Source organism: Streptomyces sp. NPDC111520 (assembly GCF_055635295.1).
This window is the reverse complement of record NZ_JBVKBW010000009.1, coordinates 220581-331717: the sequence shown is the minus strand read 5'-3', so window position 1 is coordinate 331717 and position 111137 is coordinate 220581. Positions and strand designations below refer to the sequence as shown.

Here is a 111137-nt window from a genome sequence, read left to right as displayed (position 1 = left end):
CAACGCCTATGCGCTGACGGTCGATTCGGTGCTCCGCGTCGTGACCCGCCTGCCCCGCCTGCCGCACGGCACCCAGACCCCGTCCTCGGCCCTGGGCGCGGACTTCGTCCTCGAACTGGACGGGGTTCGCCGCAACGGACCGCACGTCGGCTGATCCCTCGCTACGACGGGCGTACCGCCGGGGCGCGTTCGGCGGCGGTCGCGGCCGCCGCCGCCCAGCCCTCCAGGCTCGTGACGAAGTGCGCCGCGCAGTCGGGCCAGTGCAGCGCGCCGCGGGCGGCGGCGTGGCCGCGGGCGCCCATCGCGCGGCGCAGTGCGGGGTCGTCGCGCAGGCGGCGGACGGCGTCCGCGGCCGCCGCGGGGTCCCCGAACGGGACGAGGAGGCCGCAGTCGTGCCCCCGGACGAGTTCTGCGGCGAGGGGGTTGGGGGTGCTCACGACCGGGATGCCGTAGGCCATGTACTCGACGACCTTGGTGGGCCGCGAGTGGCGGTAGTTCGCCTCGTCGCGCAGCAGCGACACCCCGGCGAGCGCCCCGCACAGCCGCCCCAGGGCCGCGTCGTTGGGCAGGAAGCCGTGCCAGCGCAGCACGCCGTCGCGGTCGGCCGCCGCCAGCAGTGCGCGGACGTCGCCGTCGGCGGCGCCGATGAGCTCCACCCGGACGTCCGGGGCCAGCAGCCGTGCCATGGCGACCAGTTCCTCGGCGCCGCGGGCCCGGGACAGCTGCCCGAGGTAGACCACGCGGTCGTCGCCCGGTGCCGGCGGGGCCTTCGCGGGGACGGTGACCAGGTTCGGCACCACGGGGTGCGTACGGCGGAAACGGCGCTGGTAGGCGTCCTCGGCGAGCAGCAGGTGCAGATGCCGCTCGGCGGCGAGTTCGGCCGCGCGTACGACGAGGCGCAGCGGCGGGCGCAGCGGGCGCGGCACCCAGGCCTTCATGGCGAGGGCGGCGGCGGTGTCCTCGTGGACGTCCCACACCACCGCGGGCCGCCGGGCGCCGGTGCGGTGCCAGTGCCGCAGGGTGCGCGGCAGGGCGAGCAGGAGTTCGGGGTCGTGGAGCAGCACGGCGTCGACGGTGGGCCCGCGCCGCGCCAGCAGCCGGCGGGCCTCGCGGACGGCCGCGCGCCGGTCGCGGCCGGTGGCCCGCGGCAGGTCGACACCCTCGACCCCGAGGCGGGGCGGGGTCGCCCGGGCGGTGAAGGGCGCGGCATAGGTGACGGTGTGGCCGTGGGCGAGGAGGGCGGCTATCTGCCGGTGCAGGATGCGCGCGTCCTCGGGGTGGTGCACGACGGTGACGACCAGCACGTGCATCACAGCACCTCGACGTCCGGCCGGAAGATCCGTCCGCGCGTGTCGAACAGCAGGCGGGCCCGGTCCGCCACCACCTGGAGGTCGTACGCGCTGTGGTCCTGCAGCAGGACCGTCAGGTCGTGCTCGCGCAGGGCGGCGGGCAGGTCGCCGGCCCTGGGGACGGCTTCGCCGTCGACCTCCCAGACGTCCACGAAGGGGTCGTGGAAGGAGATCGCGGTGCCGAGCCTGCGCAGCAGCCGTGCCACGGGGACGGCGGGGCTCTCGCGGCGGTCGGCGACGTCGGGCTTGTAGGTGACGCCGAGCAGCAGCACCCGCGATCCCTGCAGCGCCTTCCCCGCCGTGTTCAGCAGGTCCTGCGCCCGGCGCACCACGTACTCCGGCATCCGGTGGTTGATCTCCCGGGCGAGTTCGACGAAGCGGAACTCGTAGCCGAGGGTGCGCACCTTGTACGACAGGTAGTTGGGGTCGATCGGGATGCAGTGGCCGCCCACGCCGGCGCCGGGGCGGAAGGCCTGGAAGCCGAAGGGTTTGGTGGCGGCGCACTCGATCGCGTTCCAGATGTCCACGCCCAGTTCGCGGCAGAGGACGGCCAGCTCGTTGACGAGGGCGATGTTGACGTGGCGGTAGGTGTTCTCGATCAGCTTGGCCATCTCGGCCTCGCGGGTGCCCTTGGCCCGGACGACGGTGTCGACCAGCTTCCCGTAGAACGCGACGGCGCGTGCCGCGCAGCCGGGCGTGTGCCCGCCGACGATCTTCGGGGTGTCGCGGAGGCCGTGGGTGTGGTTGCCCGGGTCGATCCGCTCGGGCGAGAAGGCGAGGGCGAAGTCCGGCCCCGCGCGCAGTCCTGAACCCTCCTCGAGGATGGGCCGGACGACCTCGTCGGTGGTGCCGGGGTAGGTCGTCGACTCCAGGACGACCAGGACGCCGGGGCGCAGCCGGGCGGCGACCGCCTCGGCGGCCCCGGTGACCGCGGTGAGGTCGGGTCCGCCGTCCCCGGACAGCGGGGTGGGGACGCAGATGACGACGGTCTGCGCCTCCGCCAGGCACTCCGGGCGGGTGGTGGCGGTGAACCCGGCGGCCAGCATGCGCCGCAGGTCCTCGTCGCGGACGTCGTCCACGTGCGAGCGGCCGGAGTTGAGGGCGTCCACCACCGCGGGGTCCAGGTCGTGCCCGACGACGCTCAGGCCCACTGCCGCGGCCTCCCTGGCGAGGGGCAGACCGACGTATCCGAGTCCTACGACTGCGAGCTCCACCGTCATGTCGCACCATCCAGTGCTATACGGCCCCGAGAACGCGGTAGGCGTCGCGCGTCCGCCCCGCGATGTGCGCCCACGTGCGGTCGTGGGCCACTCGTGCGCGGGCGGCGGCGCCCATCATCTGCCGGTGATTCGGACTATAGAGCAATATTTCGAGCGCATCTGCCCAGGCTTGTACGTCTCCTGGCGGAATCAACCTTCCGTTCACCTGGTCTTCGACCAGCTCGCCCATCGCCTTGACATCACTCGCCGCGACGGGAAGACCGCTCGCCATCGCCTCCACCGGCTTGAGAGGGGTCACGAGATGGCACACCCGCTCCCCGGTCCTGGGCACCGCGAAGACGTCCAGAACGGCGTGGTGCGCCCGCACCTCGGCGTAGGGCACACGGCCCGTGAACAGGGCGTACTCCCCCAGGCCGAGCCCGGCCGCCTGCCGCTCCAGCGCGGGCCGCAGCGGGCCGTCCCCCACGATCAGCAGCCGCAGCGGCACCCCGCGGCGGCGCAGTTCGGCCCCCGCGCGCAGCAGGGTGCCCACTCCCTCGTGGGGCGTGAGCGTGGAGACGGTGCCCACGACCAGCTCGCCGGGGCCGATTCCGAGGCGATCGCGCAGGTCACCGGGGTCGGGCAGGGGCTGGAGGAAGACGTCGTCCACGGCGTTGGGCACGATCCGCACCCGGTCCTCGGGGACCCCCCGGGAGACGATCTCGTCCCGCATGGCCTCACCGAGGGTGAGCACCAGGTCGGCGGCCTTCATGCAGTGCGTCTCCAGGGCCCGCCGCTCCCGGTAGGAGGCGCTGTCGCGGTCGCGGCCGGGCCCCTGGGTCAGCCAGGTCTCCTCCAGGAAGCCGCGCACCTCGTAGACGACCGGGAGGCCGAACGATTCGCGCAGGGCGAGTGCCACTCGGCCGTTCGGGTGATCGGTGGCCGCGTGCAGGACCGCGGGGCGCAGCCGTTCGACGAGCCGGGCGGCGAGCTCGGCGTTGCGGGCGAGGGCGGCCGCCGGAGTCCCCGGCATCCGCACCGGCAGCAGGCGGTGGTAGGGCACCCCGTCCACGACCTGGGCCGGGCGCCCGTCCCAGACCCCCTGGGCGACGGGGAAGCCCAGCCGGGTCACGACCTGCGGGTCCAGGCCCGCCTGCCGCTGGGCGCGCGCGATGGCGTGCGTCCTGACGGTGTAACCGGCGTTCCGGTACGGCAGGGAGTTGGTGACCAGGTGCAGGACCCGTCCCGGCACCGCCGTCCCCGGCACACCGGCCGGGGCCGGCACGCCGCGCGGCCCGTAGGGCGGGGCGCCGCCGCGCCCGCGGTGCGGATCGCGTCCGGGCAGCCGGGCCAGCGCCCACCGGGCGGGCCGCCGCGCCGGCCCCGGGGCGACCCGCAGAGCCAGGGACGCCGCGCGCACCGGGTCGTCCCGCAGATGACGTACCGCCACGGAGGCGGCGAGAATCAAGGCACGAAGAGTACGACGACGCACATTCCCACCCTAAGCACCCGCAGTGAACGGGAGGCATCGTGCTCGGCTCGGTAGTCCACGTGGTCGGTGCCCGGCCCAACTTCGTCAAGGCCGCCCCGGTCGTCGCCGCCCTGCGCGGCGCCGGGCAGCCGCAGTCGGTGGTGCACACCGGACAGCACTACGACGAGCGCATGTCGCACGTCTTCTTCCGGGAGCTCGGCCTGCCCGAGCCGGACGTGGACCTCGGCGTCGGCTCCGGCAGCCACGCCCGGCAGACCGCCGCCCTGCTGACCGCGCTGGAGGACGAGCTGTCGGCCCGCGCCCCGGCCCTGGTCACGGTCTACGGGGACGTGAACTCCACGCTCGCCGCCGCGCTGGTCGCCGCCAAGCTGGGGCTGCCCGTGGCGCACGTCGAGGCGGGCCTGCGCAGCTTCGACATGACGATGCCGGAGGAGGTCAACCGGCGGCTGACCGACCAGCTCGCCGACCTGCTGTTCGTCACCAGCCCGGAGGCGGTGGGCCATCTGGCGGACGAGGGCGTGGACACCGCGCGGGTGCACTTCGTCGGCAACCCGATGATCGACACCCTCCTGGCCCACCTGCCGCGGTTCGACCCGCGGGCCGCCCGCGCCGCCCACGGGCTCCCCGCCCGCTATGGCGTCGTGACGCTGCACCGCCCCGCCAACGTCGACGACCCGGCCGCCGCGGCCGCCGCCGTGGCGGCGCTGCGCGAGGCGGCACGGCACCTGGAGCTAGCCGTACCGCTGCACCCGCGCGGACGGGCCGCGCTGGAGGCGGCGGGGCTCGGCGACACGCCCGGCATCCGGATCCTGGAGCCGCTCGGCTACCTGGAGTTCATGGGGCTCCTGCGGGGCGCCGCCGCGGTGGTCACCGACTCGGGCGGGGTCCAGGAGGAGACCACCGTCCTGGGCGTGCCCTGCCTGACGCTGCGCCCGAACACCGAACGGCCGGTGACGGTCACCCACGGCACCAACCGCCTCGTGACCCCCGACGGCCTGGCCCCGGCCCTGCTCAAGGCGCTGGACGGCGAGGCGCCCGCCCCCGAGGGCCCCCCGCTGTGGGACGGCCGCTCGGGGCCCCGCATCGCCCGCGTCATCACCGAATGGCTGGACCACCATGTCTGAGCCGCACCCGCACGACCAGCTCGCCTACTGGGACGCCCGCCACCGCGAGCACGACGACCTCGCGTCCGGCGGCCACATCGGCCTCGACCGGCCGGGCAACGAGGTCTTCTACGCGCTGCGGGTCGCCGAGGTGCTGCGCATCACCGGCGACTCCGAACGCGCGAGCGACCGGCTGCTCGTGCTGGACGCGGGCTGCGGCAAGGGCCACTTCGCGCGGGCGCTGGCCGGCTGCGGCCACCTCGTCGACGCCTTCGACGCCAGCCCCTCGGCGGTGGACCACTGCCGCGTGCTCGGCGGCGGCCCCCGCTATCGGGTGGCGGAGCTGTCGGCGTGGCGCAGCCCCTGGCCGTACGACGTCGTGCTCGCCGTGGACGTGCTCTTCCACGTGCTGGACGACGCCGCCTGGCGGGCCGCCCTGGTCAACCTCGCCTCCCTCGTCCGGCTGACCGGACGGCTGGTCGTCACCGACGAGGACGCGCCCGGGCGCGTGGCCCGCGGCGACCACGTCCTGCACCGTCCGGCGGCCGAGTACCGCGCCGTCGTAGAACCGCTCGGCCTGCGCCACGGCGGCTTCACGCCGTACGGTTTCCGGGAGAGCAGGGTCGGTTTCCACGTCTTCACGAGGACCTCCTGATGCGCCTTCTCGATCTGCTCCACCCGCACCTTGACGGGGTGACCGAGGTCGTCGACGCGACCGGCGGCGGCATCCCGCTCGGCCCCTACCTGCACCTGCCCGACGGCGTCCGGCTGCGTGCCCACGCGCCCGGCGACGGGGAACCGGTCGGCGAGGGGCGGCTGGCCCTGCTGTCGTACGGCCCCGACCCCGCCCTGCACGGTGACGAGGAGGCATGCCTCGCGGGGTTGCGGCGCATGCGGCCCGGCGGCAGGGGCCTGATCGTGTTCGGCCACCCCGGCGCCGAACTTCCCTACCACCGGCTGCTCGACGCCCTGGTGGCGCAGCACTGCCAGGTGCTGCGGGCGGCCGGCCTGGACTACCTGCACCTGCACGGCGGCGCGGTCTTCACCTGCACCGACGCGCTGCTGCCGCTCCTCGACCCGTCGGGGCGGCCCGTACCGGGCGAGGACGGCACCGCGCTGCGGCTGGCCGGCGAGTACGTGCTGGCGGAGTTCGTCACGCGGGCCGAGCGGGCGCGGCTGCTGGACCTGGAGCGCCGGCACGAGGAGGACCGCCGCGCCCTGGAGGCGCTCCAGGACGGCACGGACGGGGAGCGGACGGCGGCCCTGACCCGTGAGCGCGACCGGATCGCCGCCGAGCTGCGGCGCGCCCGGGAGCGGATCGAGGTGCTGGAGACCCGGGTCGGCATGCTGCAGGGCTCGACCTCGCTGCGGGTGGGCCAGGCGCTGGTCTCGGCCGCCCGGTCCCCGTTGCGCGGTTCGACGCGGCTGCCGCGCGAGCTGTACGGGATGTGGCGCGGCCGCGACAGGGGCGGACGCCCGTCGGCGGCCCGGCCGGGCGGGCCCGTCGCCTCCGCGGCGCCGGATGCGGCCGGGGCCGCGGCCGACGGCCACCTGCACCTGGCCCACCGGGCGTTCACGGCGGGCCCCCGCGACCGGCTGGTCGTCGCCGGCGTCCTGGACCCCGGCACCGCCGCGGACTTCTCCCACGACGCCGTCGTCAACCGTGTGCTGCCGCACGACGCCCGGCAGGTCACCGAACGCACCGACCCGGACGTGCTCGTCGTGCAGCTCAGCGCCTGCCTCCGCGGCGCGTGGGCGCACACCGGCACCGGCGACGCCCCCGACCTGGACCGGCGGCTGGCCGAACTCCTCGCCGCCGCCCACGCGCTCGGCCGCACCGCCGTGCTGTGGCGGGACGCCCCCGCCGCGGCCGCCCCGGGCCTGGCCCCGTTCCCCTGGGACGCCGTGCTCGACGGGGACACCGGGGTGCAGCCGGCCCGGCTGGACCCGGCGGCGGTGGACCGGGCCGGCCTCCGGGAGATCTTCACCACCCGGGCCACCCGGGTGCGGTTGTCGGAACTCGCCAGGATCGCCGGGGCGGCGGACCCGCTGGACGCCCGGCGGGTGTCCGTACTGGCCGACCCGCGTGACGACGCCGAGGTCTCGCGCCTGGTCGCGCAGGTCATGGCGCAGCGGCACCGCCCCGCCGAGGTGCTGGTGCCCGTGCCAGGGACGGCCTACGCGGAACTCACCGCGGGCGGGGTCGCCGTACGGGCCGCGGCGGACGGACCGGGCGCGCCCTGGGTCGCGGACTGGTCGGACCTCGCGGAGGAACGCTCGGCGGTCCACCTGCTGGACCTGATGTGCGCCCAGGAGTGCTCCGGGGCCGACGTGGTGGCCTTCAGCGCCGACACGGCGGGCTTCGTGCCGCACGTCAACGGCTTCCGCCCGGCGCTGGTGCGCAGGGCTCTGTGGCCGTCCCCGGGGGCGGGGCGGCTGTTCACGATCCGCCCGGAGGAGGTCCGATGACGGGCACGCGCACGGTCAGGGCAATGGTCTACGGGGACGTGGACCTCAACCTCATCGACGGTTCCGCGGTCTGGGCCCAGTCGACGGTGCAGGCACTGGCCCGCGCCGGCTGCGCGACCCGGCTGGTGCTGAAGGCGCCGGTGCGCACCGGGCGGCTGGTCGACCCCCTGGCGGAGCTGCCGGGGGTGTCCGTCGTACCGACCGGCCACGTCCTCTCCGCCGTCCAGGCCTCGCGGGTGCTGCGCGATCAGGACGAGCGGGAGCCGTGCGACCTGCTCGTGCTGCGCGGACGCCGGCTGGTGGCGCAGGTCGTCGCCGACGGCGCCTTCGACGGACGGATCTGGGCGTACCTCACGGACATCCCGCAGTCGGCGGCGCACATGACGGAGGAGGCCGTCGAGGAGCTGACCGGGATCGCGGAGGCGTCCCGGCATCTGCTCTGCCAGACCGAGGAGTTGCGCTGCTTCATCGAGGCCTGGGTGCCGGCCGCGTGCGGCAAGTGCGTGCTGTACCCGCCCAGCGTGCCCGTGCCGGAATTCGCGGTGCCGGAGCACGAGGCGGCGGGCGACCCCCTGCGCATGGTGTACACGGGGAAGTTCGCGCCGCGCTGGAACACCCTGGAGATGACGGAACTGCCCGACGCGCTGGCGGCCCGGGGGATCAGGGCCGAACTCCACACCGTCGGCGACAAGATCCACGACGACCCGCGGCACCCCGGCTTCCACGCGGACATGGAGCACGCGCTGCGCACCGCGACCGGCGTGGTGCACCACGGGGGCACCTCACGCCAGGACGCCATGCGCATCGCCGCGGGCTGCGACCTGGGGCTGGGCTGGCGCCACCCGGAACTGGACGCGAGCCTGGAACTGTCCACCAAGGTCCTGGAGTTCGGGACGCTGGGGCTGCCCGTCGTGCTCAACCGCACCCCAGCGCACGAGGCGCTGCTCGGCGCCGACTACCCGCTGTTCGTCCCCGGCCGGGGCACCCTCGACGACGCGGCCGAGGCGGTCGCCGCCGCCCGCTCCCCCGAGGCCTACCGGACGGCCGCCCGGCGCTGCCGCGAGGCCGCCGCGCACTTCTCGCTGGACCGGGCCGCCGAGCGGCTGCGCGGCCTGGTCGAGCGGGCGCTGCCCGCCGCACCGGCCGGTCTCGCCGGACGCGGCCGGCCGCTGCGGGTCGTCGTCGCCGGGCACGACCTGAAGTTCTTCACCCGGCTGCTGGACCACCTCCAGGCGCTGCCCGGGGTGGAGGTGCGGGTCGACGCCTGGGAGGCGCTGGCCCGGCACGACGCGGCGGCCGGCCGCGAACTCGCCGCCTGGGCCGATGTCGTGGTCGTGGAGTGGTGCGGGCCCGCGGCCGTCTGGTACAGCCGACACAAGCGGCGCGGTTCCCGCCTGGTGGTGCGGCTGCACCGCTTCGAGCTGTACGCCGGCTACCCCGCGCAGGTCGACATCGACGCCGTCGACCGCGTCGTGTGCGTCAGCCCGCACTACAACCGGCTGACGCGGGAACGCACCGGCTGGCCGCAGGAGAAGCTCGTCACCGTCCCCAACTGGGTCGACGACCGGCAGCTGGACCGTCCCAAGGTCCCCGACGCCCGCTACCGCCTCGGCATGATCGGCGTCGCGCCCTCGCGCAAGCGGCTCGACCTGGGGCTGGACGTGCTCGAGGCCCTGCGGGCCCGGGACCCGCGGTGGCGGCTGTCGGTGAAGTCCAAGATGCCGTGGGACTACTGGTGGATCTGGAACAAGCCCGAGGAGCGGGCCCACTACGACGCCGTGCTGCGGCGGGTGCAGTCCGGCCCGCTGGAGGACGCCGTGGTCTTCGACGACTTCGGGCCCGACGTGGCGAGCTGGCTGCGGCGCATCGGCTTCGTCCTGTCCACCAGCGACGACGAGAGCTTCCACCTCGCCCCCGCCGAGGGCATGGCCTCCGGGGCGGTGCCCGCCCTGCTGCCCTGGCCGGGCGCGGACGCGATCTACGAACGCCGCTGGATCCACGACTCCCCCTCGGCCATGGCGGACGCGATCTCCGCGCTCGCGGCCGACGGCTGGGAGGAGGCGGGCGGGCAGGCCCGGGACTGGCTGCGCCGCAGCTTCGGGCTGGACACGGTCCGCGAGGCGTGGACGGAGCTGGTCACCGCTCCGGCGCCGTGACACCCCCGGGCAGCCGGGCGGCCGGGCAGATCCGTGATCGCCCGACGGGGGTCACCCCCCGGCCGTAGCATGACGGCGGGGTGGTGACTGGAGGTGCGCATGACCACGCAAGAGTCGTCGTACGACGTGCTCGTCGTCGGGGGTTCCGGGGTGGACACCGTGGTGCGGGTGGACAGCCTGCCCGTGCCGTACGTGGACTCCCTGGGGGTGGGACCGGTCCGGGAGTGGCCCGGCCAGACCGGCGGCAACGTGGCGCTGGGCTGCCGCGCGCTCGGCATGACCGTGAAGTTCCTCGACTTCGTCGGCGAGGACTGGGTCGGCACCCTGCTCCGGGAGCGCCTGGCCAAGGGCGACGTCGACTTCGAGCCGCTGATCTCCCCCGCCGGGACCCGGCGGGCGGTCAACCTGGTGGACGCCACGGGCCGGCGGATGTCCTTCTACGACGGACGCGACCCGGCGGACCTGCGGATGCCGCGCGAGTTCTACCTCCCGCACCTGCGCCGGGCCCGGCACGTGCACCTGTCGATCTCGCACTTCACCCGCTTCCTCTACGACGACATCGAGGAACTCGGCCTGCCCGTCTCGACGGACCTGCACGACTGGGACGGACTGGCGGAGCACCAGCGGGAGTTCGCCCGCCGCTCGGACCTGGTCTTCCTCAGCGCGGCGGGAGCGGGCGAGCGCATCGCGGACGTCATGCGCGGCATCCTGCGTGACGGCCGCGCGCAGGCCGTGATCGCCACCGCCGGGGCGGGCGGCGCCTACCTGCTGGCGCGCGACGGGAGCAGCACGCCCCGGCACGTGCCGGCCGTCGTCCCGCCCGGCCCGGTGGTGGACTCCAACGGCGCGGGCGACGCCTTCCTGTGCGGCTTCCTCCACGGGCGCACGCGCGGACTGGACCTCGAGTCCTGCGCCCGTCTCGGTGCGACGGCGGGTGCGTACACCTGCACGGCGGGCGGCAACCTGGCCCTCGTCGACGCCGCGACGCTGGACTCCGTTCAGGTCTCCCGCGCCGGCTCGTAGTCGGCCTCCTCCAGTCCGAAGGTCCAGGCGACGCCCTCGCGGGCGGTCCGGGTCCGCGGCGGCACCCGCAGCCAGTAGGTGCGGTGGGTGCCGTCCGGCTCCGGCGTGGAGTTGACGACCTCGACCATGACCAGCGGCTCGTCCCCCTCCAGTTCGATCCGCCAGAGCACCCCGGCCGCGTCCCGCTGGACGGGCTCCGCCCCGGACTCCTCCAGGTAGCGCTCGTAGCCGTAGTGCTCCAGCATCACCCGGCGCAGTTCGGCGTTCTCCTCCTCGCGTATGCGGCGCGGGGTCAGCCCGGCAAGCCCGTCGAGGAACTCGGCGGGGACCGGCATGCCGCGCCAGGCGTGCAGCGCGAAACCGTCCGCGAAGGCCAGCGCGGGCCGTCGCCGCGGTCCAGCCGGTCGGCCTCGTCCCGGTGCAGTTCCAGGGGGCGTTCGGCGACGACCGCCGTCCGCTCGTACGGCCACCACCAGCCGGCGTTCCTGGCGACCGCGGCGATCCCGGCCAGCTCGCCCGCGCCCTCCTGGCCGTCGAAGGCGGCCAGCCACGGCGCGTCGTGCTGCCCGAGCACGGCGTCGAGCAGCGCCAGCCGCACGGCCTGCCCGCCCCCGGACACCGCCGGTGCCGCGTCGGCCACGGCGGTCCGTATCCGCTCGGTCAGCAGCACCGTCGTGTCCCACAACTGCGCGCCGGTGACGGCCCAGTGGTCCGCCCAGCCGGCCGGCCCGAGCCGGCCCGCGACCCGCTCCCGCGCGGCCGCCCACGGCCGGGTGCGCACCGCGTCGCGGACGCTGCCGCCCGCCGTGCCGTCCGCCGTCAGACGCACGGCCAGGGCCACCGCCTCCAGCGGCGAGGCCGCCCACACGATCCGTTCCGGCTCCGGCAGGCCGGCCAGCCGGTAGGCCCGGCGCACCCCCTCCTCCGCCGCGGCCCGGTCCGCCGGGCCCGTCGCCGCCACGACCTCGCGCCACAGCGCCGTCGTGTCGGCCTCCTCACCCGTGCCCGCAGCCGCACCCGTGTTCGCAGCCGCACCCGTGCCCGTGCTCGCCACCGTCGTCATCGCTCCGCTCCCCCGTCCCCGTCAGTCCGCCACGACGCGCACCGCGCCGGGCACGTACTCGCGCTGCCGCACGACCCGGTACCAGCCCTTGGGCAGCGGTATCGCGGCGTGCTCCTCGTGCACCACCCGCCCGCCGTCCGGGAGGTGGAGGTACGCCGCCCCGAACGGCCCCGCCTCCCGCACCAGCGTCCCCGGGCCGACCACCGCGTGGGCGTGCCCGGTCACCTCACCGAGGGCCAGCACGAGCCTGCCCCGCGGGTCCCTCGGCTGCCGCGGCAGCCGCTCCGTGCCCGGCGGCACGGCCGCCTCCGCGACGGGCACGATCAGGACGTCCCCCTGCCGGTACATGCGTGTCTCCCTTCGCCGTCGGCGCCCGCCGACCCGATGTCCACGACGCTACGCGGGGGGTGTGACAACGCCCCCCGGCCGACTGTGCACAGCCCGCGGCGAGCGCTGTCGGAGGGACTTGGTAGAACTCTTCGCGAGCGGGGCACACCGCCCCGCGGCAGTGGCCGCACCGAAGCGGCAGCACCGCCGAGGCACCGCGTCCGTCCATCCCGGGGAGACCAACGATGTCCTACGTCGAACATCTGCAGGAACTGAACGGCCTGCCGGCCTTCGACTTCCCCGCGCCGGGCGCGCGGCAGGAACTCCCGGCGGCCGGAGCGGTGGCCTGGCGGCTGGCCGTCAACCCGTACGACGACGACGCGAAGGAGAACTTCGCGCAGCTGTGGGACCGCTTCCTGGAGACCGTGGAGCCCGCCGGCGTGCGGGCCCTGGTCCTGGGGCAGTGGGGGGAGCCGTACGACAACGACTCCGGTGCCGTCGTGCGGCCGCTCGTGGAGGCACGGGAGCGACTGACCGGACTGGAGGCCGTGTTCATCGGCGACCTGGAGATGGAGGAGGCCGAGATCTCCTGGATCGAGCAGTCCGACGTGACGCCGGTGCTCGACGCCTACCCCCGGCTGGAGGTGCTGGGCGTCCGCGGCGGGTCGGGGCTGCGCTTCCCGGCGACGGGCCACCAGCGGCTGCGCACGTTGCGCTTCGAGGCGGGCGGCCTGCCCGGCGAGGTAGTCCGCGGCGTCGGCGCGAGCGAACTCCCCGCGCTGGAGCACCTGGAGCTGTGGCTCGGCGTGTCGGAGTACGGGGGCGACGCCACGGTCGCCGACCTGGCGCCGATCCTCGCCGGCGGCCGCTTCCCGGCCCTGCGCCACCTCGGCCTGCGCAACAGCGAGATACAGGACGAGATCGCCGGCGCCGTCGCCGCGGCCCCCGTCGTGGCCCAGCTCTCCTCGCTCGACCTGTCCCTGGGCGTGCTCACCGACGACGGTGTGAGCGCCCTGCTCGCCGGCCAGCCGCTCACCCACCTGAACTGGCTCGACCTCCACCACAACTTCGTCACCGAGCCGGTCGCCGAGCGCGTACGGGCCGCCCTCGAGCCCTCGGGCGTCGAGGTCGACCTCTCCGAACCCGGCGACGAGGACGAGTGGGACGGCGAGATCCACCGCTACACCGCCGTCGCGGAGTGAGGCCGTCATGACAGTGACACACCACCTGGAGACCTTCCACGGGCTCCGCGTGCACACGCTGCCCGAGGCCGGCACCGCCGAGCTGCCCGCGCCCGACGCCGTGGCCTGGCGGCTGGACTGCTTCGAGGCCGGCGGGATCCCCTTCCCCGAGGTGTGGGGCCACTTCACCTCGGCGGTCGACACCACGCGGGTGCGCGCCCTCGTCCTCGGGCCCTGGTGGGACGACGAGTACGCGGAACTGCGTCCCGCGCTGGATCTGGTGCTGGCGGACGCGGAGCGCTTCCCCGCGCTGCGCGCCCTCTTCCTCGCCGACGTGACGTACGAGGAGTGCGAGGTCTCCTGGCTGCAGCTGACCGACGTCACGCCCGTCCTCGAACGCTTCCCGCTGCTGGAGGAGTTCGGTGTCCGCGGCGGCGACTCGCAGGGCCTGGGCCAGGAGCCGCTGTCCCTGCGGCCGGTCCGCCACGAGGCGCTGCGCGTGCTGCGCTTCGAGTCCGGCGGACTGCCCGGCGCGGTGGTGCGGGCGGTCGCCGCCTGTGAACTGCCCGCACTGGAGCGGCTGGAGCTGTGGCTCGGCGTGTCGGAGTACGGGGGCGACGCCACGGTCGCCGATCTGGCGCCGGTCCTCGCCGGCGGCCGCTTCCCCGCACTGCGCCACCTCGGCCTCCAGGACAGCGAACTGCAGGACGAGATCGCGGCGGCCGTGGCCTCGGCGCCCGTCGTCGCCCAGTTGGAGACGCTGAACCTGTCCATGGGCACGCTCGGCGACACCGGCGCCGAGGCGCTGCTGGGCGGCCAGCCGCTCACCCACCTCAAGCGGCTCGACCTGCACCACCACTTCCTGAGCGAGGCCGTGGCCGAGCGGTTGCGCACGACGGTGGGCTCCGCGGGCACCGAGGTCGACCTGTCGGAGCAGCTCGCGTCGCGCCGCCGTCGGGGCGAGGAGTGGCGCTATGTCGCCGTCTCCGAATAGCCGCACCGGCGGTGCGCCGCGGATCGCCGTGGTCGGCAACCCCGGCAACCGCAGGACGACGCTGTTCGCCGACGCGGTACGCGCCGCCGGGCACCGAGCACCGCGCGTGGTGGCGTGGCGCGACGTGCTGCGCGGCCGGTACGCCTTCGCGCCCGGCGAGTTCGTGCGCGTCGACTCCCCCGGTGAGGACGCCGAGGTCGACCGGCTGCTGCGGGGCGCCGACGACCCGGCCCGGGTCGAGGGCACCGCGCTGTGGTACCGCCGTTTCACCGCCAAGGTGCACGAGGTCACGGATGCGGTCCGGCGGGCCGGCGCGGTGCCGTCGGCGGACGCGGGCGAGGTCGCCGTCCTGTTCGACAAGCGCCGCTGCCACGCCCGGCTCGCCGCGGCGGGCGTCGCGGTGCCGCCCGCGCCCGGCGGGCCACCGGTGCGCGGCTGGGACGAGCTCAGGGAGCGGCTGCGGGCCGCCCGGATCTCCCGGGCGTTCCTCAAGCCCGCGCACGGCTCCTCCGCCTCCGGTGTGGTGGCGCTGGCGATGGCGGGGCCCGGCCGGATCAAGGCGACGACCTCGGTGGAGACCACGGCCGACGGACGCCTGTTCAACTCGCTGCGGGTGCGGGAGTACCGCACGGAACCGGAGGTGGCCGCCCTCGTCGACGCGCTGGCCCCGGATGGGCTGCACGTGGAGCGCTGGCTGCCCAAGGCGTCCCAGCACGGGCGCGCGGCCGACCTGCGGGTGGTGGTGGTCGCCGGCCGCGCCACGCACGCCGTCGTCCGCACCAGCCCGCACCCGATGACGAACCTGCACCTCGGCGGCGCCCGCGGCGACCTGGACACGGCCCGCGCGGCGATCAGCGCCGCGGGCGGCGACTTCCGGGACGTGCTGACGACCGCCGAGCAGGCGGCGGCGTGCTTCCCCGGCACCCTCTGCGTCGGCGTGGACGTGCTGGCCACGACGGGCTGGCGCCGCTTCGCCGTCGGCGAGGTCAACGCCTTCGGGGATCTGCTGCCCCGGCTCACCGGTCTCCCGGGCAGCGGGGCCGAGGGACTGGGCACCTACGCCGCCCAGGTCGCCGCCGTACCGGCCGCGATGGAACGCGCGCGACGCGAGGAGCACCACCATGACGCCACCGCTTGACATGAACCAGATCGTGGGCAGCCACGACATCCTGCTGGTCACGCTGGACACCCTCCGCCACGACGTGGCCGAGGAACTGGCCGCGGCGGGCCGCATCCCCCACCTGGCCCGCCATCTGCCCGGTGGCCGCTGGGAACGCCGGCACGCGCCCGGCAGCTTCACGTACGCCTCCCACCAGGCGATCTTCGCGGGCTTCCTGCCCACGCCCACTGAGCCCGGCCCCCACCCGCGGCTGTTCGCGGCGCGCTTCGCCGGCAGTGAGAGCACCGCGGACGGCACCTTCGTCTACGACACCCCCGACCTGGTGTCGGGGCTCGCCGCGGCCGGCTACCGCACGGTGTGCATCGGCGGCGTCGGCTTCTTCAACAAGCAGGCCCCGCTGGGGTCGGTGCTGCCCGGGCTCTTCCAGGAGAGCCATTGGGAGCCGGAGTTCGGCGTGCCCTCACCCACCTCCTTCGAGGCGCAGGTGGCCCGCGCCGAGGAGGTCGTCGCCGCCCTGCCGCCGCAGCGGCCGCTGTTCCTCTTCGTGAACGTCTCGGCGCTGCACCAGCCCAACTGGTTCCACCTGCCCGGCGCCACCCGGGAGGCCGGCGACTCGCGCGCCACCCACGCCGCCGCCCTGGAGTACGTCGACCGCAACATCGGCAGGCTCTTCGCCGCCGCCTCCAGCCGCCGTCCGTGCCTGGCCGTCGTCTGCTCCGACCACGGCACGGCGTACGGAGAGGACGGCCACACCGGCCACCGCATCGGCCACGAGGTCGTGTGGACGGTGCCCTACGCCCACTTCATCCTCGACGGGGCCGCCCGATGACCCGCACCGACGTCACGCTCTCCCCGACGCCCCCGGCCACGGCCGCCGTGCGCCCGTACCGGCACTACGTGTACGCGTACCCGCACAAGACGGCCTACCGCGCGCTGCCCCGCGAGCAGGCCGGGCTGCGCGACCTGTGGGTGGACGAGCCGAAGGACGCGCTGTCCCTCTACTTCCACATCCCGTTCTGCGAGGTCCGCTGCGGCTTCTGCAACCTCTTCACCAGGATCGGGGCGCCGGACGGCCTTGCCACCGCCTACCTGGACGCCCTGGAGCGCCAGGCCGCCGCGGTGCGGGAGGCGCTGGGCGAGGGGGCGCGGTTCGCCAACGCCGCCTTCGGAGGCGGGACTCCCACGTACCTGGAGGCCGGCGAGCTGGAACGGCTCTGCGACCTGGCGGAACAGGGCCTGGGCGCCGACCTGCGGGCGATACCGCTCTCCGTGGAGGCCTCGCCGGCCACCGCGACCGCCGACCGGCTGTCGGTGCTGGCGGAGCGTGGCACGACCCGCCTGAGCCTGGGGGTGCAGAGCTTCGTCGAGGCGGAGGCCCGTGCCGCCGTCCGCCCGCAGCGCCGGGCCGACGTCGAGGCGGCGCTGGGCAGGGTCCGGGAGGCGGGCATCCCCGTGCTCAACGTCGACCTGATCTACGGCATCGACGGTCAGACCGAGCGGTCCTGGACGACGTCCCTGGACGCCGCGCTCGCCTGGGGCCCTGAGGAGCTGTACCTGTACCCGCTCTACGTCCGCCCGCTCACCGGCCTCGGCCGGCACACCGCCGGCGCCGCGCCGGACGAGGCGGCGTGGGACGAGCAGCGACTGCGGCTGTACCGCCACGGCCGCGACCATCTGCTGGCGCACGGCTACGAGCAGGTGTCGATGCGCATGTTCCGCCGTGCGGACGCCCCCACCACCGGCGGCGGGGACTACGCCTGCCAGACCGACGGCATGGTCGGCCTCGGCTGCGGGGCCCGTTCGTACACCTCCACGCTGCACTACTCCTTCGACTACGCCGTCGACATGCACCGCATCCGCGGCATCATCGACGCCTACACGGCGCGCACCACGCGGGAGTTCGGTCACGCCGACTTCGGGTGGGCGATGGACTCCGAGGAGGCGCGCCGCCGTCATCTGCTGCAGTCCCTGCTGCAGGCCGACGGCCTGCCCGTCGCCGAGTACCGGGCCCGCTTCGGCACCGCTCCGGAGGAGGACTTCGCCGAGGAGCTGGGCCGCTTCGCGGAGCGGGGCTGGCTGGACACCGCCGCCGGTCCGGACGTGCTGCGGCTGTCGCCCGAGGGCCTGGCCCATTCCGACGCGGTCGGTCCCGAGCTGTTCTCGGCCGCCGTGCGGCGGCGCATGGCCGCCTACGAGCCCAGGTGAGCGCCCCCGCAATGGACCTGACGATCCTCTACCGCGGCCCGCTGGCCTCCTGCGACTACGACTGCCCCTACTGCCCGTTCGCCAAGCGCAGGGACAGCAGGGCCCAGCTGACCGCCGACCGCGCCGCGCTCGAGCGCTTCACCGGCTGGGCGGCCGAACGGACGGACGACCGGCTTTCGCTGCTGTTCACCCCGTGGGGCGAGGGCCTGGTGCGTTCCTGGTACCGGCGCTCCCTGGTCGAGCTGAGCCGGCTGCCGCACGTGAGCCGGGTGGCGATCCAGACCAATCTGAGCTGCCGCACGCAGTGGCTGGACGAGGCCGACCTCGGCACGCTCGCGCTGTGGTGCACCTTCCACCCCGGTCAGACCCCCTACGACCGGTTCCTGGCCAAGTGCCGCGACCTGGCGGACCGCGGGGTCCGGCACAGCGTGGGCGTCGTCGGCCTGCCGGAGCACCTGGAGCAGGCCCGCAGGCTGCGGGCCGACCTCCCGGACCACGTCTACCTGTGGGTCAACGCCGCCGAGGGCCGCACGTACACCGACGCCGAGGCGGCCCGGTGGACGGACCTCGACCCGCTCTTCCCCTACAGCCGGCATCCGCACCGCAGCGCGGGCCTGCCGTGCCGAACGGGCGAGTCGGTCGTCTCGGTGGACGGCGAGGGCACCGTCCGGCGCTGCCACTTCGTCCCCGAGGAGCTGGGCAACCTCTACGACGGCTCCTACCGCGCGGCGCTGCGCCCGCGGGCCTGCCCGCTGGCGGTCTGCGACTGCCACATCGGCTACGTCCACCTGGAGACGCTGCCGTTGTACGACGTGTTCGCCGGCGGGGTCCTGGAGCGGATCCCCGCCGCGCCGCCGCCCGGGCGGACACCGCTGCGGCTGCTGACGCCGGCGTCCCCCTGAGCAGGCCCGTGGGGCGGCGTCAGCCCTTGCGGCCGACGCCTCCCCAGAAGGCGATGCGGACGTGCTCGCCCTCCTGCCGGGGCGGGCCGTCCGGGCGCCACCGCGGCACCTGCACCAGGCCCGGCTCGACCAGGGAGAACCCTTCGAAGAAGGGCTCGATCTCCGCCTTGCCGCGCAGGGTGAGCGTGGAGGTCGCGTTCTTGTAGGCCTCCCCCGCGTCGGCGTCGACGTCCCGGTGGAAGTCGGTCGTGCCGTGGCTGAGGATCAGCAGGCTGCCGGGCGCGAGGTTCTTGGTGAGGGTGCGCACGATCCCGGCCGGGTCCTCGTCGTCGCGGACGAAGTGCAGCAGCGCGACGAGCATCAGGGCGACGGGCTCGTCGAAGTCGATCAGCTCCCGGATGGTGGCGTGCTCCAGGACGGTCTCGGGCTCGCGGACGTCACCGAGGAAGAAACCGGCGTTCCCGGTGTTGGTGAGCCGCGCACCGGCGTGGGCGGCCACGATGGGGTCGTTGTCGACGTAGGCGACCCGAGCGTCGGGCGCGACGGAGCGGGCGACCTCGTGGGTGTTGGGCGAGGTGGGGATGCCGGTGCCGACGTCGACGAACTGCCGGATGCCCTGCCCCGCCGCGTAGCGCACCGCGCGCTGCATGAAGTCCCGGTTGGCGCGTGCGCTGGGGCGCGCGTCGGGGGTCATGCGGATCACCATCTCGGCCGCCTCGCGGTCGGCCTCGTAGTTGTCCTTGCCGCCGAGGTAGTAGTCGTACATCCGGGCCGGGTGCGGCCGGCTGGTGTCGATCTCCTCCGCTGGGAAGCCCTTGTCGGTCAACGCCCTGCTCCGTTCGGATTCCGGTGGCCCTTGCGGGGCCGGGTCGGTGCGGTCGGTGGTCTCCCGGTCCGTCCCGCCGCTCACGGCAGCAGGAAGTCGGCCTGGCCGGCCTTGGCGCCCTCGATGAAGGACGTCATCTCGTTGCCGGTGTAGATCAGGCAGGGCCCGTCGGGGTCGGCGGACTGCCGTAACGCCACCCGGCCGTCGTCCATCTTGAGGGCTTCGACGCACGAGCCGCCGTTGCCCCCGCTCCACGGCCTGCGCCAGCCCTCGCGGGCGAGTTCCGCTGCGGGCATGCCGTTGTAGATCCGCTCCATGGTCATGTCTCCTTGTGGATGCCACCGAGGATCCGCTCGGTGCTCTGGGTCGGCGCGGCTTGTGCGCACATCCGGTCCAGGGCCTCCAGGAAGGTCGACACGTCGTCGCGGTCGTCGAAGTAGACGGCCCCGACCAGGCTTTCGGAGTAGACGACGTCCGGGAGTTCGTGCGTCTGGAACCGGAAGATGTGGAACGGGCCGTACATGGCGGGGTGCGGTCCGGCCGTGAACGGCATGATCTGCAGTCGTACGTTGGGCAGGGCGCAGGATTCCATCAGCCTGGCGATCTGGGCGCGCATGACCGCCGGGCGGCCGATGGGTCTTCGCAGGACCGTCTCGTCGATGACGATCCAGACCAGTGGCGCGTCCTCCCGGGTGAGCAGCGCCTGGCGCTCCATGCGCAGCGCGACGCCGCGCTCGACCTCGGAGTCGGCCGCCCCCGGGTTCCCCGCCCGCAGCACCTCGCGCGCGTAGTCCTCGGTCTGCAGCAGTCCGGGGACGTAGTGGGGTTCGTAGGCGCGGATGACGCCGGCCTCGCCCTCCAGGCTCACGAAGGCGCTGAACCAGTCGGGCAGGACGTCGCGGTAACGGTGCCACCAGCCGGGCTGGTTGGCCTCCCGGGCCAGTGCGAGGAACTCCTCGAGCTCCGCCGGGTCCAGGACGCCGTAGGTGCGCAGCAGCTTCTCGACGTAGGGAATCTTCAGGCCGACCTCGGCCTTCTCCATGCGGCGGATCGTGGCGTGGGTGACGTCGAGGGCCCGTCCGGCGTCCTCGAAGGAGAACCCGGCCTTCTCGCGCAGGTCCTGGAGCCGTTTGCCGAGCACCACGCGGAGGACGGTGGGAGCACCGCCCGACCGTGCGTCAGTCAGGACCACTTCCCCCAACTCCCCTCTGCTGCAGGCAGTGTGTCATGCCGTCATCGAAAACCGACAGTGCGCACCGGCCGTTCTGTAAATTACAGATCGCACCTTGCCAACAGTTCGAACGGGACCGCATAGTTGTCGACGTGGCCTCCTCACCAGACGCTCTGCGGTTAGAGCGCCGTGGCACCCTCGACGCCCGTCGCTGCCAGGACCTGTTCCGTTTGCCCGCCCACGGGTCCTCCGTCGCCGACGCACGCCATCGCGTGCTGGCACGGCTGCGGGAGTGGGAGGCGGACGAGGGACTGCGCGACGACGCCGAGATGATCGTTTCCGAGCTCTTCACCAACGCCGTCATGCACACCGGCAGTGAGTTCATCACCTGCGGGTTGCGCTACGACGGCGCCCGGCTGCGGCTCGAGGTCAGCGACCAGGGGCGCGCGCCGACTGCGCCCCGGCCGCGGGCGGCGGGCGTGGACGAGGAGGGCGGGCGCGGCCTGCTGCTGGTGGGCGCGCTCTCGCAGGCATGGGGCGTCCGGCCCACCGACGACGGCGGCGGCCGTGTCGTGTGGGCCGAACTCGCCCCCGGGGCGCAGCCCTTCTGAGGCCGCCCCGCAGGCCGACGCGCCGGGACCGCCGGCGGCCGGCTAGAGCGGCAGCAGGTCCGGGCGCTTGGGCACCACGTTGTCGCCGGAGGACTCCCCGCGCAGCCGCCGGCCGATCCAGGGCACCAGGTACTCGCGGGCCCACTGGATGTTGTCGCGGCGGATGTCGGCGGGCGCGCGGAACGGCTCCGGCGGCCACGCCTGGTCGGGGTCGGCCGGCACCTCGAGCCCCAGCACCTGCGCGGCGCGCAGGGCGACCCTGGTGTGCCCCTCGGGCGACAGGTGGAGGCGGTCGGCGTCCCAGGCCCTGCGGTCCTGGACCGAACGGAGCGACCACAGGTCCAGCACCGGGGAGTCGTACCGGTCGGCGATGGCACGCACATGGGCCGTGTAGGTGGCGATCTTGCCACGCAGGTGCCGCAGCACGGGGATGCCGCGGGTGTCGAAGCCCGTGCACAGCACGACCGTGCCGACGGCGGAGGTGAGGCGGGCGACCGCCGCCTCGTAGCGCTCCGCGACGTCGTCGGGATCGCTGCCGGGACGCAGGATGTCGTTGCCGCCCGCGCAGAAGGTCACGAGGTCGGGCGCGAGCTCCACGGCCCGCGGCACCTGCTCCTCGACGATCTGGTCGAGGAGGCGGCCGCGCACGGCGAGGTTGGCGTAGCGGAAGTCGTGCTCGGGGCGGCGGTCGGAGAGGAGGACCGCCAGCCGGTCGGCCCAGCCGATGAACGTCCCGTCGGGAGCCGGATCGCCTACACCTTCCGTGAAGCTGTCCCCCACGGCTGTGTACGACCCGATGGCCTCACTGTTGTTTCTCTTCGAATCGTCTGGCACGTCAGCACATACTTCACCTCCTCAAGTGACCTACGCCACCGTAACCAGGGGTTGACGGGGGGTGATCTATCCCACCCGCCCGGATCCGCCGGAAACGGAATAAGACGGCCTCCCTCCCGCGCCGCGGCGGCCCCCGTCCCCGATCACATACCGGCCGGTACGGCGCCGCCCGGGGTGCCGTAAGGTCGGGAGTGGTCCGGCCGCCGGTGACCCGCACCGCCCGGCCGCTGAGCGAAGGAGCGCCGGTGACCGAGCAGACGCCGCAGCCCGTCCCGTCGGAACCCGAACTGACCGGGGTGCGCAACTTCCGTGACGTCGGCGGCCTCCCGACGACCGACGGCCGCCGGGTGCGGTACGGGCGGCTCTTCCGCAGCGGCCACCTGGCCCACGCCACGGCCGAGGACGCCGGCTTCCTGTCCTCCCTCGGACTGCACACCGTCTTCGACTTCCGCAACGCCTCCGACATCAGGCTGGAGGGCCCGGACGTCGACCTGCCCGGCGTCCGCAACGTGAACATGCCGCTGAGCGACCCCGCCCAGGGCGCCGAGTTCTGGACCACCGTCCGCGACGGCGACGTCGCGGCGCTGCGCGAGATCCTCGGCGAGGGACGCGCCGCCGCGCGCATGGTGGGGGCGTACCGCCGCATCGTGCTGGACCGCACCGCCGAGCACACCCGCATGCTCGAACTGCTCACCGAGGACGAGTCGGTACCGGCGCTGCTGCACTGCGCCGCGGGCAAGGACCGGGCGGGCACCTCTATCGCCGTCATCCTGCTCGCCCTCGGGGTCGAGCGCGACGCGATCGTGGAGGACTACCTCAAGAGCAACGAGGCGCACCGCCGTTACCACATCCGGCGCGGCGAGGACGCGGAGCCGGCGAACACGCCCGAGGTCATGGAGCTGCTCGGCCCGCTCTTCGACGCGCGCAAGGAGTACCTGGAGACCGCCTTCGACACCATCGACGAGCACTGGGGCTCGGCGGACCGCTACCTGGAGGAAGGGCTCGGCCTCACGCCGGCGCGGCGCGAGCGGCTGCGCGCGCTCTTCCTGGACGGCGCGCGGCCGGCCTGACCGACGGGGGCCGGGCCGGCGGAACGAAGCCGGACCCGCCCTACTTGGCCCCGGCCAGGTGGAAGATCAGGAAGAAGAACGCGGCGATGACGTGGACCCCCACCAGGTAGATGAAGGCGCGCACCTTGAAGCCCATGGGGGCCTTGTCGCGGGATTCGCCGGACACGGTCAGTCCTCTCGTCATGCGCCGTGCGGGCGCGGGGAACGGCCGTCGCCCAGGCACAGCTCCGCGACGGAACTCCGCAGCAGCGTGTGGACGAACAGCAGGTCGACACCGTCCGGCGAGGCCGCGGCGATACGGTGCGGGGTGAGCGAGTCGAAGTGGGAGCTGTCGCCGGGCACCAGGCGGTGCACGGCCTCCCCGAGGGTGAGCCGCAGCTCCCCCTTGAGGACGTACAGCCACTCCTCCCCGGCGTGGACGCGCACCAGCCCCTCCTGGGGGCCGGGGGGAACGTGCAGCCGCAGCGCCTGCATGGCCCGCCCGGGGTTCCCGGCCGGCCAGTACGTCCAGCCGCCGGCCTCCGCGGGCGGTACGGAACCGCCGCGGACGACGGGGTCGCGCTCCGCGGAGGTCTCGCCGAGCAGGTCGGACACCGTGGTGCCGTAGGTGCGGGCGAGGGACAGCAGCATGGGGAGCGAGGGCTGCCGCCGGCCGGTCTCCAGCCGGGACAGGTGCGCGGGCGAGAGCCCGGCGCGGGCGGCGGCCGCCTCCAGCGTCAGCCCGCCCCGGCGGCGCAGCGCGCGCAGCTGGGGGGCGACGTCCGGCAGGGGCGCCTCGTCCGCGGATGGTGAGGTCATGCACTCAGGTATAGCCGCGGTTCGCCCCTGAGGCAAAAAGCTTGCCTCAGGGGCAAAGAACCCAGGGGCCCTCGGCGGGCCCGGTCAGCGGTGGGCGACCGCCTGCTTCACCAGTGTCCTGCCGAACTCCCACATCAGGCCACCGCCGCCGTGTGCGTCGTCCATCACGGCGGTGAAGGCGTCCACGAAGCGGTCCACCTCGCGCTCCCCGATGACCAGCGGAGGGATCAGTTTGATCACCTCCAGGTGGTCCCCGGAGACCTGGGTGAGGATGCGGTGCCGCTGCAGCAGCGGCACGACCACCATCTGCGCGAACAGGCCCTTGCGGGCCGCCTGCAGCATCGTCCAGCGGCCGCGCAGCCCCAGTGACTTCGGACGGCCGAACTCGATGCCGATCATCAGTCCCCGGCCGCGGACCTCGTGCAGCAGCTCGTAGCGGTCCACGAGGGCGGCGAGCCGGTCACGGAGCAGGTCCCCGGTGACCCGGGCGTTCTCGACGACCTTCTCGTCCTCCATCACCGCGAGGGTGGCCAGCCCCGCGGCCATGGCCTGGGCGTTGGAGCCGAAGCTGGCGGAGTGCACCAGCACCCGGTCCATGGACGAGTAGACCTTCTTGAAGATCCAGTCCTTGCCGAGGGTGGCGCCCACCGGCACGTAGCCGCCCGACAGGGCCTTGGCCACGCACACCAGGTCCGGCTCGACGCCCTCCTCGTGCTGGTAGGCGAAGAAGTCACCGGTGCGGCCGATGCCGGTCTGCACCTCGTCGGCGATCAGCAGCGCCTTGTGCCGGTGCAGCAGCTCCTGCGCCGCCCGCAGGTAGCCGGGCGGCGCGGCGTGCACGCCCTTGCCCTGGATCGGCTCGACGATCAGCGCGGCCACGTCACCCTTGGCCAGCTCCCGCTCCAGGGCCGCCAGGTCGCCCAGGGGCACGGCGGTGTCCGGGAGCAGCGGGTCGAAGCCCTCCCGGAAGCCGCCCTCGCCGTTGACGGACAGCGAGCCGGTGGTGAGCCCGTGGAACGCGTGGTCGCAGTAGAGAACCCGGGTCCTGCCGGTGGCGTAGCGGGCGAACTTCAGGGCCGTCTCGACCGCCTCGGTGCCGCTGTTGCCGAAGAACACCCGGTCCAGGCCCGGCGCGTACGACAGCAGCTTCTCCGCGAGCAGCCCCGGCAGCGGCTGGCAGTCGAAGCGGGTGAGGTCCGCCAGCCCGGCGTCCAGGACGTCGTGCAGCGCCTTGCGGACGACGGGGTGGTGCCGGCCCAGGCCCATCACCCCGAAGCCGGCGAGCATGTCGAGGTGGTCCCGGCCCTCGTCGTCCCAGAAGTACGCGCCCTCGGCCCGCTCGTAGACCTTGTCGAAGCCGATGGTGTGCAGCATGCGCGGCAACTGGTGGTTGAGGTACCTGGCGTGCAGGTCGTAGCGCTCGGCTCCGCGCTCGGCCAGCAGGGTCGCCAGGTCGAACCCCTTGGGTTCAGGATCGGGCGGTGTCATCGCTCACGTGCCTCTCGTCCGGGTACTGCTGCTCCGCCGCGAGACGGGCCAGGGTGGCCCCGATCCGGCCGGCGATCTCGGCGGGGGTGAGCCCGATGTCGGCGAGCACCTCGCCGCGCTTGGCGTGCGCCAGGAACTGCTGCGGGATGCCGAAGTCACGGACCGGCACATCGGTCTCGGCGTCCCGCAGGGCCTGCGCGACGGCCGAACCGACGCCCCCGGCACGGCCGTTGTCCTCGATGACGGCGACCATGCGGTGCCGGGCGGCGAGCGCGGGGAGTTCCGCGTCGAGCGGCTTGACCCAGCGAGGGTCGACGACCGTGACGCCGACGCCGCGTTCGCGCAGCAGGGCGGCCGCGGCCAGGGAGACCGAACCGAGGGCGCCGACGGAGACCATGAGCACGTCCGGCCGGTCGCCGCGGTGCAGCACGTCCATGCCGCCCACCCGGTCGATGGCCGGCAGCGCCTCGCCGACGGTCTCCTTGGGGAAGCGGACGACGGTGGGCGCGTCGTCCACGTCGATGGCCTCCCGCAGCTGGGCGCGCAGTTGGTCGGCGTCGCGCGGCGCGGCGATCCGCAGGCCCGGGACGACCTGGAGGATCGACATGTCCCACATGCCGTTGTGCGAGGCGCCGTCGTCGCCGGTGACGCCCGCCCGGTCCAGCACGAAGGTGACGCCGCACTTGTGGAGCGCGACGTCCATCAGCACCTGGTCGAAGGCGCGGTTGAGGAAGGTCGCGTAGACGGCGACCACCGGGTGCAGGCCGCCGGTCGCCAGGCCCGCCGCGGAGACCGCCGCGTGCTGCTCGGCGATGCCGACGTCGTAGACGCGGCGCGGGAAGGCCTTGGCGAACTTCTCCAGCCCCACCGGCTGCAGCATGGCCGCGGTGATGGCCACGACCTCCGGGCGCTCCGCGCCGATCCTGACCATCTCGTTGCCGAAGACCGAGGTCCACTTCGGGCCGCTGGACGGAGTGAGCGGTTCGCAGGTGAGCGGGTCCATGGCGCCCACCGCGTGGAAGCGGTCCGCCTCGTCGCGCTCGGCGAAGGCGTAACCGCGGCCCTTCTCGGTGAGGCAGTGCACGAGCACGGGGCCGTGGAAGCGCCGGGCCCGGCGCAGCGCCGACTCGACCGCGGCGACGTCGTGGCCGTCGATCGGGCCGAGGTACTTCAGGCCCAGGTCCTCGAACAGGCCCTGCGGGGCGAAGGCGTCCTTGAAGCCCTTCTTGGCGCCGTGCAGGGACTCGTAGAGCGGCTTGCCGACGACGGGCGTCTGCTGGAGCACCTGCTTGCCCCAGGCCAGGAAACGCTCGTAGCCGTCGGTGGTGCGCAGGGTGGCCAGGTGGCTGGCGAGGCCGCCGATGGTGGGCGCGTAGGAGCGCTCGTTGTCGTTGACGACGATGATCAGCGGGCGGTCCTTGGCGGCGGCGATGTTGTTCAGCGCCTCCCAGGCCATGCCGCCGGTGAGGGCGCCGTCGCCGATGACTGCCACGACGTGGTCCTGCCGGCCGAGCACCTGGTTGGCCTTGGCGAGGCCGTCGGCCCAGCCCAGCACCGTGGAGGCGTGGCTGTTCTCGATGACGTCGTGCTCGGACTCGGCGCGTGAGGGGTAGCCCGACAGGCCGCCCTTGCCGCGCAGTTTGGAGAAGTCCTGACGGCCGGTCAGGATCTTGTGCACGTAGGACTGGTGACCCGTGTCCCACAGGATGCGGTCGGCCGGCGAGTCGAAGACCCGGTGCAGGGCGACCGTCAGCTCGACCACGCCCAGATTGGGTCCCAGGTGCCCCCCGGTCCTGGCCACCGCCTGGACCAGGAATTCACGGATCTCCACGGCGAGTTCGCCCAGCCGCTCCGGCGGAAGGGCCTTCAGGTCGCGTGGACCACGGATGTTCTCGAGCAGCGACACTTTCCCACCTCGCTCCCCTACCGGGGATTGTTTCGCTTTAGCTCACACTGATCTGGGGCTCTCCTGACGGCGCTCCGTCGGCCTGCATGCGCTCGGCGAGCTTCATGGCCTCTTCGATGAGGGTCTCGACGATCTTCGACTCGGGGACGGTCTTGATGACCTCGCCCTTGACGAAGATCTGCCCCTTGCCGTTGCCCGAGGCCACCCCCAGGTCCGCCTCGCGCGCCTCACCCGGGCCGTTGACGACACAGCCCATCACCGCGACCCGCAGCGGGACCTCCATGCCCTCCAGACCCGCCGTCACCTGGTCCGCCAGCTTGTACACATCCACCTGCGCCCGCCCGCACGACGGGCACGAGACGATCTCCAGCCGCCGCTGCCGCAGGTTCAGCGACTCCAGGATCTGGATGCCGACCTTGACCTCCTCCGCGGGAGGCGCCGACAGCGACACCCGGATCGTGTCACCGATCCCCTCGCTCAGCAGCGCACCGAACGCCACCGCCGACTTGATCGTGCCCTGGAACGCCGGACCCGCCTCGGTCACGCCCAGGTGCAGCGGGTAGTCGCACTGCGCCGCCAGCAGCCGGTACGCGTTGACCATCACCACCGGGTCGTTGTGCTTCACCGAGATCTTGATGTCCCGGAAGCCGTGCTCCTCGAACAGCGAGCACTCCCACAGCGCCGACTCCACCAGCGCCTCGGGCGTCGCCTTGCCGTACTTCTCCAGCAGCCGCTTGTCGAGCGACCCGGCGTTCACACCGATCCGGATCGGGGTGCCGGCGTCGGAGGCCGCCTTCGCGATCTCCTTCACCTTGTCGTCGAACTGCCGGATGTTGCCCGGGTTCACCCGCACCGCCGCACACCCCGCGTCGATCGCCGCGAAGACGTACTTCGGCTGGAAGTGGATGTCCGCGATCACCGGGATCTGCGACTTCCTCGCGATCTGCGGCAGCGCGTCGGCGTCGTCCTGCGAGGGACAGGCCACCCGGACGATCTGGCAGCCGGCGGCCGTCAGTTCGGCGATCTGCTGCAGGGTCGCGTTGACGTCGGCGGTGGGCGTCGTCGTCATGGACTGGACCGAGACGGGGGCGTCGCCGCCCACCGCCACCGGCCCGACCTGGATGCGCCGCGAACGGCGGCGCTCCGCGAGCGGCCGGGCCGGTACGGAGGGCAGGCCGAGCGCAACGGGCTCGACAGCTGTCATCGCGACGTCACTTCCCGCGGTTGCCCGTGACGGTCTCCCGGGTGGCCCTGATGGACTCCTTGAGGGAGGTCATCGTGGCCAGGACGGCGGTCGGCTCGTAGCCGCAGTGCGCCATGCAGTTGGCGCAGCGCGGGTCCTTGCCGCGGCCGTACTTGCTCCAGTCGGTGTCCTCGACGAGCTCCTTGTACGTGGTCACGTATCCGTCGCTCATGAGGTAGCAGGGGCGCTGCCAGCCGAACAGGGAGTAGTTGGGGATCGCCCAGGCGGTGCAGGGGAAGTCGACCTTTCCCTCGAGGAAGTCCAGGAAGAGGGGGCTGTGGTTGAGCCGCCACTTCTGCCGGTTGCCCCCGGAGAAGGCCTTCTTGAACAATTCGCGGGTCTGCTCCACGCCCAGGAAGTGCTCCTGGTCGGGAGCCTTCTCGTAGGCGTACGCCGGCGAGATCATCATCTCGTCGACGTGCAGGTCGTCATTGAGGAAGTTGAGCACCTCGATGACCGTCTGCGGGGTGTCGGTGTTGAAGAAGGTCGAATTGGTGGTGACCCGGAAACCGCGCCGCTTGGCCTCCTTGATCGCCTCCACCGCCTCGTCGAACACGCCTTCCTTGGCGACCGACTCGTCGTGCCGCTCGCGCAGTCCGTCGATGTGCACGGCGAAGGCGAAGTACGGCGAGGGGGTGAACTTGTCCATCTTCTTGCGCAGCAGCATGGCGTTGGTGCAGAGGAAGACGTACTTCTTCTTCGCCACCAGCTGCCGCACGATCTCGTCGATCTGCGGGTGCATCAGGGGTTCGCCGCCGGCGATCGACACCATCGGCGCGCCCGATTCCAGGACGGCTCCCACCGCCTGGGCCACCGGCATGCGCTGCTTCAGCACGCCCGCCGGGTGCTGGATCTTCCCGCACCCCTCGCATTTCAGGTTGCACGCGAAGAGTGGCTCGAGCTCGACGATGAGCGGGAACTTCTCACGCCTGCGGAGCATTTTCTGTTCGAAGAGATAGGTGCCGACCCTGATGGACTGTCGGAGCGGCATGGCCATCTAGCTCACCTCCAGGGGAGCGCAGTAGAGCGGTGCCAATCGAGAAAGGCAGGAAGAAGGTCCCTCAGCACGCGGAAAGCCTTGATCCCCGTGCGGAGCGTGCCGACCCGCACGAGCTCGAACTCGGGCGTGTCGACGACCACACGGGCCGCGGCGACCGGGCGTGGACCCCGGGCGAGCGCGGCCCGCATCATCGCCGCCGACTCCATGTCGACGGCGACGGCACCGGTGGCCCGGAGCGCCGCCCGCTCCGGGCCCCGTACGACGTGGTCCGACTCCGCGAGCCGGCCCACGTGCACGGTGTGTCCCGCCGCCTTGAGGGCGGCGGCGAGTGATTCCCCGTCGTGCGGCTCGTCGGCGACGACCACGTCGCCGGGCCGCATCCCGGGGGCCAGCCCGGCGCAGAAGCCGGTCGTGAGGACCGCCGCACGGTCGAGGGCGGGGTCGCGCAGCGCGGCGGTGACGGCGCGTTCCGCGGCCTGCGGCCCCATGCCCGTGCGGACGAAGGCGACCGGGCCGGCGGCGTGGCTGCGGTCGCCGCCGCGCAGGGCGAACCGTTCCACCCGCAGCGCGCAGACGATGAGCAGAGGTGGGCCGGAAGGCCCCATCAGGCCCCCTTCCGTAGCCCGCCGAACGGCTCGCCGCGCACGTAGCGCCCGAGGGCGGTGAGCGGGAAGACCATCCGGTAGAGGTGGTAGTTGATGGAGAAGTCCCTGGGGAAGCCCGTGCCGGTGAAGTACGGCTCGTCCCAGGACCCGTCCTCCTTCTGGGTCCGGGCCAGCCAGTGCACCCCGCGACGCACCGCCTCGCCGTCGCGTTCCCCGGCCGCCAGCAGCGCCAGCAGCGCCCAGGCCGTCTGGGAGGCGGTGGACTCGCCCCGCCCGATCCACTCGGCGGAGGAGTACGAGCGCAGGTCCTCGCCCCAGCCCCCGTCCTCGTTCTGCACGGTCTCCAGCCAGGCCACGGCCCGCCGGATCGCGGGGTGGCCCGCCGGGAGGCCCGCCGCCACGAGGGCCGGGACCACCGATCCGGTGCCGTAGATGTAGTTGACGCCCCAGCGGCCGAACCAGGCGCCGTTGCGCTCCTGTTCGGCGAGCAGCCAGTCGATCCCGCGCCGGGTGTGCGGGGCGTGCTCCAGGCCGAGGGCGGCCAGCATCTCGACCACGTGGGCCGTGACGTCGGCCGACGGCGGGTCGATGACCTCGCCGAAGTCGCAGAAGGGCAGCCGATTGGGGAAGGCGCTGGTGTTGTCGGCGTCGAAGGCGCCCCAGGCGCCGTTCTTCGACTGCATCCCGACGTTCCAGCGCACCCCGCGGTCGACCGAGGCCTTCATCCGTTCCGGGTCCGGGTGGTCGACCCTGAGCAGGGCGAGGACGACCTCCGCGGTGTCGTCGATGTCGGGGTAGGTGTCGTTCTGGAACTCGAACGCCCAGCCGCCGGAGGGCAGCCCGGGCCGCTGCACGGCCCAGTCGCCGGACTTGGTGATCTGCTCCCCCAGCATCCACTCCGCCGCCTTGACCAGGGCCGGGTCGTCGGCGGGCACGCCCGCGTCGGCCAGCGCGATGGTGGCCAGGCAGGTGTCCCAGACCGGGGACTGGCACGCCTCGATCATCCGCGTGTCCTTGTCCGGCCAGACCGCGAACTCGTCCAGCGCCTTGAGTCCGGCGCGCAGCACGGGGTGGTCGAGGTCGTAGCCGAGCAGGTGGAGCGCGATGACGGAGTACACGGCGGGCGGCTGGATGCCGCCGAAGCAGCCGTCGTTCTCCTGGCGTTCGATGATCCAGCGCGCCGCCGAACGCATCGCGGCCCGCCGCAGCGGGCGCACGCTGACCTTGCGGTAGGCGTGCAGGGCCCGGTCGACCCGCTGGAAGAACCCGTCCCAGCTGGACAGCGGCGCCAGGGGAAGCGACGGGTTGGGCCGCGCGGGGTCGGTGTGCAGTTCGTCGAGGACGAACGGGGCGGGCCGTACCGGCCGGTGGGCGGCCACGATGGTCAGCGGCACGATGGTCTGCCGGGCCCAGCTGGCGAAGGAGTAGATGTTGAGCGGGACCCACTTGGGCAGGTAGATGAGCTCGGGCGGCAGTTCCGGCAGGTCCTCCCAGCGCCACCAGCCGAAGAGCGCGAGCCAGATCCGGGTGAAGACCCGTGCGCGGGCGATGCCGCCGCGCTCGCGGACGTGGGCCGCCGCGGCGGCCATCCACGGCTCCTCCGGGGCGTCGCCGGCGAGCCGCAGCGCGACGTAGGCCTCGACGGTGGCCGACAGGTCGGCGGGGCCGCCGTGGAAGGTGGGCCAGGCCCCGTCCTCGCGCTGCTGGGACCTGATCCAGCGGGCGGCGGCCTCGGTGACCCTCTCGTCCTGGATGCCGAGGAACTGACGGAGCAGCAGGTCCTCGGCGTCCATCGTGACGTTGGTCTCGAGGTCGCCCTTCCACCAGCCGTCAGGGTGCTGACGGGCCAGCAGGTGGCCGGTGGCCCGGCGCGCGGCCTCGGCCGCGAGCTCCTCGGTCCGGCCGGTGAGGCCGGGCCCGGCGCCTGACGCCGGTTCCGGGATCGCGCCCGCGGTCCTCGTTCTGGCCGAGGGTGTCCCGCGGGCCGCCTCGCCCCCGGGACCGCCGTCGGTCGTCGCTGTCATGGCTTCCCCTTTGCACAGTCGTTCCGTCTGCGGTGTTGGGGCTGCCGTCGGCCGTCACGCGCGCCCGGCCGGCGACGTACTGCGCTCCAGTTGTGTCGTTACTTCTCGCGAACCACCACGAAATCCGCCAGGCCCACGAGCTTACGGTGAACTTCTCCCGGCATGTCCATTTTGTCGAGTGCGGCGATGGCGGTGGCGTACTGCCGGCGGGCTTCCCGGGAGGTCCATTCCCGACCGCCGGCCTCCTCGATCAACGCCGCGCGCGTCGCGAACTCTTCCTCGTCGAAGGACTCGATGTCATTGCGGTCGGAGGAATCCGCGGCCTTCGCGTCCGCGGCGAGGAGTTCGGCCAGGCGCTGCGAGGCGGAGCCTCCCGCGGCCAGCGCCGCGACCACCGGGAGGGACTTCTTGCGCTGGCGCAGGTCGCTCCAGGTCTGCTTGCCGGTGGCGGCCGGGTCGCCCCAGATGCCGAGCAGGTCGTCGATGGCCTGGAAGGCCAGGCCGAGGTGGTAACCGTACTCCTCCAGGGCGTCGGCGTCGGCCTCGGAGGCCCCGCCGAGCACCGCCCCGATGGAGGAGGCACAGGCCAGGAGGGCGCCGGTCTTGTTGCCCTCCATCTCCAGGCACTCCTCGACGGTGACCCGCTCGCGGTGCTCGAAGGAGATGTCCTGGGCCTGACCGTCGATCAGCTTCCGGGTGGCGGTGGTGATCCGGCGGGTGGCCCGGCCGGCCTCGACGGTGCCCTGCTCCAGCAGGATCTCGTTGGCGAGGGCGAAGAGCGCGTCGCCGACCAGGATGGCCTGGGCGGGGCCGTGCACCTTCCACACGGTGTCGCGGTGGCGGCGCTGCTCGTCACCGTCCATCAGGTCGTCGTGCAGCAGCGAGAAGTTGTGCACCAGTTCCACGGCGACCGCGCCGGGGACGCCCACCTCGGGGGCGGCGCCCGCCGCCTCGGCGGACAGCAGTGCGAGTGCGGGACGTACGGCCTTGCCGCTGTCGCCGTGGGTCGGGTTGCCCGCGGCGTCGATCCATCCGAAGTGGTAGGCGGCGACGGTGTCCATCGGGGGTGCGAGGCGGTCCACGGCGGCGCGCAGCACCGGCGTGGACAGCTCCCGGCCGCGCTCCAGGAGCGCGGTCACGGTCCCTCTGTCGACGCCCGCGGTCATCTGCTCGTTGCCAGCGGTCACATTCTCTCCTCTGATTGCACTGGTCATGCTCATACCGGCTCCAGGCCTTCGATTGCGAAGGTACGTGGGTCGAAGGGATGGCGGAGGGCGGTCAAAGCTGCTCGGGAGGCCTGCAAACCGCTGCGGACCGCGCTTTCCATCGTCGCGGGCCAGCCGGTGGCGGTCCACGCGCCGGCGAGCCAGACGCCTTCCGCCCGGGTGCGGGAACCCGGGCGGAGGGCGCCGACACCGGGGGCGGGCGCGAAGGTCGCGGTCCGTTCCCTGGTGACGAAGAAATCCAGTACGGCGGCTTCGCGCGCGGCCGGGAGCAGGCGCTCCAGCTCCGGCAGGTAGCGCTCCCGCAGTTCGGCCACGGGGAGGTCGATCTCCTCCTGGGCCGCCGACTGGGACAGGGCGACGTACTGGCCGCCGCCGGTCAGGCCGGAGTGCTCCGTGCGGTCGAAGACCCACTGCACGGGGCTGCCGAGGGCGGCGAAGAAGGGCTGCCGCATGACCTGGCGGTCGTACACCACGTGGACGTTGAGGATCGGCGCGGTGCCGATGCGCAGCAGCGCGTCCGGGTCGGCCAGGGCGCCGGCGGGCAGCAGGCCGTGGGCCTCCTGCTGCGGCACGGCGAGGACGACGGCGTCGGCGGTGAAGCGTTCGGCGCGCCCCGGTCCGGTCTCGGCCTCGACCTCCCAGACCGGGCCGTCGTCGCCGCGGCCGCCGCCGCCGGACCGTACCGGCTCGGGCGCGTCCGTGCGGGTGAGCGAGGTGGCGCGGGCGCGCAGCAGGGTGCGCACGCCCGCCTTGTCCAGGGCGGTGCGGGCACGGTCGTCGTGCAGCTCGCCGAGCGGCCGGGCGGCCCAGCCGATGTCCGCGGCACCCGGCGCGGAGAGCAGACCGGTCTTGAAGACCTTGGCGGCCAGGGCCAGTGACGCCTCGCCCGCCGTGGCGTTGAGCGTGGCCACGCCGACCAGGTCCCACAGCGCCTCGACGGTCCGGTCCGACTGGCCGTGCTCGCGCAGCCAGGTACCGAAGTCCACGTCGTCGAGCGCCGGGTCGGCGGGGTCGAGCGAGCGCAGCGCGAGCGCGGCCCGCCCGACGGACGCCCGCTCGGCCAGGGACAGGTGCGGGTAGGTGGCCAGGCTCGCGGCCAGATGCAGCGGTACGGGAAGGCCCGCGCGGCGCAGCCGGCCGAGCCGGGGCCGCGGGGTCGCGACGTCCAGCACGGGCACGTCGAGCCGGTCCTGGAGGGTGACCAGGTCGGCCGCGTCGATGCGGTCGAGGAACCGCAGGTAGGCGACGCAGCAGCGCAGGAAGACGTGCTGGCCGTTGTCGACCGTCAGGTCACCGCGCCGGAAGGAGAACGCGAGCCCGCCGAGCCGGGGCCGGGCCTCGAGCAGGGTGACGCGCAGCCCGGCGTCGGCCAGTGCCAGTGCCGCCGTCGTGCCCGCGAGCCCGCCGCCGATCACGACGGCCGTCCGCTCAGCCATGAGTCCTCCCCCGGGTGCCGCCGTGCGAGGCACGGAGCACCATTGCCGACAGTGACGCCTCCGGCACGGCGGCGGTTGCCTCACGGCGGCGGAAAACGCCGGTTTTCCGCGACGCTGCCGCTCCCGTGCCGGTTGCGGTGCTTTTGCCGGTGCGGGCGAAGGGGCCCGCGGCCGGTGGAGCGGGTGTCACGCGCGCCCCCTGGCGGCACGACGGGCGTCGAGACCGGCGAGGCCGCGCGCCGCGACGTACGCCTTCTGGTGACCGGGCAGCGAGACCCGGCCGCGCAGCACGGCCTCGGGGTCGGCGGCGATGCGCTCCAGGAGGCGGCGGTAGATGCCGGCCATGGCGGAGACGCAGGCACCGCTGCGGCGGTCCAGCATGGGCAGCAGCCGGTACCCCTCGGCGAACAGGGCGCGGGCCCGCTTCACCTCGTACTCGATCAGGCCCGCGAAGTCGGACCCGGGCGGCGGGGTGTCGGTGAGGAAGCCGCCGGAACAGCCGAACTTCGCGAGGTCGTCCGCGGGCAGGTAGGTGCGCCCGTTGGCGGCGTCCTCGCGCAGGTCCCGCAGGATGTTGGTGAGTTGCAGGGCGAGGCCCAGGGTGTCCGCGTACTCCGCCGCGCGCTCCCGGCCGGGCGCGCCGGGCAGGGTGCCGAAGACGCCGAGCGAGAGCCGGCCGATGGCGCCGGCGACGCAGCGGCAGTAGGACGCGAGGTCGTCCCACGTCTCGTAGGTGTCGCCGCGCAGGTCCATCTGGACGCCGTCGATCAGCTCGTCGAGCCCGCCGAGCGGGAGCGGGAAGCGGCGGGCGGCGTCGGTGAGCGCGACGGCCACCGGGTCGGTGTCGTCCTCGGTGACCGCGCCGTCCCGTACCCGGGCGAGCAGGGCCCGGGTGCCGTCCAGCCGCTGCTGCTTCTCGGGGAGGTCGAGGTCGCCGTCGCCGATGTCGTCCACCCGCCGGGAGAAGGCGTAGAGGGCGGACATGGCCTGCCTCTTGGGGGTGGGCAGGAGCCGGATGCCGTAGGCGAAGTTCCGGGCCTCGTGGCCGGTGACGACCTCGCAGTAGCGGTAGGCCGCGAGCACGGGTCCGGACATGCGATCGGAGCCGTTCACAGTCCGGCTCACCCCTCTCTTCGCAATGTCGACCCCACCTCGCGCAGCAGGCTCAACCTGCCCGCCTTCGGCGGCCCGGGCAGCACGTCGTACCCCGCGTCCGCGATCGCCCGCAGGGCGGCGCGGCCTCCTCCGGCGAACCCGGCGAGCAACAGCCTGAGCCTGCCGTGGACGCTACCCACCAAGGGGGTGCCTTCATTCAGGAGGTCTCGGGCGCGTTCCGCTTCGTACGCAACCAGTGCGCGCACCTGTGCGCCCGCGGTCGCGGCGGTGAGATCGGTTTCGGTGACGCCGAAGCGCTTCATGTCCTCGGCGGGCAGATAGATACGGTCGCGGCCGAGGTCCTCGGCCACGTCCTGGAGGTGTTCGACGATCTGCAGCGCGGTGCAGATCGCGTCCGAGCGGCGGATCCGCTCGGGGGTCGCGGTTCCGGTGATGCCGAGCACGAGCCGGCCGACCGGGTTCGCCGAGAGCTCGCAGTAGGCGAGCAGGTCCGCGTAGGTGGTGTAGCGGCGGACGGTCTGGTCCTGGCGGTTGGCCTCGACGAGGCCGAGGAAGGGGGCCGGCGTCAGGCCGTGGCGCCGGACGGTCGGCACCAGCGCCCGCAGCAGCGGGTGGTGGATGTCGTCGGGACCGGCGTCGAAGACCCGGCGCAGGTCCGCCTCGAAGGCGTCGAGCATGGCGAGGCGGTCCCCGGCGGCCTCCGCCGGCAGTCCCAGGCGTACGGCGTCCGTGCGGCCGCCGTCAGCGAGGTCCCCGTCGCCGATGTCGTCGACGAGCCGGGCGAAGCCGTAGACCGCCATCAGGTCGGCGCGCCAGGAGCGGGGCAGGAAGAAGGGGGCGACGGGGAAGTTCTCGCGGGCCGCCTTGTCGAGGACGGCACGTGAATGGGGGTCCGGCACCGTGACCGCCCGTGCCTCGGGCTTCAGACCGGTCACCGTGGACGTCCCGGTGTGCGGGCGGTGGGTGCTTTCTCCCCAGGGGTCCACAGAGCCATTTCCGTCACATCCCCCGTTCTACACCGATAGCCCATTACACCCAATTTCGGACACGCCGCTCCTATAATTCCTGCTCCGGGCTGTCCCTGCACTCGAACCGATTCTCCGGACGTATCGCCCGAGATCCGGCGATTGAGCACCGCTACAGCTTACGGCGCGGACCCGCTCCGGCGTGCGCCGGGGGGCGGACCGATGTGGATCCGAAAGCAGCAACGCACAAACCGCGGGTTCCCGTCCCCGGTGTCTCGCAAAATCCCGGGAAAATCATCAGCCCCATTCGCCCCGCGAACCGCGCGCCGCGGATGCGCCGGGCGCGCGCCCACTCACTTGGCGTATCCGCGGGGAGCCCGGACGGCGTCCCGGCGCACGGCGACCGGGACGGGGCGGGGGCGCGGCCGAACGCCGCGCGGGTAGGGGAGAGTTCGCGGGAGACCGCGGGGCCCGCGGGGCCCGCGCGGCGCACCGGTGCGCCCGGCGGTCGCGTTCCCCGGCCCCGGACGTGCGCCGGCCCGCGCCCCCGGGCGGGGGCGCGGGCCGGTCCGCGGGGTCACTTCGCGGTGAACTCCTCGTACGCCTTCAGGACGACGCCCGTGGGGCCGTCCATGCGCAGCTCGCCCTTCTCCAGCCACAGCACGCGGTCGCAGGTGTCGCGGATCGACTTGTTGTTGTGGCTGACCAGGAAGACCGTGCCGGCCTCCTTGCGCAGCTCGCGGATCCGCGCCTCGGAGCGCTTCTGGAAGGAGCGGTCACCGGTGGCGAGCGCCTCGTCGATCATCAGGACGTCGTGGCTCTTGGCCGCGGCGATCGAGAAGCGCAGGCGCGCCGCCATGCCGGAGGAGTACGTCCGCATCGGGAGCGAGATGAAGTCGCCCTTCTCGTTGATCCCGGAGAACTCGACGATCTCCTCGTAGCGCCGCCGCACCTCCTCCTGCGACATGCCCATCGCGAGGCCGCCGAGGATGATGTTGCGCTCGCCGGTCAGGTCGTTCATCAGGGCGGCGTTCACGCCGAGCAGCGAGGGCTGGCCCTCGGTGAAGACCCTGCCGCTCTCGGCGGGCAGCAGGCCGGCGATGGCGCGCAGCATGGTGGACTTGCCCGAGCCGTTGGAGCCGATCAGGCCGATCGCCTCGCCGCGGTAGGCGGTGAAGCTCACGCCGCGCACGGCGTGCACCTTGCGGACGTTCGGGTTGCCGCCCTTGCGGGTGACCAGCCGGGACAGGGCCCCGACGGCGCTGCCCTTGCCCGAGCCGGCGCCGTGCACCCGGTACACGATGTGCAGGTCGTCCACGATCACGGTGGGGATGCGCTCGCCGCCCACGGCGGTGTCGTCGTGCTCAGCCACGGCCGTACCTCTCCTCGGCCTTCCAGAAGTACACGAAGCCCCCGACGCCCATGACCACGGCCCAGCCCAGCGCCAGCGCCCACACGTGCGGGGGCAGCTGCTCGGAGGTGAAGCTGTCGATCAGCGCGAAACGCATCAGGTCGATGTAGACGGCCGCGGGGTTGACGTCCAGGAAGATCTTGACCGGGGCCGGCGCGTGCGCCGCGAAGTGGCTGATGCTGTACATGACACCGGAGGCGTACATCCAGGTCCGCAGGATGAACGGCATCAGCTGCGCGAGGTCGGTCATCTTGCTGCCGAGCCGCGCCATCACCAGCGCCAGGCCCGCGTTGAAGACGCATTGCAGGACGAGCGCGGGCACCACCAGCACCCACGACGGCCCGGGCACCTCGCCGGTCATCAGCACGATCGCCAGCAGCACGAACATCGACATCAGCAGCTGCTGCAACTGCACCAGGGTGAAGGCGATCGGCAGGCTCGCGCGCGGGAAGTGCAGCGCGCGGATTAGCCCGAGGTTGCCCGAGACCGCGCGCACCCCCGCGAGCACCGAGGACTGGGTGAAGGTGAAGATGAAGACGCCCGTGACCAGGAAGGCGATGAAGTTGTCGACACCCCGGTCGGTGCCCAGCAGCAGGCCGAAGATGAAGTAGTAGACGGCCGCGTTGAGCAGCGGCGTCAGCACCTGCCAGAGCTGGCCCAGCCGGGCCTGGGTGTACTGCGCCGACACGCGGGCCCGGGCGAACGCCGAGATGAAGTGACGGCGGCTCCACAGCTGCCGTACGTACTCGACGAGGCCCGGCCGTGCGCCGCTGACGGACAGGCCGTACCTGGCCGCCAGCTCGGACGGCGAGGGACCGCCGCCCGCCGGGGGCACTGCGCCCACGGCGACCGCACCGTCGTGCGTTGTCTCGCTCACAGTTGACACTTTCGTCCTCTTGGTGCGCCACGGGCCGGGGCCCGCCGCGCGGGGTCACTCTTCGTCCGAGCTTGTCAGATGATCGGGGGCCGGCCCAGTCGGGCGAGACGCCACACGGTCCGCCACCGCATGGGCCGGCGCGGGCCGCTCGGGGTCGTCCAGCCCTCCTTGAAACCGCCGAACCACGCTCTGAGCGCGGGGCCCGAGGGCCTGCGCAGGAGGGTCAGCAGCAACCACACGCCGAGGTAGACGGGGACCAGGGTCCACGGGAGGTTGCGGCGGGCCAGCCACACGCGGTTGCGGGCCACCATGCGGTGGTAGACCGCGTGCCGCGAGGGGGCGGTCAGCGGGTGGAACAGCACCATGTCGGCGCGGTAGTCGATCATCCAGCCCGCGTCGAGGGCCCGCCACGCGAGGTCGGTCTCCTCGTGGGCGTAGAAGAACTCGTCGGGCAGGCCGCCGACCTCCCGGAAGACCTCCGTGCGCACCGCGTTGGCGCCGCCGAGGAAGGTGGTGACGCGTGAGGAGCGCAGGGGGTCGGAGGCCCGCAGCCGGGGGACGTGGCGGCGCTGGGTGGTCCCGGAGTCCGGGTCGGCGATCCGGAAGCTGACGATGCCGAGCGCGGGGTCCGCGGCGAAGGCCTGGCGGACCAGCTCCCCGGTGTCCTCGTTCGGCAGCAACCCGTCGTCGTCCAGGAAGAGCAGGACGTCCACCTCGCTGCCGCCGGGGCCGAAGGCCTCGATGCCGACGTTGCGGCCGCCGGGGATGCCCAGGTTCTCGGGCAGCTCGACGGACCGCACCCCGGCGGGCAGCTCGGGCAGCGGCGAACCGTTGCCGACCACGGCGACCTCGATCGCCGGGCCGCGCTGCTTGGCGACCGAGTCCAGCAGGTCGCGCAGCTCCTCGGGGCGGTTGCCCATGGTGATGATCACCGCGCCGAGGCGGATCGTTCCGGCCGACGTCCCCACGGCGCTCACCTCAGCCTGCTCGACGCGAGGATCGACACCAGGTGCAGCAGCGTCTGCAGCACGGCGATGGCGGCCAGGAGGCAGACGGCGATGCGGGTGAACAGCAGGTCGCCGTGGACGGAGTCCGCGACGCCGGCGGCGAGGATCAGCAGCGAGGCCTCGACGCCGCCCACCAGCCGGTGGAACTTCAGCGCGGCCGCAGCCCTGCGGGCCACCGCCAGGCCGGACGAGCGGGGCACGGAGGCCTCGTCCTGCACGGCGGGCAGGCCGCTGCGGGTGCGGGCCACGTCCACCAGGTCCGTCTCGGCCTTGATCAGGATCGCGCCGAGCGCGGCCAGCGTCCCGAGGAAGGCCCAGCCCCACTGGGTGGTGGCGCCGTCGCGGTGGAAGACGTCGGCCGCGCGCACGCCGAAGCCGACCAGCAGCGCCGCCTCGGACAGGTAGTGCCCCACCCGGTCGAGGTAGACGCCGGTGATCGAGGTCTGCTTGCGCCAGCGCGCGACCTCGCCGTCGACGCAGTCCAGCAGCAGGTACAGCTGGATCAGCAAGGCACCCGCGACGGCACCGGCGAGGCCCGGCACCAGCAGCGCCGCGCCGGCCGCGATGCCCGCGACGATCATGAGGTACGTGAGCTGGTTGGGGGTCACCCGGCTGTTGACCAGGTGCCGGGTCCAGCGCAGCGAGATCTCGCGCATGTAGATGCGCCCGGCCCAGTGCTCACCGCTGCGACGGTCCTTCAGCCCGGAGGGGTGAACGACCGGCCGCAGCTCAGCTACCGATGGTTTTGGCATAGTCGGCGTATGCGTCCCTGATCTGGTCGGTGGAGAGCTCCAGGTGCTCCAGGATCGTGTAACGCCCGGGGCGGGTCTGCGGAGCGTAGGCGACGGCCGTGACGAACTCGGCCTCCGTGAAGCCGATTTCACCCGGCGTGGTGGGCAGCCCGTGGCGGTGCAGGACCTCCGCGAAGAGGCCGGCCTCGTCCTCGGCGCCGCGCAGGAACATGGCGAAGGCGGCACCGATGCCGACCTGCTCGCCGTGGGCGGCGGCCCGCTTGGGGTACAGCAGGTCGATCGCGTGGCTGATCTCGTGGCACGCCCCGGAGGCGGGGCGGCTGTCGCCGCTGACCGACATCGCGATGCCGGTGAGCACGAGCGCCTCGGACAGCACGGTCAGGAACTCGTCCTCGCCCGTGCCCCCGGGGTGCCGGAGGACCGACTCGCCGGCGGTGCGCGCCATGGCGGCGGCCAGCCCGTCGATCGGCTCCCCGGTCTCGCGGTGGGACAGCTCCCAGTCCGCGATCGCCGAGATGTTGGACAGCGCGTCGCCGATGCCGGAGCGCACGTAGCGGACCGGGGCCTCGCGGATCACGTCGAGGTCGACGACGAGCCCGATCGGGGTCGGCACGCCGTAGGAGCCGCGGCCGTTGTCGTTGTCCAGGGTGGACACCGGCGAGCAGATGCCGTCGTGCGACAGGTTGGTCGCGACCGCCACCAACGGCAGGCCGACGCGCGCGGCGGCGTACTTGGCGGCGTCGATGATCTTGCCGCCGCCGAGCCCGACCACCGCGTCGTAGCGGCTGCCGCGCATGGCGTCGGCCAGCTTCACCGCGCCGTCGATGGTGCCCCCGGCGACCTCGTACCAGTCCGCGCCCGGCAGCGCCGGGGCGAGCCGGTCGCGCAGTACGGCCCCGGAGCCGCCGCTTATCGCGATGGCGAGCCTGCCGGAACTGGAGATGCGCTGGTCGGCGAGTACGCCCGCCAGGTCGTCCAGGGCTCCGGCACGGATGTCGACGACGACCGGCGAGGGGATGAGCCTCGTCAGTACCGGCACGCGATCTCCCGGGCACGGTTGAGGTCGTCGTGGTTGTCGATCTCGACCCAGGAGACCTCGCCGATGGGGGCGACGTCGACCTGGAAGCCGCGGTTGACGAGCTCCTGGTAGCCGTCCTCGTAGTACAGCTGCGGGTCGCGCTCGAAGGTGGCCTTCAGCGCGTCGGCGAGCTCGGCGCCCGCCTCGCCCTCGATGAGGGTGACGCCGATGTACTCGCCGGTCGCGGAGGCCGGGTCCATCAGCTTGGTGATCCGCTGGACGCCCTTGCCCTCGGCGGTGATCACCTTCATCTCCTCGTCGGCCAGCTGCTTGACCGTGTCGAGGGCGAGGATGATGCGCTGCCCGTCGCCGCGGGCGGCGAGCAGGGTCCGCTCCACCGAGACCGGGTGCACGGTGTCGCCGTTGGCGAGGATGACGCCTTCCTTGATGACGTCACGCGCGCACCACAGGGAGTAGGCGTTGTTCCACTCCTCGGCCTTGTCGTTCTCGACGAGGTGGAGCTTGAGGCCGTACTTGGCCTCCAGCTCGGCCTGCCGCTCGTAGACGGCCTCCTTGCGGTAGCCCACGACGATGGCGGCCTCGGTCAGGCCGACCTCGGCGAAGTTGCCCAGCGTGAGGTCCAGCACGGTGGTGGTGCCCTCACCCGCCGGGTCCACCGGCACCAGGGCCTTCGGCAGGGTGTCGGTGTAGGGGCGCAGTCGCCGTCCGGCGCCGGCCGCCAGCACGAGGCCGATCATGCAGGTCCTCCAGTTTCGTCGTGTACAGCGGGTGCTTGTGAGGACACCCAGAAGCCGATGCTCTCGGTGAGCACCACCACCGCCAGCGCGACGGCGAGGACCGTCAGCGCGACCGTGAAACCCGTGTTGTGCGCCAGGGCCGCGGCCGCCGCGGTGACCAGCAGTGCCCGGCCCTCGTGACCGCCCGTCGCGCGGACCAGGCCCCGCGGGGGCGCCCCGGTCCCGCCGCGGATGCGGTACACCGTGTCGTAGTGATGGTAGGCGACAGCGGCCACCAGCCCGAAAGCCGCGGGCAATGCCCCGTTCACATGGGAGACCGCCGCGAGCACCAGAATGGTTGCGTATTCGGCCGCGCGGAAGACCGGCGGCACGATCCAGTCGAGGGCTCCCTTGAGCGGCCGGGACACCGCGAGCGCCGACGTCACGGCGTAGCCGCCGGCCGCGACGAGCGGCCACGGACTGCCTGCCGGGGCGAGCATCGACGTGGCGATCATCACTGCCGCGCCCAGCAGCGCGGCGGTGGGGACGCCGCGGCCCCGGAAGAGACGGATGAGGCCCTCGCCGAGCGGCCCCGTGTCGGCGAGGTCGGTCAGCGCGCGGGCGGCGGCGGCACCGGAGGGCGTCCTGCGGCGCAGCGAGCGCAGCACGCGGCCCGCGGTGGTGTAGCAGGCCGCGAGCCCGCAGGCGGCGATGAGCACGATGAAGGTGACGCGCGGCGTGGTCGCCGCCGTGAGGACCGCGATCAGCGCCCAGCGTTCGCCGATGGGCAGCACGATCATGCGGCGCAGCCACACCGTCCAGCCGACGCGGTCGAGCTTCCGGGAGAGCACCGCGGCGCCGGTCCCGGCGTCCTGGCTGGTCTCGGCGAAGGCGAAGTCCACGACGTGGCGGCAGGTCTGCAGCACCATGGCGCCGAGCGCCAGCGCCCAGACGTCGTCGCCGCCGCGGGCCGCGCCGAGCGCGAGGCCCGCGTAGTAGGCGTACTCCTTGGCGCGGTCGAAGGTGGCGTCCAGCCAGGCGCCGAGCGTGGAGTACTGCAGCGAGTACCGGGCCAGCTGGCCGTCGGTGCAGTCCAGGACGAACGACGTGAGCAGCAGCACACCCGCGGCGACGAAGCCCGGCCGGGTGCCGGTGGCCGCGCAGCCGGCCGCGATCAGGGCCACCAGCAGCGAGGCGGTGGTCACCTGGTTCGGGGTGAGCCCGCGGCGGGCGCACCAGCGCGCGATGTAGCGGGAGTAGGGGCTGATGAAGAACGTGGTGAAGAAGCCGTCGCGGGACTTCACGGCGCTGCGCAGCCGCACCGCCTCGTCGTCGACGGCGGCGACGGCCGCCTCCGCGCCCGCCCGCGCCGCGGCGTCGGCGGGGACGGTCGCGACCAGGACGCCCAGCTCGGGGCGGTGGACGGGCACGCCGTCCTTGTCCATGCGGGCGGCGAGCCGGTCGGCGAGGGTCTCGCCCTCACCCCCCTCGTCCCCGTTCCCGTTCTCCGCGACGGCCCGCACCAGGGCGGCGCGGGCGGCCGGGCGCACCGAGACGGCACCGGGCAGGGCGGAGGCGTCGAAGCGGGGGTCGGTCAGCCCGAGGCGCAGTGCGTGCACGTGCCCGACGAAGCGCGGGTCGACCACGGCGACGGGCTCGGCCGCGGGGACGGCCCGCAGGCGTGCGGCGAGCGAGGCGGCGTCCTCCGCGGTGACGACCTCGAAGCCGAGCTGCCGCATGTCGCCCTCGATCGGCGACGACGCGACCCGCGGACCGGTGAGGATGGCGGTCGACAGAAGGACTCATCTCCCTGGACGTGCGTGTGTGCCCGGCGCCTTCCGGGGACGCCGCCGCACAGGTTCGTGACGCACCGCGCGGGGCTGTGTCGGCAGAGGCTATCGGATTCCCGGAAGGCTCCGTTCACCGGCCGTTTCCCCTGCGGTGGGCCACCGGGCGTGATCATCATCGCCGATCGCGGAGGCCCCGACAACGCCCGGTACGCCTCGTATGCGGGGCGTCACGGTGGGTGTCCGTACGCCGGTCTCCCCCCGGCCCGGAGGGAGCGCCCGGGGCTTCTGTCGGGGGGCTCTCCGCGGCGGCCATGCGCCACCGGGCGCGACGCCTCGCCCGGGGTCGGCGCCCCACACCGATCCCCGGCGGGGTGCGGCCCCGCGCTCCCCTGCCGCGTGCCCTGCCCCGGGTCCGCGGCCCGGCCGCTCGGCGGACGACTACGGCAACGACGCGGACGGCCCGGGCCCGGTCCCCACCCGGCGGCTCGACACCGCCCCGGTCCTGCGCCTGGCGGCGCGACGCCTCCCCCGGGTCGAGCCCCGGCGGCAGCCCAAAGGAGCGGGCCCGCACTCCCGCCGACACGGAGCGGCTTCGGGGGCGTGCAGACTCTCCCCTACGGTGCTGCAGCCGAAGCCCCATCGCCGGCGACCGCCCGGACCCAGCACCCCGCCGCGGGCCACTCGGCGATCGCCCACGGCGCCGACGCGGGCGGCCGCATGCCGAGCCCCGGCGGGAGCCCAAGGAAGCGAGCCCGCACTCCCGGCTGACGCGGAGGGGTTTCGGGGGCGCGCAGCGCAGGGCCTCCTCCCCCGCAGCGCTGCCGCCGGGCCGCACGTCGCCGGTGACCGGCCGGAACCAGCACCCCGGCGCGCGGGCGGCCCGGCACCGCAGGGGGAGCCGGGGCGTCGGGTACCGGCCAGTGGGAGGCCCGAGGGGGATGGGGCCGCCGGCGGAGCCACTAGGGTGGCGCCCATGACTTGGTTGATCACCGGCGGGGCCGGCTTCATCGGATCTCACGTGGTGCGGGCGATGAGCAGCGCGGGCGAGCGCGTGGTCGTGCTCGACGACGGCTCGGCCGGTGTGCCGGCCAGGGTGCCCGCGGACGTCCCGGTGGTGACCGGTTCCGTGCTGGACCGGGCCGTGCTGGACGAGGCGATCACCGCGCACGGGGTCACGGGTGTCGTGCACCTGGCCGCCCGGAAGCAGGTCGGCGAGTCGGTCGAGCAGCCGCTGCGCTACTACCGGGAGAACCTCGGCGGCCTCGGGACGCTGCTGGAGGCGGTGGCGGAGGCCGGCATCGGCCGCTTCGTCTTCTCCTCCTCCGCCGCCGTGTACGGCCTGCCCGACGTGCCGTTGGTGACGGAGTCCACGCCGTGCCTGCCGATCAGCCCGTACGGCGAGACCAAGCTGGCCGGCGAGTGGCTGGTCCGGGCGGCCGGGCGGGCGCACGGGATCTCCACCGCGTGCCTGCGCTACTTCAACGTCGCGGGGGCGGCCGAGCCCCGGCTGGCCGACACCGGGGTGTTCAACATCGTCCCGATGGTCTTCGACAGACTGACCCGCGGCGAGGCCCCGCAGATCTTCGGGGACGACTACCCGACCCCCGACGGCACGTGCGTGCGGGACTACATCCACGTCGAGGACCTCGCCGACGCCCACCTCGCGGCGGCCCGCTGGGTCGGTGAGCGAGACGGCGCCGCCGACCTGACGGTGAACATCGGCCGCGGCGAGGGCGTCTCCGTCCGGGAGCTGATCGACGTCGTCCTGGAGGTCACCGGCCGCAAGGACGTCGAGCCGGTGATCCTGCCGCGGCGCGCGGGCGACCCGGCGAGCGTGGTCGCCTCGTCCGAGCTGATCCGCCGGGAGCTGGGCTGGACGGCGAGCCGCGGGGTCCGCGAGATGGTCGAGTCCGCGTGGGACGGATGGTGCCTGAACCACCCGGAGGCGCGGGGCGCCTGACCACCGGCGTTCCCCCGCGGCCGTGACGCGGTCCATCGCCGCAGGTCACCACGGCTGACGGCGGTCACCGGTCGGCGAGTTGCCCACGGACGGTGACCGTTGTTCACTGGGCTCGCCGGTCTCCGCGCGCGGGCACGCCGTCGCGCGGGGGGCGTCGGACGGGAGTGTCGGGCGATGGGCGCAGGGCACGCGCACGGCCACGGCCACCCGCACGGGCCGCGGTCGGCGACCACGGGCACGGCGGCCGCCGCGTACCGCGGGCGGCTGCGCACGGCCCTCGGGATCACCCTGCTCGTCCTGGTGGCGGAGGTCGCGGGCAGCGCGCTCACCGGTTCGCTGGCCCTGCTCGCCGACGCCGGGCACATGGCGACCGACGCGGCGGGCCTGGCGATGGCGCTGGTGGCCATCCACTTCGCCAACCGTCCGCCGAGCGAGCGCCGCACCTTCGGTCTGGCGCGCGCCGAGATCCTGTCGGCCGTGGCCAACGCGGTGCTGCTGTTCGGCGTGGGCGCCTTCATCTTCTACGAGGCGGTCCGCCGGCTGATCACGCCCACCGAGGTCGAGGGCGGGCTGACCGTCGTCTTCGGTGCGGTCGGCCTGGTGGCGAACTCGGTGTCCCTGGTGCTGCTGATGGGCGGGCAGCGCGAGAGCCTGAACGTCCGGGGCGCCTTCCTGGAGGTCGCGGCGGACGCGCTGGGCTCGCTGGCCGTTGTCGTGGCGGCGCTGGTGATCCTGGCCACGGGCTGGCAGCGGGCGGACCCAATGGCCTCGATCCTGATCGGTCTGATGATCGTCCCGCGGACGTGGCGGCTGCTGCGCGAGGCGATCGACGTCCTGCTGGAGGCGGCGCCCAAGGACGTGGACATGGCCGACGTGCGCGCGCACATCCTGGCGCTGCCCGGGGTGGCGGGGCTGCACGACCTGCACGTGTGGACGATCACCTCCGGGATGCCGGTGCTCTCCGCCCACGTCGTGGTCAGCCGGGACGTCCTGGACGCGGTCGGCCACGAGAAGATGCTGCACGACCTGCAGAGCTGCCTCGGCACCCACTTCGACGTGAAGCACTGCACCTTCCAGCTGGAGCCGGTGGGACACGCGGAGCACGAGGCGCGGCTGTGCCACTGAGGGCACGCCACGGCCGCGACGAAGTGTCACCATACGACAACTCGCTGCAACCGCACCGTGCGTCCCCGCGTGAGGCAAACTGAGGTCTTGTCGTCGAAGCAAAGGATGGCCATGCCCACGAGCCCCGCCGCCGACCGGCCCCGCACCCCCGCCGCGGACCCCTCCTCCAACGGTGCCCCGGCACCGATCCTCCTCGAGCTGGTCGACGAGACCGGTGCGACGATCGGCACCGCGGAGAAGCTGTCGGCACACCTGCCGCCGGGGCGGCTCCATAGGGCGTTCTCGGTCTTCCTCTTCGACGGCGAGGGCAGGCTGCTGCTGCAGCGCCGGGCGGCCGGGAAGTACCACTCCCCCGGGGTCTGGTCGAACACCTGCTGCGGCCACCCCTACCCGGGTGAGGCGCCCTTCGTCGCCGCCGCGCGCCGCACCGCCGAGGAGCTCGGCGTGGCGCCCGCGCTGATGCGGGAGGCCGGTACGGTCCGCTACAACCACCCGGACCCCGCGTCGGGCCTGGTCGAGCAGGAGTACAACCACCTCTTCGTCGGCCTGGTGACCGCGCCGCTGGACCCGGACCCGGAGGAGATCGGCGAGACCGCGTTCGTGTCGCCCGCCGGGCTCGCCGCGCTCCGCGCCGAAGGACCGTTCTCGGCCTGGTTCCCGACCGTGCTCGACGCCGCGCTGCCCGCGGTCCGCGAGCTGACGGGCGACGCGGGCTGGTAGTCCCGCCCGCGCCGTCCGTGCGGTCAGTGCACCAGGCCGGGCGGCAGCGGGAGCGCGGCCCAGATGACCTTGCCGCCGGTCGTCGTCTGCTGGACGTCGCACATCCCGCCCGCCTCCGCGGTGACCGTCTTGACCAGCAGCAGGCCGCGCCCGCCGGTGTCGGCGTCGTCGACCTGGAGGGCCTTGGGCCGGTACGGGTGGTTGTCCTCGACCGCCACCCGTACCCAGTCCACGCCCGCGGCGAACTCCACCGCGATCTCCGGCGAGAGCAGCGCGGCGTGCCGCACCGCGTTGGTGACCAGCTCGGAGACGATCAGCAGCAGGCCGTGCAGCAGTTCCTCGGTGACCGGCACGCCCTGGCGGACGATCAGCTCCCGTACGGCGTGCCGGGCCTGCGGCACGGAGGAGTCCAGTGCGGGGGCGGTGAAGCGCCACACGCCCTCGTACGGGCGCGGGACATCCGGCGCCACCGGGGGCACCGGATCGGGGGGCGGGACGCTCCCGCGTACGTCCATGGCGGTCTTCACCCTCGCATTCGCGCGATGCACCCCGCGGTCCCCACGGGCCGCCCACGGCGGCGGCGGGGTCCGCCTCACGGATCGAGTGTCGGCAGGTGGAGGGCCCACCCCGAGCCGCTGACCGTAAATCCGCATCTTTCGACCACGTCCGACCCGGGACGACCGGACGTGTCGGACCGGTGAACCCTCCTGATCCGGCCGTTCCGGTTCACTGACGCGTCAGCGGGGCGTCCCGGGCGTCGGCGACCATGCCGACGATCCGCCGGCCGCCGAGACCGGCGCCGAGCAGCCCGAGCCCGTCGAAGAGCAGCGCCAGCGAGAAGAAGGCGCCGATGACGTAGACGCTGCTGTCCGGCCAGTCGGCGAGGACCAGGATCGCCAGCAGGATGCCGACGGCGCCCTGGATGAGCGTCCAGACCATGTGCGGCCCGCGCACCACCATGCCGCCGAAGAGCCGGAAGATCCCGCCGGTCAGGAAGAGCAGCGCGGCGAACATGGTGAGGGCGGCCGCCGTCTGTTCGGGATTGCGGATCACGACGACCCCGGCGGCGATGTAGAGGGCGGCGACGACCAGGGCGAGCCAGAAGAAGTTGCTGTTGCGGTTCTGCACCGCCTGCACCAGGCCGACGACGCCGCCGACCAGTAGCAGCCAGCCGAAGAGCAGCATCGAGGTGATGGTCGCGAAGCCCACGTAGCACAGCCCGACCAGGCCGCCCACGACCAGGACCGCCCCGAGGGCGGCGACCCAGCCGAAACTGCGCTTGATCCCGGCCTCCGGGGGCTCCGGATGCCTCTTCCGTCCCTTGAACGGTGCCATGGCCGCCGCCTCCTTGCGCTCGTCGGGAGCCAGTCGGGAGCTACAGCTCGTATACCCGATTTGCCGTGGCACGGACCGGGATAGGATCCCCGTCCGGCGGCCTCCGCGATCTCCGCCGCCGGCCGGACGACGACGAGATGAGGGATGCGGGCATGTCCGAGCCGTCCGGACCCGGCCTGGTGGTGCGCACGGTGGGCGCCACCGCCACGGTGACCATCAGCCACCCGGCCAAGCGCAACGCGATGACGGTGGCGATGTGGCGGGAGCTGCCCGCCCTGCTCGACGGCCTCGCGGCGGACCCGGCCGTGCGCGTCCTGGTGCTCACCGGGGCCGGTGACACCTTCTGCGCCGGCGCCGACATCTCCGACCTGCGCGACCCGGCGAGTGGTTCCGGCGCGGCGCAAAGCGCGGCCGTGGGCGCGGAGGAGGCCCTCGCGGCGTTCCCCAAGCCGACCCTGGCCGCGATCCGCGGCTCCTGCGTGGGCGGCGGCTGCCAGCTCGCGGCCGCCTGCGACCTGCGGTTCGCCGCGGAGGGGGCGCGCTTCGGGGTCACCCCGGCACGGCTGGGCATCGTCTACCCGGCGTCCTCCACGCGGCGGCTGGTCGGCCTGGTGGGACCCTCGACGGCGAAGCACCTGCTGTTCTCCGCGGAGCTGATCGACCACGAACGGGCGCTGCGGACCGGGCTGGTGGACGAGGTGCTGGCGGCGGACGCACTGGACAAGCGGGTCGAGGAGTTCACGGCGGTGCTCGCCTCCCGTTCGCTGCTGACGCAGGCGGCGGCCAAGGAGTTCACCGCGCCGGAACCCGACCCGGGGCGGGTCGCCCACTGGGCCCGCCAGGCGGAGCGCAGCGAGGAGACGGCCGAGGGCGTGGCGGCGTTCCTGGAACGCCGCGAGCCCCGCTTCACCTGGACGGTGGGACGCGGCTGAACGCGCCCCGGTGACGCCGGCTCAACGACTCGGCACGTGCCCTCCGGGTGTCAGGACCGGTAGCGGATGGCGCGACCGCCGAGCCGCTCCACGACCACCCGCGGGTGGGGCCGACCCGGCTGCCGCGCTGGTCGCCCTTGTCCGCCCGGGCCATCGCGTCGTCGTGGACGACTGGGAACCGGCCGATGCACCGCCTGCCGCCGACGAGGACGGTCTCCTGGAGCCGGCGGTGGACATCTGGGACGTCGAACTGCACGGCTTCCGGGTGACCGCGACGGCACAGGCCGGGGTCACGGGCTGACGTGGGTCAGCTGCCGGGACCCGGGCCGGTGGGGTTCGACAGGTGCGGAGGCAGGGGCACGCCCGGGCGCAGGGCGGGGTCGGGGACAGGGGTGCCCCGGGTGGTGGTGAGGGGCAGGACGCCCGCCCACACGGGCAGTGCGGCGTCGGGCCCGTCGCCGTCGCCGGGCGGGCCCGTACGGAACTTGACCGAGGCCTCGTCGGTGGCCAGCGCGAGCAGGGTCGTCGCGGCGAGTTCGCGGCGGTCCGGCCGCCGGGCGTGGTCCCACTGCCCGGGGGCGCACTGCTCGGTCAGCACGCGCAGTCCGTGCAGCTTCTCCTCGGGGTCGGTGACGGTGCGGGGCGTGCCGAGGACCATCGCGCTGCGGTAGTTGACCCCGTGCTCGAAGACGGAACGGGCCAGGACCAGGCCGTCGACGTGGGTCACGGTGACGCACACCGGGGCGCCCGGGGCCCGGCGCAGGCTGCGGCTCGCCACGGAGCCGTGCAGGTAGAGGGTGCCCGCGGCGGCGTCGTACCCGTAGACGGTGGGCAGGGCCAGCGGCGTGCCGTCGACGACGACGGCGAGGTGGCAGACGAAGCCCGGGCCCAGCACGGCGTCCAGGTCGTCACGGGCGACGCTGCCCTGCTCGCGGAGGCGGCGGTGGCGGGTGCGGTCGGTCACGCGGAGGGTGCGGTCGGGGGCTGGCACGGGCGGGCCTCCGGGGGTCGTGGTTACTGGGCGCCGAGGCTAGCCATACCAACATCCTGTCGCCACACTTTCCGCGGAATCGGTGGCCGTGGCCGTCTGTGCGACGGATTCAGTGCTTCGCGGACCCGGGGCTCGGCGACATGCCGACCGGTCGGTAACCTGCTGCCATGACCGCCACCGTCCCCGCCCCCGCGCTGGAACCGCGCGCGGGCCGGCGCTGCCACAACAGCCTCAACCCCCTGCACTCGGTCGTGTACTTCTCGCCCGAGTACGACCGTGAGCTCACGGCACTCGGCCTGGAGCGCGGCGCCATGGCCTACTTCGCCGGGCGGGCCGCCCCGCTGGGCGCCGTCGCGGCGGGGACGGTCACCGCCACCTTCTACAACTTCAACCACGCGATCATCGCCCCGGTCATCCCGCGCGCCTGGGACGTCGCGACCCCGGAGGCGGTCCTCGAGGCCCGGCTGCGCATCGCGGACGCCGTCCTGACGCGGCTGCTGGGGCCGGAGGTCATCGCCTCCGCCGACCTCGCCGACGCCGCCCGCCTGGCGCTGCGGGCCACCGAGGCGTGCACGCGCGAGGCCAGGCCGCTGTACGCCGCGAACGCGGACCTGACCGTGCCGGAGCCGCCGCACCTGACGCTGTGGCACGCCGCCACCCTGCTGCGGGAGCACCGGGGCGACGGGCACCTCGCCGCCCTGGCCGCGGCCGGCCTGAACGGGCTGGAAGCCCTGGTGACCCACACCGCCACCGGCAAGGGCTTCAGCCCCGGCTTCGTGCAGCGCAGCCGCGGCTGGTCCGCCGAGGACTGGGCCGCGGCCCAGGACGGGCTCCGCGAGCGGGGCCTCCTCGACGCGGCGGGCGAGCTCACGGACCGCGGCGTCGAACTGCGCCGCGAGATCGAGGGCGTGACCGACCGCCTCGACCGCGGCCCCTACGAGCACCTCGGCGCCGCCGCGGTCGACCGCCTCACCTCCCTCGCCGGCGCGCTCACCCACCGCGTCCTGGGCAACGGCGGCTTCCCCCTGCAGCACTTCGGCAAGGGCTGAGGGCACGGCGCACCCCGAGCCCGGCGCCGCGGAGGCTGTCGACGGGCGGTGTCGACACATCGACACGGCACCGGGGTCAGGGTGCGGGGGCCGCCGGGGCGGGGTCGGGGTCGGGCGTCCCGCTGCGGGTGACCTCGCGGGCGGGGTGGTCCGCCGCACGTTTCTCGCCCCGGGCGGCGCCGATCCCGGCGACGACGACCAGGGCCGTCCCCGCCGCCTGCAGGCCGGTGGGGACCTGGGAGACCAGCACCATCGCGGCGAGCAGACTGACCGCGGGTTCCATGCCCGCGAGGGTTCCGTAGGCGGTCGTGCCGATCCGCTGCAGGGCCTTCATCTCCAGCAGGAAGGGCACCAGCGGCATCAGGACGGCGATGCCCGCGACCGCCGCCACGACCGGCCACGTGGCGCCCGACACCACGCCAGGCGCGCCGAAGGGCGCGGTGAACACCGTGGCGACGCCGAGGGAGACGGCGAGGCCGTGTTGCGCCGGGAAGCGGCTTCCGACGTGCTGGGTGCCGATCACGTACAGCGCCCAGCACCCGCCTGAGGCGACGCCGAAGAGGACGCCCGCCACGTCGGCGCCGCCCTGCCACGGGGAGGTGAGGCACAGGACGCCGACTGCCGCGAGCAGTAGCCAGGCGAGTTCGCGGCGCTGCCGCAGCGAGGCGACGGCGACGGCCAGCGGCCCGAGGAACTCCAGGGCGGTCGCCGTGCCCAGGGGGATGCGTGCGGCGGCCTCCGAGAAGAGCAGCATCATGGCGCCGCTGACCGCGCCGAGCAGGACGACCGCCGCCAGGTCGCGGCGCGGTGCGGCATGCAGCGCGGGCCAGAGCGAGCGGCCGGTGAAGGCGAGCAGCAGCAGCGCGGCGAAGCCGACGCGCAGCCACGTGGTGCCGGCCGGGCCGATGTCGTCGAAGAGCTCGGTCGTCAGGGCGCTGCCGGTGTGCAGCACGGTCATCGCGGCCAGGATCAGCACGGCACCAGGTATGCGGCGTGACGTAAAAGTATGCGGCGGGAACACGGCACCCATTGGATACGGCGCCGGTTGTTTCTGTCCACGAGTCATTGGCGGATGCATTGTTTACGATCGGTGGATGATCGAGACGTCCGGCCAGCTCCCCGACCTCGGCCGGCTGCGCCTGCTGGTGGAGCTGAGCCGCCTGGGCACCATGGCGGCCGTCGCCGAGCGCACCGGGTACGGCACCTCGGCGGTCTCCAAGCACCTCGCCGTCCTGGAGCAGGAGGTCGGCACCCGGCTGCTCACCCCGGTCGGCCGCCGGGTGCGGCTGACGCCGGCGGGCGAGCGCCTGGTCGCGCACGCCGTGGGGATCCTCGCGGCGGTCGAGGAGGCCCGGGCCGAGCTGCGCGGGGAGTCCGGTCCGGTCGGCCGGGTGCGGCTGGCGAGCTTCGTCAGCGCCGTCGAGCCCACGGTCGTGCCCGCGCTCGGGCGGCTGCGCGCGGAGCACCCGCGCGTCGAGGTGCAGCTGTACGAGCACGAGCCGGAGCAGACCCTCGCGCTGCTGCTGTCCGGGGACGTCGACCTCGGCATCGTCTACGACTACAGCCTGGTGCCGCGCCCGGTGCCGGACGGCCTCGGTGCCCGGCAGTTCGCCACGCAGCCGATGGTGCTGCTGCTGCCGGACGGGCACCCCGGCGACCCGGGACCGGGCGGGCCGGTGCCGCTGTCCGGGCTGGGCAGGCTGTCCGGGGCGGGGTGGATCACCAACTCGCGCGGCAGCGACGACGACGAGCTGGTGCAGCGGGTGTGCGCGATGGCCGGCTTCACCCCGCGGATCGTCCACCGGGTCGACAGCCTGCACCTGGTCAACCTGCTCACCGGAGCGGGGCTCGGCGTGGCGCTGCTCGCCGAGTCGGGGGTGGAACGGCAGCGCGACGACGTGGTGACCCGGCCGCTGGACCCGCTGGTGGGCACGCGGCGGCACTTCCTGGTGGCGCGCGCCGGTCAGTGGTCGTGGCCCCCCATCGCGACGGTCGCCCGGCTGCTCACGGGGTGAGCGGTCCGGGCGACCGGTGAACGGAATCAAGGGGTCAGCGGACGACCCTGACGGGTTCCTCGCCGGATCCGCCGGCGGAGCCCGCCGCGTCCTTCCGGGACGTACCGTGCGCGCACGGCATCGCCGGGTGGCGGCCGAGCAGCACGACGCCCACCGCGATCGCGGCGAGCCCCGCCGCCTCCCAGGCCAGCGCGCCGGGCGTGACGCGTACGCGGTCGCCGAGGAAGCCGACGCCGCAGGCGATCCCGGCCAGCGGCTGGGCGGCGGTCAGCGCGGGCAGCGACATGCGCAGCGGGGCCGTCTCGAAGGCGCTCTGCACGAGCATCAGCCCGGTCAGGCCCATGACGACGACGGCGTACGGCTGCCAGTGCACGAGGAGCGAGCCGACGCCCTCGTCCTGGGCGACCTGGCCGGAGATCCGGGTCAGGGCGTCCTGGAGGCCGTACAGCAGGCCCGCGGCGAGCGCGAGGACCGTCGCCTCGGGTGACGGGCGCAGCCGCCGTGCGCAGGCGACCAGGAGCAGCGCCAGGCCGACGACGACGCCGACCACCAGCCAGTGGCGCAGCGCCCCCGCGGGTGGCCCGCCGCCGGAGGGACGGCCCGCCACGATGAACGCCGTCACTCCGAGCGCCAGCAGCGCCACGCCCGACCAGCCGTGCCACCCGAGTCTCTGCCCGGTGAGGCGGCGCGAGAGCGCCATCGCGAACAGCAGGTTGGTCGCGGTCAGCGGCTCGACGAGGGAGACCTCGCCCTTGGTGAGCGCGAGTGCGCTGAGCAGCATGCCGCAGATCATCAGGAGGACGCCGAGCAGCCACTGCGGCATCCGCATGAGGTCCAGCAGCAGTCTGAAGGAGAGGAAGTCGGACAGCGGAGCGCGCTGGGCGGCGAGCTGCTGGAGGACGAAGCCGAGCCCCAGACAGCAAGCGGCCCCCACCCCGAGCAGGAATACGGCCACCTCGTCAACCTCCCGGTGTCGCCGACTGGCCCGACCTTAGCCCCTCACCCGTCTTGATCGCGACGATTGTCCGCCCCTGGTTCCCGGCCGCCGGCGGGCACGGTCACGGCGGGGTGCCCCGTGGTGCCCCCGCCCCGCGCGGGCAGGGGCAGGAGCGCCACGAGGCGGCGGATGAGGTGCAGCTCGGCGACGACGTCGGCGACGGTCTCGCACTCCGGGGCCGCGGGGAGCTCCGGGGAGTCCGTGAACGCGCCCCGGCCGTCCAGGGTGTCGGCGACCGCCGTCAGCGCGGCGACCACCTGGGCTCCCTCGCGGGGCGAGGGACGCGGGGCGCCTTGCTCCATTCGGACGACGCATGCGGTGGTCGCGTCCACGATCCGTTCGGAGGCGGCGACCACCCGGAACCAGTCGCCGTTGCCGCCGTGCCGGGAGGGCAGCTCGGCGGCGAGGGTCTCGGCGGCGGCGCGGGCCTCGCCCAGGGCGCTGTAGGCCGCCCGGCGCAGCACCCTGCGTTCCTCGGGCCGCTCGCCGGCGGGCACGGTCAGGACGTGCTCGAGGTAGTCGCGCGTGCGCCGCTGGGCGACGGCCAGCAGGTGACCGACCCGTGCGGTGGGGTCGGTGAGCGGTGGCAGGTGGCCCACGACGACGACGATGGCGCAGGCGATCGCGGTGTCCAGCAGCCTGGTCAGGGCCGCCTGGGTGTCGCCTCCGACCCAGACGAACGCCAGCACCATGATCGTGACGGCGGTGGTCTGCAGCGCGAAGTGGCGGGCCGCGAAGGGCAGGAGCGCGCCCGCCACGCAGGCACAGACCGCGGTCCACCAGATCCCGCCGCCCAGGGGCGCGGCGAGCGCGGCGAAGACCAGGACGCCGAGGACCGTGCCGAGGAAGCGGTTGACGACCCGGGAGAACAGCGGGCCGATGTCGGGCTTCACGAGGAACGCGGCCGTGAGCGGCAGCCAGTACCAGTGGTCCGCGCGCAGGGCCAGGGCCACGGCCGCACTCGCGGTGACGCACACCGCGACCTTCAGTCCGTACTCGCGGCCCACGGGACCGAGGACGCGCCGGCGCAGCATCGGGACCGACCCGCGGGCGGGGAGCGGCGCGGCGTCCTCGGGGCGGTCCGCGGCGGGCACCGTACGGGCGAAGACGGCGGCGGCGTGCAGCATCATGGCGTCGAACGCGGCGCGGGCCGCGGTGGTCGTCCCCGGCGCCGGGAGCGGGCCGGGCGGCGTTCCCGTCCGCACCGCCAGGGCGAGCCGCCGGGGGCCGTCCCCGGTGCGGGGCGGCAAGGGCCGGGCCTCCCAGAGCAGGGCCGCGGCGGCGTCGGTCAGCTCGGTGGCCACGCCGAAGCGCTCCGCGAGCAGCACTTCCTCGGGGCTCGCCGGCCGGCGCAGCAGCCGCCGGCTCAGCCGGCGCAGCCGGACGGCCTCGTCGCCGCGGTCCAGGGCGGCGCTGAGCCGCCGCCGCGCGGCCTCCGCGCCAGGGCCGCCGACGGCGTCGAGGGCGTCCGCGAGGGCGTCGAAGATCCGGGCCAGCGAGGCGCGCTCGCCGTCCAGCGCGCCGCCCGCCGAACGGGGCGGGCGCAGGACGAGCCGCAGCAGGAGCAGCCAGCCCGCCCCGGCAAGGAAGCACAGCGCCTTGTAGCCGGGGCCGCCGGGCAAGGACAGTCCCATCCCGAGCACGGTGGCGGCCAGCCCCTGCATGGCCGCCCGCGAGCAGACCGGGCCGACCACGCTGACCGCGCCCGAGGCCGCGCCCGCCGCGAACAGCACCGGCAGCACCCACCAGCCGGTCAGGGCCTGCTGCGTCAGGGCCCCCGCCAGCACCCCGAGCGCGGCCACGAGGGCGGGCAGCCCGATGTGGACGACGCCCGTCCTGCGGGTGCCCGGCAGGTCGTTGAAGCCCGCGAACAGCGCCCCGAGCCCGGCCATCACCCCGATCTCGACGCGTCCCAGCCCGATCCCCGCCGCCAGCAGCGGCCCCGCCGCGAGTGCCCCGCGCAGCACTGCCGGCCAGGGCACCGGCCCCCGCTGCCAGCGCAGTGGATGGGCCAGCCAGGACGGCAGGGCGACGGGTCGGCGGCCGGGGCCACGGGGCAGCACGGGCATCCTCACGGGACGAGAACGATCTCGGCGGCGGGCAAGGACACAGGCCGGCGGGGTGTCGCGCCGTCGCCTCCGCTTCCTCAGCCTATCGGCCGCGGCTTCCCCGGTCCGGCCCCGGGCCCTGGCGGCCCGCGTGCGGGTCCCCCGGGCCGCGGCACCCCCCGGCCGCCGGACCGGGAGGGGCCGCATCGGCCCGGCAGCCCGCGGTACGGAGGGCACGGCCGAACCGCGGAGCCGCTCCGGCGACAGGCGACCGGCCTAGTAGCGCGTGACCGCGGTCGCGCCCGACTCGGTGCCGATGGCGATGTGGGGGTAACGGTCCGGGTCGGCCCAGGCCAGGACGCGGCGCATGGCGTCCGCAGGGACGGAGACGCAACCCGCCGTGGCGGCGCGGCCGTTCACGTGCAGGAAGATCCCGGCGCCGCGTCCGCGGACCGGGGTGCGGTAGTTGAAGCCGATGACGAGTGCGTGCGCGTACTGCTTCCCGAAGTCGGCGAGGTGCTCGGACTCCTCGGGGCGCAGTCCTCGGGCAGGGGTTCGGCCCAGCGGTTGTAGGAGTCCGAGGCGTTGTCCTGGCACCACCAGGAGTCCTCGGTGACCGGCAGGTACCGGGTCGTCGTGCCGGGAGGCGCCGGCTCGGTGCCGAACGCGAACGGCAGGTCGTACAGGCCGGTCGGGGTGGTCGAGGTGTCCTGCACCCGCTTCCCGCCCTCGACGAGGCCGCCCCCGCCGAAGCGGGCGGCCGCGGATCCCGCGGCGGCCCAGCGGCCGTCGCGGCGGTCCCACCAGGTCAGGGTCCCGGTGGTGGCCCCCGGGGAGGCGGCGACGGCGGTGATCAGTTGGGTGCCGCCGCCGGTGTCCGTCATCCGGTCCGGCAGCGCGGGCGGTGCCCAGGGCACCGCTGCCGCCGTGCCGGCCACGACGGCCGGCACGGCGAGGCGGGTCAGTGCCGCGCGCAGGCTCAAGCGGGGAGGTGCGCCTCGATGGCGGCGACGACCTCGTCGGCCTCGGGCTCGGTGCGGGGGCGGAAGCGGCCCACCACCCGGCCGTCGGCGGCGACGAGGAACTTCTCGAAGTTCCACTGCACGTCGCCCGCCTGGCCCTCGGTGTCAGCGGTCTCGGTCAGCGCCGCGTACAGCGGGTGCCGGTCGTCACCGTTGACGTCGGACTTCTCGAAGAGCGGGAAGCTCACGCCGTAGGTCGCGGAGCAGAAGGTCGCGATCTCCTCGGCCGTGCCCGGCTCCTGGCCCGCGAACTGGTTGCTGGGGACGCCCAGGACGGTGAACCCGCGGTCGGCATACCGCTTCTGCAGCCGCTCCAGGCCCTCGTACTGCGGGGTCAGACCGCACTTGGAGGCCACGTTGACGATCAGCAGGGCCTTGCCCCGGTGGTCGCCGAGGGAGGCGGGCTCCCCGGTGAGGGTGCGCAGCGGGATGTCGTAGATGCTCACGTCGTTGTCTCTCCTCGTTCGGGCGTGGACTGACCACAGGTCGTCCATTCAACCCCGGTCACGTTGCCGATCTTCCCACGGGAAGGGGTTGCGGGCGCGACCGCGACCGCCGCCCGGCGTCAGTGCTCGGTGACGCGGCCGGCGTCGACCCGGATGCGGCGGGTGGTGCGCACGGCCTCCAGCATGCGGCGGTCGTGGGTGACCAGCAGCAGGGTGCCGTCGTAGGAGCCGAGCGCGGACTCGAGCTGCTCGATGGCGGGCAGGTCGAGGTGGTTGGTGGGCTCGTCGAGGACGAGGAGGTTGACCCCGCGGCCCTGCAGGAGGGCGAGGGCGGCCCGGGTGCGCTCCCCGGGGGAGAGGGTCGCGGCGGGACGCAGTACGTGGGCGGCCTTGAGCCCGAACTTGGCCAGCAGGGTGCGCACGTCGGCGGGGGCCGTGTCGGGGACCTCGGCGCCGAAGGCGTCCAGCAGCGACTCGCCGCCGTGGAACAGCTTGCGGGCCTGGTCGACCTCGCCGACGACGACGCCGGGGCCGAGGTGGGACGCGCCCGCGTCGAGGGGCACCCGGCCCAGGAGGGCGGCCAGGAGGGTCGACTTGCCGGAGCCGTTGGCGCCGGTGATGGCGACCCGGTCCGCCCAGTCGACCTGCAGGTCGACCGGCCCGAGGGTGAACTCCGGGCCGCGGCGGACCTCCGCGCCGCGCAGCGTGGCGACGACCGCGCCCGCGCGGGGCGCGGCGGCGATCTCCATGCGCAGCTCCCACTCCTTGCGGGGCTCCTCGACGACGTCGAGCCGTTCGATCATGCGCTGGGTCTGCCGGGCCTTGGCGGCCTGCTTCTCCGTGGACTCCGCGCGCAGCTTGCGGCCGATCTTGTCGTTGTCGGTCGCCTTGCGGCGGGCGTTGCGGACGCCGTGCTCCATCCAGTTGCGCTGCATGCGGGCACGGGACTCCAGGCCCGCCTTGGTGTCGGCGTAGTCCTCGTAGGCCTCGCGGGCGTGCCGCCGGGCGGTATCGCGCTCCTCCAGGTAGGAGGCGTAGCCGCCGCCGTAGGTGTTGACCTCCTGCTGGGCGAGGTCGAGTTCGACGACGCGGTTGACGGTGCGGGTCAGGAACTCGCGGTCGTGGCTGACCAGGACGGTGCCCGCCTTGAGGCCCCTGACGAAGGTCTCCAGGCGCTCCAGGCCGTCCAGGTCGAGGTCGTTGGTGGGCTCGTCCAGCAGGAAGACGTCGTAGCGGCTCAGCAGCAGCGACGCCAGGCCCGCGCGGGCGGCCTGCCCGCCGGAAAGGGCCGTCATGGGCGTGTCGAGGCCGACGCCGAGGCCGAGCGCCTCGCCCACCTCCTCGGCCCGTTCGTCGATGTCCGCGCCGCCGAGGGCGAGCCAGCGCTCCAGGCCGTCGTTGTAGGCGTCGTCCGCTCCGGGCGTCCCGTCGACCAGCGCCTGGGTGGCGGTGTCGAGCGCGGCCTGGGCGGCGGCCACTCCGGTGCGCCGGGCGAGGAAGGCCCGTACGGTCTCGCCCGGGCGGCGATCGGGTTCCTGCGGGAGGTGGCCGACGGTCGCGGTGGGCGGGCTGAGCCGCAGCTGCCCCTGCTCGGGCGCGCTCAGGCCCGCGAGCAGGCGCAGCAGCGTCGACTTCCCGGCACCGTTGGCCCCGACCAGACCGATGACGTCGCCGGGGGCGACGACGAGGTCGAGTCCGGAGAACAGGACGCGGTCCCCGTGGCCTGCGGCGAGATCCTTGACGACAAGAGTGGCACTCATCAGGCTGCTGATGCTATCGCCCCGCAGGCCCGAGCCCCGCGGCCCGGACCCACCACGGCCGCTGCGCACCGCCCGGTGCGGCCGACGGCCGCCCCGTCCAGGGAGGGAACGTACCGTGCCGAGCAGGAAGGCCCTCGTCCGCCGTCCCGGCCCGCGGCTCGCCGAAGGGCTGGTGACCCACCTCGCGCGCTCCCCCGTCGACCCGGGGCTCGCCGTTCGCCAGTGGGAGGGGTACGTGGCGGCGCTGCGCGCCGACGGCTGGGAGACGGTGGAGGTGCCGGCGGCCGACGACTGCCCGGACGCCGTCTTCGTGGAGGACGCGGTGGTCGTCTTCCGCGGCGTCGCGCTGCTGGCCCGGTCCGGTGCCCCCTCCCGGCGCCCGGAGACGGCCGGGGCCGAGGAGGCGGTCACGGCGCTGGGGCTCCGGGTCGAGCGGGTGCGCGCGCCGGGCACGCTGGACGGCGGGGACGTGCTCAAGTCCGGCGACACCGTGTACGTGGGGCGGGGCGGGCGGACCGACGCCGAGGGGGTGCGGCAGGTGCGGTCGGCGTTCGAGCCCCTGGGAGCCCGGGTGGTGGCCGTACCCGTCACCAAGGTGCTGCACCTGAAGTCCGCGGTTACGGCGCTGCCCGACGGCACGGTCATCGGGTACCCGCCGCTGGTTGACGACCCGTCGGCTTTCTCCCGGTTCCTTCCGGTTCCGGAGGAGCCGGGCGCGCACGTGGTGCTGCTCGGCGGTGGCCGGCTGCTGATGGCGGCGAGCGCGCCGCGCACCGCGGAACTCCTGGCCGGCATGGGATATGAGCCCGTTTTGGTGGACATCGGCGAGTTCGAGAAGCTCGAGGGATGTGTGACCTGCCTGTCCGTCCGCCTGCGGGAGCCGTACGTCTGACGGCGGGTTGCCTTTTGAGTGGCACCTAACCTACGGTTTCGTAACTTACGATTCCGTAGGCACCCTCAGCGAGCCCTCAGGAGCCCAGCGTGACCATTGCCCCGTCCCAGAGCACCGGATCGGAAGCATGGAGCGACACCAGGCTGCTGTACGCCTTGGAAGAGGTCGTCGAGACCGAGATCAACCGTCACCTGACGGCGGCCAAGGAGTGGATGCCCCACGAGTACGTTCCGTGGAGCCAGGGGCGTGACTTCGACGGGCTGATGGGCGGCGAGGCCTGGGCGCCCGAGCAGTCGAAGGTCACCGAGATCGGCCGGATATCGCTGGTGGTCAACCTCCTCACGGAGGACAACCTTCCCAGCTACCACCACGAGATCGCCACCCTCTTCGGCCGGGACGGCGCGTGGGGCACCTGGGTCCACCGCTGGACCGCGGAGGAGGGCCGGCACGCCATCGTCATGCGCGACTACCTGCTCACCACGCGGGCCGTCGACCCGGTGGAGCTGGAGCGGCTGCGCATGCGTCACATGTCGGACGGCTTCGAGTCCGACAACGCGCACAGCATGCTGCACTCGGTGGCGTACGTGGCCTTCCAAGAACTGGCCACCCGCATCTCGCACCGCAACACCGGCCGCGAGTCCGGTGACCCGTTGTGCGAGCGCATGCTGGCACGGATCGCGACCGACGAGAACCTGCACATGGTCTTCTACCGCAACCTGCTGGCGGCGGCGCTGCAACTGGCGCCGGACCAGACGATGCAGGCCATCCGCGACGTGGTCGTCGGCTTCCGGATGCCGGGGCACGGAATGCCCGGTTTCGAGCGTTCCGCGGCGCGGATCGCCATCGGCGGCATCTACAACCTCCGCATCCACCACGACGACGTGCTCCAGCCCGTGCTGCGGCACCTGAAGGTGCTGGAGACGCCGGGGCTGGGCGCCGAGGGCCTGAAGGCACAGGAGGAGCTGGGCTTCTTCATGGGCGAACTGGACAGCCAGGCCCGCAAGTTCGAGGAGCGCAGGGACGCGCTGCTGGCCCGGCGGGCCGCCCGCGCCTGACCGGCCCGTCCGCAAGGTGGGCGCCTCCCTGGAGGCGCCCACCGTCGCGGGGCGGTCAGCCCGCCACCATGGCGACGTCCGCCACCATCCAGACCAGGCGCTCCCCGCCGTGCTCGAACCCGTGCCGGCTCACCATGCCCATCCGCAGGTAGAAGCCCTCGGCCCGCGGGTCCGCGCCGACCCCGAGCAGACGCGCCTCCAGCGCGACCGCCCGCCGTACCAGGTCGTCCCACAGCAGGCGCCCGACCCCGGTGCCGATGAACGGGCGGTCGACGAACAGCAGCCCGATCCCCAGGTAGTCCGCGTGCTCGTTGAGCGTGTAGAAGCCGATGGGCACCCCGCCCCTCGCGGCGACCGTGACGTGCCGTGCGGCGATGTCCGTCGCCTGGAGCCTCGGCGTCACATCGGGGACGTCCGCCACGCGGCCGCCCACCCAGTGCGACTTCGACCGCAGCACCAGCGCGTCCAGGAACGGCAGTTCCTCCGGGCGCGCCGGGCGGACCACGACGCCTTCCATGCCACGAGCGTGCCAGGACGGAGGCCGTGCGTCACCGGTTTTCCCGCTCCCCACGCGCGCGGGCGGCAACGGCGGCGCCTAGGCGTGCGCCAGGCCGAGGATCCAGGCCGCGGCGGAGAGCGTCACCATCGAGAGCAGCGTGGAGAGCATAACCGCGTCGCGGGCGAGGGCGGTGCTCAGGTCGTACTGGCGGGCGTAGACGAAGACGTTCTGGGCGCTCGGCAGCGCGGAGAGGATCACCACCGCGAAGAGCTGATGCGCCGGCAGGTGCAGGACGAGGCTGCCCACCGCGAACGCGGCCAGGGGCTGGACGAGGGTTTTGATCAGGACGGTGGCACCGACCTCCGCCCGGAACGCCTTGCCCGTGGCGGGCGGGCGGCCGTGCAGCGACATGCCCAGGGTGATCAGCGCAGTCGGCACGCCCGCCCCGCCGAGCAGCCCGATCGAGTGACCGAGCGCGGCGGGCAGCCGCCAGCCGGCCGCGGACATCACGCAGCCAAGGGCGGCGCCCAGGATGACCGGGGTGCGCAGCGGCACCAGGAGCAGGCGGGCGGCACCGCCGCCTCCCCGCCGCCGCCCGGCGGCACCACCGGTGCCCGCGTCGAGGACGGTCAGGATCACCGGGGTCACCAGCAGCACCTGGAACAGCAGCACCGGGGCGACGAACGAGGCGTCGCCGAGCAGCTGCACCGCGACCGGGATGCCGAGGTTGGCGGAGTTGACGTATCCGGCCGCCATGCCGCCGATCGCCTGGTCGGGCAGACGCCGTCCGAAGAGCCACCGGCTGACGGCGAACCCGAGCAGGCACGCCAGGGCCGTGCCGGCCGCGAAGGCGATCACGGACGTGTTCGCGAAGGCGTCCAGGGGCGTGCCTGCGACCATGGTGAACAGGGCGGCCGGCATCGCGACGTGGAAGACGAACCGCCCCAGCACGGACTCCGCCTGCGGTCCCAGCAGTCCGGTGCGGCCCACCACGTAGCCTGTCGCACTGAGTGCCCATATGGGGACGAAACCGGATAGCAGTGGTGGCAGGGCGTGCATGGGACCTCGGGTTGTCCGGTGGGCCGTCGGGCGCCGTTCCGGGGTCTCCGGGGCGGCCCGGAGCAGTCAACCAGGCGGTCGCACGCCCGCCGCCCGGCCCCGTGCGAAAAATCATGCAAGCACGCTTGATTGTTTCCGGTCGCGGTGCCAGCCTGTAACGCGCACGGCTTCGCTGACGCTGCGTCATTCAGGGGGACCCTTGTCCGACCCCACACCCGTACTGGACGACCTTCGGGACGAGAGCGAGGGCCTGGACGCCCTGGTCGCGCCGCTCCCGGAGGACGCCTGGGCGACGCCGACGCCCGCCCCGGGCTGGACGGTGGCGCACCAGATCGCCCATCTGGCCTGGACCGACCGGCAGTCCGTGCTGGCGGTCACCGATCCGGAGGGCTTCGGCTCCGTGGTGGAGAAGGCCGCCGCCGCGATCGGCACCTTCGTCGACGACGGCGCCGCGGAGGGGGCGGCGCTCCCGCCCGCCGAACTGCTCGCGCGGTGGCGCTCGGGGCGGGCGGAACTGCAGGCCGCGCTGCGGGCGCAGCCGCCCGGGACGCGGTTCCCGTGGTTCGGGCCGCCGATGAGCGCCGCCTCCATGGCCTCGGCCCGGCTCATGGAGAGCTGGGCGCACGGCGAGGACGTCGCGGACGCCCTCGGCGTACGGCGCGCGCCGAGCGCGCGCCTGCGGCACGTGGCGCGGATCGCCGTACGGGCCCGCGACTACGCGTACGCCGTCAACGGGCTGACGCCGCCCGCCGGGGAGTTCCGGGTGGAACTGACCGCCCCCGACGGCACGCTGTGGGCGTACGGCCCGCAGGACGCCGCGCAGCGCGTCACGGGCCCGGCGCTCGACCTGTGCCTGCTGGCGACCCGCCGCCGGCACCGTGCCGACCTGGCCGTGCGCGCCGAGGGCGCGGACGCGGACCGCTGGCTGGACATCGCCCAGGCGTTCGCCGGACCGCCGGGTGCGGGGCGCGCACCGGGTCAGGGAGGAACGGCGTGAACACCGAGAACCGCACGACCATGCTGGAGCGCCTCGCCGAACTGTCGGCCGAGCACGAGAAGGCGCTCGCCGGCGGCGGCCCCAAATACGTGGATCGGCACCGGTCGCGCGGGAAGCTGACCGCGCGCGAGCGGGTGGAACTGCTGCTGGACCAGGACAGCCCGTTCCTGGAGCTGTCGCCGCTCGCGGCCTGGGGCAGCGACTACCCGGTGGGCGCGTCGCTGGTGACCGGGATCGGCGTGATCGAGGGCACCGAGTGCGTGATCACCGCCAACGACCCCACGGTGCGCGGCGGGGCGAGCAACCCGTGGACGCTGAGGAAGGCCCTGCGGGCCAACGAGATCGCGCTCGCCAACCGCCTCCCGCTGGTCAACCTCGTGGAGTCGGGCGGCGCGGACCTGCCCAGCCAGAAGGAGATCTTCATCCCGGGCGGCGCGCTCTTCCGCGACCTGACCCGGCTGTCGGCGGCCGGCATCCCCACCGTCGCCGTCGTGTTCGGCAACTCGACGGCCGGCGGCGCGTACGTCCCCGGGATGTCCGACCACGTGATCATGGTCAAGGAGCGCTCCAAGGTGTTCCTCGGCGGCCCGCCGCTGGTGAAGATGGCCACCGGCGAGGAGAGCGACGACGAGTCGCTGGGCGGCGCCGACATGCACGCGCGGGTCTCCGGGCTCGCGGACTACTTCGCGCCGGACGAGCCCGGCGCGCTGCGCACCGCCCGGCGGGTGGTGGCCCGCCTCAACTGGCGCAAGCAGGGCCCCGCCCCGGCCGCCGCATACGAGCCGCCGCGCCACGACGAGGACGGACTGCTGGACATCGTCCCCGCCGACCTGAAGACGCCCTTCGACCCGAGAGACGTCATCGCGCGGGTCGTGGACGGCTCGGAGTTCGACGAGTTCAAGCCGCTGTACGGGCCGAGCCTGGCCACCGGCTGGGCTCAGGTGCACGGCTATCCCGTCGGGATCCTGGCCAACGCCCAGGGCGTGCTGTTCAGCGCAGAGTCACAGAAGGCGGCGCAGTTCATCCAGCTCGCCAACCAGCGCGACGTCCCGCTGCTGTTCCTGCACAACACCACCGGCTACATGGTGGGGCGCGAGTACGAGCAGGGCGGCATCATCAAGCACGGCGCCATGATGATCAACGCGGTGTCCAACTCGCGGGTGCCGCACATCTCGGTGCTGATGGGCGCCAGTTACGGTGCCGGGCACTACGGCATGTGCGGCCGGGCGTACGATCCGCGCTTCCTGTTCGCCTGGCCCAGCGCCAAGTCGGCCGTCATGGGGCCCGCGCAGCTCGCGGGCGTGCTGTCCATCGTGGCGCGGCAGTCGGCGGCCGCCCGGGGCCTGCCCTTCGACGAGGAGGCCGCCGCCGGGCTGCGGGCGATGGTGGAGCAGCAGATCGAGTCCGAGTCCCTGCCGATGTTCCTGTCGGGGCGGCTGTACGACGACGGGGTGATCGACCCGCGCGACACCCGCACGGTGCTCGGCCTGTGCCTGTCAGCGGTCCACAGCGCACCGGTCGAGGGCGCCCGCGGCGGCTTCGGCGTCTTCCGGATGTGAGGAGCACCTGACCGTGATCGCATCAGTGCTGGTGGCCAACCGCGGCGAGATCGCCCGCCGTGTCTTCCGCACCTGCCGCGACCTGGGCATCGCCACGGTCGCCGTCCACTCGGACGCGGACGCCGCCGCCCCGCACGTACGGGAGGCGGACGCCGCCGTGCGGCTACCGGGGGACGCGCCCGCCGACACCTATCTGCGCGGCGACCTCATCGTGAAGGCCGCCCTCGCGGCGGGCGCGGACGCCGTCCACCCCGGCTACGGATTCCTTTCCGAGAACGCCGGGTTCGCCAGGGACGTCATCGCGGCGGGCCTGACCTGGATCGGGCCCTCGCCGGAGGCCATCGAGGCGATGGGCTCCAAGACCCGCGCCAAGCGGCTGATGGCCGAGGCCGGCGTCCCCGTCCTGGAGGCCGGGCCGGACGACCTGCCCGTGCTGGTGAAAGCGGCGGCGGGCGGCGGCGGCCGCGGCATGCGCGTCGTCCGGGACGCGGCCGCGCTGGAGCGGGAACTGGCCGCCGCCCGTGCGGAGGCGCTGTCCGCCTTCGGGGACGGCGAGGTGTTCCTGGAGCCGTACGTCGAGGACGGCCGGCACATCGAGGTGCAGGTGCTGGCGGACACCCACGGCACCGTGTGGACGCTCGGCGAGCGCGACTGCTCGGTGCAGCGCCGGCACCAGAAGGTGATCGAGGAGACCCCGGCACCTGGCGTCGGCGAGGAGTTGCGCCGGAGGCTGCACGAGGCGGCGGAGGCGGCGGCGCGGGCCATCGGCTACGTCGGCGCGGGGACCGTGGAGTTCCTGGTGTCGCCGGAGGGCCGGCCGTACTTCCTGGAGATGAACACCCGCCTCCAGGTGGAGCACCCGGTGACCGAGTGCGTCTTCGCGGTGGACCTCGTCGCGCTGCAACTGGACGTCGCCGAGGGCGGGCGGATCCCGGCCGCTCCCCCGGTGCCGTCCGGGCACGCGGTCGAGGCCCGGCTGTACGCCGAGGACCCCGCCCGCGACTGGCAGCCGCAGACCGGGGTCCTGCATCGCTTCCAGGTGCCGTCGGCGCCGGGACTGCGGGTGGACGCGGGCTTCGGGGACGGCGACCGGATCGGGGTGCACTACGACGCGATGCTCGCCAAGGTCGTCGCCCACGCCCCCACCCGCCCGCAGGCGCTGCGACTGCTCGCCGGCGCCCTGGAGCGGGCCCGGGTGCACGGCCCGGTGACCAACCGCGACCTGCTCGTACGGGTGCTGCGCGACCCGGACTTCGCCGCCGGAGGGGTGTCCACGGCCTTCCTGGGACGTCTGGGCCCGGCCCCCGACGGGGACGAGGGCGCGGCGCGGCTGGCGGCCCTGGCGGCCGCTCTCGCCGACGCATGCGGCCGCCACCCGCTGGGCGGCTGGCGCAACCTGCCCTCGGCGCCGCAGTCCAAGACCTACCGCGCCGAGCCCGCGGGCGCGGAGTACGAGGTCCGCTACCGGCTCGGCCGCGACGGCCTGATCGCCGAGGGCCACCCGGACGTCCGCCTGCTGGAGCGGACGCCGGAGCGGGTCGTGCTGGAGGTGGCCGGAGTGCGCCGCGCCTTCGACGTCGCGGTCCACGGGGACGAGGTGTACGTCGACGTGCCCCCCGCCTCCGGCAGCGGGCTCGCCCCCGGCTCCCACCGCTTCACCGCGCTGCCGCGCTTCCCCGACCCGGTCGCGCAGCTCGCGCCGGGCTCGCTGCTGGCCCCGATGCCGGGGACGGTGGTCCGCGTCGCGGAGGTCGCCGTCGGCGACAAGGTGACGGCCGGGCAGCCGCTGCTGTGGCTGGAGGCCATGAAGATGGAGCACCGCGTCGCCGCCCCGGCGGACGGCGTGCTCACCGCACTGCACGCCGAGGCCGGCCGCCAGGTCGACGTCGGCACCGTACTCGCCGTCGTCCAGGAGGAGGACTCCCCATGAGCGCCACGCCCGCCGGGAACGGACCGACCGGCACCTTCGACAACGTCCTGCTGGAGAGCGAGGAGCGCCGCGCGCTGCGCAAGGCCGTCTCCGACCTGGGCCGCCGCTACGGGCGTTCCTACTTCCTCGACGCCGTGCGCGAGGGCCGGCACACCGACAAGCTGTGGCAGGAGGCCGGGGCGCTGGGCTACCTCGGCGTCAACCTGCCGGAGGAGCACGGCGGCGGGGGCGGCGGCCTGGCCGAGCTCTCCATCGTGCTGGAGGAACTGGGCGCCGCGGGCTGCCCGCTGCTGCTGCTCATCGTCTCCCCCGCGATCTGCGGCACGGTCATCGCGCGCTTCGGTACCGAGGAGCAGAAGCGCCGCTGGCTGCCCGGGCTGGCGGACGGCTCCCTGCGCATGGCGTTCGGCATCACGGAGCCGGACGCCGGCTCCAACTCGCACCGGCTGACGACCACGGCCCGCCGGGACGGCTCGGACTGGCTGCTCACGGGCCGCAAGGTCTTCGTCTCCGGAGTCGACATCGCCGACGCGGCGCTCGTCGTGGGCCGCACCGAGGACGCGCGCACGGGCAGGCTCAAGCCGTGCCTGTTCGTCGTGGAGCGGGAGACTCCCGGCTTCGAGTTCCGGCCGATCGACATGGAACTGTCGGCGCCGGAGAAGCAGTTCCACCTCTACATGGACGACGTGCGGCTGCCCGCGGACGCCCTGGTCGGCGACGAGGACGCGGGGCTGCTGCAGCTGTTCGCGGGCCTCAACCCCGAGCGCGTCATGACGGCCGCCTTCTCGATCGGCATGGGCCGCTTCGCCCTCTCGGCGGCCGTGGACTACGCCCGCACGCGGCAGGTGTGGAAGGCCCCGATCGGCTCGCACCAGGCCATCGCCCACCCGCTGGCACAGGCCCACATCGAACTGGAACTGGCCCGGCTGATGATGCAGAAGGCCGCGTTCCTGTACGACGCGGGGGACGACACGGCGGCCGGCGAGGCCGCCAACATGGCGAAGTACGCGGCGGCCGAGGCCGGCGCGAAGGCCGTCGACCAGGCCGTGCACACCCTGGGCGGCAACGGGCTGACGGCCGAGTACGGGCTGGCCTCCCTCCTCACGGCCTCGCGCGTGGGTCGCATCGCGCCGGTCAGCCGGGAGATGATTCTCAACTACGTCTCGCACCACACGCTGGGTCTGCCCAAGTCCTACTGAGCACGTCCTACCGAGGAGGGGGGAACGGCCATGGCACAGCCGGCCGTGTTCCACAGCGAGTACCCCGCGGTTCGCGCCATCGACCTGCCGATCCACGAGGCAGTGCTGGGCCACGCCGCCGAGTTCGGCGACCGGCCCGCGCTCGTGGACGGGGTGGAGGGCACGACGCTCACCTACGCGCAGCTCGACGCCTTCACCCGTCGCATCGCGGCGGCACTGGCGGAGTCGGGGCTGCGCAAGGGTGACGTCCTCGCCCTGCACAGTCCGAACACCATCGCCTACCCGCCGGTCTTCTACGGCGCCACGCGCGCCGGCGCGGCCGTCACCACGGTGCATCCGCTCGCCACCGCCGAGGAGTTCGCGCGGCAGCTGCGGGACAGCGGCGCCTCGTGGATCGTCACCGTCTCACCCCTGCTGGAGACCGCCCGCAAGGCCGCCGACCAGGTGGGCGGCGTCAAGGAGATCCTGGTCTGCGACAGCGCCGAGGGCCACCGCTCGGTCCTCGACCTGCTGGGCTCCACGGCCCCCGAGCCGGACATCGCGTTCGACCCGGGCGAGGACGTGGCCGCACTGCCGTACTCCTCGGGCACCACCGGCGTGCCCAAGGGTGTGATGCTGACCCACCGCAACATCGCCACCAACCTGGCCCAGCTGGACCCGACCCTGTCGATGGGACCGGGGCACCGCATCCTGGCCGTGCTCCCGTTCTTCCACATCTACGGGCTCACCGCCCTCATGAACGCCCCGCTGCGCAAGGGCGCCACGGTCGTCGTGCTGCCGCGCTTCGACCTGGAGCAGTTCCTGAAGGCGGTGGCGACCCACCGGGTGCAGGGGCTGTTCGTGGCCCCGCCGATCGTGCTGGCGCTCGCCAAGCACCCGGAGGTCGCCGCGCACGACCTCAGCTCGCTGGAGTACGTGCTGTGCTCGGCGGCCCCGCTCGACGCGGAGCTGGCCCGGGCCTGCTCGAAGCGGCTGGGACTGCCGCCGATCCTTCAGGCGTACGGGATGACCGAACTCTCCCCGGGCACCCATGTGGTGCCGCTGGACGCGCGCGACGCGCCGCCCGGCGCGGTCGGCAAGCTGCTGCCCGGCACGGAGATGCGCATCGTGCCGCTCGACGACGAGGACGGCGACGACGGCTCCGGGGAGATCCACATCCGTGGTCCGCAGGTCATGAAGGGCTACCTCGGGCGGCCCGAGGAGACCGCCGCCATGATCGACGACGAGGGGTGGCTGCACACCGGCGACGTCGGCCGGATGGACGCCGGCGGGTGGCTGCACGTCGTCGACCGCGTCAAGGAGCTGATCAAGTACAAGGGCTACCAGGTGCCGCCCGCCGAGCTGGAGGCCGTGCTGCTCACCGACCCGAGGGTGGCCGACGCCGCCGTCATCGGGGTGGTGGACGAGGACGGCAACGAGGTCCCGAAGGCGTACGTGGTGCCGCAGCCGGGCGCGGCGCTCACCGCGGACGAGGTGATCGCGCACGTGGCGGCACAGGTCGCGCCGTACAAGAAGGTGCGCCGGGTGGAGTTCACCGACGCCATACCGAGGGCCGCCAGCGGCAAGATCCTCCGGCGTGAACTGCGCGACCGGGAAAGGGGAACGGCCTGATGACCGGCGACGCCGCGGCACCCTTCGTACGGAGCGCGCACGACCGGGGGATCACCACGCTGACGCTGGACTCCCCGCACAACCGCAACGCGCTGTCCGCACGCATGGTCGACGAGCTGTCCGACGCGCTGGCCCGGGCCGCCAAGGACCCGGCAACGCGGGCGGTGCTGCTCACGCACACCGGCGGCACCTTCTGCGCGGGCGCGGACCTGAAGGAGGCGGCGTCGCCGGAGGGGCCGGGGCGGCTCGTGGCCCTGCTGCGGGCGGTCGTGGAACTGCCCAAGCCGGTCGTGGCGCACGTGACGGGCCATGTGCGTGCCGGCGGCCTCGGGCTGCTGGCGGCCTGTGACGTCCCGGTGGCGGGTCCTGGGGCGAGCTTCGCCTTCACCGAGGCGCGGCTCGGCCTCGCCCCGGCCGTGATCTCGCTGACGGTGCTGCCGCGCATGGACGCCAGGGCCGCCGCCCGCCACTACCTGACGGGCGAGGTCTTCGACACCGCCGAGGCCGTGCGCACCGGCCTGGTCGCCGCACCGGAGGAGGCCCTGGAGGGCATCCTCGCGGGGCTGCGCGCCGCGTCGCCGCAGGGGCTCGCCGAGTCCAAGGCGCTGACGACCGCGGCGGTGCTGCGCGTCTTCGACCGGGACGCGACGGCGCTGACCGAGCGGTCGGCCCGGCTGTTCGGTTCGCCCGAGGCGGCGGAGGGGATGCGCGCGTTCCTCGAACGGCGGGCCGCGCCATGGGCGCTGTGAGCGCCGGCACCCGTACGCCCAAGCAGGACCGCAGCCGCGCCACCCGGCAGCGGCTGCTGGAGGCGGCCGTCGCCTGCCTGGCCGAACACGGCTGGGCGGGCAGCACGGTGACGGTGGTCGCGGAGCGGGCGGGGGTGTCGCGGGGCGCGGCCCAGCACCACTTCCCCACCCGCGAGGACCTGTTCACCGGGGCGATCGAGTTCGTCGCCGAGCAGTGGCTGGTGGCCCTGCGGGAGCACGCGCACGCCCTCCCCGGCGAGGGCGTGCACCGCACGCACGCCGTGGTCGGCATGGTCGTCGACCTCTACACGGGACCGATCTTCCGGGCGGCGCTCCACCTGTGGGTGGCGGCCGCCAACGAGGAGCAACTGCGGCCCCGGGTCACGGCGCTGGAGGCGCGCATCGGGCGGGAGGCGCACCGGCTCGCCGTGGAGATGCTGGACGCGGACGAGGCGGTGGCCGGGGTCAGGGAGACCGTGCAGGCCACCCTCGACATGGCACGCGGCCTGGGGCTGGCGAACCTGCTCAGCGACGACAGCGGCCGCCGCGCGGGCATCGTCCGCGCGTGGTCGGCGGTCCTGGACGAGGTGCTGCGCCGCGGAATCTGAGTCGCCCGCTGTCGGTGGCCGGTGAGAAGATCGCGGCATGCTGAACGAGGCGGTGTCCGCCGGCGAACTGGGCTTCCTGCTGGGTCTCGTGGACCCGGCGCTCGCCGCGCGTGCGCGGAGCCGGACAGGGGTCCCGGAGGAGGATCCGGCGACGGCCGCGAGGCGACCTGAGCACTCGGTGTGGAGCTGGGGCCGTTGGTTCAACGACATGCCCACGTCGGTGCTCTGGTGGATGCTCCAGGAGGACGATCCCGAGGTCAACGTGGCGGTGTACCACCACTGGCGCACCGACGAACGGGTGCGGTACGACATCCTCAAGGGCGTTCCGTACGGGCCGGATCGCTCCGGTCGTCTGGAGGTTCCGGAGGACCTCTCGGGGTATCCGGCGCCGGAGCTCACCCTCCCGTCCGGTCCGGAGGCGCTGGTCGCCGCGCTGCGTGCGGTCACGGGCATGTCCGCGGGCCGCGCCGCCGCGCGGATGGTGGGGCGGGACGAGTGGGCGTCGGTCGCCGCGGCCGACCTCGAGCGGCCGCTGCCCGGCTACGCCCGCTGGGCGCTGGCGATCCGCCCCGACTGCCCGTCGGCGCTGCGCACGCAGTTCGGCACGCACCGCAAGTTCACCAACCGGCTGCGTGACGCGGGTGTCGTGGACGGCCCCGCGGCGTACGCGACCGGTGCCCGCCCGGCTCACGACGTCCTGCGCGTCCTGGCCATGGGCCGCTGGGGGTTCCCGCGGCGGTTGCCGGAAGCGGCCGGGGCGCTGCGCCCGCTGGTGCGCGCGGAACTGGGGGCGAACACCGAGGCGTGGGCGGTGCTGGTGCAGCTCCTGCCGACGTTCACGGGCACGTTGCCGGATCTGGTCCGGACGGCGGGGGCGATCGCGGGGGGCGCCGGGGAGGAGGCCGGTGACCCGTTGTCAGTGGCTCCTGGTAACACTGAGTCACCAGGGGAACCGGAGGGTTCGGGGCACGGAAGTGGGGGGCTGACATGGGATTCGACGAGCGGTCACGACGACGACCCGTGGTCGACCTCGCCGACCGGCGGGCGCTGGAGCGCTGGCGTCCGGCGGATCCGGACGTCGTGGCGGAGGCGGAGCGGCTGAAGGAGGCCGCGCTGCTCGACTTCGGGCTGACCGAGTCGGCGGTGGCGTCCTGGCTGTACGCCAAGTGCCCGCACCAGATCGCGACCACGGCCGTGGACACCGCGGCGGTGGTTGCCTCGGGGGACGGCTCGGTGCTGCTGCTGTACAACCCCGGGTTCTTCGTCGACCTCGGGCTGGAGGGGGTCAAGTTCGTCCTCTTCCACGAGGCCCGGCACGTGGTGCACCGGCATCTGCTCGCGGAGCCGGCGCTGCGGGACGACCCGGTCTTCACCACGGCGGCCGAGGTGGCCATCAACCACGTGGCACTGGTCCGCCTGCGGCGGGACGGGATGCCGCTGCGGGACGGCCGCCCGACCGGGGTGGACCCGCACGAGGTCCACGCCGCGTACGAGCGGGATCTGACGGAGCAGGGGCTGACGCCGCTGCCCTACCCGGAGTTCGTCGAGACCGACATGGGCGTCTACACCGAGCTCAAGCGGATGAAGCACCCGCCGGTGCCTCCGGGGGCGCTGTGCGTGCACCTGGCGGGCGAGGGCGTCCCGGGCGACCAGGGGACGATCGACGAGCTGGTCTCCTCGTCCCTGCGCAACGCGTTGCTGGCCGCGCGGCGCGGGCACACCGGTGCCGAGCGGGAGTTGCTGGACCTGATGGACCGCACCGAGGGCGCCTCGGAGCGCACCTCCCGGCTGTGGGGCCGGCTGGGCGCCGGTGCGCTGCGGGGCGAGACGGCCAGGACGGGGCGGGTGGACTGGTGGCAGCGGTGGCTGGTCGACGTGGTCGCCTCGAAGCTGCGGGAGGGCGAGCGGCTGGTCTACCCGAAGAAGCGGGGTGCGCTGCTGGCGGCGCTCGGGCACGACCCGATGCTGTCGCGGCGCGGCCCGGTCCGTGACAAGGTCCTGGTCATCGCCTACGACACCTCGGGGTCGATGCCGGGTTCCGTGATCACCTGGCTGACCGAACTGGTGGGGCGCATCGAGGGCGTGGAGGCGCACTGGCTCTCCTTCGACGGCGTGGTGATGCCCTTCGTCCCCGGGGAGCGGGTCTACGGCGGCGGGGGCACGAGCTTCCAGGCCGTGGCCGATTACGTGGAGGGGCGCACGGAGGTCCGGGGCAGGCGCTTCGAGGAGCGTCCCGACGCGGTGATCGTGCTGACCGACGGCTACGCCCCGCACATCACGCCACGGGATCCCGACAGGTGGATATGGCTGATCACCGAGGGCGGCGACGACTGGCCCGACGCCCACGCCCCGCCCATGGCCTGCCACCGCGTCACGACAGGAGCGAAATGACCACCACCGCGGCGACCGCCACGGCCGGCCCCCGGCCCTGGCGGGCCAACGCCACCTATCCACGACCGCCCGAGGGCCGCCCCGAGGTCTCCCGGCTGGAGTCGTTCATCGACGCGATGATCGACATGGGCCAGACCGGGCAGGTCTTCGGGGAGCACGGCATCGGCAAGACGTCGACGTTCTTCTCGCACGTCGCCGAGGCCCATCCGCACGCCGAACTGGTCTACGTGCCGGCCGCCAACCTCACCCCGGACGACCTCCTGGTCAACGCCCCGGTCCGTGATCCGCACACGGACGAACTGGTGCTGCGCCAGCTGGTGATGAGCCAGTTGCGGCCGGGGCGCCCGTTCGTGCTGCTCATCGACGACTCGCTGCAGGCCGGCGAGACGATCCAGTCGCAGCTGATGCAGATCGCCTGCAACTGGACGCTCGGCGAGTACGACCTGCGGGCACTGGGCTGCGTCGGGGTGTTCCTCAGCGACAACGAGTCGCTGTCCGAGACGGCCGCTCGCCGCGGCGACCTGGCCGTCCTCGACCGCATGGTCACGGTGCGGGTGACCGCCAACGACACGGCGTGGCGGCGCAAGCTGGCCGAGAAGTACCGGGACCGGGACCTGAACGGGGTCTTCGCCGTGTGGGCGTCGCTCGGTCCCGCGGTGCGCGAGCTGCTCTCCCCGCGCACCCTGGACCACGTCCTCGCCAACGCGCGGGAGGGCTTCCCGCTGCGCTGGGGGCTGCCCCTGGTCAACGGCGAGCGGCTGCGCCTGGCCGAGCCCCGGCCGGACGGCGGACCGGGGCAGGACCGGACGGCGGAGATCCTCGACCGGATCGCCGCGGAGCTCGGTGTGGCCAATCCGGCCACCGTGCCGGACCCGGTGCGCTCGGTGGTGCGCGCGGCGCTGCGCAACCGGTGGTCGGTGCTGCTCCAGGGGCCGCCCGGTTGCGGCAAGACCGAGGTGGTGCGCGAGACGCTGCGCGAGGACCTGGGCCGGGACCCGCTGTACTTCTCGCTGCCGGTGACGAACGTCGAGGACCTGTGTGCGCCCGTCCCTGACCGCAACGGCTCGCTGGACACCCTGCTGGCGCAGAAGTTCACGGGGAGCGAGCCGAAGGCGATCGTCTGGGACGAGTACAACCGGCCCAAGGACAAGGCGGCGTTCGCCAAGCTGATGGAGATCACCCAGGAGTGGTCGCTGGCCGGGCGCCCGATCGAGAACCTGCGCGCCCAGATAGCGGTGCAGAACCCGCCCTACCATCTGGGCCGCCGGTTGATGGTGTCCCGCAACAACATCGCCCAGGCGACCCGCTTCACCGCCTCCCTCACCGTGGAGCCGGGCGACATCCCGGCCAACGAGTGGCTGATCGCGCGGTACGGCGGCCTGGCCGAGACGGTGCTGGAGTGGTGGAAGCACGACATCGACGAGGACGGCCGCGCCTGGATCACCAAGCGCACCATCGAGCGGCTGATCAAGCTGCACCAGCGGGGCCTGCCGCTGCAGATGGCCACCGTCTACCTGGGCGACGGCGAGTACGCCCCGGTGCCGCTGACCGCCCTGGCCGACCGGCTGGCGAACCGCTCGGTGACGGGGCTGCGCGAGCTGGCCCGGGACGTGGACGCCTGGGAGTCCCGGCTCAGACGTGCCCGGGAGGAGTCCGGGGAGGGCAACGACGAGACCGACGTCGTCCACCAGGTGATCGCCAACGCGGAGCTGTCCCAGCTCAAGCGGCACCGCAAGGCGGTCGCCCGGCTGGTGGCGCTGCTGCCGCCCAAGCTGCGCTCCACCTACCTGGTGGGGGCCTCGGAGCAGACGCAGCGCTTCTGGATCGAGACCTTCGCCCGTATGCCCCGCTGATCAGCCGCCAGTGCGGTGGACGCTGTGCACGGCGGCCACGTCCGCGGGGACGGCCGGCGGCGGCAGGTGCGCGCTGAGCGCGTCGAGCCGCCGCCGGACACTGGTCGCGATGCCCTTTCCGAGGACGTAGCGGGTCGCGGTCGCGGCCGCCGGGGCGGTGTCCAGCAGACGGTGCGCCTCGCGGCTGCGCATCCCGGTGTGGGCCAGCACGAGATGGGTCAGCCGGTGCGGCGCCGCGCTCAGTGCCGTGCCCATCGCCGTGGCCGCCTCGGTGTCGACCCGGTTGTCGGCGGCGCCCAGGACCCGGGCGGCCTTGACCCGTCCCAGGTCCAGGAGTTCCACGCCCGCGGCCGTCGCGGCCGCGACCAGCCGGGCGCAGGCAGCCGGCCCGATGCCGTTGCTGGCCACGGAGAGCCGGACGAGTCGGCCGTACGGTGCACGGGCGAGGGCCTCGGCGAGCAGGAGCGCACCCTCGTCGCCGAGGCGGGCGGCCGACACGTACAGTTCGGCAACGGCTCCGGTGGTGACGAGGGTCGTCAGGCAGGCCGCGCCGGCCGTGCCGAGGGCGTTGCCGCCGACGAACAGCCGCTCCACGGCGCGTCCCGAGCGGGCGGCGACGACGAGCGCGTCGGCCAGCACGGCGAGGCCCGCCGGGTCGAGGCCGGTCTGCACCAGGTCCAGGGTGCGCAACGACCGTGCGGCCTCGACGAGTCCGGCGCCCGCCTCGCCGGCGCCGCCGCCGAGCGGGTTCCGCTTCAGCCAGACCCCGGTGACGGCCTGCGGGGAGGCCCGCAGGTTGTCGGCGATGCGGCAGGCGCCGCCCGCCGTGATGCCGTTGCAGCCGAGGTAGAGCGTCCGGACGCCGGTGTCCCGGGTGCGTTCGGCGACGGCGGCGGCACCCTCGTCGCCGAGCCCGTCGGTGCCGAGCAGCAGATGGCGCACGGCGCCGGTGGCCGGTGCCTGGCGCAACGCCTCGGCGACCGCCGCGGCGCCCTCCGGGCCCAGCGCCTGCTTGCACAGGTCGAGGCGCCCGTCGGGCAGGGCGGTCCCGGCCGGGAAGTCCCGGCGTTCGGCCACCGTCTCCCCGCCGCGCAGCCAGCCCAGCAGCGGCTCGAGGTCGGCGGCCGGACGAGGCACGACCTCGGGGACACCCGCGTACGGCGGCCGGTCGTCCGTCATGTCACCACTCGGCTTCCTGGTAGTCCTTGAGGAAGACGCCGGAGAACGGGTGCCCGGCCTCTCCGCGCACGATCGGGTCGTAGACCCGGGCCGCGCCGTCCACGACGTCCAGTGGGGTGCGGAAGCCCTGACCGGCCAGCCGGTTCTTCTTCGGCAGCGGGTTCTCGTCGGTGATCCAGCCGGTGTCGACGCTGCACATGTGGACCCCCTGCTCGGCGAGCGCGGGCCCGCTGGTGCGGGTCAGCATGTTCAGGGCGGCCTTGGCCATGTTGGTGTGCGGATGACCGGCGGTCTTGTTGCGCACCGCGAAGCGGCCCTCGACGGCGGTGACGTTGACGATGTAGCGGCGCGGCCGCGGGGAGGCCAGCAGCATGGGCAGCAGGCGGTCGCAGAGCAGCGCGGGGGCGAGGGAGTTGACGAGCTGGGTCTCCAGCACCTCGGCGGGATCGAGGCCGCCGAGCTCGGCCGACCAGGAGTTCTCGGGGGCCGTGTCGGGCAGCAGCCCGGCCTCGTCGGTCCCGGTCAGCAGGAGTTCGGCGGTGGGCCCGGCGGCGGCCGGCAGCGCGTGGACGGTGCCGAACCCGGGCGCGGTGAGCATCCCCCCGTTCCGCGGCCCGGCGGGCAGCGGGGCCCGTTCGCCCGCGGTGAGCGCCGCGTACGACTCAGGGGGCCGCCGGACCGTCTGGGCGGCGTTGTTGACCAGGATGTCCAGCGGCTCGCCGCTCTCGCGGAGCCGTTCGCACAGGCCGACGACCTGGCGGGGGTCGCGCAGGTCGACGGCGACGACGGTGAGCCGGTGCAGCCACCGCTCGCTGCCGGGCGCCTCGGTGAAGCGGCGCAGCGTGTCGCGCGGGAAGCGGCTGGTGACCAGGAGTTCGGCCCCGTCCCGCAGCATCATCAGGGCCAGCTGGAAGCCGATCTTGACGCGGCCGCCGGTCAGCAGCGCGCGCCGGCCGGTGAGGTCGGTCCCGGCCCGCCGCCGCGCGGTGTTGTCCACGGCGCAGTCGGGGCACAGCAGGTGGTAGAAGGCGTCCGCCCGCCGGTAGGGGGACTTGCACACGTAGCAACGGCGGGGCCTGGTGAACTCCCCCGCCGCGCCGCCCTGCGGCGTCTCGGCCAGGGGTGCGTCCTCGCGGCGTTCGCGTGCGCCGGTCGCCGTGGCGGCCACGACCTCCGCGTCCGCCGTGGCGCGGTCCTCGCGCCGGGACTTCCTGCGCCGCAGCCGGCCGTCGCGCGCGAAGGAGGCGGCCACCTGCTCGGCGCGCAGCCGTACCGGGTCGTCGGCGGGCAGTTCGCGCAGCTTGCCGACCACCGCGTCGAAGGCGGCGAGTTCCGCCTCCGTGATGTCGCCCGTGTCCCCCATGACTCCCACCGATGTCCCGCCGTCACGCGGGGGATCCGGCCGGATTCGAACCGGCGTATCCGATCTTGCGGAGTCGGCGCGCCTGCCTCTGCGCTACGGACCCGTGCTCCCCCGGCTGCCCGGACGGCCGGATTCGAACCGGCGTGATCCCTCCTTGAGGGGAGGGGCGCCTGCCTCTGCGCTACGTCCGGGCATTGCGATGATCCTATCGGGGGCCCGGCCGGATTCGAACCGGCGTATCCGCCTTGACAGGGCGGCGGGTCTGCCTCTGCCCTACGGGCCCGTGTGCCCCGACTGCCCGGACGGCCGGATTCGAACCGGCGTGTTACGCCTACGCAAGGCGGTGCGCCTGCCTCTGCGCTACGTCCGGGCATTGCCGCGATCCTACCGGCGCCGCGGCTCCCGCTCCGGGCGGGTCCCACCGGCCAATCCACCGGAGGATTCCGGGCGTTCACCGCCGAAGCACGCATTCCTCATTGACGAGGTCATGCCATATACGCACGATCGGTCCGCACTCCTGCGCCACCCCCACATCCAGGAGGACGACCATGCGCATCCCCCGGACCGGCAGACGGGCGGCGGTCACCGCTGCGCTGCTCGCCTGCGCCCTCGCCACCTCGCTCGCCGTGCAGGCCGACGCCTCACCCGCCACCGCCGGCGGCCGTCCCGTCGCGGCCGCCGCCGACGAGGTCGTCCGGCAGTACGAGGTGGCCGGTACCGGCAGCGTCGCCGCCCGTACGGCCCTCGCCGCCCACGGCGTGTCGATCGACGCGGCCCGCGGCCACTCCACCGTCGTCACCGCCAACGCCGCCCAGGCCGCCGCGCTGCGCTCCGCCGGCTACCGCCTCACCGCGCTCCCCGCACCGCCCGCGGCGAGCGCCGCGGGCCGCGGCGCCGAGGGCGACGCCTCGGTACTGGACTTCCCCGGCTCCGACTCCGGTTACCACAACTACGCGGAGATGACCGCGGACATCAACTCCCTGGTCGCCGCGCACCCCGGCATCATGCGGCAGCAGGTCATCGGCACCTCTTACAGCGGACGGAACATCGTCGCCGTCAAGATCAGCGACAACGTCGGCACCGACGAGGCCGAGCCCGAGGTGCTCTTCACCCACCACCAGCACGCCCGTGAGCACCTCACCGTCGAGATGGCGCTCTACCTGCTGCACCAGTTCGGGGACGGCTACGCGACCGACAACCGCGTCAAGAACATCGTCGACTCCCGCGAGATCTGGATCATCCCGGACCTCAACCCGGACGGCGGCGAGTACGACATCGCGACCGGCGCCTACCGCAGCTGGCGCAAGAACCGCCAGCCCAACTCCGGCACCTCGGCCGTCGGCACCGACCTCAACCGCAACTGGAACTACCGCTGGGGCTGCTGCGGCGGCTCCTCGGCCTCGAAGTCGAGCGAGACCTACCGCGGCGCGTCCGCGGAGTCCGCACCCGAGGTCAGGCTGGTCGCGGACTTCGTGCGCGGGCGGGTCGTCGGCGGCAAGCAGCAGATCACCGCGGGCATCGACTTCCACACCTACAGCCAGCTCGTGCTGTGGCCCTTCGGCTACACCACCGCGAACACCACCACCGGCATGACGGCCGACCAGTACAACACCTTCGCCACCTTCGGCCGCACCATGGCGGCCACCAACGGCTACACCCCCGAACAGGCCAGCGACCTCTACATCACCGACGGGTCGATCGACGACTGGCTCTGGGGCACCCAGGGGATCTGGGCGTACACCTTCGAGATGTACCCGGGCCCGAACGGCTCCTCGGGCTTCTACCCGCCCGACGAGGTGATCCCCGCGCAGACCAGCCGCAACCGCGAGGCGGTGCTGCTGCTCCTGGAGAACGCGGACTGCATGTACCGCGCCATCGGCAAGCAGGCGCAGTACTGCTCCTGACCGGGACGGCCCGGCGGGCCCCGCGGCGCCCCGCGCGCCGCGGGGCCCGCCTGCCGGGGATCGGGGGCGGCACCCGCCTACGATCAGGCGTACGCGTGCCCGTCGACCGCTGTCCGCGTCCGCCCGGGAGGCCCCGTGACCACCGTCCACGACCCGCTCGCCGTGCGCGCGAAGGTACGCGCCTTCGCGCTCGCGCTGCCCGGCGCCGCCGAGGAGTTCCCGTGGGGCGAGAGCGTCGTCAAGGTCAACAGGAAGGTCTTCGTCTTCCTCGGTGCCGGCGACGGCAGCCACCCGCCCGGCATCAACGTCAAGCTCAAGGACCCCCAGCTCCACGAGCACGCGATGTCGGTCCCCGGCGCGCGGCCCTCCGGCTACGGCCTCGGCAGGGCCGGCTGGGTCTCCGTCCCCCTCACCGGGGAGACGCCCGCAGCCGAGGTGCTGTGCGACTGGGTGGAGGAGAGCTACCGCGCGGTCGCCCCGAAGCGGCTCGTCGCGGAGCTGGACGGCGGTTAGGCGGGCCCCGTCGTCGCGCCGATCACGGCGGCGGTCGCCGCGTCCAGCGGATAGGGCCGCTCCCGCGGCAGCAGCGCGGCGGCGGCCTCGCGGTCGCCGGAACGCACGAGCTCGTGGACGCGGTGGGCGAGTCCGGTGACGTCCCTGATGCCGACGATCCAGTGGTCGGCGTAGTCGCGGGTCGCCCGGCCGGTGAGTCCGAGCTGCAGCGAGCGGTACGGCAGCGCGTTCAGCGCGAGGTCGCGCTCCGGGTCCCACTGGACGCGGACCTCCGTCGCGCGCACCCGCTCGGCCCAGGTCTCGCGGTCCGAGTACACCGAAGCGTCGAAGTGCGACAGGCAGGCCCGGCGGAGCGCGGAGTCGAAGCCCTCACGGCTGACGTCCAGGGCGAGCACCCGCTCCTGCCCCTCCTTACGGCCCCAGCCGCTGCGGTACATCATCCACAGGAAGGACGGTTTGATCCACGTCATCCGGGAGCGGCTCCAGCTCTCCGGGAAGCGGCCGTGGAGTGCGGCGTGATCACCGATCCCGGGGCGGTACGCCTGATAGACCGTCACGGTGTCGTCGGTGTGCGCGGCCCTGATCATCCGGCGCGGCATCTCGGTGTTCTCCATGCTGCGGGCATCCTGCCCGCCGTGACCCGACGTCCGCCACGGGTTTTGCGCCGGTCCGCCCGCCCCTTCCGGCCGCCCCTCCCGCCCGCCTCGTCCGCCCGCCCCGGCGAGCCGTGCCGTGCGGGCCACGGGCACCTCGCCTAACCTGGAATCCCGAGCCGTCATCGGTACGCCGGGCCCGGTGACCGCACCGCACCCGGGTGGGAGGTATGCGGTGGGCTCTGTCTCCTTTCTCATCGTCATCGTCATCGTCACGGCTCTCGCCTTCGACTTCACCAACGGGTTCCACGACACCGCCAACTCCATGGCCACGTCGATCGCCACGGGTGCGCTCGCGCCCCGGGTGGCCGTGGCGGTGGCCGGCGTGCTGAACCTGCTGGGCGCGTTCCTCTCCACGGAGGTCGCCAAGACCATCTCCAACGGCATCGTCGACGACGCCAAGGTGTCCGCCGTGATGATCTTCGCCGGGCTGGTGGGGGCCATCCTGTGGAACCTCGTGACCTGGCTGCTCGGTCTGCCCTCCAGCTCCTCGCACGCGCTGTTCGGCGGGCTCATCGGCGCGGTCTGGGTGGGCGCGGGCGTGTCCGCGGTCAACGCGGGCGAGGTCCTGGAGAAGATCGTCATCCCGGCGGTCGCCTCACCGGTCGTGGCCTGCGTGGTGGCGATGCTGGCCACCTACCTGGCCTACGTGATCACCAAACGGACCCGGGGCGACAAGGTGAAGCGGGGCTTCCGGGCCGGCCAGGTCGGCTCCGCCTCGCTCGTGGCACTCGCCCACGGCACCAACGACGCGCAGAAGACGATGGGGGTCATCACGCTGACGCTCATCTCGGGGGGACTGCTCGCGCCCGGCACCGGTCCGCCGTGGTGGGTGGTGCTCAGCGCCGGGCTGGCGATCGCGCTCGGCACGTACGTGGGCGGCTGGCGGATCATCCGCACCATGGGCAGGGGGCTGACGGACATCCAGACGCCGCAGGGCTTCGCCGCCGAGACCAGCGCGGCCTCCGTGATCCTCGCGTCCTCGCACCTGGGCTTCGCGCTGTCCACCACCCAGGTCTGCACGGGCAGCATCCTGGGCGCCGGCCTGGGCCGCAGGCTCGCGCACGTGCGCTGGGGGGTCGCCGGGCGGATCGCGGTGTCCTGGGTGCTGACGCTCCCCGCCGCGGCGGCCGTCGGCGGGGTGGCGGCCTGGGTCGCGGACCACGGCGACCTCGGCGTCGCGCTCGTGGCGGGCGTGGCGGTCGCCGCCGCCGCGGGCTTCTACCTGCTGTCGCGCCGCCGTCCGGTCAACGCGGACAACGTCAACGACTCCCGGTCGGGTGTGCAGGAACCGAGCCCCGCCGGCCAGTCGACCCGGTGACGGTCAGGAGCGGATGCGCATGAACATCGAATGGGGCAACCTCGGCGCCGTGTTCGGGGCCAGCCTCGGCATCACGATCGCCTTGGTGGTGATGTTCTCGCTGGGCGTCGCCGCGTGGGGCCGCGCCGGCAGCGGCCCGCGCGACGGGCAGCCGCGCGACGGCCAGGAGAAGGCGGCCCTGGCCGTGGCGGCCTTGTGCTTCGCCGCGTGCCTGGCGGTGGCGGCGTACGGGATCGACCTGATCGTTCCCGGCTGAGGCCGGGACCGAGGCGGTCGGGGCCGGCCCGCCCGCCCGGCCGCTACCTCGGGTAGACCTGGAAGGCCACCGCCGGGCGGTCGCCGTAGCGCAGGGCCGCGAGCTCCAGGTTGCGGCCGAGGAATTCACGCGCGTAGTCGGCCGGTTCCTGGTCGGTGAGCGCCCGGATGTACGCCTGGTGCTCGGCGAGGGAGGCGACGGCCCGCTCGACGTCGGCGTCGCCGACCTCGACCGCGTGCGTGGGGTACGGCGATCCGGCGACCGCCGCCCAGCGGACGCCGCCCCAGGGCTCCAGTCCTTCGTCCTCGATCAGTTCCGGGAAGATCCACCGGTTCCCGGCGTCACCGGCGGCGTCCAGGGCGGCCCGGCCGACGGCCCGGTGGTCCGGGGTGTTCCAGACCGTGCCGCCCCAGGTGTCGTGGTGGTTGAACGTGATCAGCAGCTCGGGGCGGTGCCGGCGGATCGCGGCGGCGATCTCACGGCGCAGGGCCGGGCCCTCCTCTATGACGCCGTCCCGGTGCCCGAGGAACTCCACGGTCCGCACGCCGACCACCTTCGCGCTCGCCCGCTGCTCCGCCTCGCGTATCCGCGCCGCGTCCTGCGGGCGTACGCCGTCGATGCCGGCCTCGCCGCGGGTCGCCAGCAGGTAGCCGATCTCGCGGCCCGCCTCCGTCCAGCGGGCGATGGCCGCGGCGGCGCCGTACTCCAGGTCGTCCGGGTGGGCGACGACGGCGAGCGCCCGCTGCCAGTCCTCGGGCATGGTGTCGAGGTGCTGCTCGGGCACGGGGGCCGCCTCCTGTGATCCGCAACGGGCGTCGAAGCCCTGATCATGGCACGCCCTCCCCGGCCCCCTGGCGTGGGGTGCCCCGGCCCCTGCACGGCCGCGGCCGGCGGTTCCACCACGGGGCCCGGCCGGCCGGGTGCCGGTCAGGCGGGGTCGCCGGTCAGGCCGGACTGCCGTCCGCCGCGGGGGTGGGAGAGGGCAGCGGGGTGACCTTGGCGCCGTCGTCGCCGACGGGCTCCGGAGACAGGGTGGCTGGCGCCTGTCCCGCGGTGTGCTTCTTCTCGACGACCTTCTCCGCGGTCTTGCCGCCGAAGTAGAAGCCCACCATCACGATCATGAAGGTGTTGAAGCTGTCGTAGACGTCGTCGAGGAAGCCGGACGTGTCGGCCATGGCCCGTGCGACCTCGCTGTTGAACGAGGCCGCGACGAAGCCGAAGTAGAGGACCGTGAAGGCGGACATCACGGCGGTGCGCACGTCGCGGGAGTCGGTGAAGAGCACCAGGAAGGTGCACAGGCTCATCGCGGGCAGCGCCACGGACAGGCCCGCGATGCCGATGTCCTGCCCGAAGAACCAGAAGGTGGAGGCCACGCCCAGCGCGAGCAGCAGCACGTTGACGACGACGAGCAGCAGGCCCACCTGCCAGTTGATGCGGCCGTCGCCGATGCGGCCGGAGAACCTGTCCGGCGGCCTCTCCCCGTTCACGGCGCTCAGGGTACACCGGGGTCCTGCGAAGTGGGCTCCTCCGCAAGGCGTTTGATGGCCGACAGCCGGGCGTCCCAGCGGGCGGCGACGCGGTCCATCCACCGCGCCGCCGCGACCAGCCGCTCGGGCCGTACGGCGTAGCGCATCTCGCGCCCGGCGCGTCGCCCCGCGACGAGCCCGGCGTGGTCGAGCACGGTGAGGTGCTTGACGATCGCCTGGCGGGACACGGGGAGTTCGGCCGCGAGCACGGTGGCGGTGGCGTCGCCGTGCTCGGCGACGGCGTCCAGGATGCGCCGCCGCATGGGGTCGGCCAGCGCGGCGAAGACGTCCTCCTCGCCGCTGGTGGGGGTCTGCGTCATGCGGGCAGCTTCTCCACGTACGCGGCGAGTCCGGCCGTGACCTCCACCCAGCCCTGCGAGTGGCTCTCGTGGCCGGCGTAGGGGACGCGCTCCTCGGGGATGTCGAGGGCCGCGAAGCCGCTCTCGACCACCCGCAGCCGGGTGCCGTCCCCGTCGGGGGTGAGGGTGAACTCGACCAGGGTGGAGTTGTCCTCCGCGGCCTCCGTGCCGGGGAAAGCGGTGGCCCAGCGGTACGCGAAGTAGCGCGGCGGCTCGACGCCCACGACGCGGCTGGGGTAGACGCCGAAGCCGTGGTCGATCTCGAAGGCGCCGCCGGGCCGCAGGTCGACGTCCGCGGGCGCACCGCTGCCGCCGAGGTCCGCGCCGAACCAGCGGCCGATGTGTTCCGGCCGGGTCAGGACGTCCCACACGCGCTCGACCGGCGCCGCGATGCTGATCTCCCGCTCGATCCGGTCCGGGGTCTGGGTGCTCATGGTGGTTCCTCCGTCGCTGGACAGCATTACGTGCAACTCCAGGGTTGCACGTGAGGACGCCTCGCGCAACCAAGAGGTTGCACGTCGCGGGGTTCCGTCCGGGATCAGTCGGTGAGCAGCGCCCCCCGCAGGGCGGTGAGCAGGGCGTCGTCCGTGCCGAGCCGCGCGCGGGCGTAGCCCTCGACGGAACCGTGCTCGGCGGCCAGCCCGGTGAGGAAGATCCGCATCGCGTCGGCGGGCGCCCTCCCCCAGCCGGGCCACCGCAGGCTCCGCTCCGGGTTGGCCGCCGTCCAGTCCGCGAGCAGACGGGCGGTCGCCAGCTCGCTCAGCGCGTAGTCGGCGACGACGTCCTCCTCCGGCACCCCCAGCAGCCCGAGCACCAGCGCCGCCAGCAGACCCGTGCGGTCCTTGCCGGCCGCGCAGTGGAAGACCAGCGGCCCGCTGGTTCCGGCCGCGATCACCTCCAGCGCGCGGGCCAGTTCCTCGACGCCGTCGGCCGCGACCTCGGCGTGCAGCCGTGCGTAGAAGGCGGTCGTGTCGACCTCCGGCCCGAACGCGGTCTGGTCCACGGGCCGGTGCTCGATGCTGAGGTTGTGGTACGCGACCCCGGTGGCCTCCGGGACGCGCCCCTTGGCCTCGATCTCGAACGGGTAGCGCAGGTCGATGACCGTACGCACGCCGAGGGCTGCGAACCGCTCCAGGTCCGTACCCCCGAGCTTCGAGAGCGCGTCGGAACGGTAGAGCCGCCCCCAGCGGACCGTACGGCCGCCGGCCGTGCGGTAGCCGCCCAGGTCACGGAAGTTGTGCAGTCGCTCGAACGCGATGTGTCTCCCCATGGGGGGACCTTACGGGGCCGCTGCCCCGCTTCAGAAGATCCCCTGACCGGGGACGAGGACCCCCCGGGGGTCGTAGCGCCGCCGGGCCGCCGCCAGCGCGGGCCACACGGGACCGAAGTGGGTCCGCCAGTCGGCCCGGCCGAAGGGGACGGAGCCGACCGGGTACTGCGTGCCGCCGGCCGCACGGGTGGCCTCGAACGCGGCCCGGTTGGCGGCCAGGAGACGGTCGATCGTCGCGGTGTCCTGCGGCGGGGTGGTGCGCAGCACCGCGAGCAGGTACGGGACCGGGTCCGCGCCGGCCCGCAGCAGGGGACGGTGCAGCCGCTCGCGCAGCAACGGGTAGAGCAGCACGACACCGGGGCCGAGGTCGGCGGGCGTGAGGGCGTCGAGGATGCCCCCGGCGACGTCGACGGCCGCGTCGCCGGGGATGAGCAGGTTCAGCCAGGGATGGGCGAAGTCCCACAGACCGGCGGCCTTCAGCGCCTCCACCGAGGCGGCGAGCCGGTCGAGGAAGGCGAAGTAGCCGAGGTCCTCGATCTGCACGCCCGCGGTGTCGTGGCGCAGCCCGGCGAGCAGCGCGGCGTCGTCGGGCGCGGCATCGTAGGACACGGCCTCCAGGACGTAGCCGCGGAAGGCGCCGTCGGCGTCCGGGACGACCTGGCCCTCGACGTAGCCGAACCGGCCGTCGGTGACCAGCGTTCGCTGGTCGGCGAGGAAGGTGCCGAGGTCGTGGTACGGCAGCAGGTAGTGCCGGACCGTCGTCGGGGCCGCGACCAGGCGCAGCGTGGCCGAGACGATGACGGCGCACTGGCCCAGGCCCGCCAGCACCGCCTCGAACAGGTCCTGGTGCCGCGACGCCGAGCAGCGCACCAGTTCGCCCGCACCCGTGACGACCTGCAGTTCGGTGACGTTGTCGACCTGCGCGCCGTGGTGGTGGCTCTGGCCGCCGAGTCCGCCCACGGACAGCGTGCCGCCGACGGAGAGTTCGAGGTAGTCGGTGAACACGGGCGGCGTGAGGCCGTGCGCCAGGGTGGCCCTGGTGACGTCGCTCCACCTGGCCCCCGCGCCGACGGTGACGGTACGGCTGCGCGGTCCGACCGGGCCGATCTGCGCCAGGGGCGCGGTCTCGACGACCAGTCCGCCGTCCACCTGCGCCTGGCCGGAGGTCCCGTGGCCCTGGCCGCGCGGCGCCACCTTCAGCCCGTGCCGGTTGCAGAAGCGCACCATGGCGACGACGTCGTCCACCGACCCCGGGCGCAGCACGGCGACCGGCCTGCGGTGCACGACGTGCCCGAAGTCGTCCGCCGCCGCGCCGAGGGAGGCGTCGTCGGTGAGCAGCGTCCCGTCCAGCCGGGGAAGGCCCACCAGCGCGCCGTCCGCCCGCTCCGCGGCGTCCGCCGCCACGGCCCAGCTCCTGCCGACCGGGTCGAACCCGACCGCCACGGCGCCGGCGGCCGTCGCCGCCGTTCGCAACATGGCACGCCTGGACGGGAGTTGGGACATGCGCGCTCCCCCTGAACGGGTCGGTGGACGGTGCGACAGTCCGGGATTCTAGGCCTGCCGTCCCCGCGTCGACAGCGGCTCGGGAAATCCCGTGCGACCACGGGCGACGCTAACCGGCCCGCGGCCGGGCGGCCCGCCGGACGGGCCGCCCGGGTGATCATCCGAGCGAGTTCCACCGGGAGTCGGTGGCGGCCGCCACGAGCTGGTCCATGGTGAGGGCGGGTGCGGAACGGGTGGGGGGCCGGTGGTAGGCGCCGGAGTTGAGTTCCGCGACGACGACCCGCAACCCGTCGGGCCGCACGGTGTCGGCGATCCACTGCCTGATCCCCGCCCCGCCCTTGTCGCCCGGCCCTTGGCGGGTCTGCACCTCGGTCCCGTCGGGCAGCTTCTTGGGGTCCGTGAACCGCAGCGCCGCGGTTTGCTCCGGGTCCCAGTGCTGGACGTTGACCTCGACGAGCGTGGCCCCGTGGCCGTCGTCCACGGTGATGTGGGCGTAGCCGTCCTCGGCGACCGGCTCCGTGATCTTCAGCCCTGACGGCATGACGGCCTTGAGGCGCTTGAGGATCTCCTTTCCGCTCACCTCGCCGGATCCGGCGGCGGGCTCCTCGGGCGTGGCCGACGGGTCGGGGAACGAGGCCAGCACACGCTTCCAGTCCGCCGCGCCCACCACGGCGCCGAGTTGGGCCGCGCTGAGCGGCGGGTCCTCCCGGGTGGTGTGTTCGGCCTTCTGCTCGGTGGCGTTCCACTCGTCGACCGCGATCTCGAAGCCCTCCAGGGTGGTCAGGACGGCCCGCCAGTTCTTGGGCCCCATGCGCTCGTCCTGGTACTCCCAGGTCTTGAGGACCACCAGCACCGACCCGTTCGCGAGTTTCGTGCGCGCGCAGGCGCTGCCTTCCCTCAAGGTCGTGAGGTCGGGACAACGCGTGCGGTCCTGACCGGGCGTGGCGCGCTTGATGTCGACGGCGATGGTCGAGGCGCCGCGGCCGTCGTCCCACACGACCTGGGCCCTGGGCCACATGTCCGCCGCGGGCCGCGTGTCGGTGGCGTGCCCGCTGAGGATCCTGCCCTCTGGGAGGAGGCCCTCGAACAGGGCGAGCATCTTCCGGTCGGAGTCCGTCTCGGAACCCCATCCGGTGTTCCGGTCCACCGCCACCGCGGCGGGGCCGGCGCTCCGCGCGCCCTCGCGCGGTACGACCACCGCGGCCGTCACCCCCGCGGCCGCCACCGCGGCGACCGTGCCGACGACGGCGGCCGTACGGCGGCGGCGGAATTGTCGGCCACGGGTGAGTCCGACCGCGGCCAGTGCGCTGCCGTCGGTGCTGAAGGTGTCGCCGGTGCGCCGCAGCGCGGCGCCGAGGTCGTCTTCGAAGGGCATGGTGGACCACCGTCCGGAGGAGAAGCGGAAGAAGCTGGGAGGAAGGGGGCTGCGGGGAGAGGGGTGGGGTCAGTAGGAGGAGACGAGTTCCGCGAGGCTGTCGCCGAGCAGTTCGCGGAGCCTGGCGAGGGCCCGCACCGACCGGCTGCGCACGGCACTGGAGCTGACCCGCATCGCGTCGGCGGTCTCCTCGATGCTGCGGTCCTCCCAGTAGCGGAGGACCACGACCGCACGGTCCTTGGGCGCCAGCCGGGCGAGCGCGTCGAGGAGGGTGAGCCGCAGCAGCGCGGTGTCGCTGTCGGAACCGTCGGCGGCCGCGGGCACGTCGGGGAGTTCGCCCGTGGGCGCCTCGCCGCTGCTGCGCCGCCGCCGGTGGGTGAGGAAGGTGCGGACGAGCACGGTCTGCGCGTAGCCGGAGGGGTTGCCCACCCGGGACACCCGCCGCCAGGTGACGTACAGCTTGCCGAGGGTCTCCTGCACGAGGTCCTCGGCGAGGTGGGTGTCACCGCCGGTGAGCAGGCAGGCCGACCGGAAGAGGTGTGCCGCGCGGGTCCCCGCGAAGTCCAGGTAGTCCTTCGTACGGTCCTCGTGCATGCCCCACCCCGTTGTCGTCCGGCACCGCCTTCACCTCACTGACGTCGTGGGGGTGCGGAAATGTTGCACCGCGAGAGCAGGATCACGGGAAGCAGGAGCGGAAGGGCCGCCAGGGCGAACAGCGGCCCCGGCCCCGACCAGTGCGAGCCCAGGGCCCACAGGCCGAAGAGGAGCAGGGAGCCGGCCTCGGAGCCCAGGCCCGCCAGGGAGGTGACCGTGGCGCGGGTGCGGTCGGTGATGCGCTCCTGGAGGCGGGCGTCGGCGGCCGTCGTCGTCCAGTCGAGGAGGCCGAAGGCCAGGGCCACCAGGACCAGGCCCGCCGGGTGCGTGCCCGCCGCGCCCGCCGCCAGGCAGGCGGCGGCCACCGCCGGCGCGAGCGGCGCCCAGCGGGTGCCGCGGCCCGCGAGCCAGCCGCCGGCCGTGGAGCCCGCGGTCACCAGGAGCACCAGCAGCGGAACGAAGGACGCCCGGACGCCGGTCGCCTGCGCGAGCAGCGGGACGTACTCGTCCAGCGCGGTCGCGCCGGCCAGCAGGGAGACGACGGCCACCATGCGGCCCGCGCCGGGGGCGTGCCGGGCCTGGGCGAGGGCCTCGCGCAGCAGCCCGGCGCCGGACGCCGCGGGGTCGTCGTCCTCCGCGGCGGCCCTGCGGCCCCGGGGCTCGGGCAGGGCGAGGGCGGCCAGCGCGGTCAGTACGGTCACCGCGACGCTGACCAGCCCGACCGCCCGGTCACCGCCGGCCGCGAGGAGCGGGCCGGCCAGCGCGGTCGCGGCGAGGGCCGCCGTGGTGCCGAGGGCCTGCGCCCGGCCGGTGAGGCGGGCGTACGCGTGGGGGGCGCCGACGCGGGTCAGCTCCTCGTGGACCAGGGCCTGAAGCGCCCCGGACCGCAGGGCGGAACCGGCGCCCCACAGCACGAAGCCTGCGGCGAACGAGGCGTAGCACGGCCACAGGGTCCACAGCGTGAAGCCCGCCCCGGCGAGCAGCGGCGCGAGCGTGAGCAGGGCGCGCCGCGAGAAGCGGTCGGCCCACACGCCCGAGGGCACTTCGAGCAGGAACGCCGTGAGTGACCACACGGCGAAGAGCGAGGAGATCCCGGCCTCCGACAGCCCGGCGTCGGCGAAGAGCACCGCGTACACCGGGTAGAGCGGGATCAGGTCCTCGAGGAACGCGTAGGCGTAGAGCCTGCGCGCCAGTGGTGACTCCGGTGAGGATCAATGTCGCCATGTCATGGGAAGAGCGTAGCCGGGTACGAACCGGTTGAGGAGGCGTTTTCCATGCGCATGGGACGTACCGGCAACGAACCCCTGCGGGCTCGCAGCGCTCTGCGGATGCGGCTCGCGCTGGCGGCCTTCGGCCTGGTCTGGGCGATCGCGGGGACGGTGCTCTTCGCGGACCTCGGACGCACCGGGTGGGCCGTCTTCTTCGGTGTGCTGGCACTCGCCGCGGCCGTCGACCTGGTCGTGGTCGTCCGGCACATCCGCCAGGGCCCGCACTGGCAGCCCGGTCGCGACGTGCCGCCCTACGAACCGGTCCGCAAACGCTGAGGCGGACGCCGGGGTGGCCGCGGGGGCTCATCCGGGGTTGCCCGCGGGGGCGACACGGCGCGCACGGCCGGACACGTACGGGTACCGGAACGGGAAGGGGAACGCCGAAGGCCCGGTGCTGATGCACCGGGCCTTCGGATCCAGTAGCGGGGACAGGATTTGAACCTGCGACCTCTGGGTTATGAGCCCAGCGAGCTACCGAGCTGCTCCACCCCGCGTCGGTGAACACCACCCTACGGGGTGTCGGCGCCAGGACCAAATCCATTTGCGGCCAGCCCCCGCCTGCGGGGACCCCGGCCTCGGCGGTGGCGACGTCGGCGCGCCCGCCGGCACCGCGACGGGCCGTGCCGGATCGCCCTGGAGGCCACGACGGCCGCGCCGAGCTGCGGGCGGCACCAGCGCGACGGTCACCGCGCCGGGGCCGGGGACGACCACGTGGCGCGCCCGCGCGCCACGTGGTCCATCTGACCCTCGCGAGCAGGTCGGCGAAGTGTCGGAGCGGGTCATGGCCCGGCTGCATGCCGAGGTCCCCGGCTTTGTGGACCACGCCGACGATCCCGACCGCTCCCTGGACGGCTTCGCGAGGATGATCACCACGCGCCTCGACCGGCTCGCCGACCCGGAGCGCGCCGTGTCGCCGGGGGTGGCGGACACCGCCGGAGTGCCGGTCGACACGACCGCCGGGAACGCCGCGGGCGGCCAGGAGCGCCCGGAGCGGGCCCACGGGGGCGCCCGGTAAATGCGTTGCCGGGTGCCCGGCCCCGGCGTAGTTTCTGCCACGGCCCTGTCACCGCCCGATTGGAGAAGGCCGTTGCTCTTCTGAGGTCAGGGACACCGTGCCCGCGGCGCCGAACCGGCGTCCGCGTGGGCCGTGTACGACCTCGGCCGTGAGCAGCCGCCTCCGCGCAGCGCCCGCCTTCCGGTGTCCCCGTGTGCCGACCCCGTCGACATCCACGAGCACCCCGGAGGACCGCATGGGACATCCCACCCTTTCCATCACCTGCACCGACCTCTCCTTCGCCTGGCCGGACGGCACTCCCGTCCTGGACGACTTCCAGCTCGCCGTCGGCCCCGGCCGTACGGGCCTGATCGGGCTCAACGGCTCGGGGAAGTCCACCCTGTTGAAGCTCATCGCGGGCGAACTGGCGCCCGTGGACGGCACGGTGCGCGTCGCGGGCGAGGTCGGGTACCTGCCGCAGGACGCCGTCCTCGACACCGCGCTGCGGGTGGACGAGGCCCTGGGCGTCGCGGACGCCCGGGCCGCCCTGCACGCCATCGAGGCCGGCGACGTGCGCGAGGAGCACTTCGCGGCGGTCGGCGACGACTGGGACGTGGAGGAGCGGGCACGCGCGGCGCTCGACGGCATCGGGCTGGACCACGTCGGCCTCGACCGGGTCGTCGGGGAGCTGTCCGGCGGCGAGGGCGTCCTGCTGCGGCTGGCGGCCCTGCTGTTGCGCCGTCCGGACGTGCTGCTGCTCGACGAGCCGACCAACAACCTGGACCTGGCGGCCCGGCGGCGGCTCCACGAGGCGGTCGCGGGCTGGAACGGCGTGCTGGTGGTCGTCTCCCACGACCGCGAGCTGCTCCGGCACGTCGACCGGGTCGCCGAGCTGCGCGACGGCGGGGTCCGCTGGTACGGGGGCGACATCGAGGCCTACGAGGAGGCCCTGGCCGCCGAACAGGAGGCAGCCGAGCGGATGCTGCGCGTGGCGGAGTCCGACGTGCGCCGCCAGAAGCGGGAACTGGCGGACGCCCACGTCAAGCTGGCCCGCCGGGTGCGGTACGGGCAGAAGATGTACGACTCCAAGCGGGAGCCGCGCGCCGTGATGAAACTGCGCAAGCGCAGCGCGGAGGTGTCGGCGGGCAAGCACCGCGTCCTGCACACCGAGCGGCTGGCGGAGGCGAGGGAACGGCTGGACGAGGCCGTCGACGCGGTGCGCGACGACGACGAGATCCGCGTCGACCTGCCGCACACCGCGGTCCCGGCCGGCCGGACGGTACTGACGCTGCGTGCGCTGCGGACGGCGTACGGGGCGCCGGCCGGGGACCTGGAACTGCGGGGCCCGGAACGGATCGCGCTGGTCGGCCGGAACGGCGCCGGGAAGACGACGCTGCTGCGGACGATCACCGGCGAACTGCCCCCGGCGGCGGGCGAGGCGCTGGCACACGTGCCGCTGCGCTTCCTGCCGCAGCGGCTGGACGTCCTGGACGACGAGCTGTCGGTGGTGGCCAACGTGGCGCGGTTCGCCCCGGAGGCCACGGGCAACCGCATCCGCGCCTCGCTCGCCCGCTTCCTGTTCCGCGGCGGGCGGGCCGACCAGGCGGCCGGTTCGTTGTCGGGCGGGGAGCGGTTCCGGGCCTCGCTCGCGGCGCTGATGCTCGCCCAGCCGGCGCCGCAGCTGCTCCTGCTGGACGAGCCGACGAACAGCCTGGACATGGCGAGCGTACGGCAGTTGACGACGGCGCTGGCCTCCTACGAGGGGGCGCTGGTCGTGGCGAGCCACGACCTGCCGTTCCTGCGGGACATCGGCGTCACGCGCTGGCTGCGGCTCGACGCGGAAGGCCTGACCCGCGTCGAGCCGCTGTGACGGGTACGGTGCCGCTCCGGCGGCGGGGCTCCCCCCGGGGCCCCGCCGCCGGTGTCCGTGGGCCGCTCGGCGGCGTCAGCGGTAGAGCTTGGTCACGGCGGTCCGGGTGGTCTTCTTGAAGGCCTTCAGCGGGATCCGGTCGAGGGTGCCCATCTGGCCCCACTCGACGACGGTGACGGTGCGGCCGTCGCGCCCGATGCCGTAGAGCCGGACGTTGTGCTCGGACTCGGGGGGCGCCACGTGCACGCCGTAGACGTGCGCGCCCTCCTCCACGGCGAGGCCGCCGAAGTCCTTCCAGTCGGCCTGGGAGCCCGGGTTCTGCTCCAGGAAGCGGGCGACGCACCCCCGCACGGACGAGCGGAGCTCGGCGGCCAGGTCACGCGCGGCCTTGGTGTTCTTGGCCGTGAAGGTGACCTGCTGGGCGTTGGTGTCGAGTTCGGTCCAGAACGAGCGGTGGGAGACGCCCTTGCGGGGCAGGCCGCTCAGGGCGCAGGCGACGCCGCCCTCGGGCAGGCCGGCGCGGACCCGGTCGGCGTACCAGGGCGAGAAGGAGTAGGGCGGCAGTTCCTTCGGCGCGAGGAACCTCGGCGCCTTCGTGGACGCGGCGGCCCCGGCCTCGGCGGAGCCGGCGGCGAGGAGCGAGGTGGCGGCGACCGTGGCGAGCGCGGTCGCGGCGGCGCGGCGGACGACGGTGCGGTTCAAGGTGGATCCCCCGTGGTCAGGTCGTGGACGAGGACCGTCGCCGGACGGCGGCGGTGCTGCACCCCAGCCTGTGCGGCGCCGTCACGGCCCGGCAACAGCCGAGGCCGCTTCCGGGACGCCGGAACGGTTGCGCGTACCCTGGCCTGGGGAGACGTGAGCGCCCTGGAACGGGCGGCCGGGACACGGGAAGGCGTCGGGGGCGCGGGACATGGGTGGTACGGCGGCGGGCAGTGAGCACTTCGCCCGGAACTTACGGGAGCTGAAGGGCCGTTCGGGGCTGAGCTACGGGCAACTCGCGACCCGGTTGCACGTCAGCACGTCGACCCTGCACCGCTATTGCAACGGTGACGCGGTGCCGGCCGACTACGCGGTCGTGGAGCGTCTGGCGCGGCTGTGCGGCGCGGGACCGGACGAATTGGTCGAGCTGCACCGCCGCTGGGTGCTCGCGGACGCGGTCCGCCGGGTGGGCAACCGCGGCGGCGCCGCGGGGGCGGCGGAGCGGCGTGAACAGGGCGGCGGCGACGGCTCCGGGGAAGGCGAGCCGGACGGCGGCACGAAATCGGCCCCCGACGGGAACGCGCCCGCGCGCGACGACCTGGCGCCGGAGGTTGACGCGGCTCCGGAGGCGGCACCTGGGACGGCTCCGGGCCCTGCTCCCGGGACGGCACCGCAGCCGCCCGCCGGGGAACTCGAGCCGATCGGCACCGTCCCGGCACCGCGGCGGCCGCGTTCCTGGCGCCGCCGCTTGTCCCGGCCCGCCGTCGCCGGATCTGTGGCCGCGCTGGTGCTCACCGGCGCCGCGCTGGCGATGACCGACGGCACCGGCGGCGAGGACCCGCCGGCCCGTGCCGCCTCCTCGCCCTCCACGCGCTCCGGCGACGCGGTGGGCGCCTCTCCCTCGCCGGGCGTCACGGGCACGGCCCCGGCGTCGCCGGGCACGTCCCCCTCGCGGCGGGCGCCGTCCACCGAGCCGGGGGTGACGGGCTCGAAGGCCGTTCCGCGTCCACCCGGCGGCGCGGGCACCACCCCCCGCGCCCCGGTGCCGGCACAGCCACTGGTCTGGAGCGTGCGCTCGCACGTCTGGGAGAACGGCTGCAGCCACCGCTACCTCATCGACCGGCCACCCGCGGACGTCCCTCCCCCGCCGGTCTCCCAGGACGCGCGCGCCTGGGCCGGTGCCCTGGGCGCCGTGCACGGCGCCACGACCGTCGTCGAGGCCACGATCCGCGGGAAGGGCGCGGCACCTGTGGTGGTGCAGGCCCTGCACATCCGCGTCGTCGACCGCCGGAGCCCGCTGCGCTGGTCCACGTACTCGATGGACAACGGCTGCGGAGGGGCGCTGTCGCCCGCCGAGTACGCGGTGGACCTCGACGCCGCCCGCCCGCAGCCGCAACCGCGGGACGGCAACGACAGCGAGCACACCATCCCCGTCGTCCGGCTGCCCTACCAGGTCTCCGACCGGGACCCGCTCGTGCTCCGGGTGCACGCCCGCACGGTGCGCTGCGACTGCGACTGGTTCCTGGAACTGGAGTGGAGCGCCGGCGGCCGCTCGGGCACCGTCCGGCTCGACGACGGCGGACGCCCCTTCCGCACCAGCGGCGTCAAGGGCCGTCCCGAGTACGGCTACTGGTCCCCTTCCGGCTGGACCCTGAACTAGCACCGCGGCAAGGGGGTCAGCCCGCGCGGCCGGGGAGCATGGACAGGGCCTTGGAGCGCTGTGCGACGAGCCCGTCGTAGGTGCCGTCGCGCTCGGCCCAGCGGTGCGTCAGGACGCCCTTCACGAGGACTTCGCGGGGGGTGGGGTCCTGCGAGAGCAGCTGCACGACCTCGGTGGCGAAGTCGTCGAGCGGCAGCGCGTGCGGGTTCACCTTCTCCTGGCCGGCCGTGGCGACGGCCGGGGGGACGAGTTCGGCGACGTCGACACCGGTGCCGTCGAGCTGCGCGCGCAGTGCCTCGGAGTAGGCGTGCACGGCGGCCTTCGACGCGGCGTAGCTGGGCATGGGCGGGAACGGCAGGAAGGCGATGCCGGAGGTGACGGTGACGAAGGTGCCCTCGCCCCGCCGGACCAGGTGCGGGGTGAAGGCGTCGACGACACGGATGGTGCCGAGCAGGTTGGTGTCGATCGTCGTCCGTGCGGTCTCGAAGTGCGCGGGATCGCGCAGGTCCTCGACGAGCATGACGCCCGACGTGACGACGACGGTGTCCAGCCCGGGGTGGCGGGCGAGGACCGCGTCACGGAGGGAGGCGACGGAGGAGCCGTCGGTGACGTCGACGGCGAAGGTGCCGAAGCCCTCTCCGGCGAGTTCCGCGAGGGCCCGGGTGCTGCGGCCGGCGACGGCCACGGTGCTGCCGGCCGCGGCGAACCGGCGGGCCAGCTCCCGGCCGATTCCCGAGGTTCCGCCGACGACGAGGACGGTGCGGTTGGAGAGATCCACGAGATCTTCCCTTCGGATCGGGGCGCCGAGGGGGTTCGAACCCGCGGCGCGGACGGTGTTGCCGGTTCCGAAGTCTCGAACGTGTCCGCCGGACCCGGCAGAGCCCCCGTCCTCCCTGGTCCTGCCAGGGCCCCCTTCGCGGCGCGCGGACCGCATTACGGTGGCGGTATGAACGACGAGGAATCCGGCAACCGGCTCGGCGGCTACCTCCGCGCCCGGCGCGAGCTGGTCTCCCCGGCCCAGGCGGGCCTCCCGCCCGGCGGCAACCGGCGCGTGCCCGGCCTGCGCCGTGAGGAGGTCGCCCTGCTCGCCGGGATCAGCCCGGACTACTACCTGCGCCTGGAGCGGGGCCGGGACAAGAACCCCTCGCCGCAGGTCCTCGAGGCGCTCGCACGGGTGCTGCGGCTCGACGACGTCGAGCGCGCCTATCTGCTCGGCCTGACGGCGGCACGCCCGAGGGCGCCGCGCCGCAGGCGGCCCGAGCACGTACCGCGGCGGGTGCACGAGTTGCTCGCGCACCTGCAGATCCCCGCGTTCGTGGAGGGGCGCGCGTTCGACGTGCTGGCCTCCAACCCGATGGCGGTCGCGCTCTCCCCCCGTCTGCGGCCGGGCGAGAACCGGCTTCGTTCCCTCCTCCTCGATCCCGAGGAGCAGGCCTTCCAGCAGGACTGGACGAGCGCCACCGCCGATTTCGTGGCCACCTTGCGCACGACCATCGGGGACGACACCGACGACCCCCGGTTCGTCGAGCTGGTCGGGGAGCTCGCGCTGTCCAGTCAGCGGTTCCGCACCCTGTGGGCCCGGCACGACGTCCGCACGCTGGACGGCGGCACGACCACGGTGAACCACCCCGTCGTCGGCGAACTGCGCCTCCACCGCGACAAACTCGCCGTCGACGACGTCATCCTCGTCCTCTACTACCCCGACAAGGGCAGCGACAGCGACGAGAAGCTGCGGCTCCTCGCCGCGCTCTCACCCGCCGGGTCCGACGCCCCGGCGCCCGACGGGCCGAAGGGCACCCCCCGCGGGAAGGCGCCCCGACGTCCCTGACCCGCGCGGTCAGAGGCCGAAGGGCCAGATGAAGCCGCGGTTCATGGTGATGAGCACGACCAGCACCATCAGGTCGGCCGCGCCGAGCACCAGACCGGCGATCGCCCGTACGGGACGCCGGGTGCCCCGGACGAGCGCGACGCCGCCGAGGATCAGGGCGAAGGGGCCGAGCACGATGTTGAAGGCCAGCAGTCCGACCAGGCCCAGCACGAACGCGGCGACGGCCATGCCGTCGGAGCCTTCCGAGCCCGACCGGGCCTTCGCTGCGCGCAGTTCGCGCTCGTGGGCGGATGCGTAGGAGTCCATGGGTGGGTTCCCCCCTGGGAGACGTGGGATCAGCGGTGGCGGCGATGTGCGACGCGCTCGCGGACGTAGAACGTGAGCAGCCAGGCACCGACCACGCCCACCGCGACGAAGAAGACGGGCATCGGGGTGTACGAGACGGTGCCCAGGAGAATCCCCATGGCGACCAGGACGACGAGGAGGGTCACGGGCGGGTGCCTTTCTCGGTTGCCGGATGGCACTGCGGGCTGCGGACGCCGGCCGACGGGTGCGGACGGCGACTCAGTGAACAACTGAAATAACAGTTGTTCACTGAGTGGGAAGTCTACTGTCGCGCAACTCGGCGAACAGCTGTTTACTGGATGACATGAGTCACACCCTCGGGGCCCGTGAGGCCCAGAAGCAGCAGACCCGGCGGGCCCTCCTCGACGCGGGCCTGCGCCTGCTGGAGAACCAGAGCCTGAGCAGCCTGGGACTGCGCGAGGTCACCCGCGAAGTGGGCGTCGCGCCCGCCGGGTTCTACCGGCACTTCCGCGACATGGGCGACCTCGGGGTGGCCCTGGTCGCCGAGTCGCTGGGCAGTCTGCACGGCATGATCCAGGCGATCATGGCCGAGCAGGACGACGCGGAGGAGGTCATCGCCCGCTCCGTCCGGCTGATCGCCCTGCACGTGCGCGACCACCGTCCGCACATCCGCTTCATCGCCCGCGAGCGGCACGGCGGCGTGCAGGCCGTCCGCGAGGCCATCGCCACCGAACTCTCGCTGTTCGCCCGGGAGGTGGCCGAGGCGCTCGGCGCGCAGCCCGTCGCGCACGGCTGGGCGCCCGAGGACGTCCGCATGCTCGCCGAACTGTACGTCGACCGCATGCTGATGACGGCGATCGCCTTCATGGAGGCACCGGCCGGCGACACCGCGGCCGAGGAGCGGGTCGGCGAGCGGGCCCGCAAGGAGCTGTACCTGATCCACCTGGGACGACGGCACTGGCTGGACACCTGAGGGCGAATTGACACTTGCGTGGATTCACCATCTATGGTGATCGCATGGTTTTCGCACTCTTTCGGCGCAATCGCACGGTCAACGGCGGCACGAATCCCGGGCTGTTGCCACCGATCGCCGAGGGTGCGGGACTGATCAGCTGTCAGGTGCTCGACCCCTCGGGCCGGCCGTTGGACGGTGCCGAGGTCACGGTGTCCGAAGCCCGCACCCGCCTCCCGCGCGTGACGGCCACCACCGATCCCTACGGGACGTTCCTGGCCACCCTGCCGCCCGGGCAGTACACCGTGATGATCGGCGCGGACGGCATGCAGCCCTACCGGGGCACCGTGGAGATCGCGGAGGGGCTCCAGTCCCCCGTCGGCGCGGTGCGGTTGACACCCTCGCCGGAGCTCGAACTGCCGCCGCCGGGCACCTGGTTCTTCGACCCGCCGCACACGGCCGTCCGGTTCATCGCCAAGCACGTCGGCATGGCCCATGTGCACGGCCGCTTCGACCGCTTCACGGGCGGGATGCGCGTCGCGGAGCGCATGGAGGACTCCCACGTCGAGATCACCATCGACGCGGCGAGCATCAACACCGGCAACCGGACCCGGGACGGCCACCTGCGCTCCGCGGACTTCCTCGACGTGGCCGCCCACCCCTGGATCCACTTCGCGAGCGACCGCTTCGTGCACCAGGGCGGCTCGCGGTGGGCCGTCCAGGGCCACCTCGGCATGCACGGCGTCAGCCGGTCGGTGACCCTGGACACCGACTACCTGGGCATGGCCACCGGCGGCTACGGCGAGGAGCTGCGCTGCGCGGCCCTCGCCACCGCCGAACTGCACCGCGACGACTACACCCTGAACTGGCAGAGCATGCTGGCGCGGGGTATCGCGGTGGTGGGCCCGACCATAAAGCTGGAGCTCGACGTCCAGGCCATGTTCTCCCGCCACGACACCCCGACACCGCCGGAGTAACCGCCGCGCGTGCCCTCAGGCCGCGGTCGGCGCGGGCGTGATGACGGCGAACGCCGCGCCCTGCGGGTCGACGACCTGGGCGAAGCGCCCGACCTCCGGCACGTCCACCGCGGGTAGGCGCACCGTGCCGCCCGCCGCGACGGCCTTGGCCAGCGTCGCGTCGCAGTCGGCGACGGCGAAGTACGGCAGCCAGTGCGCGCCGGCGCCCGCGGCGAGCATCTCCTCGTCGAGCTGCATGACGCCGCCGTGGGCGTCGCTCTCGCCGCCGCCCGCCGGGGAGACCAGGGTGTAGACCATGCCGGGCATCCGGGAGTCCTCGGTCCTCCAGTCGAAGACCGCGCGGTAGAAGGCCAGTGCCGAGGGCGCGTCGGGGGTGAAGAGCTCCGTCCAGTACAGCGAGCCGGGCTCGTCGACGACGTCCAGGCCCTTGTTGGCGCCCGGCTGCCACACGCAGAACCGGGCCCCGGTCGGGTCGGCGTAGGCCGCCATCCGCCCGAGGTCGAAGACGTCCATGGCGGGGAACCGCACGGCTCCGCCGGCCTGTTCGACGGACTTGGTGGTGGCGTCGGCGTCGGCCGTCTGGAAGAACGGCTCCCAGGCCGCGGCGGTGGCGCCGGGTTCGTTGTTCGGTCCGATGCCGGCGACGGTGCGGTCGCCGATCCGGAACATCCCGTAGCCGCCCGCTTCAGGTCCGGCCGACCGGAAGTCCCAGCCGAAGACCTCGCGGTAGTAGGCCGCCGAGGCCTCGACGTCGGGGGTGCCCAGGTCGAGCCAGTTGGGCGCGCCGGGTACGTAGTTGGTGTTGAGCATGGTGTGCTCCTTCGACGGGGTGCTGTGCCCTGGTCGCTCCCAGTCTTGCAGCGGGCACTGACAGTGGCCCCGTACCGCCCCGTCGCCGCCCCCGTCGCCGCCCTGTCGCCGGCTCCTGCCGCGCCGTCAGCTCCGCTGCGGCTGGCTGGTGATGACCGCGAACAGCGCGCCGAAGGGGTCCGCGAGGTGCGCGAAGCGCCCGACGCCCTCGGCGTGCTGGGGTGCCTTGACGACCTTCCCGCCGAGCTGCGCGGCCTTGGCGACCACCGCGTCGGCGTCCTCGACCTCGAAGTAGGGCAGCCAGTGCGGGGTGACACCGGCGTCCCTCATCGCGTCGGTGATCTCCACGATCCCGCCCAGGGACGCCTCCCGGCCTCCGCCGGAGGTGGACAGCACGCTGTAGCGGGTCGTGCCGAGCGGCACGTCCTGCGCCTGCCATTCGAGGACCGCGCCGTAGAAGGCGCCGGCGGCGGCCGCGTCGGGCGCGTACAGCTCCGCCCACCCGAAGCTGCCCGGCTCGGTGACCACGTCGAGTCCCTTGGTGTCGCGGGGCTGCCACACGGCGAACTCCGCTCCCCCGGGGTCGGTGAAGCCGGCCATCCGGCCGTTGGTGAAGACGTCGAAGGGCGGGAGGCGCACCGTCCCGCCCGCCTGCTCGACCGCCTTGGCGGTGGCGTCGGCGTCGGCGGTCTGGAAGTACAGCGTCCAGGAGGACCGCACGCCCTCCTCGCTGAGCGGACCGAAGGCGGCCACGGTCTTCCCGCCGAGGCGGAAGAAGCCGTAGCCGCCGGCCTCGGGCCCGAGGGGCTGCGCGTCCCAGGAGAAGAGCCCGGTGTAGAAGGAGACCGCCGCCCCGGGGTCCGGGCTGCCCAGGTCGATCCAGTTCGGGGCGCCGTTGACGTACTGGGTGGTGAGCATGGCGGTCTCCTTGGCCTGCGTGCGTGCCCGGTGCTGCCGTGGTCCCGGTGTCCGTCCTCAGTCTGGCACCGGTGCCCGGCTCGCGCCGGGCGGCGTCACTTCCCCTGGGTGAACGCGTCGTAGGCCTTGAGCACCTCGTCCGTCGGGCCGTCCATCCGCAGCGTGCCGTGCTCCAGCCAGATGGCGCGGTCGCAGGTGTCGCGGATCGACTTGTTGTTGTGGCTGACCAGGAAGACGGTGCCGGCCTCCTTGCGCAGCTCGCGGATCCGCGCCTCCGAGCGCTTGCGGAACCGGTTGTCACCGGTCGCCAGCGCCTCGTCGATCATGAGGACGTCGTGGCTCCTGGCCGCGGCGATCGAGAAGCGCAACCGGGCCGCCATGCCGGAGGAGTAGGTGCGCATCGGGAGGGAGATGAAGTCCCCCTTCTCGTTGATCCCGGAGAACTCGACGATCTGCTCGTAGCGCTCCTTGACCTCGTCCTGCGACATGCCCATCGCGAGGCCGCCCAGCATGACGTTGCGCTCGCCGGTCAGGTCGTTCATCAGGGCGGCGTTCACGCCGAGCAGCGAGGGCTGCCCCTGGGTGTACACCTTGCCGCTCTCCGCGGGCAGCAGCCCCGCGACGGCCTTGAGCAGGGTGGACTTGCCCGAGCCGTTGGAGCCGATGAGCCCGATGGACTCGCCGCGGTAGGCGGTGAAGCTCACGCCGCGCACGGCGTGCACCTCGCGGACGTTCGGGTTGCCGCCCTTGCGGCGGACCAGCCGCGTCAGGGCGTTGACCGCGGTGCCGCGGCCGGCGCCCGCGCCGTGCACCCGGTACACGATGTGCAGGTCGTCCACGATCACGGTGGGGATGTGCTCAGCCACGGCCGTACCTCTCCTCAGCCTTCCAGAACCAGACGAAGCCCCCGATGCCCATGACCAGGGCCCAGCCCAGGGCGACCGCCCACACGTGGGGCGGCAGCTGCTCGGAGGTGAAGCTGTCGATCAGCGCGAAGCGCATCAGGTCGATGTAGACCGCCGCCGGGTTCAGTCCGAGCAGGATCTTCACGGCCTGCGGCGCGTGCGCCGCCACGTGGCTGATGCTGTACATGACGCCGGAGGTGTACATCCAGGTGCGCAGGATGAACGGCATCAGCTGCGCGAGGTCGGTCATCTTGCTGCCGAGCCGCGCCATCACCAGCGCCAGCCCCGCGTTGAAGACCGACTGCAACAGGAGCGCCGGGAACACCAGCAGCCAGGACGGCCCCGGCACCTCGCCGGTCATGAGCACGATGGCGACGAGCACGAGCATGGACATCAGCAGCTGCTGCAGCTGCATGATCGTCTGCGCGATCGGCAGGCTGGCCCGGGGGAAGTGCAGGGCCCGCACCAGGCCGAGGTTGCCGGAGATCGCACGGACGCCGGCCATCACCGAGGACTGGGTGAAGGTGTAGACGAAGATGCCGGTGACCAGGAACGCGATGTAGTTGTCGACGCCGCGGTCGGTGCCCAGCAGCAGGCCGAAGATCAAGTAGTACACTGCCGCGTTGAGCAGCGGGGTCAGCACCTGCCACAGTTGCCCCAGGCGCGCACGCGTGTACTGGGCCGACACACGGGCGGTGGCGTACGAGGTGATGAAGTGCCGGCGTCCCCACAGCTGCCGCACGTAGGCGCCCAGCCCGGGACGGGCCCCGCTGACCGTGAGGCCGTGCTTGGCCGCCAGTTCTGCGGGGGACGGCGCCGGGGCGCCGGGCGGCGCGGGCGCCGCTGAGGAGGACTCGATGTCAAGGCTCACGAGGGGGGCGCTTCCGTTCGGGGGGTGATGCGCGAGGGGGGCCGTTTGTGCGCGGACGGAACGAAACCGTATCGTCGTTACCAGGACGTTAGACCACACGGGCGCTGGAACGCAACCGTTCCGTCCCGTCGTCGCGTAGGCTGCCGGACATGGCACCGGACACCGCACCCCCACGACGCGCCCCCGCCGGGGCGGCAGTGCTCCGAGACGATGTCACCGAGGCGATCCGGGCGGCCGTCTTCGAGGAGCTCGCCGCTGTCGGGTACGGGCGGATGTCCATCGAGGGCATCGCACGCCGCGCGGGCGTCGGCAAGGCCGCGGTCTACCGGCGCTGGCGCTCCAAGCTGCCGCTCGTCCTCGACGTGGTGTCCGCCGTCGCGGCCGTCGGCGTCCCGGCGCCCGCCACGGGCAGCCTGCTGGGCGACATCCGGATGCTGCTGGAGGTGACGGCGCGGGCGCTGCGGCACCCCGTCGCCTCGCAGATCATCCCCGACCTGCTGGCGGAGGCCTCCCGCAACCCCGAGATCGCCGCGACGCTGCAGACCGCGCTGCGCGACACCCAGCGTGGCATCGCCACCGCCATCGTCGACGCCGCCGTCGAGCGCGGCGAGCTGCCCGCCGGCACGGACCGCGACCTCGCCCTCGACCTCATCGCCGGCCCCCTCTACTGGCGCCTCGCGGTCCTCCGCTCCCCCCTCACCCCCCGCTACCTCGACCGCCTCGCGGTCGCGACGACCGCCGCGCTGGCGGCCTCGGCGTAGGGACGGGGCCCGGCTGGTCGACACCACGGCGCCGGTGGCACGTCCGGCAGCGCGGGCAGTACGCCCCCGGCACACCGCCGACCCGCCGGAGCGGCGCCACGACGCTTCACCTGCGCACCGCGAGCCGGGCGGTGGAGGGAGGCCACGCGAGCCGGGCCCGCCAGCCGGGACACCCGCGGCCCGAGACAGCCGTCGCCGCGCACGCGGACCCCGGGCTGGGGTGACCCGCGCGGATGCGGTTGCCACGCCACCGCCGCCGCAGCACGTTGCCCCCGTCACACGGCGGGCGAAGCAGCCGGACGGGCCGCAAGCCCCTCCCCCGCAGCCTCCGGGGATCAGCCGCGAGGGACGGCGAAGTCCTCGAGGCGGGCGCGTTCCGGGGCTAGGGCGGACCACGGCTCGGACCAGGTGAGGACGGCCAGGGCGGACGTCGGGAACTTGTCGGCGGCTCGCAGCAGGGCGTCGGCGCGGGCCTGGCCCGTCAGGCGCAGGACGAGGTCCTGGACCCCCGGGTTGTGGCCGACCAGCACGAGGGACCCGGCGTCCTCGGGGGCCTCGCGCAGGACGTCGAGCAGGGCGCGGGCGGTGGCGGCGTAGACCCGCTCGTCCAGGCGCACGGGCACGGACGGCTTGGCGCCCAGGGCCGCGGCGGCGAGTTCCCAGGTCTCCTGGGTGCGCCGGGAGGTCGAGCAGATCACCAGGTCGGGGGTGTGTCCGTTCTCCCGCAGCCAGCGGCCGACGGCAGGGGCGTCGCGGCGGCCGCGGGGGCCGAGCGGGCGGTCGTGGTCCGGGACGTCCGGGGGCCAGGCGGACTTGGCGTGCCGCAGCACGACGAGGCGTCGCGGACCGGCCTCCGCGCGTCGCTTCACGACCGCACCCCGCCGACCTCGGCGCTCAGCTCCAGGGCCAGCACCCGGTCCGCCCGGGCGAACGTCTCGAAGCGGGAGCCGTCGGGCAGGGCGGCCTCCTCCTCCAGCCGGTCGAGGACGGCCAGGTGGGCGGCGGTGTCGAGGTCCGCGTCCAGGGCGGCCTGGAGGCGTTCGACGTACTGGGCGCACATCGGCTTCGACGGCGACTCGGCCCAGCGGGCCACCGCGCCGCGCCACCGCCGCAGACCGGCGTCGGCCCCGTCGAGTACCGGCGCGGACAGGTCCGCGGGCGCCCTGCGGTCGAGCCGGAGCAAGGCGAGACGTACGGCGGGGCCGGGCGCGGCTACTTCGTCCGGGTGAACCTGCGCGACGTCGAGACGGAGGCCGCCGGTCCCGGTGCCCGTCGGGGCGACGTGCACCCGGGCCGGGCCCGCGAGCGCCGCCTCCGCCGCGCGGACGTCGTCCCCGCGCGCCGCGCGGGGCCCGATGCCCAGCGCCGCGGCGGCGGCGTCCAGTGCGGGGTCGGCCGGGCCGACCGAGGCGACCAGCACCTGCCCGCCGTGCGTCTCCACGGCGCGGGCCAGCACGTCCGCCACCAGCAGCACCCGCAGCGCCGTCGTCCTCCCGCCCGCGGCGCCGGTGTGCGCCAGCACCCGCAGCGGCACGCGCCGCCCCGGGTCGAGTTCCACGGGCTCCCCGCTCCTGCCGTCCACGATGCGCAGCACGCCTTTGAATCTAACCCGTACGGCCCACGGGCGCAGGTGCCCCTGCCGGGTGACGGGCTCTCCCACGGCGTTCCGGCTGCGTGGAGGACGACGCGGCCGCCCGCCCTCCCCGGCGCCCGAACCACCCACCGGGGCACCACCCTTCGGGGCACTCGGGTCCCCGGCGGGCCCGCGGCCGGCCTCGGGCCCCGCGTCGCACGCCGCTTCGCCGGGGCCGGGCGGTCAGTCGTCCTCGGCGGGCAGCGCGGCGCGGTCCGGGCCCTGGGCGCGGACGCGCTGGACCTGCTCCAGGGAGTCGCGCAGGTCCCCGAGCCAGGGGTCGGTGTTGGCGCGGACGAGGCGCACGCACCAGGCGAGGGCCTCGCTGCGGCTGCGGGCGACGCCGCCCCCGACGAGGGTGTCGAGGACCTGGCGCTCGGGCTGGCGGAGCCGGGTCATGACGGGGACGGAGACGGTGGTGTACAGGGCCCGGCGCCCGCCGCACTCCACGCCCCAGGAGACCTTGCGCCCGAAGCGGTGTTCGGCCTCGCGGGCGACGGCGACACGGTCCTCGCGGGTGCGCTCCCGGAACTCGGCGACGCGTCCGTCGAGCGCGGCCTCGCGTTCGACGGGTGACGCGCCGGCGTCGACCTCCGGTGCGGGGATGCGGCCGACGACGGTGATCTCCTCGCGGTCGACCGTCACCTCCACGAGCGCCTCGAACAGTCCGTCGGGGAGCCGCCCGGCAAGCCAGCCACGCACTGCTTCCATCTGTTCGCTCGTAATCATGTAATCAACATTACGCCTCGGATATCCGAGCACAAGAGGCCCGTGGAACTCGCGTCCGAGGCGTCGCGTTGTCCCCGGGCGCGACTTACAGTTGCGCGTATCGGAGCAGAACGGGGGAATCGCCACGCGGCGCCTCTGGGAGGCCTCATGACCCGCATCTCGGTGAAGGTGGACGGCACGGCCTACGAGGACGAGGTGGAGCCCCGCCTCCTGCTCGTCCATTACCTGCGGGACCGGCTCGGCCTGACCGGTACCCCCATCGGGTGCGACACCACGAACTGCGGCGCCTGCACGGTGGACCTCGACGGCGCGAGCGTGAAGAGCTGTTCCGTGCTCGCCGTACAGGCCGACGGCGGCGAGGTGACGACGATCCAGGGGCTGGCCTCCGCCGACGGCGAGTGGCACCCCCTGCAGCGGGCGTTCCACGAGCAGCACGCGCTGCAGTGCGGCTTCTGCACGCCCGGCATGATCATGGCCGCCCGCGACCTGCTGCGGGAGAACCCCGACCCCACGCCCGAGGAGGTCCGCGAGGGTCTGGAGGGCAACCTGTGCCGCTGCACGGGTTACATGAACATCGTGCGCGCCGTGCTGGCGGCCGCCGCCGAGGAACGCCGCCACCAGGCGCCGGAGCCCGGCGCCGTGGCCGAGCACGCCGCGCCGAGCCCGGCCGGGAGCGGGGCGCCGGTATGACCGACCAACTGACCGGACGCGAACCCGAGGTCGGCCGGGCCCGCGTCCGCAAGGAGGACGCCCGGCTGGTGACCGGCCGGACGACCTGGACCGACAACATCAGCGTCCCGGGGCTGCTGCACATCGCGATCCTGCGCAGCCCGATGGCGCACGCCCGCATCGAGCGGATCGACGTCACCCCGGCCCTCGAACGGCCGGGGGTCGTCGCCGCCTACAGCGGCCGCGACCTGGCCGAGGGGCTCGGGTCGCTGCCCTGCGCCTGGCCCGTCACCGAGGACATCGTGCTGCCCGAGCACCCGCCGGTCGCCGTCGACGAGGTCCGCCACACCGGCGACCCGGTCGCGGTCGTCGTGGCCCGCGACCGCTACGCGGCGGCCGACGCGCTGGAGGCGATCGACGTCGACTACGAGCCGCTGCCCCCGGTCCTCGACATGGAGGCGGCGCTCGCCGAGGGCGCCCCGCTGGTCCACGCCGACAAGGGCACCAACCGCTGCTACACCTGGCCGCTGGCCACCGGCGAGGACTACGCCACCGTGCGCGAGCGGGCCGACGTGGTGCTGCGCCGGCGCTTCGTGCAGCAGCGGCTCATCCCCAACGCCATGGAGCCGCGGGCCGTCGTGGCGGTCCCGCCGGACACCTCGGACCAGTACACCCTCTACTCCGCGACGCAGATCCCGCACATCGTGCGGGTGATGATGGCCGTCGTCACCGGCATCCCGGAGCAGCGGCTGCGGGTCGTCGCGCCGGACGTCGGCGGCGGCTTCGGCTCCAAGCTCCAGGTCTACGGCGAGGAGGCGATCGGCCTGGCCGTCGCCCGGATGCTGGGCCGCCCGGTCAAGTGGACGGAGTCCCGTTCGGAGGGGTACCTGGCCACCCACCACGGACGCGACCAGATCCAGGACCTCGAACTCGCCGCGACGCGCGACGGCAGACTGCTGGGCCTGAAGGTGGAACTGCTCGCCGACATGGGCGCGTACCTGATGATCGTGACGCCGGGCGTCCCGCTGCTCGGGGCGTTCATGTTCCCCGGCATCTACAAGATGGACGCCTACGACTTCACCTGCACGGGCGTCTTCACCACCAAGACCCCCACCGACGCGTACCGCGGCGCGGGCCGCCCCGAGGCGACGTTCGCGATCGAGCGCATGATGGACGAACTCGCCGCCGAACTCGGCGTGGACCCGGTGGAGGTGCGCCGCCGCAACTGGATCGGCCACGACGAGTTCCCCTACACCACCATCGGCGGCCTCACCTACGACAGCGGGGACTACGAGTCGGCGACGGACAAGGCGCTCGCCCTCTTCGGCTACGACGACCTGCGGGCCGAGCAGCGCAGGCGCGAGGAGCGCGGCGACCCGGTGCGGCTGGGCATCGGCGTGTCGACGTACACGGAGATGTGCGGGCTCGCGCCCAGCCGGATCCTGCGCGACCTGCGCTACGGCGCGGGCGGCTGGGAGGCGGCGTCGATCCGCATGCTGCCGACGGGCAAGGTGGAGGTGCTGACCGGCACCAGCCCGCACGGGCAGGGCCATGTGACGAGCTGGAGCCAGATCGCGGCGGACGTGCTGGGCGTGCCCTTCGAGGACGTCGAGGTGCTGCACGGCGACACCCGCACGGTGCCGCAGGGCATGGACACCTACGGCTCGCGCTCGCTGGTCGTCGGCGGGGTGGCCGTGCACCGCGCCGCGCGGAAGGTGGTCGACAAGGCCCGCAAGGTCGCCGCGCACCTGCTGGAGGCGAGCGAGGACGACCTGGATTTCGCCGGCGGCGTCTTCTCGGTGAAGGGCTCGCCGGACGCGCGCCGGACGATCCAGGAGGTGGCCTTCGCGACGTTCACCTCGCACGACCTGCCCGACGGGCTGGAGCCGACGATCAACGCGGAGCACGTGGAGGACCCCGAGGCCTTCTCCTACCCGCACGGCACGCACCTGTGCGCGGTGGAGGTGGACACCGAGACCGGGCGGGCGCGCATCCGCAGTTACGTGTGCGTGGACGACGTCGGCAAGGTCGTCAACCCGATGATCGTGGAGGGTCAGGTGCACGGCGGCCTCGCCCAGGGCATCGCCCAGGCCCTGTTCGAGGAGGCGGTCTACGACGATGAGGGCAACCTGGTCTCCGGCACCATGGCCGACTACCTGGTGCCCTGCGCGGCCG

The 111137-nt window shown here is 73.8% G+C and carries 107 protein-coding genes, 5 tRNA genes and 2 pseudogenes (2 of these 114 cut by a window edge); 47 read left to right on the top strand and 67 right to left on the bottom strand.

Annotated elements, in window-relative coordinates:
* A protein-coding gene (locus tag ACZ7MY_RS23400; RefSeq protein WP_499604338.1) for a saccharopine dehydrogenase family protein crosses the window boundary here: on the top strand, positions 1-154 show its final stretch. 878 nt of this gene lie to the left of the window's left edge; only the last 154 of its 1032 coding nucleotides appear in the window; its start codon lies off the left edge, out of view; the stop codon is at positions 152-154.
* A 7-nt stretch (positions 155-161) separates the two neighbouring features.
* On the opposite strand, the gene ACZ7MY_RS23395 is transcribed toward ACZ7MY_RS23400, so the two are convergent.
* From ACZ7MY_RS23395 to ACZ7MY_RS23385, 3 genes are read right to left on the bottom strand one after another with little or no spacing between them, the layout of a single operon-like run.
* Positions 162-1310, bottom strand: coding sequence for a glycosyltransferase (locus ACZ7MY_RS23395; RefSeq protein WP_499604337.1), 1149 nt, complete (start codon positions 1308-1310; stop codon positions 162-164).
* Positions 1310-2569, bottom strand: a complete 1260-nt coding sequence (locus tag ACZ7MY_RS23390) for a nucleotide sugar dehydrogenase (protein WP_499604335.1) — start codon at positions 2567-2569, stop codon at positions 1310-1312. Before ACZ7MY_RS23390 ends, ACZ7MY_RS23395 begins: the two co-directional genes overlap by 1 nt.
* Positions 2570-2585: 16 nt before the next feature.
* Positions 2586-4016 carry a glycosyltransferase gene (locus tag ACZ7MY_RS23385; protein ID WP_499604333.1) on the bottom strand — a complete coding sequence of 477 codons (1431 nt, stop codon included), beginning with the start codon at positions 4014-4016 and terminating at the stop codon, positions 2586-2588.
* Between the two features lie 62 nt (positions 4017-4078).
* Here ACZ7MY_RS23385 and wecB point away from each other — a divergent pair, with 62 nt between their 5' ends.
* The 5 genes from wecB to ACZ7MY_RS23360 all read left to right on the top strand — a co-directional run bounded on the left by wecB (position 4079) and on the right by ACZ7MY_RS23360 (position 10791).
* A complete protein-coding gene (gene wecB, locus ACZ7MY_RS23380; protein WP_499604331.1) occupies positions 4079-5164 on the top strand; it encodes a non-hydrolyzing UDP-N-acetylglucosamine 2-epimerase in 1086 nt (361 codons plus the stop codon).
* Positions 5157-5798, top strand: a complete 642-nt coding sequence (locus ACZ7MY_RS23375) for a class I SAM-dependent methyltransferase (protein ID WP_499604329.1) — start codon at positions 5157-5159, stop codon at positions 5796-5798. The genes wecB and ACZ7MY_RS23375 overlap by 8 nt, the downstream gene beginning before the upstream one ends.
* A complete protein-coding gene (locus ACZ7MY_RS23370; protein ID WP_499604327.1) occupies positions 5798-7612 on the top strand; it encodes an ATP synthase subunit epsilon domain-containing protein in 1815 nt (604 codons plus the stop codon). Before ACZ7MY_RS23375 ends, ACZ7MY_RS23370 begins: the two co-directional genes overlap by 1 nt.
* Positions 7609-9768 carry a glycosyltransferase family 4 protein gene (locus tag ACZ7MY_RS23365; RefSeq protein WP_499604325.1) on the top strand — a complete coding sequence of 720 codons (2160 nt, stop codon included), beginning with the start codon at positions 7609-7611 and terminating at the stop codon, positions 9766-9768. Before ACZ7MY_RS23370 ends, ACZ7MY_RS23365 begins: the two co-directional genes overlap by 4 nt.
* Before the next feature lie 99 nt (positions 9769-9867).
* Positions 9868-10791, top strand: coding sequence for a carbohydrate kinase family protein (locus ACZ7MY_RS23360; RefSeq protein WP_499604323.1), 924 nt, complete (start codon positions 9868-9870; stop codon positions 10789-10791).
* Here ACZ7MY_RS23360 and ACZ7MY_RS23355 read toward each other — a convergent pair.
* Both ACZ7MY_RS23355 and ACZ7MY_RS23350 read right to left on the bottom strand, forming a co-directional pair.
* Positions 10767-11854: pseudogene (locus ACZ7MY_RS23355) on the bottom strand (DUF6745 domain-containing protein). The gene ACZ7MY_RS23360 and the pseudogene ACZ7MY_RS23355 overlap by 25 nt on opposite strands.
* Before the next feature lie 21 nt (positions 11855-11875).
* A complete protein-coding gene (locus ACZ7MY_RS23350; protein WP_499604321.1) occupies positions 11876-12202 on the bottom strand; it encodes a DUF8820 family protein in 327 nt (108 codons plus the stop codon).
* Between the two features lie 224 nt (positions 12203-12426).
* Between ACZ7MY_RS23350 and ACZ7MY_RS23345 the strand changes: the two genes are divergently transcribed.
* The 6 genes from ACZ7MY_RS23345 to ACZ7MY_RS23320 are packed head-to-tail and all read left to right on the top strand — an operon-like array spanning position 12427 to position 18583.
* Complete coding sequence (locus ACZ7MY_RS23345; RefSeq protein WP_499604319.1) at positions 12427-13383, top strand: STM4015 family protein; 957 nt, start codon at positions 12427-12429, stop codon at positions 13381-13383.
* 7 nt (positions 13384-13390) lie between these two features.
* The gene (locus ACZ7MY_RS23340; RefSeq protein ID WP_499604317.1) at positions 13391-14356 is read left to right on the top strand and encodes an STM4015 family protein; all 966 of its coding nucleotides are present in this window, start codon (positions 13391-13393) and stop codon (positions 14354-14356) included.
* Positions 14337-15494: an STM4014 family protein gene (locus ACZ7MY_RS23335; protein WP_499604316.1), complete on the top strand. Its 1158-nt coding sequence runs from the start codon at positions 14337-14339 to the stop codon at positions 15492-15494. Before ACZ7MY_RS23340 ends, ACZ7MY_RS23335 begins: the two co-directional genes overlap by 20 nt.
* Before the next feature lies 1 nt (position 15495).
* Positions 15496-16305: an STM4013/SEN3800 family hydrolase gene (locus ACZ7MY_RS23330; protein ID WP_499604489.1), complete on the top strand. Its 810-nt coding sequence runs from the start codon at positions 15496-15498 to the stop codon at positions 16303-16305.
* On the top strand, positions 16302-17681 hold the full coding sequence (locus ACZ7MY_RS23325) for an STM4012 family radical SAM protein (RefSeq protein WP_499604314.1): 1380 nt from the start codon (positions 16302-16304) through the stop codon (positions 17679-17681). Before ACZ7MY_RS23330 ends, ACZ7MY_RS23325 begins: the two co-directional genes overlap by 4 nt.
* Positions 17682-17692: 11 nt before the next feature.
* The gene (locus ACZ7MY_RS23320) at positions 17693-18583 is read left to right on the top strand and encodes an STM4011 family radical SAM protein (protein ID WP_499604487.1); all 891 of its coding nucleotides are present in this window, start codon (positions 17693-17695) and stop codon (positions 18581-18583) included.
* A gap of 19 nt (positions 18584-18602) precedes the next feature.
* On the opposite strand, the gene ACZ7MY_RS23315 is transcribed toward ACZ7MY_RS23320, so the two are convergent.
* From ACZ7MY_RS23315 to ACZ7MY_RS23305, 3 genes are all read right to left on the bottom strand, one after another.
* Positions 18603-19409, bottom strand: coding sequence for an SAM-dependent methyltransferase (locus tag ACZ7MY_RS23315; RefSeq protein ID WP_499604313.1), 807 nt, complete (start codon positions 19407-19409; stop codon positions 18603-18605).
* Positions 19410-19489: 80 nt separating this feature from the next.
* Positions 19490-19732 (bottom strand): DUF397 domain-containing protein, encoded by a 243-nt coding sequence (locus ACZ7MY_RS23310; protein WP_499604311.1) that lies wholly within the window; start codon positions 19730-19732, stop codon positions 19490-19492.
* The gene (locus ACZ7MY_RS23305) at positions 19729-20595 is read right to left on the bottom strand and encodes a Sco1979 family transcriptional regulator (RefSeq protein WP_499604485.1); all 867 of its coding nucleotides are present in this window, start codon (positions 20593-20595) and stop codon (positions 19729-19731) included. The genes ACZ7MY_RS23310 and ACZ7MY_RS23305 overlap by 4 nt, the downstream gene beginning before the upstream one ends.
* Positions 20596-20810: 215 nt before the next feature.
* Here ACZ7MY_RS23305 and ACZ7MY_RS23300 point away from each other — a divergent pair, with 215 nt between their 5' ends.
* Positions 20811-21191 (top strand): ATP-binding protein, encoded by a 381-nt coding sequence (locus ACZ7MY_RS23300; RefSeq protein ID WP_499604308.1) that lies wholly within the window; start codon positions 20811-20813, stop codon positions 21189-21191.
* Positions 21192-21233: 42 nt separating this feature from the next.
* Here ACZ7MY_RS23300 and ACZ7MY_RS23295 read toward each other — a convergent pair whose 3' ends face one another.
* Positions 21234-22025, bottom strand: coding sequence for an SGNH/GDSL hydrolase family protein (locus tag ACZ7MY_RS23295; protein ID WP_499604306.1), 792 nt, complete (start codon positions 22023-22025; stop codon positions 21234-21236).
* Positions 22026-22270: 245 nt separating this feature from the next.
* Between ACZ7MY_RS23295 and ACZ7MY_RS23290 the strand changes: the two genes are divergently transcribed.
* Positions 22271-23095, top strand: coding sequence for a tyrosine-protein phosphatase (locus ACZ7MY_RS23290; protein WP_499604304.1), 825 nt, complete (start codon positions 22271-22273; stop codon positions 23093-23095).
* 40 nt (positions 23096-23135) lie between these two features.
* Here the strand turns inward: ACZ7MY_RS23290 and ACZ7MY_RS23285 are convergent, their stop codons facing one another.
* The 19 genes from ACZ7MY_RS23285 to ACZ7MY_RS23195 all read right to left on the bottom strand — a co-directional run bounded on the left by ACZ7MY_RS23285 (position 23136) and on the right by ACZ7MY_RS23195 (position 44500).
* Positions 23136-23261 carry a DUF6126 family protein gene (locus ACZ7MY_RS23285; protein ID WP_499604303.1) on the bottom strand — a complete coding sequence of 42 codons (126 nt, stop codon included), beginning with the start codon at positions 23259-23261 and terminating at the stop codon, positions 23136-23138.
* 14 nt (positions 23262-23275) lie between these two features.
* Entirely contained in the window at positions 23276-23893 is a 618-nt protein-coding gene (locus ACZ7MY_RS23280) for a helix-turn-helix domain-containing protein (protein WP_499604301.1), read from the bottom strand.
* 84 nt (positions 23894-23977) lie between these two features.
* Positions 23978-25381 (bottom strand): aspartate aminotransferase family protein, encoded by a 1404-nt coding sequence (locus ACZ7MY_RS23275; protein ID WP_499604300.1) that lies wholly within the window; start codon positions 25379-25381, stop codon positions 23978-23980.
* Positions 25362-27287, bottom strand: a complete 1926-nt coding sequence (gene dxs, locus ACZ7MY_RS23270) for a 1-deoxy-D-xylulose-5-phosphate synthase (protein ID WP_499604298.1) — start codon at positions 27285-27287, stop codon at positions 25362-25364. The genes ACZ7MY_RS23275 and dxs overlap by 20 nt, the downstream gene beginning before the upstream one ends.
* A 37-nt stretch (positions 27288-27324) precedes the next feature.
* Positions 27325-28491: a flavodoxin-dependent (E)-4-hydroxy-3-methylbut-2-enyl-diphosphate synthase gene (gene ispG, locus ACZ7MY_RS23265; RefSeq protein ID WP_499604297.1), complete on the bottom strand. Its 1167-nt coding sequence runs from the start codon at positions 28489-28491 to the stop codon at positions 27325-27327.
* A 7-nt stretch (positions 28492-28498) separates the two neighbouring features.
* Complete coding sequence (gene hpnH, locus ACZ7MY_RS23260; protein ID WP_499604295.1) at positions 28499-29527, bottom strand: adenosyl-hopene transferase HpnH; 1029 nt, start codon at positions 29525-29527, stop codon at positions 28499-28501.
* Between the two features lie 5 nt (positions 29528-29532).
* Positions 29533-30135, bottom strand: coding sequence for a phosphorylase family protein (locus ACZ7MY_RS23255; RefSeq protein WP_499604293.1), 603 nt, complete (start codon positions 30133-30135; stop codon positions 29533-29535).
* Positions 30135-32159 (bottom strand): squalene--hopene cyclase, encoded by a 2025-nt coding sequence (gene shc, locus ACZ7MY_RS23250; RefSeq protein ID WP_499604292.1) that lies wholly within the window; start codon positions 32157-32159, stop codon positions 30135-30137. Before shc ends, ACZ7MY_RS23255 begins: the two co-directional genes overlap by 1 nt.
* Positions 32160-32257: 98 nt before the next feature.
* Entirely contained in the window at positions 32258-33379 is a 1122-nt protein-coding gene (locus ACZ7MY_RS23245) for a polyprenyl synthetase family protein (protein ID WP_499604289.1), read from the bottom strand.
* Positions 33376-34821 carry a hydroxysqualene dehydroxylase HpnE gene (gene hpnE, locus ACZ7MY_RS23240; protein WP_499604287.1) on the bottom strand — a complete coding sequence of 482 codons (1446 nt, stop codon included), beginning with the start codon at positions 34819-34821 and terminating at the stop codon, positions 33376-33378. Before hpnE ends, ACZ7MY_RS23245 begins: the two co-directional genes overlap by 4 nt.
* 186 nt (positions 34822-35007) lie before the next feature.
* Positions 35008-35916, bottom strand: a complete 909-nt coding sequence (gene hpnD, locus ACZ7MY_RS23235) for a presqualene diphosphate synthase HpnD (RefSeq protein ID WP_499604483.1) — start codon at positions 35914-35916, stop codon at positions 35008-35010.
* A gap of 26 nt (positions 35917-35942) precedes the next feature.
* Complete coding sequence (gene hpnC, locus ACZ7MY_RS23230; protein WP_499604481.1) at positions 35943-36863, bottom strand: squalene synthase HpnC; 921 nt, start codon at positions 36861-36863, stop codon at positions 35943-35945.
* A 616-nt stretch (positions 36864-37479) separates the two neighbouring features.
* Positions 37480-38274 (bottom strand): ABC transporter ATP-binding protein, encoded by a 795-nt coding sequence (locus ACZ7MY_RS23225; protein ID WP_499604286.1) that lies wholly within the window; start codon positions 38272-38274, stop codon positions 37480-37482.
* The gene (locus ACZ7MY_RS23220; protein WP_499604284.1) at positions 38267-39190 is read right to left on the bottom strand and encodes an ABC transporter permease; all 924 of its coding nucleotides are present in this window, start codon (positions 39188-39190) and stop codon (positions 38267-38269) included. Before ACZ7MY_RS23220 ends, ACZ7MY_RS23225 begins: the two co-directional genes overlap by 8 nt.
* A gap of 74 nt (positions 39191-39264) precedes the next feature.
* On the bottom strand, positions 39265-40110 hold the full coding sequence (locus ACZ7MY_RS23215) for a glycosyltransferase family 2 protein (protein ID WP_499604479.1): 846 nt from the start codon (positions 40108-40110) through the stop codon (positions 39265-39267).
* Positions 40111-40163: 53 nt separating this feature from the next.
* Complete coding sequence (locus ACZ7MY_RS23210; protein WP_499604281.1) at positions 40164-40949, bottom strand: CDP-alcohol phosphatidyltransferase family protein; 786 nt, start codon at positions 40947-40949, stop codon at positions 40164-40166.
* Positions 40927-41988 (bottom strand): iron-containing alcohol dehydrogenase family protein, encoded by a 1062-nt coding sequence (locus tag ACZ7MY_RS23205; RefSeq protein WP_499604279.1) that lies wholly within the window; start codon positions 41986-41988, stop codon positions 40927-40929. Before ACZ7MY_RS23205 ends, ACZ7MY_RS23210 begins: the two co-directional genes overlap by 23 nt.
* Positions 41976-42725, bottom strand: coding sequence for a phosphocholine cytidylyltransferase family protein (locus tag ACZ7MY_RS23200; RefSeq protein WP_499604278.1), 750 nt, complete (start codon positions 42723-42725; stop codon positions 41976-41978). Before ACZ7MY_RS23200 ends, ACZ7MY_RS23205 begins: the two co-directional genes overlap by 13 nt.
* A complete protein-coding gene (locus tag ACZ7MY_RS23195) occupies positions 42722-44500 on the bottom strand; it encodes a DUF5941 domain-containing protein (RefSeq protein ID WP_499604477.1) in 1779 nt (592 codons plus the stop codon). The genes ACZ7MY_RS23200 and ACZ7MY_RS23195 overlap by 4 nt, the downstream gene beginning before the upstream one ends.
* A 967-nt stretch (positions 44501-45467) precedes the next feature.
* Between ACZ7MY_RS23195 and galE the strand changes: the two genes are divergently transcribed.
* The 3 genes from galE to idi all read left to right on the top strand — a co-directional run bounded on the left by galE (position 45468) and on the right by idi (position 48299).
* A complete protein-coding gene (gene galE, locus ACZ7MY_RS23190) occupies positions 45468-46454 on the top strand; it encodes a UDP-glucose 4-epimerase GalE (protein ID WP_499604277.1) in 987 nt (328 codons plus the stop codon).
* 174 nt (positions 46455-46628) lie between these two features.
* The gene (locus ACZ7MY_RS23185) at positions 46629-47579 is read left to right on the top strand and encodes a cation diffusion facilitator family transporter (protein ID WP_499604275.1); all 951 of its coding nucleotides are present in this window, start codon (positions 46629-46631) and stop codon (positions 47577-47579) included.
* Between the two features lie 111 nt (positions 47580-47690).
* Entirely contained in the window at positions 47691-48299 is a 609-nt protein-coding gene (gene idi, locus ACZ7MY_RS23180) for an isopentenyl-diphosphate Delta-isomerase (RefSeq protein WP_499604273.1), read from the top strand.
* A gap of 23 nt (positions 48300-48322) precedes the next feature.
* Here the strand turns inward: idi and ACZ7MY_RS23175 are convergent, their stop codons facing one another.
* Together ACZ7MY_RS23175 and ACZ7MY_RS23170 are read right to left on the bottom strand one after the other, a co-directional pair.
* Positions 48323-48814: an ATP-binding protein gene (locus tag ACZ7MY_RS23175; RefSeq protein WP_499604271.1), complete on the bottom strand. Its 492-nt coding sequence runs from the start codon at positions 48812-48814 to the stop codon at positions 48323-48325.
* A 211-nt stretch (positions 48815-49025) separates the two neighbouring features.
* Positions 49026-49634, bottom strand: coding sequence for an HdeD family acid-resistance protein (locus ACZ7MY_RS23170; protein WP_499604269.1), 609 nt, complete (start codon positions 49632-49634; stop codon positions 49026-49028).
* Positions 49635-49786: 152 nt separating this feature from the next.
* On the opposite strand from ACZ7MY_RS23170, the gene ACZ7MY_RS23165 reads away from it, so the two are divergent.
* Together ACZ7MY_RS23165 and ACZ7MY_RS23160 are read left to right on the top strand one after the other, a co-directional pair.
* A complete protein-coding gene (locus tag ACZ7MY_RS23165; RefSeq protein WP_499604268.1) occupies positions 49787-50566 on the top strand; it encodes an enoyl-CoA hydratase/isomerase family protein in 780 nt (259 codons plus the stop codon).
* Positions 50567-50729: 163 nt separating this feature from the next.
* Positions 50730-50867 (top strand): hypothetical protein, encoded by a 138-nt coding sequence (locus tag ACZ7MY_RS23160; protein ID WP_499604266.1) that lies wholly within the window; start codon positions 50730-50732, stop codon positions 50865-50867.
* Between the two features lie 6 nt (positions 50868-50873).
* Here ACZ7MY_RS23160 and ACZ7MY_RS23155 read toward each other — a convergent pair whose 3' ends face one another.
* A complete protein-coding gene (locus tag ACZ7MY_RS23155; RefSeq protein ID WP_499604264.1) occupies positions 50874-51530 on the bottom strand; it encodes a pyridoxamine 5'-phosphate oxidase family protein in 657 nt (218 codons plus the stop codon).
* A 194-nt stretch (positions 51531-51724) separates the two neighbouring features.
* Here ACZ7MY_RS23155 and ACZ7MY_RS23150 point away from each other — a divergent pair, with 194 nt between their 5' ends.
* Positions 51725-52606, top strand: a complete 882-nt coding sequence (locus tag ACZ7MY_RS23150; protein WP_499604263.1) for an SCO6745 family protein — start codon at positions 51725-51727, stop codon at positions 52604-52606.
* A 76-nt stretch (positions 52607-52682) separates the two neighbouring features.
* Here ACZ7MY_RS23150 and ACZ7MY_RS23145 read toward each other — a convergent pair whose 3' ends face one another.
* On the bottom strand, positions 52683-53582 hold the full coding sequence (locus ACZ7MY_RS23145) for an EamA family transporter (protein ID WP_499604261.1): 900 nt from the start codon (positions 53580-53582) through the stop codon (positions 52683-52685).
* Positions 53583-53700: 118 nt separating this feature from the next.
* On the opposite strand from ACZ7MY_RS23145, the gene ACZ7MY_RS23140 reads away from it, so the two are divergent.
* Positions 53701-54621, top strand: a complete 921-nt coding sequence (locus ACZ7MY_RS23140) for a LysR family transcriptional regulator (RefSeq protein ID WP_499604259.1) — start codon at positions 53701-53703, stop codon at positions 54619-54621.
* A gap of 34 nt (positions 54622-54655) precedes the next feature.
* Here ACZ7MY_RS23140 and ACZ7MY_RS23135 read toward each other — a convergent pair whose 3' ends face one another.
* The 5 genes and pseudogenes from ACZ7MY_RS23135 to ACZ7MY_RS23115 all read right to left on the bottom strand — a co-directional run bounded on the left by ACZ7MY_RS23135 (position 54656) and on the right by ACZ7MY_RS23115 (position 60894).
* The gene (locus tag ACZ7MY_RS23135; RefSeq protein WP_499604258.1) at positions 54656-55576 is read right to left on the bottom strand and encodes a DMT family transporter; all 921 of its coding nucleotides are present in this window, start codon (positions 55574-55576) and stop codon (positions 54656-54658) included.
* A 44-nt stretch (positions 55577-55620) separates the two neighbouring features.
* Positions 55621-57687, bottom strand: coding sequence for an FUSC family protein (locus ACZ7MY_RS23130; RefSeq protein ID WP_499604475.1), 2067 nt, complete (start codon positions 57685-57687; stop codon positions 55621-55623).
* A 255-nt stretch (positions 57688-57942) separates the two neighbouring features.
* Positions 57943-58631 (bottom strand): annotated as a pseudogene (locus ACZ7MY_RS23125) (L,D-transpeptidase family protein).
* 14 nt (positions 58632-58645) lie between these two features.
* Positions 58646-59134, bottom strand: coding sequence for a glutathione peroxidase (locus ACZ7MY_RS23120; protein WP_499604256.1), 489 nt, complete (start codon positions 59132-59134; stop codon positions 58646-58648).
* Between the two features lie 119 nt (positions 59135-59253).
* Positions 59254-60894, bottom strand: a complete 1641-nt coding sequence (locus ACZ7MY_RS23115; protein WP_499604254.1) for an ABC-F family ATP-binding cassette domain-containing protein — start codon at positions 60892-60894, stop codon at positions 59254-59256.
* Between the two features lie 115 nt (positions 60895-61009).
* Between ACZ7MY_RS23115 and ddaH the strand changes: the two genes are divergently transcribed.
* Together ddaH and ACZ7MY_RS23105 are read left to right on the top strand one after the other, a co-directional pair.
* Entirely contained in the window at positions 61010-61786 is a 777-nt protein-coding gene (gene ddaH, locus ACZ7MY_RS23110) for a dimethylargininase (RefSeq protein WP_499604252.1), read from the top strand.
* Positions 61787-61875: 89 nt separating this feature from the next.
* On the top strand, positions 61876-62841 hold the full coding sequence (locus tag ACZ7MY_RS23105) for an acyl-ACP desaturase (protein ID WP_499604250.1): 966 nt from the start codon (positions 61876-61878) through the stop codon (positions 62839-62841).
* Positions 62842-62896: 55 nt separating this feature from the next.
* Here ACZ7MY_RS23105 and ACZ7MY_RS23100 read toward each other — a convergent pair whose 3' ends face one another.
* Together ACZ7MY_RS23100 and ACZ7MY_RS23095 are read right to left on the bottom strand one after the other, a co-directional pair.
* A complete protein-coding gene (locus tag ACZ7MY_RS23100) occupies positions 62897-63358 on the bottom strand; it encodes a GNAT family N-acetyltransferase (RefSeq protein WP_499604248.1) in 462 nt (153 codons plus the stop codon).
* Positions 63359-63436: 78 nt separating this feature from the next.
* A complete protein-coding gene (locus ACZ7MY_RS23095; protein WP_499604247.1) occupies positions 63437-64399 on the bottom strand; it encodes an AEC family transporter in 963 nt (320 codons plus the stop codon).
* A gap of 199 nt (positions 64400-64598) precedes the next feature.
* Here ACZ7MY_RS23095 and ACZ7MY_RS23090 point away from each other — a divergent pair, with 199 nt between their 5' ends.
* The 10 genes from ACZ7MY_RS23090 to ACZ7MY_RS23045 are packed head-to-tail and all read left to right on the top strand — an operon-like array spanning position 64599 to position 77296.
* Entirely contained in the window at positions 64599-65396 is a 798-nt protein-coding gene (locus ACZ7MY_RS23090; protein ID WP_499604246.1) for a TIGR03084 family metal-binding protein, read from the top strand.
* Between the two features lie 20 nt (positions 65397-65416).
* Positions 65417-66955: an acyl-CoA carboxylase subunit beta gene (locus tag ACZ7MY_RS23085; RefSeq protein WP_499604474.1), complete on the top strand. Its 1539-nt coding sequence runs from the start codon at positions 65417-65419 to the stop codon at positions 66953-66955.
* A gap of 13 nt (positions 66956-66968) precedes the next feature.
* Positions 66969-68885 (top strand): acetyl/propionyl/methylcrotonyl-CoA carboxylase subunit alpha, encoded by a 1917-nt coding sequence (locus ACZ7MY_RS23080; RefSeq protein WP_499604245.1) that lies wholly within the window; start codon positions 66969-66971, stop codon positions 68883-68885.
* Complete coding sequence (locus ACZ7MY_RS23075; RefSeq protein WP_499604243.1) at positions 68882-70084, top strand: acyl-CoA dehydrogenase family protein; 1203 nt, start codon at positions 68882-68884, stop codon at positions 70082-70084. Before ACZ7MY_RS23080 ends, ACZ7MY_RS23075 begins: the two co-directional genes overlap by 4 nt.
* Before the next feature lie 30 nt (positions 70085-70114).
* Complete coding sequence (locus tag ACZ7MY_RS23070) at positions 70115-71695, top strand: 4-coumarate--CoA ligase family protein (protein WP_499604242.1); 1581 nt, start codon at positions 70115-70117, stop codon at positions 71693-71695.
* A complete protein-coding gene (locus ACZ7MY_RS23065) occupies positions 71695-72444 on the top strand; it encodes an enoyl-CoA hydratase family protein (RefSeq protein ID WP_499604240.1) in 750 nt (249 codons plus the stop codon). Before ACZ7MY_RS23070 ends, ACZ7MY_RS23065 begins: the two co-directional genes overlap by 1 nt.
* Complete coding sequence (locus ACZ7MY_RS23060; protein WP_499604237.1) at positions 72432-73052, top strand: TetR/AcrR family transcriptional regulator; 621 nt, start codon at positions 72432-72434, stop codon at positions 73050-73052. The genes ACZ7MY_RS23065 and ACZ7MY_RS23060 overlap by 13 nt, the downstream gene beginning before the upstream one ends.
* Positions 73053-73089: 37 nt before the next feature.
* Complete coding sequence (locus ACZ7MY_RS23055) at positions 73090-74154, top strand: hypothetical protein (protein WP_499604236.1); 1065 nt, start codon at positions 73090-73092, stop codon at positions 74152-74154.
* A complete protein-coding gene (locus tag ACZ7MY_RS23050) occupies positions 74040-75443 on the top strand; it encodes a vWA domain-containing protein (RefSeq protein ID WP_499604235.1) in 1404 nt (467 codons plus the stop codon). The genes ACZ7MY_RS23055 and ACZ7MY_RS23050 overlap by 115 nt, the downstream gene beginning before the upstream one ends.
* Positions 75440-77296, top strand: coding sequence for an ATP-binding protein (locus tag ACZ7MY_RS23045; protein ID WP_499604233.1), 1857 nt, complete (start codon positions 75440-75442; stop codon positions 77294-77296). The genes ACZ7MY_RS23050 and ACZ7MY_RS23045 overlap by 4 nt, the downstream gene beginning before the upstream one ends.
* Here ACZ7MY_RS23045 and ACZ7MY_RS23040 read toward each other — a convergent pair whose 3' ends face one another.
* From ACZ7MY_RS23040 to ACZ7MY_RS23015, 6 genes are all read right to left on the bottom strand, one after another.
* Entirely contained in the window at positions 77297-78475 is a 1179-nt protein-coding gene (locus tag ACZ7MY_RS23040) for a leucine-rich repeat domain-containing protein (protein WP_499604232.1), read from the bottom strand.
* A 1-nt stretch (position 78476) separates the two neighbouring features.
* Complete coding sequence (locus ACZ7MY_RS23035) at positions 78477-79838, bottom strand: SDR family NAD(P)-dependent oxidoreductase (RefSeq protein WP_499604230.1); 1362 nt, start codon at positions 79836-79838, stop codon at positions 78477-78479.
* A gap of 30 nt (positions 79839-79868) precedes the next feature.
* Positions 79869-79941: transfer RNA gene (locus tag ACZ7MY_RS23030), tRNA-Ala, on the bottom strand.
* A 15-nt stretch (positions 79942-79956) separates the two neighbouring features.
* Positions 79957-80029 (bottom strand) — tRNA-OTHER (locus ACZ7MY_RS23025).
* A 20-nt stretch (positions 80030-80049) separates the two neighbouring features.
* Positions 80050-80121, bottom strand: a tRNA-Asp gene (locus ACZ7MY_RS23020).
* Between the two features lie 14 nt (positions 80122-80135).
* Positions 80136-80208, bottom strand: a tRNA-Arg gene (locus tag ACZ7MY_RS23015).
* 178 nt (positions 80209-80386) lie between these two features.
* On the opposite strand from ACZ7MY_RS23015, the gene ACZ7MY_RS23010 reads away from it, so the two are divergent.
* Together ACZ7MY_RS23010 and ACZ7MY_RS23005 are read left to right on the top strand one after the other, a co-directional pair.
* Positions 80387-81742 carry a M14 family metallopeptidase gene (locus ACZ7MY_RS23010; RefSeq protein WP_499604228.1) on the top strand — a complete coding sequence of 452 codons (1356 nt, stop codon included), beginning with the start codon at positions 80387-80389 and terminating at the stop codon, positions 81740-81742.
* Positions 81743-81877: 135 nt separating this feature from the next.
* Complete coding sequence (locus ACZ7MY_RS23005) at positions 81878-82255, top strand: MmcQ/YjbR family DNA-binding protein (RefSeq protein WP_499604226.1); 378 nt, start codon at positions 81878-81880, stop codon at positions 82253-82255.
* On the opposite strand, the gene ACZ7MY_RS23000 is transcribed toward ACZ7MY_RS23005, so the two are convergent.
* Positions 82252-82869, bottom strand: a complete 618-nt coding sequence (locus ACZ7MY_RS23000; RefSeq protein WP_499604225.1) for a DUF4291 domain-containing protein — start codon at positions 82867-82869, stop codon at positions 82252-82254. The genes ACZ7MY_RS23005 and ACZ7MY_RS23000 overlap by 4 nt on opposite strands.
* Before the next feature lie 214 nt (positions 82870-83083).
* Here ACZ7MY_RS23000 and ACZ7MY_RS22995 point away from each other — a divergent pair, with 214 nt between their 5' ends.
* Both ACZ7MY_RS22995 and ACZ7MY_RS22990 read left to right on the top strand, forming a co-directional pair.
* A complete protein-coding gene (locus ACZ7MY_RS22995) occupies positions 83084-84229 on the top strand; it encodes an inorganic phosphate transporter (RefSeq protein WP_499604223.1) in 1146 nt (381 codons plus the stop codon).
* Between the two features lie 19 nt (positions 84230-84248).
* Entirely contained in the window at positions 84249-84485 is a 237-nt protein-coding gene (locus tag ACZ7MY_RS22990) for a hypothetical protein (protein ID WP_499604221.1), read from the top strand.
* Positions 84486-84528: 43 nt separating this feature from the next.
* Here ACZ7MY_RS22990 and ACZ7MY_RS22985 read toward each other — a convergent pair whose 3' ends face one another.
* The 9 genes from ACZ7MY_RS22985 to ACZ7MY_RS22945 form a co-directional block, all read right to left on the bottom strand.
* The gene (locus ACZ7MY_RS22985) at positions 84529-85245 is read right to left on the bottom strand and encodes a PIG-L deacetylase family protein (protein ID WP_499604472.1); all 717 of its coding nucleotides are present in this window, start codon (positions 85243-85245) and stop codon (positions 84529-84531) included.
* Positions 85246-85429: 184 nt separating this feature from the next.
* Complete coding sequence (locus ACZ7MY_RS22980) at positions 85430-85972, bottom strand: hypothetical protein (protein WP_499604219.1); 543 nt, start codon at positions 85970-85972, stop codon at positions 85430-85432.
* Between the two features lie 5 nt (positions 85973-85977).
* Positions 85978-86331, bottom strand: a complete 354-nt coding sequence (locus ACZ7MY_RS22975) for an ArsR/SmtB family transcription factor (RefSeq protein WP_499604217.1) — start codon at positions 86329-86331, stop codon at positions 85978-85980.
* Entirely contained in the window at positions 86328-86804 is a 477-nt protein-coding gene (locus tag ACZ7MY_RS22970; protein ID WP_499604215.1) for an SRPBCC family protein, read from the bottom strand. Before ACZ7MY_RS22970 ends, ACZ7MY_RS22975 begins: the two co-directional genes overlap by 4 nt.
* 104 nt (positions 86805-86908) lie before the next feature.
* Positions 86909-87640, bottom strand: a complete 732-nt coding sequence (locus ACZ7MY_RS22965) for a tyrosine-protein phosphatase (RefSeq protein WP_499604213.1) — start codon at positions 87638-87640, stop codon at positions 86909-86911.
* Positions 87641-87670: 30 nt separating this feature from the next.
* Positions 87671-89143, bottom strand: a complete 1473-nt coding sequence (locus ACZ7MY_RS22960; RefSeq protein WP_499604211.1) for an FAD-binding protein — start codon at positions 89141-89143, stop codon at positions 87671-87673.
* 157 nt (positions 89144-89300) lie between these two features.
* Positions 89301-90518: a hypothetical protein gene (locus ACZ7MY_RS22955; protein ID WP_499604208.1), complete on the bottom strand. Its 1218-nt coding sequence runs from the start codon at positions 90516-90518 to the stop codon at positions 89301-89303.
* A 69-nt stretch (positions 90519-90587) separates the two neighbouring features.
* Complete coding sequence (locus tag ACZ7MY_RS22950) at positions 90588-91112, bottom strand: SigE family RNA polymerase sigma factor (protein ID WP_499604206.1); 525 nt, start codon at positions 91110-91112, stop codon at positions 90588-90590.
* Between the two features lie 35 nt (positions 91113-91147).
* On the bottom strand, positions 91148-92248 hold the full coding sequence (locus tag ACZ7MY_RS22945; protein ID WP_499604204.1) for an MFS transporter: 1101 nt from the start codon (positions 92246-92248) through the stop codon (positions 91148-91150).
* Positions 92249-92386: 138 nt separating this feature from the next.
* Here ACZ7MY_RS22945 and ACZ7MY_RS22940 point away from each other — a divergent pair, with 138 nt between their 5' ends.
* Positions 92387-92656 carry a DUF6343 family protein gene (locus tag ACZ7MY_RS22940; protein WP_499604202.1) on the top strand — a complete coding sequence of 90 codons (270 nt, stop codon included), beginning with the start codon at positions 92387-92389 and terminating at the stop codon, positions 92654-92656.
* A gap of 144 nt (positions 92657-92800) precedes the next feature.
* Here the strand turns inward: ACZ7MY_RS22940 and ACZ7MY_RS22935 are convergent.
* A tRNA-Met gene (locus ACZ7MY_RS22935) sits at positions 92801-92874 on the bottom strand.
* Between the two features lie 287 nt (positions 92875-93161).
* Here ACZ7MY_RS22935 and ACZ7MY_RS22930 point away from each other — a divergent pair.
* On the top strand, positions 93162-93395 hold the full coding sequence (locus ACZ7MY_RS22930) for a hypothetical protein (protein ID WP_499604200.1): 234 nt from the start codon (positions 93162-93164) through the stop codon (positions 93393-93395).
* 235 nt (positions 93396-93630) lie between these two features.
* Positions 93631-95244, top strand: coding sequence for an ABC-F family ATP-binding cassette domain-containing protein (locus ACZ7MY_RS22925; protein ID WP_499604199.1), 1614 nt, complete (start codon positions 93631-93633; stop codon positions 95242-95244).
* Positions 95245-95319: 75 nt separating this feature from the next.
* Here the strand turns inward: ACZ7MY_RS22925 and ACZ7MY_RS22920 are convergent, their stop codons facing one another.
* The gene (locus ACZ7MY_RS22920; protein ID WP_499604197.1) at positions 95320-95946 is read right to left on the bottom strand and encodes a hypothetical protein; all 627 of its coding nucleotides are present in this window, start codon (positions 95944-95946) and stop codon (positions 95320-95322) included.
* A 208-nt stretch (positions 95947-96154) separates the two neighbouring features.
* Between ACZ7MY_RS22920 and ACZ7MY_RS22915 the strand changes: the two genes are divergently transcribed.
* On the top strand, positions 96155-97603 hold the full coding sequence (locus ACZ7MY_RS22915) for a helix-turn-helix domain-containing protein (protein WP_499604195.1): 1449 nt from the start codon (positions 96155-96157) through the stop codon (positions 97601-97603).
* A gap of 16 nt (positions 97604-97619) precedes the next feature.
* Here the strand turns inward: ACZ7MY_RS22915 and ACZ7MY_RS22910 are convergent, their stop codons facing one another.
* Entirely contained in the window at positions 97620-98381 is a 762-nt protein-coding gene (locus ACZ7MY_RS22910; RefSeq protein WP_499604194.1) for an SDR family oxidoreductase, read from the bottom strand.
* Positions 98382-98549: 168 nt separating this feature from the next.
* Between ACZ7MY_RS22910 and ACZ7MY_RS22905 the strand changes: the two genes are divergently transcribed.
* Positions 98550-99431 (top strand): helix-turn-helix transcriptional regulator, encoded by an 882-nt coding sequence (locus tag ACZ7MY_RS22905; RefSeq protein ID WP_499604192.1) that lies wholly within the window; start codon positions 98550-98552, stop codon positions 99429-99431.
* A 9-nt stretch (positions 99432-99440) separates the two neighbouring features.
* Here the strand turns inward: ACZ7MY_RS22905 and ACZ7MY_RS22900 are convergent, their stop codons facing one another.
* Both ACZ7MY_RS22900 and ACZ7MY_RS22895 read right to left on the bottom strand, forming a co-directional pair.
* Entirely contained in the window at positions 99441-99737 is a 297-nt protein-coding gene (locus ACZ7MY_RS22900; protein WP_499604191.1) for a DUF4190 domain-containing protein, read from the bottom strand.
* 29 nt (positions 99738-99766) lie between these two features.
* On the bottom strand, positions 99767-99922 hold the full coding sequence (locus tag ACZ7MY_RS22895; protein ID WP_499604190.1) for a hypothetical protein: 156 nt from the start codon (positions 99920-99922) through the stop codon (positions 99767-99769).
* A 158-nt stretch (positions 99923-100080) separates the two neighbouring features.
* On the opposite strand from ACZ7MY_RS22895, the gene ACZ7MY_RS22890 reads away from it, so the two are divergent.
* Positions 100081-100710 (top strand): TetR family transcriptional regulator, encoded by a 630-nt coding sequence (locus ACZ7MY_RS22890; RefSeq protein WP_499604188.1) that lies wholly within the window; start codon positions 100081-100083, stop codon positions 100708-100710.
* A 44-nt stretch (positions 100711-100754) separates the two neighbouring features.
* Complete coding sequence (locus tag ACZ7MY_RS22885; protein WP_499604186.1) at positions 100755-101666, top strand: YceI family protein; 912 nt, start codon at positions 100755-100757, stop codon at positions 101664-101666.
* Positions 101667-101681: 15 nt separating this feature from the next.
* Here ACZ7MY_RS22885 and ACZ7MY_RS22880 read toward each other — a convergent pair whose 3' ends face one another.
* The 4 genes from ACZ7MY_RS22880 to ACZ7MY_RS22865 form a co-directional block, all read right to left on the bottom strand.
* Complete coding sequence (locus tag ACZ7MY_RS22880; protein WP_499604185.1) at positions 101682-102476, bottom strand: VOC family protein; 795 nt, start codon at positions 102474-102476, stop codon at positions 101682-101684.
* Positions 102477-102602: 126 nt separating this feature from the next.
* Positions 102603-103394, bottom strand: a complete 792-nt coding sequence (locus tag ACZ7MY_RS22875) for a VOC family protein (protein ID WP_499604184.1) — start codon at positions 103392-103394, stop codon at positions 102603-102605.
* A 95-nt stretch (positions 103395-103489) separates the two neighbouring features.
* Positions 103490-104260, bottom strand: a complete 771-nt coding sequence (locus ACZ7MY_RS22870) for an ABC transporter ATP-binding protein (RefSeq protein WP_499604182.1) — start codon at positions 104258-104260, stop codon at positions 103490-103492.
* On the bottom strand, positions 104253-105170 hold the full coding sequence (locus ACZ7MY_RS22865; protein ID WP_499604180.1) for an ABC transporter permease: 918 nt from the start codon (positions 105168-105170) through the stop codon (positions 104253-104255). Before ACZ7MY_RS22865 ends, ACZ7MY_RS22870 begins: the two co-directional genes overlap by 8 nt.
* Positions 105171-105319: 149 nt before the next feature.
* On the opposite strand from ACZ7MY_RS22865, the gene ACZ7MY_RS22860 reads away from it, so the two are divergent.
* The gene (locus ACZ7MY_RS22860; protein ID WP_499604179.1) at positions 105320-105931 is read left to right on the top strand and encodes a TetR/AcrR family transcriptional regulator; all 612 of its coding nucleotides are present in this window, start codon (positions 105320-105322) and stop codon (positions 105929-105931) included.
* Positions 105932-106266: 335 nt separating this feature from the next.
* Here ACZ7MY_RS22860 and ACZ7MY_RS22855 read toward each other — a convergent pair whose 3' ends face one another.
* From ACZ7MY_RS22855 to abmR, 3 genes are all read right to left on the bottom strand, one after another.
* Positions 106267-106800 (bottom strand): SixA phosphatase family protein, encoded by a 534-nt coding sequence (locus ACZ7MY_RS22855; protein WP_499604177.1) that lies wholly within the window; start codon positions 106798-106800, stop codon positions 106267-106269.
* Positions 106797-107525 carry a hypothetical protein gene (locus ACZ7MY_RS22850; RefSeq protein WP_499604176.1) on the bottom strand — a complete coding sequence of 243 codons (729 nt, stop codon included), beginning with the start codon at positions 107523-107525 and terminating at the stop codon, positions 106797-106799. Before ACZ7MY_RS22850 ends, ACZ7MY_RS22855 begins: the two co-directional genes overlap by 4 nt.
* Positions 107526-107747: 222 nt before the next feature.
* The gene (gene abmR, locus ACZ7MY_RS22845; protein WP_499604175.1) at positions 107748-108293 is read right to left on the bottom strand and encodes an ATP-binding transcription factor AbmR; all 546 of its coding nucleotides are present in this window, start codon (positions 108291-108293) and stop codon (positions 107748-107750) included.
* Positions 108294-108440: 147 nt separating this feature from the next.
* Between abmR and ACZ7MY_RS22840 the strand changes: the two genes are divergently transcribed.
* Together ACZ7MY_RS22840 and ACZ7MY_RS22835 are read left to right on the top strand one after the other, a co-directional pair.
* A complete protein-coding gene (locus ACZ7MY_RS22840) occupies positions 108441-108983 on the top strand; it encodes a (2Fe-2S)-binding protein (RefSeq protein WP_499604173.1) in 543 nt (180 codons plus the stop codon).
* Positions 108980-111137, top strand: partial view of a xanthine dehydrogenase family protein molybdopterin-binding subunit gene (locus ACZ7MY_RS22835; RefSeq protein WP_499604171.1) — the 5' portion only. Its footprint extends 239 nt past the window's final position; the window shows 2158 of its 2397 coding nt (coding positions 1-2158); its start codon is at positions 108980-108982; its stop codon lies off the right edge, out of view. The genes ACZ7MY_RS22840 and ACZ7MY_RS22835 overlap by 4 nt, the downstream gene beginning before the upstream one ends.

Bases quoted from the DNA above. Each gene is read 5' to 3' on its own strand.
- ACZ7MY_RS23395 (WP_499604337.1), bottom strand. From the start codon at position 1,310: ATGCACGTGCTGGTCGTCACCGTCGTGCACCACCCCGAGGACGCGCGC.
- ACZ7MY_RS23390 (WP_499604335.1), bottom strand. From the start codon at position 2,569: ATGACGGTGGAGCTCGCAGTCGTAGGACTCGGATACGTCGGTCTGCCC.
- ACZ7MY_RS23375 (WP_499604329.1), top strand. From the start codon at position 5,157: ATGTCTGAGCCGCACCCGCACGACCAGCTCGCCTACTGGGACGCCCGC.
- ACZ7MY_RS23370 (WP_499604327.1), top strand. From the start codon at position 5,798: ATGCGCCTTCTCGATCTGCTCCACCCGCACCTTGACGGGGTGACCGAG.
- ACZ7MY_RS23365 (WP_499604325.1), top strand. From the start codon at position 7,609: ATGACGGGCACGCGCACGGTCAGGGCAATGGTCTACGGGGACGTGGAC.
- ACZ7MY_RS23360 (WP_499604323.1), top strand. From the start codon at position 9,868: ATGACCACGCAAGAGTCGTCGTACGACGTGCTCGTCGTCGGGGGTTCC.
- ACZ7MY_RS23350 (WP_499604321.1), bottom strand. From the start codon at position 12,202: ATGTACCGGCAGGGGGACGTCCTGATCGTGCCCGTCGCGGAGGCGGCC.
- ACZ7MY_RS23345 (WP_499604319.1), top strand. From the start codon at position 12,427: ATGTCCTACGTCGAACATCTGCAGGAACTGAACGGCCTGCCGGCCTTC.
- ACZ7MY_RS23340 (WP_499604317.1), top strand. From the start codon at position 13,391: ATGACAGTGACACACCACCTGGAGACCTTCCACGGGCTCCGCGTGCAC.
- ACZ7MY_RS23335 (WP_499604316.1), top strand. From the start codon at position 14,337: ATGTCGCCGTCTCCGAATAGCCGCACCGGCGGTGCGCCGCGGATCGCC.
- ACZ7MY_RS23330 (WP_499604489.1), top strand. From the start codon at position 15,496: ATGAACCAGATCGTGGGCAGCCACGACATCCTGCTGGTCACGCTGGAC.
- ACZ7MY_RS23325 (WP_499604314.1), top strand. From the start codon at position 16,302: ATGACCCGCACCGACGTCACGCTCTCCCCGACGCCCCCGGCCACGGCC.
- ACZ7MY_RS23320 (WP_499604487.1), top strand. From the start codon at position 17,693: ATGGACCTGACGATCCTCTACCGCGGCCCGCTGGCCTCCTGCGACTAC.
- ACZ7MY_RS23310 (WP_499604311.1), bottom strand. From the start codon at position 19,732: ATGACCATGGAGCGGATCTACAACGGCATGCCCGCAGCGGAACTCGCC.
- ACZ7MY_RS23280 (WP_499604301.1), bottom strand. From the start codon at position 23,893: ATGACCTCACCATCCGCGGACGAGGCGCCCCTGCCGGACGTCGCCCCC.
- ACZ7MY_RS23275 (WP_499604300.1), bottom strand. From the start codon at position 25,381: ATGACACCGCCCGATCCTGAACCCAAGGGGTTCGACCTGGCGACCCTG.
- ispG (WP_499604297.1), bottom strand. From the start codon at position 28,491: ATGACAGCTGTCGAGCCCGTTGCGCTCGGCCTGCCCTCCGTACCGGCC.
- hpnH (WP_499604295.1), bottom strand. From the start codon at position 29,527: ATGGCCATGCCGCTCCGACAGTCCATCAGGGTCGGCACCTATCTCTTC.
- ACZ7MY_RS23255 (WP_499604293.1), bottom strand. From the start codon at position 30,135: ATGGGGCCTTCCGGCCCACCTCTGCTCATCGTCTGCGCGCTGCGGGTG.
- shc (WP_499604292.1), bottom strand. From the start codon at position 32,159: ATGACAGCGACGACCGACGGCGGTCCCGGGGGCGAGGCGGCCCGCGGG.
- ACZ7MY_RS23245 (WP_499604289.1), bottom strand. From the start codon at position 33,379: ATGAGCATGACCAGTGCAATCAGAGGAGAGAATGTGACCGCTGGCAAC.
- hpnE (WP_499604287.1), bottom strand. From the start codon at position 34,821: ATGGCTGAGCGGACGGCCGTCGTGATCGGCGGCGGGCTCGCGGGCACG.
- hpnD (WP_499604483.1), bottom strand. From the start codon at position 35,916: ATGTCCGGACCCGTGCTCGCGGCCTACCGCTACTGCGAGGTCGTCACC.
- ACZ7MY_RS23215 (WP_499604479.1), bottom strand. From the start codon at position 40,110: ATGGGCAACCGCCCCGAGGAGCTGCGCGACCTGCTGGACTCGGTCGCC.
- ACZ7MY_RS23210 (WP_499604281.1), bottom strand. From the start codon at position 40,949: ATGCCAAAACCATCGGTAGCTGAGCTGCGGCCGGTCGTTCACCCCTCC.
- ACZ7MY_RS23200 (WP_499604278.1), bottom strand. From the start codon at position 42,725: ATGATCGGCCTCGTGCTGGCGGCCGGCGCCGGACGGCGACTGCGCCCC.
- galE (WP_499604277.1), top strand. From the start codon at position 45,468: ATGACTTGGTTGATCACCGGCGGGGCCGGCTTCATCGGATCTCACGTG.
- ACZ7MY_RS23185 (WP_499604275.1), top strand. From the start codon at position 46,629: ATGGGCGCAGGGCACGCGCACGGCCACGGCCACCCGCACGGGCCGCGG.
- idi (WP_499604273.1), top strand. From the start codon at position 47,691: ATGCCCACGAGCCCCGCCGCCGACCGGCCCCGCACCCCCGCCGCGGAC.
- ACZ7MY_RS23175 (WP_499604271.1), bottom strand. From the start codon at position 48,814: ATGGACGTACGCGGGAGCGTCCCGCCCCCCGATCCGGTGCCCCCGGTG.
- ACZ7MY_RS23170 (WP_499604269.1), bottom strand. From the start codon at position 49,634: ATGGCACCGTTCAAGGGACGGAAGAGGCATCCGGAGCCCCCGGAGGCC.
- ACZ7MY_RS23165 (WP_499604268.1), top strand. From the start codon at position 49,787: ATGTCCGAGCCGTCCGGACCCGGCCTGGTGGTGCGCACGGTGGGCGCC.
- ACZ7MY_RS23150 (WP_499604263.1), top strand. From the start codon at position 51,725: ATGACCGCCACCGTCCCCGCCCCCGCGCTGGAACCGCGCGCGGGCCGG.
- ACZ7MY_RS23140 (WP_499604259.1), top strand. From the start codon at position 53,701: ATGATCGAGACGTCCGGCCAGCTCCCCGACCTCGGCCGGCTGCGCCTG.
- ACZ7MY_RS23130 (WP_499604475.1), bottom strand. From the start codon at position 57,687: ATGCCCGTGCTGCCCCGTGGCCCCGGCCGCCGACCCGTCGCCCTGCCG.
- ACZ7MY_RS23115 (WP_499604254.1), bottom strand. From the start codon at position 60,894: ATGAGTGCCACTCTTGTCGTCAAGGATCTCGCCGCAGGCCACGGGGAC.
- ACZ7MY_RS23100 (WP_499604248.1), bottom strand. From the start codon at position 63,358: ATGGAAGGCGTCGTGGTCCGCCCGGCGCGCCCGGAGGAACTGCCGTTC.
- ACZ7MY_RS23095 (WP_499604247.1), bottom strand. From the start codon at position 64,399: ATGCACGCCCTGCCACCACTGCTATCCGGTTTCGTCCCCATATGGGCA.
- ACZ7MY_RS23085 (WP_499604474.1), top strand. From the start codon at position 65,417: ATGCTGGAGCGCCTCGCCGAACTGTCGGCCGAGCACGAGAAGGCGCTC.
- ACZ7MY_RS23075 (WP_499604243.1), top strand. From the start codon at position 68,882: ATGAGCGCCACGCCCGCCGGGAACGGACCGACCGGCACCTTCGACAAC.
- ACZ7MY_RS23070 (WP_499604242.1), top strand. From the start codon at position 70,115: ATGGCACAGCCGGCCGTGTTCCACAGCGAGTACCCCGCGGTTCGCGCC.
- ACZ7MY_RS23065 (WP_499604240.1), top strand. From the start codon at position 71,695: ATGACCGGCGACGCCGCGGCACCCTTCGTACGGAGCGCGCACGACCGG.
- ACZ7MY_RS23060 (WP_499604237.1), top strand. From the start codon at position 72,432: ATGGGCGCTGTGAGCGCCGGCACCCGTACGCCCAAGCAGGACCGCAGC.
- ACZ7MY_RS23055 (WP_499604236.1), top strand. From the start codon at position 73,090: ATGCTGAACGAGGCGGTGTCCGCCGGCGAACTGGGCTTCCTGCTGGGT.
- ACZ7MY_RS23050 (WP_499604235.1), top strand. From the start codon at position 74,040: ATGGGATTCGACGAGCGGTCACGACGACGACCCGTGGTCGACCTCGCC.
- ACZ7MY_RS23045 (WP_499604233.1), top strand. From the start codon at position 75,440: ATGACCACCACCGCGGCGACCGCCACGGCCGGCCCCCGGCCCTGGCGG.
- ACZ7MY_RS23040 (WP_499604232.1), bottom strand. From the start codon at position 78,475: ATGACGGACGACCGGCCGCCGTACGCGGGTGTCCCCGAGGTCGTGCCT.
- ACZ7MY_RS23035 (WP_499604230.1), bottom strand. From the start codon at position 79,838: ATGGGGGACACGGGCGACATCACGGAGGCGGAACTCGCCGCCTTCGAC.
- ACZ7MY_RS23010 (WP_499604228.1), top strand. From the start codon at position 80,387: ATGCGCATCCCCCGGACCGGCAGACGGGCGGCGGTCACCGCTGCGCTG.
- ACZ7MY_RS23000 (WP_499604225.1), bottom strand. From the start codon at position 82,869: ATGGAGAACACCGAGATGCCGCGCCGGATGATCAGGGCCGCGCACACC.
- ACZ7MY_RS22990 (WP_499604221.1), top strand. From the start codon at position 84,249: ATGAACATCGAATGGGGCAACCTCGGCGCCGTGTTCGGGGCCAGCCTC.
- ACZ7MY_RS22985 (WP_499604472.1), bottom strand. From the start codon at position 85,245: ATGCCCGAGGACTGGCAGCGGGCGCTCGCCGTCGTCGCCCACCCGGAC.
- ACZ7MY_RS22975 (WP_499604217.1), bottom strand. From the start codon at position 86,331: ATGACGCAGACCCCCACCAGCGGCGAGGAGGACGTCTTCGCCGCGCTG.
- ACZ7MY_RS22970 (WP_499604215.1), bottom strand. From the start codon at position 86,804: ATGAGCACCCAGACCCCGGACCGGATCGAGCGGGAGATCAGCATCGCG.
- ACZ7MY_RS22965 (WP_499604213.1), bottom strand. From the start codon at position 87,640: ATGGGGAGACACATCGCGTTCGAGCGACTGCACAACTTCCGTGACCTG.
- ACZ7MY_RS22960 (WP_499604211.1), bottom strand. From the start codon at position 89,143: ATGTCCCAACTCCCGTCCAGGCGTGCCATGTTGCGAACGGCGGCGACG.
- ACZ7MY_RS22955 (WP_499604208.1), bottom strand. From the start codon at position 90,518: ATGCCCTTCGAAGACGACCTCGGCGCCGCGCTGCGGCGCACCGGCGAC.
- ACZ7MY_RS22950 (WP_499604206.1), bottom strand. From the start codon at position 91,112: ATGCACGAGGACCGTACGAAGGACTACCTGGACTTCGCGGGGACCCGC.
- ACZ7MY_RS22940 (WP_499604202.1), top strand. From the start codon at position 92,387: ATGCGCATGGGACGTACCGGCAACGAACCCCTGCGGGCTCGCAGCGCT.
- ACZ7MY_RS22930 (WP_499604200.1), top strand. From the start codon at position 93,162: ATGGCCCGGCTGCATGCCGAGGTCCCCGGCTTTGTGGACCACGCCGAC.
- ACZ7MY_RS22925 (WP_499604199.1), top strand. From the start codon at position 93,631: ATGGGACATCCCACCCTTTCCATCACCTGCACCGACCTCTCCTTCGCC.
- ACZ7MY_RS22915 (WP_499604195.1), top strand. From the start codon at position 96,155: ATGGGTGGTACGGCGGCGGGCAGTGAGCACTTCGCCCGGAACTTACGG.
- ACZ7MY_RS22905 (WP_499604192.1), top strand. From the start codon at position 98,550: ATGAACGACGAGGAATCCGGCAACCGGCTCGGCGGCTACCTCCGCGCC.
- ACZ7MY_RS22900 (WP_499604191.1), bottom strand. From the start codon at position 99,737: ATGGACTCCTACGCATCCGCCCACGAGCGCGAACTGCGCGCAGCGAAG.
- ACZ7MY_RS22890 (WP_499604188.1), top strand. From the start codon at position 100,081: ATGAGTCACACCCTCGGGGCCCGTGAGGCCCAGAAGCAGCAGACCCGG.
- ACZ7MY_RS22885 (WP_499604186.1), top strand. From the start codon at position 100,755: ATGGTTTTCGCACTCTTTCGGCGCAATCGCACGGTCAACGGCGGCACG.
- ACZ7MY_RS22880 (WP_499604185.1), bottom strand. From the start codon at position 102,476: ATGCTCAACACCAACTACGTACCCGGCGCGCCCAACTGGCTCGACCTG.
- ACZ7MY_RS22875 (WP_499604184.1), bottom strand. From the start codon at position 103,394: ATGCTCACCACCCAGTACGTCAACGGCGCCCCGAACTGGATCGACCTG.
- ACZ7MY_RS22860 (WP_499604179.1), top strand. From the start codon at position 105,320: ATGGCACCGGACACCGCACCCCCACGACGCGCCCCCGCCGGGGCGGCA.
- abmR (WP_499604175.1), bottom strand. From the start codon at position 108,293: ATGATTACGAGCGAACAGATGGAAGCAGTGCGTGGCTGGCTTGCCGGG.
- ACZ7MY_RS22840 (WP_499604173.1), top strand. From the start codon at position 108,441: ATGACCCGCATCTCGGTGAAGGTGGACGGCACGGCCTACGAGGACGAG.